General features: G+C 36.0%; 82 protein-coding genes and 1 tRNA gene (2 of these 83 cut by a window edge). 44 read left to right on the forward strand and 39 right to left on the reverse strand.

From position 1 onward, the window contains the following. Positions 1–1,068, forward strand: the 3' portion of a protein-coding gene (locus tag V7S79_RS10290) for a HesA/MoeB/ThiF family protein (protein WP_459490504.1). The gene continues 36 nt to the left of window position 1, outside the view; 1,068 of the gene's 1,104 nt are visible here — the last part of the coding sequence; its start codon lies beyond the left edge, outside the window; its stop codon occupies positions 1,066–1,068. A gap of 173 nt (positions 1,069–1,241) precedes the next feature. Here V7S79_RS10290 and V7S79_RS10295 read toward each other — a convergent pair whose 3' ends face one another. Further along, positions 1,242–1,949 (reverse strand): 3-keto-disaccharide hydrolase, encoded by a 708-nt coding sequence (locus tag V7S79_RS10295; protein ID WP_459490505.1) that lies wholly within the window; start codon positions 1,947–1,949, stop codon positions 1,242–1,244. 165 nt (positions 1,950–2,114) lie between these two features. On the opposite strand from V7S79_RS10295, the gene rimO reads away from it, so the two are divergent. Continuing rightward, entirely contained in the window at positions 2,115–3,437 is a 1,323-nt protein-coding gene (gene rimO, locus V7S79_RS10300) for a 30S ribosomal protein S12 methylthiotransferase RimO (RefSeq protein WP_459490506.1), read from the forward strand. Positions 3,438–3,508: 71 nt separating this feature from the next. Here rimO and V7S79_RS10305 read toward each other — a convergent pair whose 3' ends face one another. The 3 genes from V7S79_RS10305 to V7S79_RS10315 form a co-directional block, all read right to left on the reverse strand. Then, on the reverse strand, positions 3,509–4,231 hold the full coding sequence (locus V7S79_RS10305) for a nitroreductase family protein (protein WP_459490507.1): 723 nt from the start codon (positions 4,229–4,231) through the stop codon (positions 3,509–3,511). Positions 4,232–4,435: 204 nt separating this feature from the next. After that, positions 4,436–6,214 (reverse strand): RagB/SusD family nutrient uptake outer membrane protein, encoded by a 1,779-nt coding sequence (locus V7S79_RS10310; protein ID WP_459490508.1) that lies wholly within the window; start codon positions 6,212–6,214, stop codon positions 4,436–4,438. Positions 6,215–6,247: 33 nt separating this feature from the next. Next, positions 6,248–9,502, reverse strand: coding sequence for a SusC/RagA family TonB-linked outer membrane protein (locus V7S79_RS10315; RefSeq protein WP_459490509.1), 3,255 nt, complete (start codon positions 9,500–9,502; stop codon positions 6,248–6,250). A gap of 252 nt (positions 9,503–9,754) precedes the next feature. On the opposite strand from V7S79_RS10315, the gene V7S79_RS10320 reads away from it, so the two are divergent. Together V7S79_RS10320 and obgE are read left to right on the forward strand one after the other, a co-directional pair. After that, positions 9,755–10,324: an adenylate kinase gene (locus V7S79_RS10320; protein WP_459490510.1), complete on the forward strand. Its 570-nt coding sequence runs from the start codon at positions 9,755–9,757 to the stop codon at positions 10,322–10,324. Positions 10,325–10,346: 22 nt separating this feature from the next. Continuing rightward, entirely contained in the window at positions 10,347–11,417 is a 1,071-nt protein-coding gene (obgE, locus tag V7S79_RS10325; protein ID WP_459490511.1) for a GTPase ObgE, read from the forward strand. Here obgE and V7S79_RS10330 read toward each other — a convergent pair. From V7S79_RS10330 to V7S79_RS10350, 5 genes are all read right to left on the reverse strand, one after another. After that, positions 11,392–12,309, reverse strand: coding sequence for an SDR family oxidoreductase (locus V7S79_RS10330; protein ID WP_459490512.1), 918 nt, complete (start codon positions 12,307–12,309; stop codon positions 11,392–11,394). The two genes, obgE and V7S79_RS10330, sit on opposite strands and share 26 nt — an antisense overlap. A 4-nt stretch (positions 12,310–12,313) precedes the next feature. Continuing rightward, entirely contained in the window at positions 12,314–13,240 is a 927-nt protein-coding gene (hemC, locus tag V7S79_RS10335) for a hydroxymethylbilane synthase (protein WP_459490513.1), read from the reverse strand. A gap of 14 nt (positions 13,241–13,254) precedes the next feature. Then, positions 13,255–14,388, reverse strand: coding sequence for a DNA polymerase III subunit (locus V7S79_RS10340; protein ID WP_459490514.1), 1,134 nt, complete (start codon positions 14,386–14,388; stop codon positions 13,255–13,257). A gap of 26 nt (positions 14,389–14,414) precedes the next feature. Further along, on the reverse strand, positions 14,415–15,575 hold the full coding sequence (locus V7S79_RS10345) for a putative sugar nucleotidyl transferase (protein ID WP_459490515.1): 1,161 nt from the start codon (positions 15,573–15,575) through the stop codon (positions 14,415–14,417). A gap of 123 nt (positions 15,576–15,698) precedes the next feature. Next, entirely contained in the window at positions 15,699–15,944 is a 246-nt protein-coding gene (locus V7S79_RS10350) for a type B 50S ribosomal protein L31 (RefSeq protein ID WP_459490516.1), read from the reverse strand. Between the two features lie 580 nt (positions 15,945–16,524). On the opposite strand from V7S79_RS10350, the gene V7S79_RS10355 reads away from it, so the two are divergent. From V7S79_RS10355 to V7S79_RS10375, 5 genes are all read left to right on the forward strand, one after another. Then, positions 16,525–18,972, forward strand: a complete 2,448-nt coding sequence (locus V7S79_RS10355; protein ID WP_459490517.1) for a ribonucleoside-diphosphate reductase subunit alpha — start codon at positions 16,525–16,527, stop codon at positions 18,970–18,972. A gap of 87 nt (positions 18,973–19,059) precedes the next feature. Further along, a complete protein-coding gene (locus V7S79_RS10360) occupies positions 19,060–20,649 on the forward strand; it encodes a glycosyltransferase family 39 protein (protein WP_459490518.1) in 1,590 nt (529 codons plus the stop codon). Next, positions 20,649–21,623, forward strand: coding sequence for a glycosyltransferase family 2 protein (locus V7S79_RS10365; RefSeq protein ID WP_459490519.1), 975 nt, complete (start codon positions 20,649–20,651; stop codon positions 21,621–21,623). The genes V7S79_RS10360 and V7S79_RS10365 overlap by 1 nt, the downstream gene beginning before the upstream one ends. Beyond that, entirely contained in the window at positions 21,610–22,299 is a 690-nt protein-coding gene (locus V7S79_RS10370; RefSeq protein ID WP_459490520.1) for a lysoplasmalogenase, read from the forward strand. The genes V7S79_RS10365 and V7S79_RS10370 overlap by 14 nt, the downstream gene beginning before the upstream one ends. A gap of 9 nt (positions 22,300–22,308) precedes the next feature. Next, the gene (locus V7S79_RS10375; protein ID WP_459490521.1) at positions 22,309–25,233 is read left to right on the forward strand and encodes an FAD-binding and (Fe-S)-binding domain-containing protein; all 2,925 of its coding nucleotides are present in this window, start codon (positions 22,309–22,311) and stop codon (positions 25,231–25,233) included. Here the strand turns inward: V7S79_RS10375 and nagB are convergent. Together nagB and V7S79_RS10385 are read right to left on the reverse strand one after the other, a co-directional pair. After that, positions 25,230–27,131, reverse strand: a complete 1,902-nt coding sequence (gene nagB, locus V7S79_RS10380; RefSeq protein WP_459490522.1) for a glucosamine-6-phosphate deaminase — start codon at positions 27,129–27,131, stop codon at positions 25,230–25,232. The genes V7S79_RS10375 and nagB overlap by 4 nt on opposite strands. A gap of 5 nt (positions 27,132–27,136) precedes the next feature. Then, positions 27,137–27,349, reverse strand: a complete 213-nt coding sequence (locus V7S79_RS10385) for a helix-turn-helix transcriptional regulator (RefSeq protein WP_459490523.1) — start codon at positions 27,347–27,349, stop codon at positions 27,137–27,139. Positions 27,350–27,552: 203 nt separating this feature from the next. Here V7S79_RS10385 and V7S79_RS10390 point away from each other — a divergent pair, with 203 nt between their 5' ends. Beyond that, entirely contained in the window at positions 27,553–29,931 is a 2,379-nt protein-coding gene (locus V7S79_RS10390; protein WP_459490524.1) for a TonB-dependent receptor, read from the forward strand. A gap of 1 nt (position 29,932) precedes the next feature. Next, positions 29,933–30,853: a DUF4249 domain-containing protein gene (locus V7S79_RS10395; protein WP_459490525.1), complete on the forward strand. Its 921-nt coding sequence runs from the start codon at positions 29,933–29,935 to the stop codon at positions 30,851–30,853. A gap of 93 nt (positions 30,854–30,946) precedes the next feature. Here the strand turns inward: V7S79_RS10395 and porT are convergent, their stop codons facing one another. The 6 genes from porT to V7S79_RS10425 all read right to left on the reverse strand — a co-directional run bounded on the left by porT (position 30,947) and on the right by V7S79_RS10425 (position 36,434). After that, complete coding sequence (gene porT, locus V7S79_RS10400; protein ID WP_459490526.1) at positions 30,947–31,681, reverse strand: type IX secretion/gliding motility protein PorT/SprT; 735 nt, start codon at positions 31,679–31,681, stop codon at positions 30,947–30,949. A 7-nt stretch (positions 31,682–31,688) separates the two neighbouring features. Continuing rightward, positions 31,689–32,408, reverse strand: a complete 720-nt coding sequence (gene ubiE, locus V7S79_RS10405; RefSeq protein WP_459490527.1) for a bifunctional demethylmenaquinone methyltransferase/2-methoxy-6-polyprenyl-1,4-benzoquinol methylase UbiE — start codon at positions 32,406–32,408, stop codon at positions 31,689–31,691. A gap of 74 nt (positions 32,409–32,482) precedes the next feature. Beyond that, the gene (locus V7S79_RS10410; RefSeq protein WP_459490528.1) at positions 32,483–33,409 is read right to left on the reverse strand and encodes an AEC family transporter; all 927 of its coding nucleotides are present in this window, start codon (positions 33,407–33,409) and stop codon (positions 32,483–32,485) included. Next, positions 33,406–34,704 carry an adenosylmethionine--8-amino-7-oxononanoate transaminase gene (gene bioA / locus V7S79_RS10415; RefSeq protein ID WP_459490529.1) on the reverse strand — a complete coding sequence of 433 codons (1,299 nt, stop codon included), beginning with the start codon at positions 34,702–34,704 and terminating at the stop codon, positions 33,406–33,408. Before bioA ends, V7S79_RS10410 begins: the two co-directional genes overlap by 4 nt. Further along, positions 34,682–35,299, reverse strand: coding sequence for a dethiobiotin synthase (gene bioD, locus V7S79_RS10420; protein WP_459490530.1), 618 nt, complete (start codon positions 35,297–35,299; stop codon positions 34,682–34,684). Before bioD ends, bioA begins: the two co-directional genes overlap by 23 nt. Then, entirely contained in the window at positions 35,292–36,434 is a 1,143-nt protein-coding gene (locus V7S79_RS10425; protein WP_459490531.1) for an aminotransferase class I/II-fold pyridoxal phosphate-dependent enzyme, read from the reverse strand. Before V7S79_RS10425 ends, bioD begins: the two co-directional genes overlap by 8 nt. A 384-nt stretch (positions 36,435–36,818) precedes the next feature. On the opposite strand from V7S79_RS10425, the gene rho reads away from it, so the two are divergent. Then, positions 36,819–38,315 carry a transcription termination factor Rho gene (gene rho, locus V7S79_RS10430; RefSeq protein ID WP_459490532.1) on the forward strand — a complete coding sequence of 499 codons (1,497 nt, stop codon included), beginning with the start codon at positions 36,819–36,821 and terminating at the stop codon, positions 38,313–38,315. 101 nt (positions 38,316–38,416) lie between these two features. On the opposite strand, the gene frr is transcribed toward rho, so the two are convergent. The 3 genes from frr to V7S79_RS10445 form a co-directional block, all read right to left on the reverse strand. After that, complete coding sequence (gene frr / locus V7S79_RS10435; protein ID WP_459490533.1) at positions 38,417–38,977, reverse strand: ribosome recycling factor; 561 nt, start codon at positions 38,975–38,977, stop codon at positions 38,417–38,419. 15 nt (positions 38,978–38,992) lie between these two features. Further along, the gene (pyrH, locus tag V7S79_RS10440) at positions 38,993–39,703 is read right to left on the reverse strand and encodes a UMP kinase (protein WP_459490534.1); all 711 of its coding nucleotides are present in this window, start codon (positions 39,701–39,703) and stop codon (positions 38,993–38,995) included. A gap of 118 nt (positions 39,704–39,821) precedes the next feature. Beyond that, positions 39,822–40,499: a fatty acid desaturase gene (locus V7S79_RS10445; protein ID WP_459490535.1), complete on the reverse strand. Its 678-nt coding sequence runs from the start codon at positions 40,497–40,499 to the stop codon at positions 39,822–39,824. 75 nt (positions 40,500–40,574) lie between these two features. On the opposite strand from V7S79_RS10445, the gene V7S79_RS10450 reads away from it, so the two are divergent. Continuing rightward, positions 40,575–42,332, forward strand: a complete 1,758-nt coding sequence (locus V7S79_RS10450) for a family 43 glycosylhydrolase (RefSeq protein WP_459490536.1) — start codon at positions 40,575–40,577, stop codon at positions 42,330–42,332. 339 nt (positions 42,333–42,671) lie between these two features. On the opposite strand, the gene nadB is transcribed toward V7S79_RS10450, so the two are convergent. Continuing rightward, a complete protein-coding gene (gene nadB, locus V7S79_RS10455) occupies positions 42,672–44,264 on the reverse strand; it encodes an L-aspartate oxidase (RefSeq protein WP_459490537.1) in 1,593 nt (530 codons plus the stop codon). Positions 44,265–44,383: 119 nt separating this feature from the next. On the opposite strand from nadB, the gene V7S79_RS10460 reads away from it, so the two are divergent. Beyond that, the gene (locus V7S79_RS10460; protein ID WP_459490538.1) at positions 44,384–45,325 is read left to right on the forward strand and encodes a hypothetical protein; all 942 of its coding nucleotides are present in this window, start codon (positions 44,384–44,386) and stop codon (positions 45,323–45,325) included. A gap of 4 nt (positions 45,326–45,329) precedes the next feature. Next, on the forward strand, positions 45,330–46,583 hold the full coding sequence (rocD, locus tag V7S79_RS10465; RefSeq protein WP_459490539.1) for an ornithine--oxo-acid transaminase: 1,254 nt from the start codon (positions 45,330–45,332) through the stop codon (positions 46,581–46,583). Here rocD and V7S79_RS10470 read toward each other — a convergent pair. Further along, positions 46,550–47,482 carry a patatin-like phospholipase family protein gene (locus V7S79_RS10470; protein ID WP_459490540.1) on the reverse strand — a complete coding sequence of 311 codons (933 nt, stop codon included), beginning with the start codon at positions 47,480–47,482 and terminating at the stop codon, positions 46,550–46,552. The genes rocD and V7S79_RS10470 overlap by 34 nt on opposite strands. Before the next feature lie 105 nt (positions 47,483–47,587). On the opposite strand from V7S79_RS10470, the gene V7S79_RS10475 reads away from it, so the two are divergent. Then, entirely contained in the window at positions 47,588–48,562 is a 975-nt protein-coding gene (locus tag V7S79_RS10475) for a polyprenyl synthetase family protein (RefSeq protein WP_459490541.1), read from the forward strand. Positions 48,563–48,670: 108 nt separating this feature from the next. Here the strand turns inward: V7S79_RS10475 and V7S79_RS10480 are convergent, their stop codons facing one another. The 6 genes from V7S79_RS10480 to V7S79_RS10505 all read right to left on the reverse strand — a co-directional run bounded on the left by V7S79_RS10480 (position 48,671) and on the right by V7S79_RS10505 (position 55,001). Further along, positions 48,671–51,316: a TonB-dependent receptor gene (locus tag V7S79_RS10480; RefSeq protein ID WP_459490542.1), complete on the reverse strand. Its 2,646-nt coding sequence runs from the start codon at positions 51,314–51,316 to the stop codon at positions 48,671–48,673. Between the two features lie 4 nt (positions 51,317–51,320). Then, positions 51,321–52,166 (reverse strand): GLPGLI family protein, encoded by an 846-nt coding sequence (locus V7S79_RS10485; protein WP_459490543.1) that lies wholly within the window; start codon positions 52,164–52,166, stop codon positions 51,321–51,323. A 60-nt stretch (positions 52,167–52,226) separates the two neighbouring features. After that, positions 52,227–52,493 (reverse strand): hypothetical protein, encoded by a 267-nt coding sequence (locus tag V7S79_RS10490; RefSeq protein ID WP_459490544.1) that lies wholly within the window; start codon positions 52,491–52,493, stop codon positions 52,227–52,229. A gap of 197 nt (positions 52,494–52,690) precedes the next feature. After that, entirely contained in the window at positions 52,691–53,572 is an 882-nt protein-coding gene (locus tag V7S79_RS10495) for an NAD kinase (protein ID WP_459490545.1), read from the reverse strand. 2 nt (positions 53,573–53,574) lie between these two features. Next, positions 53,575–54,237 carry a CBS domain-containing protein gene (locus V7S79_RS10500; protein ID WP_459490546.1) on the reverse strand — a complete coding sequence of 221 codons (663 nt, stop codon included), beginning with the start codon at positions 54,235–54,237 and terminating at the stop codon, positions 53,575–53,577. Positions 54,238–54,239: 2 nt separating this feature from the next. Then, a complete protein-coding gene (locus V7S79_RS10505; RefSeq protein WP_459490547.1) occupies positions 54,240–55,001 on the reverse strand; it encodes an alpha/beta fold hydrolase in 762 nt (253 codons plus the stop codon). Positions 55,002–55,144: 143 nt separating this feature from the next. Between V7S79_RS10505 and V7S79_RS10510 the strand changes: the two genes are divergently transcribed. The 14 genes from V7S79_RS10510 to V7S79_RS10575 all read left to right on the forward strand — a co-directional run bounded on the left by V7S79_RS10510 (position 55,145) and on the right by V7S79_RS10575 (position 73,214). Continuing rightward, on the forward strand, positions 55,145–56,332 hold the full coding sequence (locus V7S79_RS10510; RefSeq protein WP_459490548.1) for an FAD-dependent oxidoreductase: 1,188 nt from the start codon (positions 55,145–55,147) through the stop codon (positions 56,330–56,332). 87 nt (positions 56,333–56,419) lie between these two features. Then, complete coding sequence (locus tag V7S79_RS10515) at positions 56,420–57,739, forward strand: vanadium-dependent haloperoxidase (RefSeq protein WP_459490549.1); 1,320 nt, start codon at positions 56,420–56,422, stop codon at positions 57,737–57,739. Continuing rightward, entirely contained in the window at positions 57,736–58,125 is a 390-nt protein-coding gene (locus V7S79_RS10520; protein WP_459490550.1) for a group III truncated hemoglobin, read from the forward strand. The genes V7S79_RS10515 and V7S79_RS10520 overlap by 4 nt, the downstream gene beginning before the upstream one ends. A 4-nt stretch (positions 58,126–58,129) precedes the next feature. Beyond that, positions 58,130–58,906 (forward strand): enoyl-CoA hydratase/isomerase family protein, encoded by a 777-nt coding sequence (locus V7S79_RS10525; protein ID WP_459490551.1) that lies wholly within the window; start codon positions 58,130–58,132, stop codon positions 58,904–58,906. Positions 58,907–59,197: 291 nt separating this feature from the next. Further along, positions 59,198–62,152 carry a SusC/RagA family TonB-linked outer membrane protein gene (locus V7S79_RS10530; protein ID WP_459490587.1) on the forward strand — a complete coding sequence of 985 codons (2,955 nt, stop codon included), beginning with the start codon at positions 59,198–59,200 and terminating at the stop codon, positions 62,150–62,152. A 13-nt stretch (positions 62,153–62,165) separates the two neighbouring features. Beyond that, positions 62,166–63,842 carry a RagB/SusD family nutrient uptake outer membrane protein gene (locus V7S79_RS10535; RefSeq protein WP_459490552.1) on the forward strand — a complete coding sequence of 559 codons (1,677 nt, stop codon included), beginning with the start codon at positions 62,166–62,168 and terminating at the stop codon, positions 63,840–63,842. Between the two features lie 101 nt (positions 63,843–63,943). Continuing rightward, positions 63,944–64,774 (forward strand): metallophosphoesterase family protein, encoded by an 831-nt coding sequence (locus V7S79_RS10540; RefSeq protein ID WP_459490553.1) that lies wholly within the window; start codon positions 63,944–63,946, stop codon positions 64,772–64,774. Positions 64,775–64,778: 4 nt separating this feature from the next. Next, positions 64,779–66,440, forward strand: a complete 1,662-nt coding sequence (locus V7S79_RS10545; protein ID WP_459490554.1) for an amidase — start codon at positions 64,779–64,781, stop codon at positions 66,438–66,440. 3 nt (positions 66,441–66,443) lie between these two features. Then, positions 66,444–67,313 (forward strand): PIG-L deacetylase family protein, encoded by an 870-nt coding sequence (locus V7S79_RS10550; protein WP_459490555.1) that lies wholly within the window; start codon positions 66,444–66,446, stop codon positions 67,311–67,313. A 16-nt stretch (positions 67,314–67,329) separates the two neighbouring features. Next, entirely contained in the window at positions 67,330–68,637 is a 1,308-nt protein-coding gene (gene eat, locus V7S79_RS10555) for an ethanolamine permease (RefSeq protein WP_459490556.1), read from the forward strand. A gap of 6 nt (positions 68,638–68,643) precedes the next feature. Next, on the forward strand, positions 68,644–69,999 hold the full coding sequence (locus V7S79_RS10560) for a glutamine synthetase family protein (protein ID WP_459490557.1): 1,356 nt from the start codon (positions 68,644–68,646) through the stop codon (positions 69,997–69,999). Between the two features lies 1 nt (position 70,000). Further along, complete coding sequence (locus tag V7S79_RS10565; protein ID WP_459490558.1) at positions 70,001–71,149, forward strand: iron-containing alcohol dehydrogenase; 1,149 nt, start codon at positions 70,001–70,003, stop codon at positions 71,147–71,149. A gap of 2 nt (positions 71,150–71,151) precedes the next feature. Further along, entirely contained in the window at positions 71,152–71,850 is a 699-nt protein-coding gene (locus V7S79_RS10570) for a gamma-glutamyl-gamma-aminobutyrate hydrolase family protein (RefSeq protein ID WP_459490559.1), read from the forward strand. After that, positions 71,847–73,214, forward strand: a complete 1,368-nt coding sequence (locus V7S79_RS10575) for an aldehyde dehydrogenase family protein (protein ID WP_459490560.1) — start codon at positions 71,847–71,849, stop codon at positions 73,212–73,214. Before V7S79_RS10570 ends, V7S79_RS10575 begins: the two co-directional genes overlap by 4 nt. Positions 73,215–73,282: 68 nt before the next feature. Here V7S79_RS10575 and V7S79_RS10580 read toward each other — a convergent pair whose 3' ends face one another. Continuing rightward, positions 73,283–76,342, reverse strand: a complete 3,060-nt coding sequence (locus V7S79_RS10580; RefSeq protein ID WP_459490561.1) for a hypothetical protein — start codon at positions 76,340–76,342, stop codon at positions 73,283–73,285. A gap of 92 nt (positions 76,343–76,434) precedes the next feature. Between V7S79_RS10580 and V7S79_RS10585 the strand changes: the two genes are divergently transcribed. Continuing rightward, a complete protein-coding gene (locus V7S79_RS10585; RefSeq protein WP_459490562.1) occupies positions 76,435–77,493 on the forward strand; it encodes a PorP/SprF family type IX secretion system membrane protein in 1,059 nt (352 codons plus the stop codon). Positions 77,494–77,651: 158 nt separating this feature from the next. Here V7S79_RS10585 and V7S79_RS10590 read toward each other — a convergent pair whose 3' ends face one another. Continuing rightward, entirely contained in the window at positions 77,652–77,948 is a 297-nt protein-coding gene (locus V7S79_RS10590) for a hypothetical protein (RefSeq protein ID WP_459490563.1), read from the reverse strand. Between the two features lie 108 nt (positions 77,949–78,056). Here V7S79_RS10590 and V7S79_RS10595 point away from each other — a divergent pair, with 108 nt between their 5' ends. Continuing rightward, a complete protein-coding gene (locus V7S79_RS10595) occupies positions 78,057–79,115 on the forward strand; it encodes a helix-turn-helix transcriptional regulator (protein WP_459490564.1) in 1,059 nt (352 codons plus the stop codon). Between the two features lie 930 nt (positions 79,116–80,045). Here the strand turns inward: V7S79_RS10595 and V7S79_RS10600 are convergent. After that, positions 80,046–80,558: a Rieske 2Fe-2S domain-containing protein gene (locus V7S79_RS10600; RefSeq protein WP_459490565.1), complete on the reverse strand. Its 513-nt coding sequence runs from the start codon at positions 80,556–80,558 to the stop codon at positions 80,046–80,048. 48 nt (positions 80,559–80,606) lie between these two features. Here V7S79_RS10600 and V7S79_RS10605 point away from each other — a divergent pair, with 48 nt between their 5' ends. Genes V7S79_RS10605 through V7S79_RS10615 form a run of 3 tightly spaced genes read left to right on the forward strand, consistent with a single transcriptional unit; the run spans position 80,607 to position 85,215 of the window. Then, positions 80,607–82,394 (forward strand): DUF1800 domain-containing protein, encoded by a 1,788-nt coding sequence (locus V7S79_RS10605; RefSeq protein WP_459490566.1) that lies wholly within the window; start codon positions 80,607–80,609, stop codon positions 82,392–82,394. Between the two features lie 2 nt (positions 82,395–82,396). Then, on the forward strand, positions 82,397–84,505 hold the full coding sequence (locus tag V7S79_RS10610) for a DUF1501 domain-containing protein (RefSeq protein WP_459490567.1): 2,109 nt from the start codon (positions 82,397–82,399) through the stop codon (positions 84,503–84,505). After that, on the forward strand, positions 84,502–85,215 hold the full coding sequence (locus V7S79_RS10615; protein ID WP_459490568.1) for a hypothetical protein: 714 nt from the start codon (positions 84,502–84,504) through the stop codon (positions 85,213–85,215). Before V7S79_RS10610 ends, V7S79_RS10615 begins: the two co-directional genes overlap by 4 nt. A 115-nt stretch (positions 85,216–85,330) precedes the next feature. Here V7S79_RS10615 and V7S79_RS10620 read toward each other — a convergent pair whose 3' ends face one another. From V7S79_RS10620 to V7S79_RS10635, 4 genes are all read right to left on the reverse strand, one after another. Continuing rightward, positions 85,331–86,530, reverse strand: a complete 1,200-nt coding sequence (locus V7S79_RS10620; RefSeq protein WP_459490588.1) for a PQQ-dependent sugar dehydrogenase — start codon at positions 86,528–86,530, stop codon at positions 85,331–85,333. 89 nt (positions 86,531–86,619) lie between these two features. Next, positions 86,620–87,858, reverse strand: coding sequence for a DEAD/DEAH box helicase (locus V7S79_RS10625; RefSeq protein WP_459490569.1), 1,239 nt, complete (start codon positions 87,856–87,858; stop codon positions 86,620–86,622). 128 nt (positions 87,859–87,986) lie between these two features. Next, the gene (locus tag V7S79_RS10630) at positions 87,987–89,204 is read right to left on the reverse strand and encodes a BaiN/RdsA family NAD(P)/FAD-dependent oxidoreductase (RefSeq protein WP_459490570.1); all 1,218 of its coding nucleotides are present in this window, start codon (positions 89,202–89,204) and stop codon (positions 87,987–87,989) included. Positions 89,205–89,214: 10 nt separating this feature from the next. Next, positions 89,215–91,368 (reverse strand): alpha-galactosidase, encoded by a 2,154-nt coding sequence (locus V7S79_RS10635; RefSeq protein ID WP_459490571.1) that lies wholly within the window; start codon positions 91,366–91,368, stop codon positions 89,215–89,217. A 63-nt stretch (positions 91,369–91,431) separates the two neighbouring features. On the opposite strand from V7S79_RS10635, the gene V7S79_RS10640 reads away from it, so the two are divergent. Continuing rightward, complete coding sequence (locus V7S79_RS10640; RefSeq protein WP_459490572.1) at positions 91,432–92,163, forward strand: LOG family protein; 732 nt, start codon at positions 91,432–91,434, stop codon at positions 92,161–92,163. A gap of 11 nt (positions 92,164–92,174) precedes the next feature. On the opposite strand, the gene V7S79_RS10645 is transcribed toward V7S79_RS10640, so the two are convergent. Together V7S79_RS10645 and V7S79_RS10650 are read right to left on the reverse strand one after the other, a co-directional pair. Continuing rightward, positions 92,175–92,768 carry a gluconate 2-dehydrogenase subunit 3 family protein gene (locus V7S79_RS10645; RefSeq protein WP_459490573.1) on the reverse strand — a complete coding sequence of 198 codons (594 nt, stop codon included), beginning with the start codon at positions 92,766–92,768 and terminating at the stop codon, positions 92,175–92,177. A gap of 1 nt (position 92,769) precedes the next feature. Then, a complete protein-coding gene (locus tag V7S79_RS10650) occupies positions 92,770–94,494 on the reverse strand; it encodes a GMC oxidoreductase (RefSeq protein WP_459490574.1) in 1,725 nt (574 codons plus the stop codon). Between the two features lie 141 nt (positions 94,495–94,635). On the opposite strand from V7S79_RS10650, the gene priA reads away from it, so the two are divergent. Then, a complete protein-coding gene (priA, locus tag V7S79_RS10655; RefSeq protein ID WP_459490575.1) occupies positions 94,636–97,125 on the forward strand; it encodes a replication restart helicase PriA in 2,490 nt (829 codons plus the stop codon). 106 nt (positions 97,126–97,231) lie between these two features. Here priA and V7S79_RS10660 read toward each other — a convergent pair whose 3' ends face one another. Together V7S79_RS10660 and V7S79_RS10665 are read right to left on the reverse strand one after the other, a co-directional pair. Then, positions 97,232–99,058, reverse strand: a complete 1,827-nt coding sequence (locus V7S79_RS10660; RefSeq protein ID WP_459490576.1) for a glycosyltransferase — start codon at positions 99,056–99,058, stop codon at positions 97,232–97,234. Between the two features lie 12 nt (positions 99,059–99,070). After that, positions 99,071–100,012: a N(4)-(beta-N-acetylglucosaminyl)-L-asparaginase gene (locus V7S79_RS10665; protein WP_459490577.1), complete on the reverse strand. Its 942-nt coding sequence runs from the start codon at positions 100,010–100,012 to the stop codon at positions 99,071–99,073. A gap of 122 nt (positions 100,013–100,134) precedes the next feature. Here V7S79_RS10665 and V7S79_RS10670 point away from each other — a divergent pair, with 122 nt between their 5' ends. The 7 genes from V7S79_RS10670 to V7S79_RS10700 form a co-directional block, all read left to right on the forward strand. Continuing rightward, positions 100,135–102,576, forward strand: a complete 2,442-nt coding sequence (locus V7S79_RS10670; RefSeq protein ID WP_459490578.1) for a penicillin acylase family protein — start codon at positions 100,135–100,137, stop codon at positions 102,574–102,576. 4 nt (positions 102,577–102,580) lie between these two features. Beyond that, positions 102,581–102,940: a hypothetical protein gene (locus tag V7S79_RS10675; protein ID WP_459490579.1), complete on the forward strand. Its 360-nt coding sequence runs from the start codon at positions 102,581–102,583 to the stop codon at positions 102,938–102,940. A gap of 70 nt (positions 102,941–103,010) precedes the next feature. Beyond that, positions 103,011–103,595 (forward strand): OmpH/Skp family outer membrane protein, encoded by a 585-nt coding sequence (locus tag V7S79_RS10680; RefSeq protein ID WP_459490580.1) that lies wholly within the window; start codon positions 103,011–103,013, stop codon positions 103,593–103,595. Between the two features lie 65 nt (positions 103,596–103,660). Further along, a complete protein-coding gene (smpB, locus tag V7S79_RS10685; protein WP_459490581.1) occupies positions 103,661–104,119 on the forward strand; it encodes an SsrA-binding protein SmpB in 459 nt (152 codons plus the stop codon). A 119-nt stretch (positions 104,120–104,238) separates the two neighbouring features. Further along, a tRNA-Arg gene (locus V7S79_RS10690) sits at positions 104,239–104,312 on the forward strand. Between the two features lie 230 nt (positions 104,313–104,542). Next, on the forward strand, positions 104,543–105,994 hold the full coding sequence (locus V7S79_RS10695; protein WP_459490582.1) for a Gfo/Idh/MocA family protein: 1,452 nt from the start codon (positions 104,543–104,545) through the stop codon (positions 105,992–105,994). 440 nt (positions 105,995–106,434) lie between these two features. Next, positions 106,435–115,343: part of an NHL domain-containing protein coding region (locus tag V7S79_RS10700; protein ID WP_459490583.1), annotated on the forward strand (this coding region is incomplete at its 3' end). The annotated region continues 1,172 nt past the right edge of the window; the window shows 8,909 of its 10,081 annotated nt.

Below are 115,343 nucleotides of genomic sequence, written 5' to 3' on the forward strand. Positions count from 1 at the left end.
CAGCTTAAATTGCCAGAATGGGGATTAGAGAAGCAATTAGTGCTCAAAAATTCGAAAATTTTGGTAGTTGGTGCGGGAGGTTTAGCTAGTTCAGCTTTGATGTATCTTGCCGCATCTGGCATCGGTCATATCCATATCTTAGATGCTGACCAAGTGGAATTGTCTAATTTGGCGCGCCAAGTTTTGTTTACTCAGAATGATATCGGAAAGTTCAAAGTAGAAGTTGCTGTTCATCGATTAAGTATCCAAAATCCTTCTATTGTAGTGACAGGGCAGACGGAATATTTACATGCCGAAAATGCTTTGACATTGATTTCAGACTACGATTTAGTTGTCGATTGCACGGATAGTTTTGATGCGAGGTATTTAATCAATGATGCCTGTGTTTCCCTCAATAAACCCTTTGTATATGCAGCCATTCATTCTTGGGAGGGCTTGTTGAGTGTCTGTAATGCCAAAAAATCCAATGGAGATTTAGGTCCAACTTATCGGTGTTTATTTCCGGAAGAACCTGGAAAAATGGAAATTCCCACTTGCGACGAAGTAGGGGTGATGGGCTTTTTGCCCGGTATGATGGGATTGTTTCAAGCGAAGGAGGTAATATTTTATTTAGCTGGAATGGAATCAAAATGCAATGGGGCTTTGATGCGCTGGGATGCAAGAGATATGACATTCCATTTTTTTAAAGTACAACGTTCAAAAAATGCAGAAAATAGCATTTTCCCCAAGAAATTTCAGAAAGACGAAATTCGTGAAATATCAGTAGAGGAGTTGAATGAAAAATTAATCAATCAATCGATTACTTTTGTTTTGGATGTCCGGGAGGATGATGAACTAGAACTTGCTAAGCTGGAAGGAGCTTTACACATCCCAATGGGAAAAATACCTCAGAGTGTCTCCTTGATTCCCAAAGAATCTACAATAGCTGTCATGTGCCACCATGGAATGCGTTCTGCGAGTGTTATCCGTTTTTTACAACAAGAATATCAATTTGAAAACCTCTACAATGTCACAGGAGGCATTGATGCCTGGGCTAGAGAGGTGGATGAGTCGGTGGGAAGGTATTAGATGTAAGAGGTAATAGGTAAGAGGTAAAAGGTAAAAGACGGATTGCTGATCGGAGTCGAAGTCAAAGGTCGAAAAATTTGTACATTTAACCTATTATCTCTTACCTCTTACCTCTTACCTATTACCTATTACCTCTTACCTCTTACCTCTTACCTCTTACATCATCATACATCTTACAATTTCTTAATCTTAATATTTCTATACCAAACAGGATTTCCGTGATCCTGAAGTGCGATATGACCTTTCATATTTACACCAAAGCCAGGCATAGTTTTGAATTTTGAATTGGCAATCATTGTTTTCCAATTTTCATCATCATATCTAGTTTCAACCACTTTTACGCCATTTAAATACAACTGCAATAAACCTCTGTTGTTTACAATACGTGCAGTATTCCATTCGCCAACGGGTTTAACAGTTCTTTCAGATGACTTAATCAAATCATATAAGTCGCCAGAATTGTGCTTATTGATTTTTCCATCTGGGTGACCAGCATCGTCCAAAACTTGCATTTCTGGGCCTGTATTATACGTACTATGGTATTTAACTGGATCTTCTGTCACATTAAAAATAATTCCTGAGTTTCCATTCGGAGAAATTTTCCAATCGACTGAAAAATCATAATTTTCGAATGATTCGTCTGTAACCAAATCGCCACCTTCCTTTTTCATTACATCAAAGGCAAAAGCGCCATTTTCAACCGACCAAGAAGCACCTATTTTACCAGGTTTGCCATAAGTATGCCAACCTGAAAATGTTTTACCGTCAAATAATAATTGATAACCATCCTTTTTCTCTTGCTTACTTAAACTATTAATAGATTGAGAAAATGAACTAAAAGCCATGGCAACAATGGCACTTGTTAGAATAAATTTTTTCATAGAATTTTTTTCGTTTATAATTATACAATACTACTAAAAGTATTCATTTTATCTATCACGAATACCAAAAAAATCAATAACACCAATCATCCTGTACGAATGTAAAAAGAGATACAAAGCTATTTGAATTAAAAATCGTAAATTGCATCTCATTTAATTTTTCGTATGAAAACCAAAGTCGCACCAAAGCCGTCTATCAATATTATCACCTTAGGATGTTCCAAAAATCTTGTGGACTCCGAAGTGCTTTTTACTCAATTGAAAGGTAATGGTTTAGATGTTACGCACGAAGCAAAAAAAGACAAAGCCAATATCGTGGTAATTAACACTTGCGGTTTCATTGATAATGCCAAACAAGAATCCATCGATACTATTTTGCGTTATGCAGATGCCAAAGAAGCAGGTAAAATCGATAAATTATATGTAACAGGTTGCCTTTCCCATCGATACAAAGATGATTTGGAAAGAGAAATTCCATTGGTTGATTCTTTTTTTGGCACCAATGAATTACCTCGTTTATTAAAAGCACTAAAAGCTGACTATAAGCACGAGTTAGTTGGAGAGCGATTATTGACAACTCCGGCGCATTATGCGTATTTGAAGATTGCAGAGGGCTGCGATCGTCCATGTAGCTTTTGTGCCATTCCATTGATGCGTGGAAAACACGTTTCAAGACCCATGGATGAATTGGTAAAAGAAGCAGGCTCTTTAGCAAAAAAAGGTACCAAAGAATTAATATTAATTGCACAAGATTTAACTTTTTATGGCCTCGATTTCAAACAAAGCGGTGGAAGCAGTGGTCGTCAATTAAAAGAGTTATTGGAGCGTCTATCGGATGTTAACGGGATTGAATGGATTAGATTGCAATATGCATATCCGGCTGGATTTCCTACAGAAATTCTTTCTACCATGGCAGAGAGAGAAAATATTTGCAAGTATTTAGATATGCCATTACAAAGTGGATCTGATGCAGTTTTAAAAAGAATGCGTCGTGGAATTACTCGTCAAAAAACCGAAGAACTTGTTCATCAAATCAGAGAATCCGTTCCTGGCATTGCCTTAAGAACTACCTTGATTTCCGGTTACCCTGGAGAAACAGAAGAAGATTTTGAAGAAACATATTCCTTTGTAGAAAGAATGCGCTTTGATCGATTGGGAATTTTCAACTATTCACACGAAGAAAATACGCATGCCTATTTGGTAGAAGATGACGTTCCTGAAGAAGCGAAGCAAGAACGTTCGGATGATATCATGGCATTGCAACAAGGTATTTCAGAGGAATTGAACCAAGCAAAAGTCGGCAACACCTACAAAGTTATGGTTGATAGAAAAGAAAGTGGCTACTTCATCGGCAGAACTGAATTCGATTCACCAGAGGTGGATAATGAAGTTTTAATCTCTGCAGAACAATATGCTCGCTTAGGTGATTTTGTACAAGTAAAAATTGAGAAGGCAGAGGAGTTTGATTTATATGGAAAGATCATTTAGTGATGTAAGATAATCTTAGTTATTAGTGTTTAGTTATCAGTTATAACTAAACACTAATAACTAATAACTTACTAATGTTTCACCACTACCTCCTCAAAAGGAACCCTAAATCTTTTGCCCCAAACACCCTCTTCTGTTCCTTTTCCGACAGCAATAATCATATTGATTTCTGCGCCGTTTGGCAAGTTTAATTCTTTCATAACTCGCTTAGCATCGAATCCTTCCATGGGGCATGATTCTAAGCCTTCCGCTGCAATGGATAGCATAAAAGTTTGAGCTGCTAAAGCACAAGATTTATGCACCATGACTCTTTGATCAGCTTTTCCACCAAAACGCATGAAAGGTTTTCGTAATCCCATCCAAAAACAAATGCTCTTTCTAATCAAGGTATTTATGCCAAAAAAATCACTTCTATAAATCATTGGCATGAGTTTACCATAATATTGTAATCCGCGCTTTTCCATTTTATTGGGTTCACCTTGAATGGATTCTTTGATTTTATTTAGATTCCAATTAGCTCTTTGCGACCACAGGTCTTGTCTCGTAACAAATACAATTAAATGACTAGGGTCTTTGGCGGCAGATTGACTCAAACATAACTCATGGAAGCGTTGTTTTGCTGCTGGACTCTTTATCCAATGGAATTCCCATAATTGCATATTACTGCTATTGGGGGATAGGATAGCTCTTTGTAAACTTCTTTCTATGATATCATCCGAAACGACATGATTAGGGTCAAATCTTCTATTGGATCTTCTACGATTAACTATTTGGTCAAAGGATTCTGAAAGCATGTTTTTTTATTTCAAAGATAGAGAAAAATATGATAGGTAAGAGGTAAGAGGTAAAAGGTAATAGGTAATAGGTAATAGGTAATAGGTAAGAAGTGGTAAGAGGTTTTATACTTTTCTCACTTCTCTCTTCGCTTTTCTCTTTTCTACAAAAAAAAGGCCAGAATGTGAGTTCTGACCTTTTTCTAATTTTAAAACAAAGATGAATTAATATCCATCATTTTGTTTCAAAGTTGGTTTTCCATCTTTTTGAGAGTTTAAGATCTCATCATTTGGAAGTGGGAAGTAATTATTTTTAGATGTAAATGACTTTCCTGTCATATAACCTCTTTTAGTATAAGTTCTTCCTGTCATGTCTGTACCATTCGTTGATTCCTTTGGAATATACATTTTATTCAAGAAATCGGAAGCAATTCCCCATCGTACTAAGTCGAAGAAACGGTGACCTTCCATAGCGAATTCTAGACGGTTTTCCATGTAAACTGCATTTAAAGCGTAATCTTTTCCTTTAGATGCAAATGTTCCAGTTGGATAAGGGTTAACAACATAGTTAACTGATGCATCTTGAACAGAACCTTTTTGGGCACGAACACGAATCATGTTAACATATTCTTCTGCTTTGTCTAAATTTCCAGCTTCTGCTTCAATTTCTGCTAACCAAAGAATTACATGAGAAAGTTTCAATAAACGATAGTTGTTATTCACTGCACGTTTTGATGTAGAGTGAGTTGAACTTCCTTCATCAGCTTTGTAATACATCCATTTTTTACCTGTATAAGGACCTGAATAGTTTTGGTCACGAATCCAAGTTTGACCTGGCATTGGACCCCAATCTAAGAAGTTAACACCACGACGTCCTACTGTCCAATCTAAACGTGGATCAACAGGAACAGTTTTATCTAAACTCCAAGATGCATCACTAGTTTTAATCCCTTGATCGTTTGGTAAATCAACGTTATTGTAAGTGTCTTCTAAACCAGCTTTGTTACTTCCAATCATAGGTAAACCGTCAGAAGTAGTTTTGAATGCATTTACTAAGTTTTGAGATGGAAGATAGAATCCACAACATCCACCACCTGGAGCAGTTCCAAGATATGGCCAATTTAAGTTATCTCCTGCGTTACCATTGTTACCAGTAGATCCATCATTTACAGAGAATTCAACCTCAAATATTGACTCAATGTTGTTGTTGGTGATGTTTCTATAGTTATCATGATAATTTGGAGCTAATTTTTTACCGGAATTTTGTAAAACATCCAATAACAAAGTTTTAGCTAAGTCAAATTTTCTTTGAAACATATAAGCTTTCGCTAAATATGTCATCGCAGCCCATTTAGTTGCTCTACCTTTTTGAGATTGAGTTGCTGGTAAATTAGCAGCTGCAAATTTGAAATCATCTTCAATTTTTGACCAAATGTTTTGATCATTGGCAACTTTAGTTGAATTTGGATCATCACGCTTGTAAATGGTTTCGTCAATGTAAGGAATCATGTTCCACATTTTCTTACCTTCAAAGTGATAGTGACCACGTAAAAAACGTGCTTCAGCAACAACTTGTGTTTTTTCTGCTTCAGTCATGTCTTTTACATCTGCACTTTTCGCTAATAAAATTGCTTCATTTGCACGAGCAACTCCATCATATGTATGTTGCCATTTACCTAAGAAATAGGTATTGTCTGATAACCAGTTATACTGTTCAATGTAACTTTGCTCTGGCTGATCACCAGCATCCGTTCCTTTTACGGCATCTCCTGATGTAATACCACCAAATACATAATTTGAAATGGTCGATTGACGGCCTGTATTTCCTGCTCCAACACCATCTAATAGTGAGTATGCACCAATCAATAGGGCATTTACTCCATTTTTATTAGAAAGAGAGGTTAAGGATGCCGCACCCTGGGGCTGTATGTCGAAGAAACTATCTGAACAAGAAAAGTTCATTCCGACTGTCGCTATTAATGCGAATATGATTAACTTTTTCATTTTTATTTAAATTTATTTTAAATGATACTTCAATTAAAATCCTACTCTTAAACCAATGTTGTATGATTTAGCAACTGGGAAAGCACCTTCATCAATACCCATGTGGATATCTTGGTTATCATTACCTGATGTTCTCAAGTTGATATCTGGATCTAAACCTTTGTATTTAGTGAAAGTAAATAGATTTTGTCCTTGAACATAGATTTGTGCTGAACTCAATCTGATTTTTTTCAAAATTGAAGAAGGTACGTTGTATGTCAATTGGATATTTTTCAAACGCATGTAAGAACCATCTTCAACAAAGTAATTTGAGATTTGCTGACTAAATGTATCGTTTGAATTTAAACGTGGTAATTGTGCCACATCTCCTTCTTTTTTCCATGAGTTATATAACATATCCTTAGAACGGTTTCCTTGGAATGTATTGAAGTCTGTCCAGTATTTCAAGTAATTGAAAATTTCATTTCCTTGAACACCTTGAGCAAATACTGTTAAATCCCAATTTTTATAACCTAAATTAACATTTAAACCATAAGTAAAGTCAGGATGAGGATTTCCGATGATTGTTTTATCAGCAGCAGAAATTTTACCATCACCATTTACGTCTCTAAATTTAAATACACCTGGACGAGTATAACCTGGAATTTGAACCGCAGAAGCAGCTTCAGCGGCATCTTTGATTACACCATCAACGATATATCCATAGTAACTAGCAATTGGTAAACCTGCTTTTGTTACTGATATAGCCGGAAGACGAGTAGAGAATCCAAAAATAGTTGCATTCGGATCTTCATTCAATTTAACCACATTGTTTTTGTATTGGCTATATTGTCCAGAGATGGAATATCTGAAGTCTCCAACTTGATCACGATAAGTTACATTAATGTCAATACCTGTATTATTAACCTCTCCAATATTTACGTATGGGATAGTTGCAGTTCCTGCAGTTTTAGGAATAGGTACTTGTGTTAACATATCAGAAGTAGTACGAGTGTACCAGTCAAATGCAACGTCAATTTTGTTGTTTAAGAAACTTGCATCAAAACCGATGTTGGTTGATGTATTTGTTTCCCAGCGACCATTTGTATTACCAAATTGAGCAATGTCAAAACCAGACGCAATTGAATTTCCTGTTCCAGAAATATCATACGCATTATTATTTGGATCAGGTGTAAACAATGTATAAGCATTATAAACGTTAGGAATCAACTGATTACCTGTTTTACCCCAACCTCCACGTACTTTTAAATCGTTGATGAAGGTTAAATCTTTCATGAAATCTAATTCGGTTAAACGAGCACCCACTGAGAATGCAGGGAAAACTCCATAACGATAAGAAGGAGAGAAACGAGATGATCCGTCACGACGTAAAGTGAAGTCAGCTAATAACAATTCTTTGTAAGAATAATTAACTTTTCCAAATTGAGAAAATAATGATGTGATAGTTGCACCACTTCCAGAGTTAGCAAGACCAGCAGCCGCACCATTACTTAAATAACGATATGACATATCGTCAAAAGCAAAGTTAGATCTTGCAGCATTAAAACCAAATGAATAAGTAGATACAGATTCAGTACCCACTAAAACATTGATATTGTGATCTCCCAATTTTTTAGTATAATTCAATGTATTATACCAAGTAATCGCTCTATCAAAACTGTTTGTAACCGTTAAGCTGTTTGAACCACGTGGTTCTGCAGCCTCAATATCTCTGTTGAAATAAGATGAGTTATTGTAGTTATTGTATTCAAATCCAAAACTAGTACGAGCTTTTAAATCTTTGATGATTTCGTATTCTAAGAAAGTATTACCAAAAATGTGTGTCGCTTTAGTAATGTTGTCTTTTTCTCTCCATTGTCTAGCAAATGGATTCGGTGCATTACCTAAGTTAGATCCTCTAGAACCAGCAAAACCATTTAAATCAGATGTATTCGTTCCTCCTAATGCAATTGGACCACCAGTGATATCATAAACTGGAATAATTGGTTGAACACGAATTGCAAACATGATAGGATTTGATTCATTATTGTTTCCAGATGGAACACCTACTCTTTCATCGTATGAAATCGTTACGTTTTCTCCAAAAGTTAGGTTTCCTTTCTTGAATTCTGTATTTGCACGAACGGAATAACGTTGGTAATTAGTGTATTTCAAAATACCATCTTGTTGGAAATAACTACCTGAGATAGCATATTTTCCATTTTTAGATCCACCTGTAGCTCCTAATTGATAGTTAGAGATCTTAGCTGGTCCAAAAATAACATGTTGCCAATCTGTACCCTCTTTGTTAGCTTTTGTAATGTTAAAGGCTGTTTTTCCTAAAGCAGGATCTGTGATGTCATTTGTGTAGGTATAATTCGCTGGAAGTGTACCATACACGTTTGGATAGATGTAGTCAGCTATGGTTTGCGAGCCATCTGGTGCAAATTTATATTGAACAGAAGGAGAAGTACCTGGAGTTTTTCCTGCACCAATTTCCGACTCATAATAATATTGACCTAATTCTTTTGTATTCAACAAGTCAAGCGTTTTACCAACATCTTGTGTACCTGTATACATATCAAAGTTGATTTTAGGCTCACCTTCGCCACCACGCTTTGTTGTGATGATAACAACACCATTCGCTGCACGAGCACCATAGATAGAAGCTGCAGAAGCATCTTTCAATACTTGCATCGACTCAATGTCATTCGGGTTGATTTGATTCAAAGTACCTTGAGTAGGTACACCATCAATTACGTATAAAGGGCTATTGTTGTTAATGGATCCAAAACCACGTACACGAACCATTGTTCCTCCACCTGGTGAGTTATCATTACCAACCGTAACACCAGCAGCACGTCCTTGTAACATTTGAGTTACAGAAGCCGAAGGAACAGCAGTTAATTCTTTTGCTCCAACAACCGCAACGGCACCAGTAATATCCTTTTTACGTTGAGATGCATAACCTGTAACGATAACCTCGTTTAATTGGCTTACATCTTCATCCAAAGATACAGCGATGCTAGATTTATTTCCAACACTTACTGTTTTTGGTAAATAACCTACTGAAGAAATTTGTAATTCAGCATTGTTACTTTTTATGTTAATAGAAAATCCTCCATTAACATCTGTTGATGTACCAGTTGTAGTACCTTTCACTAAAACAGATACACCTGGAATGCCCTGACCTTTGGCGTCAGAAACCGTTCCACTCACTTTTCGGTCCTGACCAAATGCTATCCATGACAAGGAAAGCATCAAAGCCACAAGGAAGACCACTCGGCTAAGGTAAAATTGTTTTTTCATAAAAAAATATGTTTGATTAACTCCAATAAAAACCTTTTTTATTGGCAATATTTATCCAAAAATAACAAAAAATAATCCCAATGCCATACTGTTTTTCGGATAAAATTATTTTTTTTTCATAGAATTTATGAAAAATGTACAATTCCAAGAATGTAAACGTTTACAGTGATTTTTTTTAGTTTTATCCTCTGAAAATGACTACATTTGTTATTCGTTTTTTTAATTTAATTTGTTTTAATCACACTCCATTTTATGTTAAATCTTGTCTTATTCGGCCCTCCAGGTGCGGGGAAAGGAACGCAATCTGCGAAACTAATCGAGAAGTATGGTCTTATTCATTTGTCTACAGGTGATCTATTAAGGGCTGAAATTTCAGCTGGCACTAGCCTAGGTTTAGAAGCCAAAAAATTGATGGATCAAGGTATCTTAGTTCCCGACTCTGTCGTAATTGGAATGATTGAAAATAAATTGAATGAAAATAAAACAGCTGCTGGTTTTATTTTTGATGGTTTCCCTAGAACAGTTGCTCAAGCAGAAGCTTTAGACCAATTATTGAAGGGGCATGGTTTGTCTATTAAAGACATGATTTCTTTGGAAGTGAATCAAGAAGAATTAACTCAAAGACTATTAGAGCGAGGTAAAACTTCAGGTCGTCCAGATGATCAAAATGAAGATTTAATACGTAAAAGAGTACAAGAATATACAGATAAAACAGCCCCAGTGGCTAATTATTATGAATCACAAGGTAAATTCAAGGGCATCAATGGAATTGGTGGTATTGAAGAAATCTTTGACCAGATTACTCAAATAATTGAAGCTTAATTCATTGTTTTAATCAAGCAAAATGACATCAAATTTTATAGATTACGTCAAAATTAATCTACGCTCAGGTCGTGGTGGTAGTGGATCTTCACATTTTAGAAGAGAAAAACACGTGCCCAAGGGTGGTCCTGATGGAGGCGATGGAGGTAGAGGGGGGCATATCTATTTGATAGGGAATGCTCAACTTTGGACTTTGATTCATTTGAAATACCAAAAACATATTATTGCCGATAGTGGAAAAAGTGGAGAAGGAGGTAGAAGATCTGGTTCTGAAGGAGAAGATATTTATGTAGAAGTGCCTTTGGGTACAATTGTTAAAGATGCAGAAACCAATGAATTTTTGGCCGAGGTAACCGAAAATGGACAAAAAGTACTTTTGCTTCCAGGGGGTAGAGGTGGATTAGGAAATCATAATTTTAAATCTTCTACCAATCAATCGCCAAGACATGCTCAACCCGGTGAAGCTGGTTTGGATCGTTGGGTGATCATGGAATTAAAAGTATTAGCAGATGTTGGTTTAGTAGGTTTTCCAAATGCTGGAAAGTCAACTTTATTATCCGTCTTATCTGCGGCAAAACCTGAAATTGCCAATTATCCTTTTACAACTTTGGTGCCTCATTTGGGAGTAGTAGAATACAGAGATTATAAATCTTTTGTCGTTGCAGATATTCCAGGTATCATTGAAGGTGCTTCAGAAGGAAAAGGTTTAGGATTACGTTTTTTGAGACATATTGAAAGAAATTCCATTTTGTGTTTCTTGATTCCAGCCGACGCAAAAGATTGGGGCGAAGAATATAAAATTTTAGAAGGTGAATTAGCAAAATTCAACCCTGAATTAGTTTCCAAACGTAAAATTTTGGTGATTTCTAAAATGGATTTATCCATTCCTGAAATGGAAGATGAAATTAGAGCTAGTTTACCCTCAGATATTCCTTTGGTTTTCATCTCTGCTGTGATGCAACAAGGAATTCAAGAGTTAAAAGATGTTCTTTGGAAAGTACTTCAAGAAGAAAATAAATATTTAGATAAGCCTTTAGAAACACCTAAATTAGATGTTTCAGAAGAATCTACTGAAGATCTTCCACTTGCTTAGCAACCAAAGCAATTCCTTCATCAAAGCTTCTTGGTTGATAACCAAGAAGCTTTTTTGCTTTATCTAAAATAAAACCTGTTCTTGGAGGTCGCTTAGCAGCCTGTTGAAAAGTGGACGAGTCTGCTTTTTCGATCAAATTTTTAGGCAAGTGGAAAAAATCGGCTGTCTTTATAGCCATTTCATAAGGTGTTAAAAAATCTTCCCCTGAAATATTAAAAATCCCTTCTATTTCTTTATCAGCAATCAACCAACAACCGATTGCTAAATCCTCAGCAAGCGTTGGTGTACGGAATTGATCGGTTACTACTTTAATGCTTTTTTCTTCTTCCAAGGATTTTTTGACCCAAAGAATAATATTACTTCGACTCATATCCGATACAATTCCAAACACTAAAACGGTTCTTGCAATGGCCCATCGAATGTCTGATTGTATTAATAATTCCTCTGCTTTTAATTTGCTTTCCCCGTAAACTGAAATTGGATTAGGTGTTGCTTCTTCCGTATAGGGGCCATTAGCTCCATCAAAAATAAAATCCGTCGATAGATGGCAAAAGAAGGTTTGATGCTCTCGGCAAGCATTGATTAAATATTGAACGGCATCAACATTCAGCTTTTGGCATCCCGCTACATCTGATTCACAGGTGTCGACATTCGTCATTGCTGCTGTATGAATCAATACATGAGGTTGATGTTTGTTGAAAACTTTCAAAACTTCAGTTTCATTGGTGACATCCATTGACTCATAGATGTAACTATTCTCTTTGTTTTTCAGGCGATTTTCACCAACTGCGGTTGCAATTAATTCAATGTTCTCTTTTTCAATTAGTAATTGAACTAATTTTTGACCTAAAAGGCCATTTGAACCAGTAATCAATATTTTCTTTTTCACCATTTCCTTATTTGCTAAGTTGAATTCTGATTTCTTTCAACAACTCTTGCGCCCCTTGGGCAATGAGTAGTTGGGCAATTTCTTCTCCTAATAACTGTGGGTCCACACCCGTACTTTCTGCCATTAGATGAATTTTCCCGTCTAATGATAGCACACCTGCTTGTAAATGGATAAGATCATTTTTGATTTGAGCATGACCGTAAACGGGTACGCTACAGCCTCCGTCTAATCGACTCAATAAAAAACGTTCAGCTACCAAACATTTTTCTGTTTCTACATGATTGCAAGCAGCTCTAATCTTGGATTGTAAAGTTTTATCTAAGTTTTTTGAACATTGAATGGCAACAGAACCTTGTCCAACTGCCGGTACAAAGTTGTTGATTTCAAGATGCTCTACTACATATTCCTCCATTCCCATGCGATGCACGCCGGCAAAGGCCAATAGCATCAAGTCACAGGTATTATTTTTTAATTTTTCTAGTCTTGTTTGTAGATTTCCTCGCATTTCTACCAAGGAGTGTTGGGGGTATAAATTTTGTAAAAGGGCTCTTCTTCGGGTGGAAGATGTGCCGATGACCAATGATTCTGAATTATTCAGGTTTAGTTGAGGGTTGATACCCAAAACAACATCATGCGCTTTTTCTCTTTCTGTAAATGCAATTAAAGTTAAATCCTCTGGTAGTGTGGAGGAAAGGTCTTTGGCAGAATGCTGCGCAATGTCTATTTCACCAATTCGAAGCATTTCTTCTAACTCTTCTGTGAATACCCCTTTTGATCCAATTTTCGATAATGATCTGTCGAGAATTTGGTCTCCTTTGGTACTAATAGCGACAAGTTCATAGCTTAAACCTTCTTGCTCCAGCAAATGTCCAATGTAATGGGCTTGCCAAAGCGCTAAAGCTGAATTTCTTGTACCTATTTTTACTTTTTGCATTCCTTTGTAAAATGTTATTTTTTGTTTGCACTGAATATTTTAATCAAGTTAAGCGATAAGTCTAGATGAAGAATTTTTGCTCTTCCATTTCTTTCCAAGTGATAATGGGCGTCTGAAATTTTCTCCGCCATCGTTCCAATAATATTGGGATCTAACGTCTTGGCAAAGTTAGTTATAAATGCTTTTTCTTTTTCGAGCGACTTGATTAATTCTGGCGCATTCGAAATCTGATAAAGGCACTGTCTGAAAATGTGTAAACCATATTCTAATAAGGCTTTTTGGTCCTCCTTAGCTATTGCATCAAATTTATCGGCTAATTGAACCAGCTTATTCAAATTTTTTGAATAGACAGCACGCATCCAGTCAGAAAACCAGGTGGAAATGACTAGATTTTCTGATTTTGATTTTTCGATAGCTAAGGAAATATTGCCTTCTACGCTTAATGCAATGTTGAGTGCTTTTTCTTCATCAATATCCAATTGTTTTTCCAGGTATTTGGCTAAGGCGCTTTCTTCTACAGCAGGTATATTGATGCGTTGCGTTCTGGATAAAATGGTTATTAAAAGCTTGCTAGGATCAGAACAAACCAAAATGAATAAAGTTGATGGAGGGGGTTCTTCTAAGGTTTTAAGCAATGCATTTCCTGAAGAAGAATTGAGTGATTCAGGATTCCAAAGCAAAACGACCTTGAATGGAGCCTCAAATGGTTTTAAGCTTATTTTGGCATTTAATTTACGGGTTTCTTCAACGGGGATATTTCCTTGTTTATTGCCTTCTGCACCTAAAAATCCCAGCCATTCTGGTAAAGTTCTGAAAGGCGATTCAATGAAAAATTTTCTCCATTCAGGTAAAAAAAGGTCCGATTCTGCTTCTTTGGTTACTTTTTTGGTAGTAATACTAGGAAACATATAGACCACATCAGGATGTACTCCTTTGGCTAGTTTATGGCAACTGGGGCATGTTCCACAGGCATCGGTTGCGGATCGGTTGGTGCAAAATAAATAACTAATAAAAGCCAATGCCATTCCTAGCTGAGCACCACCTTGAGGTCCATGAAACAATTGCGCATGAGCGATGTGCTGATTTTGAACCGCTTTTGTTAATTGTCCTTTAATGGTCTCTAATCCGGGAATATCCTGAAATCGCATGCTTATATAAACAAAAAGATAAAAAGCTAAGTTCGGAAAGTTGCCTGCTCTTTCCAAATTTCTTCCATCCTTTGCTCAAGATTTTGATGGATATTTTGCCCTTTCAATTTCGTCCAAGCTTTTGCTACTTCCAATGCTTTCTCGAAACGATAATTGGATGTCTTTGGAAATTCTCCCCAAGTGAAGGATGGAATGTGTTTGGGAGGGAAGCCAATGGAACTAATATTGCAATGACTGCCAATCCATGTAGCAGTGTTGAATAGCGTCCCAACGCCTGTCGTCACATAGTCGCCCATCATAATACCTATGTTTTTTTCATTTGTCTTTCTGAATCCTTTTTGTGATTCATCGTATAGTTCAATGGCTTGTAAATCGTTTCTTAGGTTGGAACAAGAGGTTAAGGCACCTAAATTGGAAAAGGATCCTATCATGGAACTCCCAATGTATCCCTCATGGGATTTGTTACTAAAAGGGTAGAAGATGGAATGATTGATTTCTCCACCAATTTTGCACCCTTGTCCTATGGTACAATTGGGTCGAATTTTTGCTCCAAGGTTGGTTGATGAGTCTTCTAGAAAACAAGCAGGACCTTGGACGAGTGTCCCGATACTCAAGCGTACATTTTTCCCAATAAATATAGGGCCAGATGAGGCATCTAAGATACTACCTTTGATGTCTGCTGACGAGTCAATGAAAATATTTTCAGGAGATAAAAGGATGTTTCCTTTTTTTTGTAGTTCATCAAGTTTAAATGCATTGGATTGGATTTCCTTTTTTAAAAATTGAGCGTTGTGGTTCAATGCATCTTCAAGTTGATTGATGTAAAGATTTGTGAGGTCTGTTGTGACCTTTTGAAGGTCTTTTGTGTCTTGATTGGGTTTGGTTGTTTTAAAACCAATTAATTGGTTTTGTGCAAAAAGTGCTGATTCTTCAGGAAGTTGCTCCAGTAGGGCTATTAATTCCTTGTTGGGTAAGGCTGACCCTAAAAGAAATATGCTCGAATGGGGTATATTATCTGTGAATAATGTGTGAATTGTATAAATTGGCTGGGCAGAATATTTTTGCCATTTTTCGATGAGAGTAGAGGTGCCTATTAATAAATCCCAACAATTTCGGTGGTCCGTAATCGGGCGAAGCTGTTGTAAGATCTTTTCATCGTTAAATAGACAAATATTTTCCCACATCATTTTTTATTTTGTTTTTGTAAAGTTGTTGAAATAAAAGAAAAGCTGCAAGGGTCCTTTGCGATGTTCATAAAAAAAGCCTCTCCATAAATATGAAGAGGCTCTCTTTTATAAATTGCGAAGAAATTATTTTTTCGCAGCGTAACGTTTGTTGAATTTATCAACACGTCCTGTAGTATCTAATAATACGTTTTTACCTGTGTAAAAAGGGTGTGATTGAGAAGAAACCTCCAATTTGAAAACTGGATAAGTTGCACCTTCAAATTCAGTTGTTTCCGTTGTTGCAACGCAAGAGCGAGTCAAAAATTTGTAATCAGCTGATAAATCGTGGAATACAACTTCTTTGTACTCTGGGTGAATGTCTTTTTTCATGTTTGTATTTTATAAGGACGATTCCCTGCCGTCTAATTTTATTTTACAGAAAGTCATAGGGATATAGACTTCATTAATCGGGTTGCAAAATTAAAAATATTTTAACAAAATCCAAAATTATTTGATAACATTTTTGCTGTCATTTTGCAAGTTTTTTAGGCTAAAAAAAAATAATAAATTTTATCAATTTTTTTTTCTGGTACTTTTCAAAGATGCATCGCTTATAATGATTTGAGTAGCGGGTACTTACCTTGTGTATTTCAAATATACACTAAATTATCCTTGAAAAGTGCAAGAAAAAATGTTTGCAAGAAGGGTTAATTTTTTCTAATTTTACCATGTGCCCAAGTAGTCAAAGACGTGTCAGTTTTTGAACCAAGATTTGCCAAATTTAACAAAACATCATCCCCTTTAATGGCTTTAGCGATTAGGGATTTTTTAAGAAGGTTTTTCTCTTAAAAGCAGATGCTTTTTGTTGTTTTGGGAACAGTGAAATTTGAATTGATTATTTAAATTGGAAGTGTTTTAAAATTATAGCATTGATTAAAGAAGTTTTAAAATTTATATATCTATCGCAAACATGTACGTAATTAAAAGAGACGGTCGTCGAGAATCAGTAAAATTTGACAAAATTACAGCTAGGATTGAAAAGCTATGCTATAGCTTGGATCCCTATTTTGTACAGCCCTTGGAAGTAGCTCGCAAGGTGATTGCTGGCTTGTACGATGGTGTTAAAACCACGGAGTTGGATAATTTAGCGGCTGAAACGGCGGCATCTTTGACCACCAAGCATCCAGATTATGCAATTTTGGCTGCTCGTATTGCGATATCAAATCTTCATAAAAATACTTTGAAGTCGTTTTCTGCTACGATGAAACGACTTTTTACTTACATTGATCCAAAAACAGGTCAAAATGCAGCACTTTTATCCAAAGAAGTGTATGACATTATCAAAAACAATGCGGTAGAATTAGATGAAGCGATAATCTATGACCGTGATTTTGGTTATGACTATTTTGGTTTTAAGACTTTAGAGAAATCTTATCTATTGAAATTGGATGGTCAAATAGCAGAACGTCCTCAACACATGTTGATGCGTGTGGCAGTGGGTATTCACGGTGCAGATATTGCAGCGGCGATTGATACATACAATTTGTTGTCTGAGCGTTGGTTTACGCATGCTACTCCAACCTTATTTAATGCTGGAACTCCAAAGCCACAAATGTCTTCGTGTTTCTTATTGACAACACAAGATGACTCGATTGAAGGAATTTACGATACCTTAAAGCAAACTGCGAAGATTTCGCAATCAGCTGGAGGAATTGGCTTGAGTATTCATAATATTCGTGCAACAGGTTCATACATCAAAGGAACGAATGGAACTTCAAATGGTATCATTCCAATGTTGAGAGTATTCAATGATACTGCTAGATATGTAGATCAAGGGGGAGGAAAGCGTAAAGGTTCATTTGCTATTTATTTAGAGCCTTGGCATGCTGATGTGTTTGACTTTTTGGAATTGAAAAAGAACCACGGTAAAGAGGAAATGCGCGCGCGTGATTTGTTCTATGCTTTGTGGATTCCAGATTTATTCATGAAGCGTGTTGAAAGCAATGAAGAGTGGTCATTGTTCTGCCCACACGAGTGTCCAGGTTTATCTGATACTTACGGAGATGAATTTGAGGCATTGTACCAAAAATATGAATTAGCTGGAAAAGCTAGAACTGTTGTTAAAGCTCAAGAACTTTGGTTCAAGATTTTAGAGTCGCAAACAGAAACGGGTACTCCATATATGTTGTACAAAGATCACGCGAATAATAAGTCGAATCAAAAGAATTTAGGTACCATCAAATCTTCGAATTTGTGTACTGAAATTATGGAGTACACCTCAAAAGACGAAGTGGCTGTATGTAATTTAGCTTCTTTGGCCTTGCCAAAATATGTAAAAACGAATGATGCTGGTGTTTTTGAATTTGACCATCAAAAATTATATGATGTAACAAAAACAGCTACTCGTAATTTGAATAAAATTATCGATGTAAATTATTATCCAGTTCCTGAGGCGAAAAATTCTAATTTACGTCATCGTCCTATTGGTTTAGGTGTTCAAGGTTTAGCGGATGTTTTCATCATGTTAAGAATGCCATTTGAATCAGAGGAGGCTCGTCAATTGAATAAAGATATTTTTGAGACCATCTATTTTGCGTCCATGGAAGCATCTATGGAATTAGCGAAAGTAGAAGGTCCTTATTCTACTTGGGAAGGTTCACCTATTTCTAAGGGTATTTTCCAATTTGATATGTGGAATGTAACGCCAAGTTCAGGTCGTTGGGATTGGGAAAATCTTCGCCGCTTAGTTGTGGAGAATGGGGTTCGTAACTCCTTGTTAGTTGCACCTATGCCAACAGCTTCTACAAGCCAGATTTTAGGTAATAACGAATGTTTTGAACCATACACATCTAATATCTACGCTCGTCGTGTATTGTCAGGTGAATTTGCGATTGTGAATAAGCACTTGTTGAAAGATTTGATTAAGTTGAATCTTTGGAATGACAGCATGAAGAATAAATTGATTTCAGCGAATGGGTCAGTTCAGAATATTCCTGAGATTCCTCAAAATTTGAAGGATTTGTACAAGACAGTTTGGGAAATTAAGCAAAAAACTATCTTAGAGATGGCTGCTGATCGTGGAGCGTATATCTGTCAATCACAAAGTTTGAATATTCATATTCAGGATGTGAACTTCGGTAAATTAACCTCTATGCACTTCCATGCTTGGAAATTAGGTTTGAAAACAGGTATGTATTATTTACGTACCAAAGCTGCCGCAGATGCGATTAAGTTTACTGTTGAAAAACAAGCAGAGCCTGCGATAGAACAAACGAATTCAGTTCAAGAGTCGGAATTGCAATATGCGGCACATGCGGCCAAAGCAGCAGCTTCATTTGATGCAAGCGATGATCAAAATAGATCAGATATGGCTTGTTCATTGGATAATCCAGAAGCGTGCGAGGCTTGTGGATCGTAATATTGAAATTTATTGATTATTATTGTCGAAAAATCACTTGGTTTTATAATCAAGTGATTTTTGATTTTAAGCAAATCGCCTTTAACCATGAATAAAAAGTATCTCCAATTTGTTGTTTTTATTTGCTTATTCGCATTGGCTTTTGTTTTACGTGTATACCATATTGGGAAATTTGGGTTATTCGGGGATGAAAAACAAAGCGTTTTATTGGCTGTTGGAAATACCAATATTGGAGGAATGGTTAATTTGATGAGACCCGACACCACATTTACACCTAGCGACTTCTGGGCTCCTCGTGGCATACAAGCTTGGTTAAAAGCAGATGCAAGTGGAGATGTGAGTGGAAATAGTTTGTTACATGATATGGCATTAAAAGTGTCCTCTTTTTTGTTCGGAAAAGCGGATGCTGTATTCAGAGGTGTATCTGTTTTTTTTAACTTATTAACTTTATTGGTTTTATATATTTGGGCAAAAAGGCTTAAATGGAACTTGAATTGGGCATTGGCAGTTTTGGCCATTGCGACCATTGAACCATTCTTTGTTATTTTTAGTCAACAAGCAAGAAATTATACTTGCAGCCTATTTTTTACCACATTAAGTAATTATTATTATTGGTTGATTATAAATCAAAAAGAGGGCTCTTCTTCAAAAAAATCTTATTTTTCCAATTGGGCAATTGCTAGTTTAGGTGCATTGTTTAGTACTTATTTAACTGCTTTGGTTTTAATAGGACAATTGATATTTCTATTTTTTCATCGGCCCAATACAGAAACCATCAAACGTTTTTTCATCGCATCCATTTTTATCCTCGTACCATTCGGATTATGGATGACCCTTGGGCCAGGGCAATATTTTTTGATTTATCAGGCAGATGCTGCACAGCAATATCGTGATTATATACAAAATCATGGTGAAATTGCAGGCTGGATTGAGGCATCTACGCCCATTCATTTATTTAAAAGAACTGTATCTATTCTGTCTGATCAATTTATTTGGACCAACGATTTGTACATGAGTTATGGCTTTAAAATTGGTGCCATTTTGCTTTTAATGTTTGGGATTGTATCGCGAAATTGGATACAAACATTGCCCAAAGATGAACGTAAATTTTATTTGTTTGGGATATTGCAAATTACATTACCTGTTTTGGTGTTATTTCTTTCAGCGATAAATGCTCAAACCACCACAGGATTCTTTCTAAGGTATGCCAGTTTTGGATTGCCATTTGGTATTTTTATTTCTATTGGATTTTTGAGATACCTTTTGAATCAGCATATTTGGATACAAATTTTGGCAGGTATATTTTTAGTGACTCAAGCATACACTTTGGTTAAATTAATTCAACCACTTTATAAAGATCAAAAACAGAAATATACTTTTTCAATCGGTAGAGAAGAAAATCCTTATCCTGTTATCGCAAAAAAAATTCAATCGGTGTATCAATCAGGAGATACGGTTTTTTACCCGTCTCGATTCAATAATTTCCTTGCATCAACAGAGTTAGCGAAATTAAATGTGGACGTCGCAGATGCTCAATTAGTGAATTTATATTTAAGGCCAGATGAAAAGTTTATTCAAAAAATAGATACCACGAATAAAGATTCTGTATTGATTCGAGGTAAAAATGGTAGAAGATTGCTTATTTTTGATTTTAAAAACGGTAGATATCGATATTAATGATGGACAATTTATTACCACAAGTTTCTTTTGTAATTCCTGTATTTAATGAAGAAAGTAATCTTCCAAGTTTAGTTGAACGTCTTCAAAAAATAATGGATAGTTCTGATATTCGTTTGGAAGCTGTCCTTGTGGATGATGGAAGTAAGGATCGTTCAAGGGAAATGCTCCAACAGTTGGCACTGACAGATAAGCGTTTTCATGTGATTTTGCTTTCTAGAAACCATGGGCATCAATTAGCTTTAACTTCTGGGTTATCCAAGGCAAGAGGCACTGAAGGCGTGTTTGTATTGGATGGCGACCTTCAAGATCCTCCCGAATTAATTCATGATTTTTATGCCAAATTCAAAGAAGGATATGAAGTTGTTTATGCCGTTCGCGAGAAAAGAAAAGAGCCTTGGTATAAAAAAATGGCCTACTTCTTGTTTTATCGAATTTTAAAGAAAATTTCTAATGTTGATATTCCACTTGACTCAGGTGATTTTTCATTTATGGGTAGAAAGGTGGTGGATATTTTGAATAAAATGCCAGAAGAAAGTCGGTTTATCCGAGGAATGCGAACTTGGATTGGCTTTAAACAAATTGGAATTTCCTATGATCGACAAGAAAGAGCTTCAGGAGATTCGAAATATACTTTTTCTAAACTTTTGCAATTAGCTTTAAATGGTATTTTCAATTTTAGTGAATTTCCAGTTAAATTTATTAGTACGGCAGGATTTGCGGTGATTTCACTTTCTATTATATATTTCCTTATTATCATTCTTAAAAAAGTATTCATTGGACATATCATAGAAGGTTTTACTTCTTTGTTATTTGTGATTATTTTATTTGGTGGTATTCAGTTGATGGCCATTGGGATATTGGGAGAATATATTTTGAGAATATTTTTTCAGTCCAAATCAAGACCTAATTTTATCATTGATCAAGAAATTTGTGAAGGTGAGTATTTGACGAAGGTAGATGAAAAGCACTAATTGGATTTTATATTTTTTTGGACTTGATGCTTGCCTTGAACTTCTAGCGCCATTCTTATTTCCAACCATTCATTCCATACGGTTTCTTACTAAACCGCTGTTGATGATTTTACTATCTTTTTATGTTTTTAATCAAGAAGGTTTAAATAGAAAAAAAACAATCTTGCTTGCCTTATTTTTTGCATGGTTGGGGGATGTTTTTTTAATGATTCCAGGGAGTAATCCTTTGTTTTTTCAATTAGGATTGGCTGCATTTTTGTTGATGCAAATTACGTACATTACTATTTTTCTCAAGCAAATAATACCTCTAGACCAAATTTCCATCCAACATCGAATTCTGTCCCTTTTACCTATTTTAGTCTATGTCGCATTATTATTGAACTTTCTGCTTCCTAACATCGTTGAGGGCTTGCGAATTCCTGTAATTATTTATGCTTTTGCTTTAGGTAGTATGTTGTATTTTGCTCTTCAAAGAATTCAAATTTCCACTTCTAATAATTATTGGCAAATAGCAATGGGTGCATTTTTGTTTGTTGTTTCTGATAGTTTATTGGCTTTTGGGAAGTTTTATTATTCATTTCCAGGGAATTCATTCATAGTGATGTCGACATATATTATTTCTCAATTGCTACTAATCAAGGGTTTAGTTACTTTTGTATCTGTTCATAAAAAATAAAATTAAAGCATGTCTGCTACTGTTATATCTTCTCAAGTTCTTTCACAATTAGCTGAAAATATTCAAGGTACTTTGCATACGGATCAAGTAATGCGTACGCTTTATGCAACCGATGCTTCTGCGTATCGTGAAATGCCCTTGGCTGTTGTGATTCCCGAAACAGTAGAGGATATACAAAAAATCATTGTTTTTGCCGATCAGCATCAGCTTCCTTTGATTCCAAGAACAGCAGGAACTTCTTTGGCGGGTCAGGTAGTGGGAGCGGGTTTGGTGGTAGACGTTTCCAAATATTTTAATCGCATTCTTGAAGTCAATAAAGAAGAATCTTATGCTTGGGTTGAGCCAGGAGTGGTGAGAGATGTATTGAATGTTGAATTGAAAAAACAGGGTCTGTTTTTTGGTCCAGAAACATCTACGGCAAATCGAGCGATGATAGGAGGGATGTTGGGGAATAATTCATGTGGTTCCAATTCAGTGGTTTATGGTTCTACCCGTGATCATGTTTTAGAAGTTGAGGGTTTTTTATCCGATGGTACATTTGTTACTTTCGGTGCTGAAAATCCATTTGAAACAGTTAAGAAATTAAAAGTAGGTTCTCGTTTGCACCAAATTTATCGTCAAACTTTGGATGCTTTATCGGATTTAGAAGTTCAAGAAAATATTGTTAAGGAATTTCCTAAGCCAAGTATTCATCGTAGAAATACGGGATATGCATTGGATATGCTTTTGAATACCAAAGCTTTTGGGAAAAATGATGCCCATTTTAATTTTTGTTCTTTATTATCAGGATCTGAGGGCACTTTGTTTTTTGTTACACGCATAAAATTACATGTTGATCCTATTCCTCCTGCACATATTGGCTTGGTTTGTGCTCATTTTAATACCATTGATGAAGCTCTTCGTGCGAATTTAATTGCTTTGCAATTTAATCCTTCTGCTTCTGAATTAATGGATCATTATATTTTAGAATGTACCAAAGCAAATCCGGAGCAAAGGCAAAATCGCTTTTTTGTGGAAGGAGATCCTGGTGCTATATTGGTAGTGGAATTGCGTTCAGATGATCCTGAAGAATTGATTCAGCGGGCTAAAGCGGTTGAAAAGGCAATGTTAGCGGCTGATTTGGGATATCATTTCCCTTATGTGGAAGGAGCTAATGTGAAGAAAGTGTGGGATTTGCGTAAAGCTGGTTTAGGTTTGTTGTCGAACTTGCCTGGAGATGAAAAGGCAGTGGCAGTGATTGAAGATACAGCGGTGGATGTGAATGATTTACCTGCGTTTATTGCCGAATTCAATGAAATTTTATCTGAAAATAATTTGTATTGTGTGCATTATGCGCATGCTGGTTCAGGAGAATTACATTTGAGACCTATCATTAATTTGAAAACTAAAGAGGGGCATCAACTTTTCAGAACCATCGCTGAAGAAATTGCCCGTTTGGTGAAGAAATACAATGGTTCATTATCTGGCGAACATGGAGATGGTCGCTTGCGTGGTGAGTTCATTCCTTGGATGGTTGGAGAGAAGAATTATCAATTGATGCGAGAGTTAAAATCTTGGTGGGATCCGAAAGGAATATTTAATCCCAATAAAATTGTGGATACCCCTCCAATGGATACTTTTTTGCGTTATGAGGCAGGTCAACAAACACCAGAATTTAAGACCGCATTTCGTTTTCATGATCAAGATGTTTTGCAACATGCAGAACAATGCAATGGTTCAGGAGATTGTCGTAAAACCCCCATTTCCGGAGGGACGATGTGTCCTTCTTTTATGGCAACTCGCAATGAAAAAGAAACTACCAGAGCTAGAGCCAATATTTTAAGGGAATTTTTGACTCGTTCTACTCAACCCAATCGCTTTGCACATGATGAAATAAAGGAAGTGATGGATTTGTGTTTAGCATGTAAGGGTTGCAAGTCGGAATGTCCGTCCAATGTGGATGTAGCGAAATTGAAAATGGAGTTTTTGTACCAATATCAAAAAGAAAAGGGTTTGCCTTTGCGTAGCTGGTTGGTAGGTAATTTTGCCAAAATTTCTAGTATTACGTCCAAAATTCCATTTTTGTATAATGTGGTGATGGGGACAACTTTCTTACGTAAAATGGCCAATCAATTGGTCGGTTTTCACCCTGAAAGGACGATGCCTTTGATGGCCAAACAAAGTTTGCAATCTTGGATTAAACAACGTAAAACAATTCAATCCGATAAATCCATTTATCTATTTGTGGATGAATTTACCAATTACAATGATGTAGAAGTTGGTCAAAAGGCCATTCTATTATTGGAAGCATTGGGCTATTCAATTCGAACAATATCTCATCCTATCTCAGGAAGAGCTTATTTATCTAAAGGAATGTTGGATGAAGCCAAGGCTATTGCTCAAAGAAATGTGGAATTGTGGTCCTCTATTGTTAGTGCTGAAATTCCTTTGGTCGGTATCGAGCCTTCTGCCTTATTAACATTTAGAGATGAATATCCAGATTTGGTTTCTGACGAATGGGTAGAACGTGCTAAGAATCTTGCTAGCAATGTGTTTTTATTGGAAGAGTTTATTGCGAAAGAGTTAGATGCGAAACGTATTCAATCATCTGCTTTTACAACAGAAAAGAAATTGTTGAAGTTGCATGGGCATTGTCAACAAAAATCAATGAGTTCTTTGGTATTTGCAAAAAAGGCATTGACTTTGCCTGCTAATTATGAAGTACAATTAATTCCTTCTGGATGTTGTGGAATGGCTGGTTCTTTTGGTTACGAAAAAGAACATTATGATTTGTCGATGCAGATTGGTGAATTGGTTTTATTTCCTACAATTAGGGCTCAAAGTGCTGAGGTAGAAATTGTGGCATCAGGCACAAGTTGCCGTCATCAAATTCACGACGGTACGCAACGTAAAGCGAAGCATACCGCCGAGATTTTATTTGAAGCATTAGTCTAAAAACGCCATCTTACAAAGGCTTCCATGGCTTCGTATTCTGCCAAGCCTAAATCGTTATAGATTTGGGCTGTTCCTCTGTTTCGTTCTTCAGCTCTTTGCCAGAATTCTCTAGAGTCATCGCCTTGGAATACAACCCCATCTTTTTGAGATTGATGTTTGAAAATACCCATTCTTTTTCTGAAAACTTGGTCTGGCGACATAGGAACTGCCATTTCAATTTGATCAATATCCCATTCTGCCCAAGCACCTTTGTAAAGCCATACCCAACAGTTTTTCATGTATTCTCTGTGTTTCAAACGGGTGATTGCTTCAAAAATGGCGTCTAAACAAACTTTATGTGTTCCATGTGGGTCAGCAAGATCTCCTGCTGCATAAATTTGGTGCGGCTGGATTTCTTCGATTAAATCCATGATAATTTGTACATCCACTTCCCCAATCGGTTTTTTACGAATGGTGCCAGTTTCATAAAAAGGCATTTCCAAGAAATGTGCATTTTCTTTTTTGATTCCCACAAAACGGCAAGTGTTTTTTGCTTCTCCTTTTCGGATGATTCCTTTTATTTCTCTAACAGCAGGAATATCGATTTCAGAGTCTTTTTTGTTTTTTAGGAACTTTACAGCTTCTTTGTAGATTTTATTTGCCTTTGGATTTGGGCTGTCAAATTTTTCGTTGAAATCAATGACAAATTCAGCAAAGCGTAAAGCTTCGTCGTCTGCAACAGCAATATTTCCCGTGGTTTGGTAGGCTACGTGAACGTCATGGCCTTGATCATGAAGACGTTGGAAAGTTCCTCCCATGGAAATAATGTCATCATCTGGGTGTGGACTAAAAATAATGACTTTTTTCTTCGCAGGAAATGCTCTTTCTGGGCGATGTGTGTCATCGGCATTGGGTTTACCACCTGGCCAACCTGTAATGGTATGTTGCAAATAATTGAAAACCTCAATATTGATATCGTAGGCTTGTCCATACAAGGCTAATAAATCAGATAATCCATTTTCATTGTAATCTTTGTTTGTTAGCTTAAGAACAGGCTTGTTTATGGTTAAGGAAAGGTGTGTTACGGCTTTTTTAATCATAGTTCTATCCCAATTAACTGAGTCAACCAACCAAGGAGTTTTGATTCTGGTTAATAGCGCAGCAGCTGTTTCATCCAAGATGAAACTTGCGTTGGAATGCTGTTGAAGATAAGAAGCTGGGATTTCAGAAGTTACAGGGCCTTCAACCGCTTTGGCAACGCTTTCTGCTTTATGTTCTCCCCATGCTAAAAGAACGATTCTTTTGGCTTGCATTACTTTTTCTATACCTGTTGTAATGGCCTTTTTGGGTACTTTGGCTAGTCCACCAAAATCGAAAGATGCATCAATTTTCGTACTAATATCCAAAGTCATTAATCGTGTTTTTGAATTAATGAGTGAACCAGGTTCATTAAAGCCGATGTGTCCATTTCTTCCAATTCCTAATAATTGAAAATCTAGGCCACCTAGTTTGTCCATTTTATCTTCGTAGTCTTTACAGAACTCAGGAACTTTCTCAATTGGCAAGGTTCCATCTGGAATATGGTAATTTGTTACCGGTATGTCAACTTGATCGAAAAGTTGCTCTTTCATGAAACGCACATAGCTTTGTATTGCATCGGGCTCCATCGGGTAGTATTCGTCCAAGTTGAAGGTGATAACATTCTTGAAGCTAAGTCCTTCTTCCTTGTGCATTCTGATCAGTTCTTGATACACTTTTTTAGGAGACGAGCCTGTGGCTAAGCCAAGAACCGCTGGTTTGTTTTCTTTTGCTCTGTTGCGAATTAAATTAGCAATTTCTTGTGCAACTGCTTTTGATGCTTTTTCTGAATCGGCGTAGATGATTGCAGGGATACGTTCAAAACTAATGGCTTGTTCCATAATAATTATTGGTTGTTTTTAGGGGATACAACAATGAAATCTAGTTCTAAGATTTCAAATATTCTAAGGATGGTTTTAATTGCAGGGTTTCCTTTTCCAAGTTCAATGGAGTGAATGGTTTTGATAGCCACACCACTTTTTTCGCTGAGGTCTTCTTGTTTGAGGTTGAGAGAATTTCTTTTTTCTCGAATTATTTTGCCAAATATTTTTAAATCCATTGGTTATATATGCATATTTTGCTTTCACAAATGTAAAGGAAAATATTAAAATAAAATATTATCGGTAATATATTGCTTTTTATTTAAAATAATTATCAATATTTTGATTTTTATGTTTTTTATTTTTCAGTGAATTACCATTCATCAATAAATTGAACAATTTTTCGTTTAATCAGTTTAGATTTGTAATTCATTCACATTTTATGAAAATAACGAAGACTATTCTTACCCTTTTACTAACCATTATATCCATTTCTCTATTAGCTCAAAAATCTACTTTGAGCGGTTATATCAAAGACAAGAGTAATGGTGAGGGCATTATTGCAGCTAACATATATGTTAAAGAACTTAAAACAGGTACATCTTCCAATACTTATGGCTTTTACAGTATAACATTGGCTCCGGGCACTTATACATTGGTTTTTTCATCTACTTCTTATAAGAAAGTGGAAAAAGTCATTCAGTTTTCAGGTGAAGCTAAAGAATTGAATTTGGAATTGGAGTCGGAAATTTCTGAATTAGCTGAAGTGAAGGTGACTGCAAAAGCATTTGATGAAAATGTTAAAAGTATCGAAATGTCTGTTAACAAAATAGATATTAAAACCATTCGAAAAATTCCTGCCTTGCTAGGTGAAGTTGATTTAGTTCGTGCTATCCAGCTTCTACCTGGTGTGTCCACGGTTGGCGAGGGGGCTTCCGGGTTTAATGTGCGAGGCGGAGGTGTGGATCAAAATTTAGTCCTTTTGGATGATGCACCTGTGTACAATTCTTCCCATTTATTTGGTTTCTTCTCCGTTTTCAATCCAGATGCGGTAAAAGACGTAAAATTATACAAAGGTGGTATTCCTTCTTTGTATGGTGGCCGAGTTTCTTCCATTTTGGATGTAAAGATGAAGGAAGGAAATGCGAAAAAATTGGAGGTGAATGGTGGTATTGGAGTGATTTTTTCTCGATTATCTTTAGAAGCCCCAATTGTTAAGGATAAAGCATCTTTCATTTTGGCAGCGCGTAGATCTTACATCGATATTTTAGCCAAACCCTTTTTGACTGGGAGCAATGCCAATGCTCAATTTAATTTCTACGATTTAACGGCAAAAGTGAATTATACGATTAATACCAAAAATACGGTGTTTTTGTCTGGGTATTTTGGACGGGATGTTTTTGGAACAGGTTTTGGATTTAATTGGGGTAATTCAACGCTATCGGCAAGATGGAACCATGTTTTTTCCAATAAATTGTTTTTAAATGCGACGACCTTTTATAGTAATTATGATTATTTGTTGGATTCTGATTTAGAAAATAAAAAACCCAATGATAATTTTCGTTGGACTTCCAATATCGTTAATTTAAGTTTCAAGCCAGATTTTACTTATTACATACGACCAGATAATACATTGACATTTGGAGGTCAAATCATTTCGTATGAATTTAAACCTGGTCAAGCAGTTGCTTCTTCAGGTGGGGAGAAAAGGGAATTTGGTCAAGCTAATAAAAAGGGAATTGAAACATCTTTGTATATAGGCCATGAATGGAAATTGACACCTAAAATTGGTTTGCAATATGGTATTCGATATTCCAATTATGATTATAAAAGTTTGAATGGAGAGTATTATGAGCGAATCAGTATAACACCCTCCATCGAAAATCCGTCAGGGTATTTTTTGAAAACAATCAATGTAGATCCTTCAACTACTGTGGCATCTTATGGAAACTGGGAGCCAAGATTCGCTGTTAATCTAAATTTAACAGAAAGTTCATCTATCAAAGCTAGCTACAATCGTTTGTCTCAATATGTACATTTGATGTCAAATACGGCAGCTTCGACTCCTTTAGATGTTTGGACATCATCAACCAACAATATCAAGCCTCAAATATCAGATCAAGTAGCCTTAGGTTATTTCAAAAATTTTGGCCCAGATCTAAACAATTACGAGGCATCCGTTGAAGTCTATTACAAGGATATGCAAAATCAAATAGATTACGCCGATCGAGCTAATTTGTTTTTGAATCCATATTTTGAAAAAGATTTATTATTTGGCAAAGGTAGAGCGTATGGAATTGAATGGTTTTTGAAAAAGAATACAGGGAAATTAACCGGCTGGCTATCTTATACTTTAGCGAGGACAGAACGAAAGATTGAAGGGCTAAATAGTAATGATTGGTATGCAAATCGATATGATAGAACCCATACTCTAAATATAATCGGTCAGTATCAAGTTTCTTCTAAATGGTCATTCGGTGTCAATTTTGCTTATGTTACGGGTGTTCCTTATTCAATTCCTGTTCAAAAATATAGTTACGAAGGAATTGCTTACCCACTAACTTTGGAAGGCACAAGAGGAAATATTCGTGTTCCTGATTATCATAGAATGGATGTTTCAGCTACTAAAAAGAACAAAAAAGGATTGTTTAAAAAAGGTAGCTCCGAGTGGGTTTTTTCAGTGTATAATTTATATAATCGTAAAAATCCTTTTTCAATTTATACACGTCCAAGTGATGGCAATGCTTTAAAAACAGAGGCTGTTCAACTTTCGATTATTGGTTCATTTGTTCCTGCAGTTACTTATAATTTCTCTTTTTAATATGCGATATTTAACCGTCTATATCATTGGATTTATTTCTTTCTTCCTGTTGACTTCTTGTGAAGAAATTGTGACATTGGATTCCCCTAATTTTGACAATTATTTTGTTGTTCAATCTACTTTAACGGATCAAAAAGGGCCTCAGCAAATTTTCCTGTCTAAATCTCAAAATTATTTTGATAATACTGCCCCAGTCGTTATTTCTGGTGCCAATGTTGAAGTGACAGATAATGTAGGGAATAAATATCGATTTACAGAAAATCCAAGCAATAAAGGTAATTATGTTTGGACCCCATCCTCTGAATCCGAGGTTTTTGGTAAGGTAGGTAGAACCTATCAATTGTCAGTTAAATGGTCTGGCGAGTCATATTCGGCCACTTCAAAAATGTATCGCGTTCCACCTGTCGATTCTATTCTATATCAATATACCGATGCATCAGGAAGACAATCAGGAACAGATAAACCTAAAAAGGGTTATGATGCACAATTTTTCGCAAGAGATCCCATTGGAGTGGGAGATTGCTATCGCGTAAAATTTTACAAAAATGGAGTGCTTTTTAATGGAACAAATAATTTGACACTTTTGTACGATTCTAATTTTCAAAAAGGTTCTCAAGCAGATGGATTGTTATTTATTCTTCCAGTTCGAAGAGCTATTTCTCCTGAATTATATTTGGAAAATGATAAGATAAAGGTGGAGTTATATTCTATCTCTGAAGATCAATTTAATTTTTGGTCGCAAGCACGATTAGAACTTAATAATGCTGGACTTTTTTCTAGACCCGCTGCCAACATACCAACTAATATCGTTAATGCAAATCCAAGCTCTAAAATGCAAGGAGCAGGTTGGTTCGGTGTTTCAGCTGTAACTACTTTAGAAACCGTGGTGGATCCGAAAAAAGCGAGAACGAATTTGAAATAGGTAATAGGTAAGAGGTAATAGGTAAGAGGTAAGAGGTAAGAGGTAATATAGGTAAAAGGTAATAGGTTTTCTCTTTTCTCTCTTCTCTCTTCTTTATTCAAAATTCAGAATCAAACTCACCGTATGTGTATTGAGGTGAGTGATCTCATTTAGGCGTTTTGCGACAGGATCAGATGTTGACGGGGCCTGATAAATATTGAAAATCCCATGTGAGAATCTAATCTCTGGTGCAAATTTGAAAAATTGAAAAAATTGCTCAAAACCAAATCCGTATTCTAGGGCCAAATCTGATTTTTTTGCATAAATCGTGTGGTTGTAATCACTAGATAAACTCGAAAAGTCTTTGTCTCTTGTGTTGGCCTCTATTCCAAATTTTGCTCCTGCCAACACGAAAAAGCGGTGATTCTTTCGTCTTATCGATCGAAATTTGATGGAAACAGGAATTTCTAACCAAGTGGACTCACGCAGATAATTTAAATTGTCTGTTTGTAATCCTGATTTGATAGGAATATTGGTGCTTAAATAATAATCCAAATGCCGTTCAAACAAGGCTACGTTGATTCCTGTTTTTAATTCAATATGTCTGTTAAATGCATAGTTTGCTACTCCACCTATTTGAAATCCAAAATGCTTAGGTGATAAAATGACATCTGATCCGCTATTTAAAGCGACATAATTATAGCTTGAACCAGCTAATCCAAATAGAAAGCCAAAATGTAAGGGTCTTGCATCATAATATTCATGATAGACACGTTTATATTTACTTTTTTGAGCAAATACTGAGCTTACAGAAAATATTAGTAGTAAAAGGAGGGTGATTTTTTTCAAAGCAATACTATTTTCTACCTAAATATATGGAACAAATGCCACCTGTCATCGGAATCCATTGTGTTTGGGTATATCCAACTTTCTGATAAATTTCTAAAAATGCTTTTCCATCTGGAAATGCTTGAACTGATTCAGGTAAATAAGTGTAAGCTGCAGAATCTTTTGAAATCATTTTTCCCAAAAATGGTAATATGTATTTAGAGTAAAAGGCATATAATTGCTTCATGGGAAAGTTCTTTGGATTCGAAAATTCAAGAATCAAGCAATATCCTCCTGGTTTTAACACTCTTAACATATCTGTCAGTCCTTTTTCAAGATTTTCATAATTTCTTACTCCAAAACTAACGGTAATTGCGTCAAAACTATTGTCTTCAAAAGGAAGATTTTCTGAGTCGCCAACTTGTAAACTGATTTTATCCTCTAAGCCAAGTTTCTTGATTTTTTCTTTGCCAAATGATAACATGCCTTCAGAAATATCAACGCCAACTATTTTCTCAGGTTTAATTTTTAAGGTTTCTATGGCAAAATCACCTGTACCAGTTGCAATATCCAATACCGATTTAATGCCTTTATTTTGTAATAATTGGATAGCCTTTTTTCGCCAGATAATATCAATTCCACCACTTAATAAATGATTTAAGAAATCATATTTGGGCGAGATTGAATCGAACATGTCAGCAACTTGTTCTTTTTTGCCTTTCGACTGGTCTTTGTAAGGGACTACCATAGATTATTGTTTTTCTATCTAAACAAACGATAGAAGGTGAATTTTGTTTGCAAAATTACCAAATTAATTTGGTATTAGGTGGCCATCTGAAAGGCATTTACCAAAATCCACATGAGCGCAAAGCTGATTAACATGGAAAAATTGACCAATGCCGCTGCAATACTTGTGTTGAACTCTAATTCATCTGAATAGGTAATCAAAGTCATTCCAGCAGGTAGAATGATACATATTAACAACATATTTCTGTAATGAATATCGAATGGTACTGTATAGAAAAGTGCAAATCCCACCAATAAACCCAATAGATACCTAAAGCCCAAAACTTTGAATACCTTGAAATAGATGGATTTAGGTAATCTAACACTGAAATAAATTCCCATTAATAATAATACCAAAGGTTTATTGCCTTTCGCTACGACACCGATGATTTCAGATAAAAATTCTGGAACGGGGATGTTTAATAAATTAATTCCTAAGCCAATTAACATGGCTTGAAAGGGTGGGAGTGAAAATACTTTTTTGAAAATATGCTTGTAAATGTTTCCTTTTTTCGGGTGGCTCGACAAATAATTTCCAACACCATAAGTTACAATGAAATTGATGAAGGAATTACCTAAATCAAACATCGCTGCATAAAGTAAACCTTTCCAACCCCAAATTCCTTCAATCAATGGAAAAGCAAATAAACCTAAATTATATCCTGCGCAACCCATGGTTAATATGCCTCGATCTTCTGGATTCTCCTCATTTTTAAACAATTGAAAACCCAAAAGAGAACAAATACTTCCAAATACAATGCAAATAAATGGCATCCACAATAATTCTGCACTTATCTCAACTTTGATCATTGTGGTGAAGACCAATGCTGGAAAGGTGGAATACATCAATAACCTAGAGATCGATTTAGCATCACTTAAACGGATAAATCCCCAAGACTTTAGTAAATAACCTAAGCTGATGACCGCTAAAGCAGAACCGAAAACGAAGTTGGGTGAATTCATTGACCTTTGATTGTTTGTACAAAATTTTCAATTGTTTGGTAAATAAAATCAAGTTCTTGATTTTTTATGCAATAAGGAGCTAATATATACAAAGTATTGCCCAATGGGCGCATCAAAATACCATTTTCAATGAAATATTGATAGGCTATGTCTCTAATGGAATGGGTATAACTTTTACTTTCTCCAGTTTCAATTTCAAAGGCAATAATGGTACCTAATTGTCTGCAATTTTTGATAACACTATGATTTTTGAGCTTTGCTCCCCAATCTTTGTGAGATTGCTGTACTCTTTCAATGTTTTTCCAAATACTTTCTTCCTCCATCAAATCCATACTTGCATTGGCAGCAGCACAAGCTAAAGGGTTTGCGGTGAAAGAATGCGAATGAAACAATGTTTTTTTGCGGTCATTGGATAAAAATGCCATGTATAAATTTTCTGAACAGCAGGTTGCGCCCAAAGCCATCATACCCCCAGTTAATCCTTTTGAAAAGCAAGCGATATCAGGTTTTTGATCCAAATAATCCATGGCAAACCATTTACCTGTTCTTCCAAAACCCGTCATGATTTCATCTGCAATACATAAAACATTGTTTTCTTGTGCAATCTGAATTAATTCATTTAATGTTTCGGCGCTATACATATTCATGCCTCCTGCACCTTGAATCAAGGGTTCAAAAATAAAAGCAGCATATTCATCTGCCTGTTGCATTTTGTTTTTTAATTCATCGATACAAATTTTCGATTCAATAGGATTTGGCAAAAATTCCACTTCAAATAACATATCTTGAAAAGGAGCATTGAATAGGCTAGGGGCCCCTAAACTCATTGCACCAAATGTATCGCCATGATAAGCACCTTCGAATGCGAGTATTTTTCTTTTGAAAGTTTGTCCTAAGTTGTGAAAATATTGCAAAGCCATTTTGACAGCAACCTCTACAGCAGTGCTTCCATTATCAGAAAAGAATACTTTTTCAAAATTGCTGGGAAGGTGAGATAATAATCGTTCTGCCAATTGAACGGCAGGCTCATGGGTAAAACCTGCAAAAATGACCTGTTCTAATTTTAGTGCTTGTTGGTAGATTTTTTCTGCCAAATAGGGATGTGCGTGCCCATGAATATTCACCCACCAAGATGAAATTGCATCTATATATACTTTCCCGTTTTCATCAAATAATTCCACTCCTTTTCCAGATACAATCGGTATGCTAGTGGGTTCTATTTGGTGTTGTGTAAAGGGATGCCAAATTATTTTAGCATCTCTTTCAGAAAGACTAAAGTTGGAATTGTTTGGCATATTTTTCGATGATTTCTTCGTTGATAAAGGGCTCTTGCTGAATTCTTAATAGCACGGGTAATTGAGTATAATTTTCAATAAATGTTTCTCCAGAAGGATTTGCGGGTCCATTAAAAATTATTCCTTTGATGGGTATTTGCTTGGCTTTTAATTGTTCAAAAGTTAACAAGGTGTGATTGATACTTCCCAAATAGTTTTTAGAAACGAGCACAACTGGCAAACCTAATTTTTTCAATAAATCTAAATTCGTGTGTTTGGAATTGAGTGGAACCATGATGCCCCCTGCTAATTCAACAATCAGCGGATCTTCAGATTGTGGAAGATGGAATTTTTCTAAATCAATTTCTACGCCGTCTATTTCAGCCGCAGTATGTGGGGATAAGGGTTGAGTTAATTCGTAAGTACTTGGAAAAATGTGTAAATTTTCTTCATTTACCCATTTTTTGACTTGAAAAGAATCACCATCTTCTATATTTCCTGATTGAATTGGTTTCCAATAATGAGCTTTTAATGCCTTCGTTAAAATAGCAGAAACGACTGTTTTACCAATTTCTGTACCAATTCCAGCAATGACCAATTGATTTTCTCTATTCATTATTTTCCAATATTTCTATCAAATTTAGCATATCCTTTTTTTGGGATAATGCACTCAATGTAATTCTAATTCTTTCTTTTCCTTTTGCTACTGTAGGATAGACAATTGGTTTGATTGCAAAACCCATTTCTTGAGCAATTTTAGCTTTGTTTCTAACTTCTAGATTTCCCTTTACAAAAAAAGTTTGAATGGCAGATTGGCTTTCGCCCCAATCGGGACTTGTTTTATTATTTCTAAAAAATGAAATATTGTCAAATAATTGTTTTCTAGCTACATCCAAACTTTTTAAATGTTTTAATGTAGTGCTTAAACTATTGATATGTAATGGATTAGGAGCTGTGGAATAAATGAAGGTTCTAGCAAAATTGATTAAAAATTCTTTTAAAATTTGAGACCCTAGAACAACAGCTCCAGCATTTCCCCAAGCCTTACCAAAGGTCACAATTCGAGCAAATATTTCATGTTGAATTCCTAATTCAACACATTTCCCTTCACCTTGAGGTCCGTATATTCCACCTGAATGAGCTTCGTCAACAATGATTTCTGCATTGTATTTACTTTTTAAAGAAATGAGTTCGTGCAAAGGAGCTTCATCGCCATCCATCGAGTAAATAGATTCCACAATAATCCACTTGGGTGTTTCCATCGGATATTGCTCCAATAGGTGTTGCAAGTCTGCTAAATTATTGTGTTTGAAAATTCGTTTTTCAATTTTGTTCAGTTTTAATCCATCAATTAAACTAGCATGAATTAATTTATCACAAAAAATAACGTCGCCCTCTTGAGGAATACATGAAATGATACCCAAATTTGCATCGAATCCAGAGCCGAATAGCAATGCGGCTTCTGCTTGATGAAATTCAGCACACTCTTTTTCAAACTGTTCAATTAAATGGGAATTCCCAGAAATTAAGCGAGATCCTGTGGCTCCGTTGATGGGTAAATTTTGATTGGAATTCTGAAAAGTTTCGAAATCGTGGCTAATTAATTGACTTAGATCTTTATCACGAGCCAAACCTAAATAATCATTGGAGCAAAAATCGATTTTATCTTCAATGATTTGCAAAGTCCTAAGCAAGCCAGCCTCCCGTCGGATTTTTAGAATATCAGCTAATTTTTCTTTGGAACTTTTCATTGTGAATACAAAAATAGTATTTTAGGTAAAAGGTAAGAGGTAATAGGTAAAAGTTTTTTGACTTAGCTCTAATCTTACCTATTACTTATTACCTCTTACCTCTTACCTCTTACCTCTTACCTCTTACCTCTTACCTTTTACCTCTTACCTATTACCTATTACCTCTTACTTCATAATTTCTTTTTCAAAAATTACTTGACAATCTAAAGTTTCTAATGTACTATTGCATTACGTTTCAAACTCGCAAACGTTTCAATCAAGATTACAGTTTCCAAAAAGTCTTATTTAGGTTGTTTTATCGCATAATTTCTTAATTTTTAAGAATTCCCTAGACCAAGGAAAACGCTAATTTTTTCAATTTTTGATTCATCATTTCCCCATTTTATGGAAGATAAACCGATTCGGAGAGTAAAAAAAGTACAAGAAGATACACCCTCAGTAGAAAGACCTAAACGTCAAAGAATAAAAAGAAATTCAGAAGATGAATTATCACAACCTAAATCGGAATTGGAGGTTAACACACCTGCGATTTCAGAAAACGTTGCTGATGAAATTGTTGTAAATAATCCTATCGAAGAAGAACCCATCGAATACGATGCCATTGTTCCTCCAGATGATTTCATCGTAGATACTTCCTTTATTACGGGAGAGGATCACTCCAATCAGGCCGTTGATGTTAGTAAATTACCAAAGGATGATGTTGTAAGTGCTCCACCAGCAAATAGTTTCAAACGCAATAATTACAATCACATCATCAAAGAATTGGATGGTTTAATTGAAAATGATGGTGTTTTAGAAATTATGCAAGATGGTGGATATGGTTTCATGCGTTCGTCAGATTATAATTACTTAGCATCTCCAGATGATATTTATGTATCTCCGTCTCAGATCAAAATGTTTGGTTTGAAAACAGGTGATACCATTAAAGGAACGATACGTCCGCCAAAAGAAGGTGAAAAGTATTTTGCCTTACTGAAAATTGAATCAGTGAATGGTAAAACAACAGATGAAATTCGTGATCGTATTAATTTTGAGTATTTGACTCCTTTGTTTCCAGAGGAGAAATTGAATTTGTCTACCAATGCGGATAATTATTCAACACGTATCCTAGATTTGTTTGCACCAATTGGTAAAGGACAACGTGGAATGATTGTGGCTCAACCGAAGACAGGTAAAACGGTTTTGTTGAAAGACATTGCCAACGCAATTTCTCGTAATCATCCAGAGGTTTATTTGATTATTTTATTGATCGATGAAAGACCGGAAGAGGTGACAGACATGCAAAGAAGTGTTCGTGCAGAGGTGATTTCATCTACTTTTGATGAGCAAGCTGAACGTCACGTGAAAGTGGCAAGTATTGTGTTGGAAAAGGCAAAAAGAATGGTAGAATGCGGGCATGATGTGGTAATCTTATTGGATTCAATCACACGTTTAGCTAGAGCCTATAATACAGTTGTTCCATCATCAGGTAAGATTTTATCAGGTGGTGTGGATGCCAATGCTTTACATAAGCCAAAACGTTTCTTTGGAGCAGCTAGAAATGTAGAAAATGGGGGATCATTGACGATCATTGCTACAGCCTTGATTGAAACAGGTTCTAAAATGGATGAGGTAATCTTTGAGGAATTCAAAGGAACAGGTAATATGGAGCTTCAATTGGATCGTAAATTGGCCAACAGAAGAATTTACCCATCGATCGATGTGACTGCTTCGGGTACAAGAAGAGAAGACTTATTGATGGATCCTGCTGTGTTACAACGTGTTTGGATATTGCGTAAGCACATGTCAGATATGAACTCGGTAGAAGCAATGGAATTCTTGCAACAGCAAATGAAAGGTACTCGTAGTAATGAGGAGTTTTTGGTTTCGATGAACCGATAGTTGAGGTAAAAGGTAAGAGGTAAAAGGTAATAGTTTTAATTTACTATACCTTTTACCTCTTATTACTTCTTTTACCTTTTACCTTTTACCTCTTACCTAAATTAAACGGACATAATATCCTTTTCCTTATCAGTAAATATTTGATCGATTTTTTGGATAAATGCATCTGTTATTTTTTGGATTTTCTCCTCACTCATTTTAATAGCGTCTTCAGAAACACCTTCTCCTTTTAATTTTTTGATGTTGTTATTGGCATCTTGACGAGCATTTCGGATATTGATTTTTGCCGTTTCAATTTCTTGCTTGACGCGTTTAACCAAATCCCTTCTTCTTTCTTCTGTCAAAGGTGGAATGTTCAAACGAATCATATCTCCATCGTTCATTGGATTTAAGCCAAGACTAGAATTACGAATAGCTTTTTCAATTTCTCCAAAAATTCCTTTTTCAAAAGGCTTGATCGCAATGGTTCTTGCATCTGGGGTAGTAATGGATGCCGCTCCTGTAATGGGAGTCATCATTCCATAGTAATCTATCATTAATCCATCTAACATACTTGTGCTTGCTTTGCCCGCTCTGATTTTAGACAATTCAATGTTCAAGTGTTTGATCGCACCATCCATGGTCTCTTGACCCGCCTCTATGTAAAATTCTAATTCTTCCATTTTTTAAAATTTCAATTAACTAATTAATGTACCTACGTCTTCTCCAGCAACAACAGCTGCTAAATTTCCAATTTTGTTCATATCGAATACAATAATCGGTACTTTATTTTCTTGGCATAAGGTAAATGCCGTTGTATCCATGATTTTTAAGCCTTTTTGAATAGCTTCACTAAAACTTAAATGGGTGTATTTTGTGGCATTAGGGTCTTTTTCTGGGTCGGCAGTATAAACACCATCCACTCGTGTCCCTTTTAAAACAACGTCCGCTTCAATTTCAATAGCTCTTAGAGAGGCCGTAGAATCTGTTGTGAAATATGGATTACCTGTGCCTGCACCAAAAATGACAATCCTGCCTTTTTCCAAATGGCGCATGGCTCTTCTTCTAATAAATGGCTCACATACGGATTCCATTTTCAGGGCAGTCATCATTCTAGTGTACAAACCATGTTTTTCCAAAGATGCTTGTACCGCCATTCCGTTGATAACGGTTGCTAACATACCCATATAATCACCCTGAACTCGATCTATGCCTGCTTTTGCAGCTGCAGCTCCCCTGAAAATATTTCCACCACCAATTACAATGGCTACTTCCACGCCTAAATCATGTATTTTTTTAATCTCAGCAGCATATTGATCTAATATGTAAGGGTCTATCACTTCAGATTGTGTTGATAATGATTCTCCTGATAATTTTAGAAGTATACGCTTATATTTTGGTTCTTTCATTGGGAGTGTAATGTATACGGATTTGTTGCTGCAAATTTAGAAAAAATATTTGTGTATTTGTTATGTACCAAAGGGGAAGTTTGACCTGTATTTGTCAATTTTTGGCTGCACGGATGGCCTAATCTTTTTTACTTGAGGCTAATTTCCACCATGGTAAATAGGGAAATGCATGATGTTCATAATGGTAACCAAAAAAATAACAAGAAATAAATGCCCATAAATCATTTTTTTTCTGACTTCTGGATTGATGTATATTATCCATAGAATGTGCTCCTCTGTGTGGTAAATAGGTACCAAAGTAGAAAAGTTGCAAAGTGCTCAATATAGCAGGTAACTCCCAAAATAGAATCAAATTTTCCATTGGAAACCAGATTTTTAAGACATTATAGGCGATGGCCATCGCTAATATTTGGGACCAATGAACATATTGCAGGATGAATTTGAACCACCATAGAAAGAAATTGCCTTGATGTACATCAGGGTCCTTTTCTGTATTTACATGCGCATGATGCAAGTGATGTTTTCTACTTAAAAGGCTGTAATTATTAAAAGCAAAAAGAACGGTGCAAATTCGACCAATGATTCGATTGATGGTAGGGTATTGTGTTGAAACAACTCCGTGAATTGAATCATGAGAACTAATGAAAAGTCCTGTATATAAATGTGTTTGAATTAAAATTGCTAAATAAATCCATGGATTTTTAAAATCGATTTCTTGATTTATCCAAAATGCCAAATGAAAAAACCAACTCGTAATAATGAGCAAAGCAATAAAAATTCCTAGATTTTTAGTCATGAATTGCATCTGAGTCAATTTAAAAAATTCGATTTATTTATTATTTTTGGCAATCTTTTACTTAACCTCAAAAATATGAAATTTGTTCTATTAAGTTCAATTACATGCTTCATTTGTTTCGTTCTTTCTTCCCAATCATTAAAAGCCCAAGAAACTTATTGTAATCCAATGAACTTGGATTATGGATTTACTCCTATTCCAAATTTTTCTGAGCAAGGGAGGCATCGGGCTACTGCTGATCCTGTAATTTCTTATTTCAAGGATAAATATTATTTGTTTTCAACGAATCAATGGGGATATTGGTGGAGTGATAATATGGCAAAATGGAATTTTGTGCCAAGACGATTTTTACAACCCTATCATAAAGTGTATGATGAATTATGTGCACCAGCAACTGTAACATTGGGTGATAGTTTGTTGGTGATTGGTTCCACTTATGCCAAAGATTTTACCCTTTGGTACAGTCAAAGTCCACAAAAAGATACTTGGAAAGAAGCAGTCCACGCTTTTACAGCGGGAGCTTGGGATCCTGCCTTTTTTTTAGATGATGATAATCGTTTGTATTTATACCATGGGTCAAGTAATTTTTATCCAATGTATGGACAAGAAATTGATCGAAAAACTTTACAGCCTATTGGTGAACGAAAGGATTTGATCCATTTAGACGATGAAATTCATGGCTGGGAGAGATTTGGCGAATATCAAGACAATACATTTTTGAAGCCATTTATGGAGGGCGCTTGGATGAATAAATACAAAGGGAAATATTATTTGCAATACGGGGCACCAGGAACTGAATTTTCGGCTTATGGGGATGGAGTTTATACTTCAGATAAACCCATGGGGCCTTTTACTTATCAAGCACATAATCCATTTTCTTTTAAACCCGGTGGTTTTACCAGAGGGGCAGGGCATGGCGCCACTTTTGAAGGTAGATTCGGAAATTATTGGCATGTTTCTACCATTACGATTGCCGTGAAAAATAGTTTTGAAAGAAGATTAGGTCTTTGGCCAACTACTTTCGACAAAGATGGTATTTTATATACAGAAACGGCCTATGGCGATTATCCATATTATTTACCTACCAAGAAATTTGAAAAACCACGCGATTTATTCACTGGTTGGATGCTACTGAATTATAACAAACCCGTCGCAGTATCTTCAAGCATGAAAGCTTATTCTCCTAATTTTGCCGTCGACGAACAATTGAAAACCTATTGGTCAGCCCAAAGTAATAAAAAAGGCGAATGGATTATGTCGGATTTAGGGGAAGTTTCTACTATCAATGCAATCCAATTAAATTATGCTGATCAAGATGTAGATTCTAGTTTTCTGGGTAAAATGAATGGAATCTACCATCAATACCAAGTTTTGGCATCGAAAGATGGTAAAAAGTGGGATTTGATCATTGATAAATCGAAAAATAAAACGGATGTTCCACATGATTATGTAGAACTTGCCAAACCGGTTGAAGCACGTTTTGTAAAGATGATTAATATTCACATGGCTGCCGGTAAATTTGCTATCAGTGGATTACGTGTTTTCGGAAAAGGCCATGGTGAAAAACCTGGAATCATCAAAAATTTGGCTGTTTTAAGGGGAGAACATGATTCTCGAAGTGCTTGGTTAAAATGGGGAGTAGATCCAAAAGCAACCGGATATGTTATTTATGCTGGGATAGCACCAGACAAATTATATACCTCTGTTCAGGTTTTTGGAACCAATGAATATTATTTTAAATCAATGGACAAAGGGCGTACCTATTATTTTCAAATAGAAGCTTTCAATGAAAATGGAATTGGTGAGAGGGGTAAGGTGATTGAAGTGAAATAATTTAAGAAGAGAGAAGAGAGACGAGAGAAGAGAGAAATAGGGGAGGTGGTTCTCGAAACCAAAATTCAATAAAAAGGTGGAAACAATTTGTAACCACCTTTTTTAGTAAATAAACCACTTGTTTGCAATTCGAATCGAGATTTCGAAAAGGCAATGCAAATTACTAGGTATATTAAATCTTAGAAATAATTAACTGATAATTGGATTAAATTATCAATTAGTTGGATATGATATGTGGATTAGCGGGATACATTATACTATCTTTTTAATATGACACGGTTTAAAGGATAGTGTCAAATCTACATCATACATCATACATCATACATCATACGTCATACATCAAAACATCGGTTTCTGAATCAAATCCAAATTATAATGTAAACCCTTGTTTTCTTTTCTAGCCCTGGCGTGTTTGATAATTAAATAGGCTACATTAATCATGTTACGAAGTTCACACAATGGGACAGTGATTTTCGATTGACGATACAATTCTTCGTGTTCTAAATAAATTAGTTCCAAGCGATCATAGGCTCTTTTCAGACGTCTGTCCGTGCGAACAATTCCCACATAATTACTCATGATGGATTCTAATTCACGGGTCATTTCAGTCACTAAAACCATTTCTTCTGGATGCCTAGTGCCATCATCATTCCAATTAGGTATCGTTGTAGGTAAAATTTGCGTTCCAAAATCTTCCAAAGATTTTAAAAAGGCCCGATGAGCAAAAACAATGGCCTCCAGCAAAGAATTAGAAGCTAAACGATTGGCACCATGTAAACCTGTGAACGAGCATTCACCAGCGGCGTATAAATTTTCAATATTACTTTGCCCAAATTCGTTGACAATAATTCCCCCACATAAATAATGTTGAGCAGGAACTACGGGAATCATTTCCTCTGACATATCTAATCCCAAATTTTTCAAACAATGATTATAAATCATAGGGAAATGTTCTAAAATTTCCTGCTTGGGAATATGCCGAGTGTCTAAATACACATGGTCAGTGCCATTTTTCTTCATTTCTGAATCGATAGCCCGAGCAACAATATCACGAGGTGCCAAAGAAAGTCGGGCGTCATACTTTTCCATAAAAGTTTCCCCATTTACGTTCTTCAAAATTCCTCCATGCCCCCGCACAGCCTCAGATATTAAAAATGAAGGTTTTTTCCCAGGATGATACAAGGCTGTCGGATGAAATTGAATAAATTCCATTCCTTCTACAAATGCTTTCGCCCGATAGGCCATCGCGATTCCATCACCTGTTGCGATGGTCGGATTGGTTGTGGACTGATATACTTGTCCAATTCCACCCGTAGCTAATAAGGTTGTTTTTGCTAAAAAAGTTTCTACTTTTTGACTTTTCTCATTCAAAACGTACACTCCAAAACATTTTTTATTGGGAGTGTCTTTGGTAACTTTTTCACCTAAATGATGTTGGGTAATCAAATCAACCGCAAAATAATGCGTAAAAAAATCAACAGAAGGATATGATTTGATTTTTGCTAAAAGGGCACGTTCAATTTCATTTCCAGTCGAATCTTTGTAATGTAAAATTCGTTTATCCGAATGCCCTCCTTCTTTCACTAAATCAAAACTCCCATCTATTTTTTTATCAAAATCGGTTCCATATTCAATCAATTCCTTTAAGCGATCGGGAGCCTCTTTTACCACAATTTCCACAATTTCTCGATTACTCAAGAAATCTCCAGCTACCATGGTGTCATCGATGTGTTTTTCAAAAGAATCTGCTGAATCCCAAACAGCTGCAATACCACCTTGTGCATATTTGGTATTTGTTTCTTCAGCAATTGTTTTAGTAATAATAGCAATTTTCACATCTTGATTTCGTTTTTCAAAATGATCGGCCAATTTTGCAGCATAAGATAAGCCTGCTATTCCAGAACCAATTACTAAAAAATCATATGTAGGCATAAGCATAAAAATTCAACAAAAGTAACCAAAAAGGTCAATTTAATGGAATTATTAATATTTAATTGTAATTTCGAAAAAGAATTTCAAAAATTAAACCCTTAAAAATCAATTTATTCCAAATGGAAAACTCAAACAACACGTCAAAAATAGCCCTTATTGTATTGGCTGTTTTGACTGCCGTCCTAGGTGTATTATATTACCGTTCTAATGATTTAGCCAAATCTCAAGCTACTACCATCGAGGAAAAAGCAACAGAATTAGCTAATACTCGTTCTAAATTGGATTCTATTTCGACTCAATTAGAAAGCAAAATCGCTGAAATCAAGTCTTTAGGTGGTCAAGTAGAAGACTTAGAGGCATTGAAAGTGCAATTGGAGCAAGATAAAGCTTCTTTGAAAAAATCTAATCATGCAACAATTGAATCTTATACCGCTAAAATCAAAGAATATGATTTGGTTTTAAGTCAAAAAGATGCTGAAATTGTTGAATTGAAAAGACAAAATGGAATCTTAACAGAAGATAATAAAGTTTTAGTAACGAAAAATGAAACATTGAACAGTGAAAACACAGGTTTGAAAACTCAAAATCAAACTTTGAATGACACAATAAGTTCAGTTGCTGCACGAAATAAAGAATTAGCAAGAAAAGTTAGTATTGGTGCTGCATTGAAAGCTCAAGGTCTAAAAGTAACTACCGTTAAAGCGAATGGTAAGGAATTGGAAAGATCTAAATTCAATGGCAAAAAGATTGAGAAATTAAAAATCAGTTTTAGCTTGGCACAAAATCCAATTACAAAATTGGAGACAAAAACTATTTTTCTAAGAGTATTGGATGGAGAAGGTGCTATCATTTCTGATGAAGCAGCTGGTTCTGGAAAATTCACTTTAGATGGTAAAGAAATGGTTTTCACCAACAAGCAAAACATCACTTATTCAAACGATAATCAAAATGTTGATATTCTTTTTAACCGTGGTGGTGTAGCTTACAAACCTGGAAAATACAGTGTTGAGCTGTATTCAGAAGGTTTTAAAATTGGTACAGGATCATTTGAAGTAAAATAATCACATGCGTAGCCAAGATTTTATTGATTTAGAATTAAATTTTGGAGCTCATAATTATCACCCCCTTCCCCTTGTTTTATCCAAAGGGTTGGGGGTTTTTGTTTGGGACGTTGAAGAAAATAAATACTTAGACTTTTTGTCTGCCTATAGTGCTGTTAACCAAGGACATTGTCATCCTCGACTGATCGATGCAATGACTCGTCAAATTCAACGTTTGACATTAAGTTCTCGGGCTTTTTACAACGACCAATTGGGATTAATAGAGAAAAAATTAGCCAAAAAATTCGGTTATGACAAAGTCTTGATGATGAATACTGGTGTAGAAGCTGGCGAAACAGCTTTGAAACTTTGCAGAAAATGGGCTTATGAAGTAAAAGGAATTCCACCTAATCAGGCAAAAATAATTGTAGCCGAGGGGAATTTTTGGGGAAGAACCATTGCAGCCATTTCAGCCTCTACCGACCCAAGTAGTTTTCATAATTTTGGTCCCTTTTTAGAAGGATACATCAAAATACCATACAATGATTTGCCTTCTTTGGAGGAAGCCCTGAAAGACCCATTTGTCGCTGGATTCATGATTGAGCCCATTCAAGGAGAAGCAGGAGTTATCATTTCTGACAAAGGTTATTTATCTCAAGCGAATGATTTGTGTAAAAAAGCCAATGTCTTATTTATTGCCGATGAAATCCAAACTGGCTTAGGAAGGACTGGTGCTTGGCTAGCTTGCCACCACGAACAGGTACAGCCTGATATCCTATTGTTGGGTAAAGCTCTTTCTGGAGGTTTTATGCCCGTATCCGCCGTTTTGGCTAATAATGAAATCATGTTAACCATCAAGCCAGGCGAACATGGATCCACTTTCGGGGGAAATCCATTGGCATGCGCTGTCGCATCAGAAGCATTAGACATCCTAGAGGATGAAAAATTAGCAGAAAATGCACGACTACGTGGTGAACAACTCACAAAAGGTTTAAAGGAAATTCAAGATAAATATCCTATTATTCAATCAATTAGAGGCAAGGGGCTGCTTTGTGCGATAGAGATCAACACCGATGAAGAAAGCACTATGGCATGGGAAATTTGTATTGAATTAATGAAAAATGGCCTTTTGGCAAAACCAACACACGGAAATAAAATTCGATTAGCACCTCCACTTTGCATTACGCAAGATGAAATAAATACTGCTTTGGAAATAATTGAAAAATCAATCGCGCCTTTCGCTAATTATTCCAACGGAATTTCTTTGCCCATGGCATAACCTACTTCCAATAACCTACGAATATCAAATTTGTTAAACGTTTGAATATCAATATTAATCGGGTGCTTAGGTCTAACTACGCTAATCTTTACCCTTTTTTTTCCTTTGTGAGGCCCAGACAAGGCTTCAGAGCCGTCTTTTGGTAAGGAATCGTTGATTAAAACAGATTCTTTAATATCCGCGTTTAAAATTTCATTAACTGCAATATCCATCACTCGGTCTACCAAAGCTAATAAATCACCTGTATCAAAAAATCCACCTTCTATGCCTTCTGTATGGCAACAGATGCAAACAATATTTGTTCCTCCATCTAAAAGTGCACGTTGTAAGGGGGCAACATCTCTCAAACCACCATCTAAAAAACTTAGTCGATTTTCTCGATTAATTTTTACGACGGGCATTAAAATAGGGACCGCTGATGAAGCCATTAGGTAATCATAGAAATGCTCAAAAGAAGGATCTACATAATGTATTCCTCCATCTATAATGTTCACGGCACCAATTTTTAAGCCAATGGGGCTCGCATGCAGATTTCGCATGCTGAGCATATCTTCTACTAAATTTCTTAAAGGTTTGGTACTAACCAATCCTCTGAATTTTTTCGTCAAAGCTGTCCATCCTAACTCAAAAAGTCCCAAAGGTTTAGAAAGACAATCTGGTCGAGTGATTCTTGTCTCCCAAAAATCCCATAAGTCCAAACCCGCTTGTGCGGCATTTATTGGCTCTCCAGAAATTTGTTGTAAACCAAATTGATTAACTAGAAAGGAAGCATTTAAACTCCCAGCCGAAACCCCATAAATCGCATCTGGTTGATATCCTTTTTCAAACAATGCTTTGATCACCCCTGCTTGAAATGCGCCTTTTACCGAACCTCCAGCTAGCACTAAAATGTTACTCATAAAAATCGAATATTTGAGTTTAAAATAACAAATATCACATAAATGTGATTAAATTTACCGAATATTCAAGCCTGCCTAAGGCGGAAATTTACTAAAAAATCAATTATGTCACTTTCCCTTTCTAAAATTCAAGCCCCCATCGCAGAGCCGATGAAAGCATTTGAAGGGAAATTCAGACAATTCATGAAAACCAAAGTAATGCTTTTGGATACCATCATGAATTACATCGTTCAAAGAAAAGGCAAGCAGATGCGTCCGATGTTTGTATTTCTTTCAGCGGCATGCTTTGGTGAAATAAATGAAAAGACCTATCGAGGTGCTGCATTAATTGAACTTTTGCACACGGCAACCCTAGTCCATGATGACGTAGTAGACGACTCCAATTACCGAAGAGGATTTTTCTCGGTCAATGCTATTTGGAAAAATAAAATTGCTGTTTTAGTGGGTGATTATTTATTGTCCAAAGGACTTTTACTTTCTATTGAAAATAAGGATTTTGAATTATTAAGTTCAGTTTCTACTGCAGTCAGAGAAATGTCAGAGGGTGAATTATTGCAGATGGAAAAGGCAAGAAAATTAGATATCACAGAAGATATTTATTTTGAAATTATTCGTAAAAAAACGGCTACATTGATTGCCTCATGCTGTGCAGTGGGAGCCCAATCAACATTAGCAACCGAAGAATTGATCCATCAAGCAAGAACTTTTGGAGAAAAAGTAGGATTGGCTTTTCAAATCAAAGATGATTTATTTGATTATGGTGAAGATGAAATTGGTAAGCCACTTGGTATAGATATCAAAGAAAAGAAAATGACGCTTCCCTTGATTTATGCCTTGCAAAATACCGATCGAAAAACGCGAAAAAACATTATTTCGATCATCAAGAATGAATCTGAAAATCCCCAAAAGGTAAAAGAAGTAATCGATTTTGTGAAATCTACGGGCGGCTTATCTTATGCCACTCAGAAAATGAATGAAATCGCCAACGAAGCCAGACTCATCTTGGCTAATTTCCCGGAGTCAATCTACCGACAATCTTTAGGTGATTTGTTGAGTTATACGATAGAGAGAGTTAAGTGAGGTAAGAGGTAAGAGGTATGAGGTAAGAGGTAAGAGGTAAGAGGTAAAAGGTTTTTTCTCTCTTCTCTTTTCTCTTTCCTCTTTCCTCTCTTCTTTCTCCTCTCTTCTTCAAAACTCCAAATTCGCTGTTAGCATCCAATATCCGGGTAACAAACTACTTTGAAAAATCTGTGTAGAGTAACTTGTATTGCTAATTTGTGTAAAATGCGTTTGGTTTAAAATGTTTTTACCTAACAGTGCTACTTTTATGGCTTTAGTAGACTTGATTTTATGTTCAATTTTGAAATCAAGAAAAGAGAAGGAACTTGAATCTGATAAGTTGGGTCGATAATATTCCCAAACTAACCATGCCGAATAAGCTTTATACGGATGAATAATGAGCTTGAAAGAATTATTCAATGAGGTATTTATGTTTTCATTATCTTGATTCTCGTATTCAAAAAATTGATAGATAAATTTATTATCTATGTCGAACAAGTGCTTTCGCATGGTTCGAATTCCAAAAGTGCCCAGGTAAGAAAATTGCTTATTTTCTCTCAATCCCGTTGAATTTATTTCATTGAAATTATTTCCCCAGCCGATATTTGAGCTATGGCTAATATTCCATTTTAGTTCATACAAGTATTTATCAAAAGTGTAATTCCCATTCATGAATTGATTACTTTTTGGAGACTGGAAATAGATCATTTTTGTAAAGTTGTCATTGATGGAAATATTTGAGATGAAAGAGTTTTTACTGTTCAAATAGGAAAAAATAAAGCTTTGGTTAATGCCCTTCGATAAATTATCTTTCCTATATCCAATTGAAATGTGATTGTTCGCCACTAAATCCAAAGCTACTTTGTTTTGAATGGTACTTCTATTTTGATTCACGACTTGGTTGATGAATAAGTAGTTTTCAGGGATGGTTGATTTGTCTAATTTCCATGAGAGCATCAATTTTGTGTCATTTGAAAAATCATTGAACACATCCAAATGAACACCTAAAAAATCAGACTCACTCTGTATATTTTCTGTGCTTACATATTCTTTGAAATGTTGTATCCATTTGTTAGCACTTAGATCAAAAATAATTTTCCATTTTTTTCGATCGTAATTCAAAATGGCTTGTTGGGTAAATTTAGATTTTTCATAATGATTATCATTTAGAAAATTAGGTACTTGTATATCGTTTTCTGATAAATAAGAACGAAATCGTAAGCCATCAGTTTGGTATTTGATAACGTAATTCAAGTTGAAATTTGCCAGTTTTTTAATCCAATTGAATTTATATAAGCTGCTATTTTTATTGAAATGGCTCGATTGATAATTGCTAAATGTATTTTGAGAATTTGAAAATGAAAAATTCTGAATGGGTTGGAAAATTTGAGGGGAAGAATTGTTAGACCATTGAGCAATGAATTGAAACAAATTTTGTTTGTATTTTTGGCTATAATCTATTTTTTGGTTCCATAAAAAATCCCTACTGAGTAATGACGTTTTTAAAGGGTTGAGTCCATTTTTTGAGAAGTCGATATCGTTAAATACTTCTTCATCTCCAAGGTTCATATACCATTCAAAGTGTCGTTTGGTTCCTAGGTTATGAATCAACTTTAGTTCAAATTCTTGATGTAAAGGGCTTTTTGAACTTGTAGTTTTGTCTTTGTATTCTGTGATTTGCTGTTGGACGGTATATTGTTGCGTTGAAAATTCTTCATTCCAAAGTTGATCCTTTAAGATAAACATATTTGCCCTTAAACTCCATCGGTCATTAAATTTATAAATGGTATTGATGTTGCTATTTTTTTGATCGTTAATGTTACTTCTTCTTTCTGATAAGCTACTATTTTGAAATTTATTGTTGATCAATTTTGGTGCTGAAGCGGAGTTTTCTTCATTGATTTGATTCGGTGTAGTATTAAAAAAGTTAAATGCGGATGAGTTCATCCCTATATTGTTATAGGAGAAAGTTGCGAAAGTTTTAGATTTTGGTGAAACCGCAATTAGATTCAATCCCAAATCTAATGCTAACTTATTTCCTCCACCAATTCCCACATATTCATTTTTAGATAAATCCCATTTTCCTTTTTTAAGTTTTAAATTGAGGGCAGTGGTTTTTGAATCCTCCATGCCCTTAAATAATGGATTCGCATGGAAATTGTCGATGGCCTCTATTTTTTCGATCATATCGGCAGAAATATTTTTGGTCGCTGTCGAATATCGATAACCAAAGAGGTCATCACCATCCAATTGAACTGCCTCCACACGCTTTCCAAGGTATTTCAAGCTCCCGTCATCCTCATTTACTTCTACACCAGGTAATTTTCTTAAAACATCTTCTACATTCCTTTCCGTACCATCTCTAAAAGCTTTGACGGAATAAACGGTGGTGTCTCCCCTTTGTTCAAATCGTTTGTTTTCAGATACTATAACTTCATTTAGAATTTGATTTTTTTCATCTAATAGGATCTTGAATTCGTAGATTTTGTTTTTTTGAGGTTGTAAAATACTGTCCAATTGAATCGAATAATTGAAGGCTGTAAATTCCAAATAGAGAGCCTCTTTATATGTATTCGCTAATTCGAAAGAAAATTCTCCCGTATCTTTTCCAATGAAAAATTCCTCAAAATCAACATTGTTCTTCTGTGATTTTATCAAAATAGTTGCATTAGAAATAGCTTTTCCATTCAAAGAATGGATGGTGCCTTGAATTCGTTGAGAATAAAGACTGAAATGGAAAGTACAGAGACAAAAAAATAGGTAGATGGCCTTCAATACATCAAAGTTTAATGGACTCTAGGGCAGAAGCGATATTTATTGGGAGATCCAATATGGCACCATAAAATTCGTTATTTGCCAATATAAATTTTAGCTCTCCAGAAGAATCGATGCCTTGATCTACTTTGAATTTTGCGATTTCATTGGCCATGAAAACTTTTTTGCCTACAATACGCTTGAGCATCATTTTTTCATACTCCGTATAACTTTGTATTTTTTTGTTTGATAAGTATTTTTTTATGGATTGATGGCTGGTATCTGTGGTTTCAAGTTCCATGGACTTAAATATTATTTTGCAATATTTTTCAGCTTCTTGCACTTCTAGGATTAATCCAGGTAGTCCATTTAATTTCAAAGGGCCAAACGAAATGGGTATTTTTGTGGTGTACCACACAGTGAATTTTCGGCCGTTTTTTTCAATAAGAGCTTTTTTACAAGGATAATTTTGGATGATTTTTGATTCATTAATTAATTTCCATCCGCCCATTTTATTTTCTTGCTCATAAAGTAACTCCTTCCCATCTTCAAAGGGGAAACGCGCAATTGATTTATGTTGATTAGAGAAGAAAAAAGTAGAAATAGAATCATTATCTACATAATAGGCTTGTTTGGGGGCCTCTTGTGTTGAATGATTGATGAATTCATTTGGGGTATTTTCAGGCTGAAACAGGCCATTGGGTCTTGGGTCAACTATTCGAAAGCTAGCTTCATTTTCGTGGATAAATAAAAAACTTGGACTTTGAAATCCAACATCATCTAGGTATGAATAAGTGATTTTAACGGTTTTTTGTGCAAATGCTCCTTGGCCAATAAAATAGAAGAAAAGGAGGTAGTGGTATTTTTTCATCAAAGTAGAATAGCTAAAAAGGGGGCATAAGCCCCCTTGGTAATATGAGATAAATGGTATTTATTTTTTTCTTCTCGTTAGAATCATAATTTTTCCTTTCATTAAAAAATCATGCGCGATGGCAGCATACGTGCAGTTCATGTCTCCATAGCCACACATAATCACCCCTAAATAATTTGTTCCTCCCCAATACAAACAGCAAGCGTCTGAAGTATTATTGACTAATTTTTTACTTTCAATTTTTTCAGATTTGTTAGCGGCGAAAGTTCCAAAAGCAAGCATTTGTAATGTAAATAAAATTCCTAGAGTAATTTTCAACTTTTTCATCTTAGTAATGGTTTTAGAATAAAGTACCTATTTTAAAGGATTTAGGTTTTACCTATCGTTGCAACTGATGATGTAAAGTTTCACTTCTTTTTTGAAAAAAGATAGCGTGTTTGGTACCAAAAAAGTACCAAAGAAGTACCAATTTGTATTAGAAACGTTCAATATTATATTTGTATAATGAAATTGTTAAGAAAAAATCAATTCCTAACATCCAATCCCCAATTTAATTTATTCCGAAGGGTTTTGAGGAAATCATCTCCTGGGATTTTCACTAATTTGGCTGGAAATGCTTCTTTTTGAACTTCGATGGCATATTGACTGTCCACCACTTTGGATCTTGAGTCGAGTGAAACAAGGAAATTTTGGCTGCGACTACTTACTTCGAAGCGTAACTTTGATTCGTTGGAAACGACTAATGGGCGTACATTTAAATTATGTGGACTCATCGGAGCGATGATGAAATTTTCAGACGAAGGCATAACCAAGGGGCCTCCAACGGAAAGCGAATAACCTGTTGAGCCGGTTGCTGTAGATACAATTAATCCATCTGCCCAATACGTATTTAAATAATTACCATCCACGAATGCTTTAATAACAATCATAGATGAAGTATCCGTTTTCATGATACCTACTTCATTCAAGCCGAATGAGGTGTTTTTGAACAAATCTAATTCAGATTTAACGCTTACTAAGGATCTATCTTCAATTCTGTAGTTTCCATGTAAGCAATTATCTAATGCAGCACTTACGTCGGGTGGAGATAAGGTTGCTAAGAATCCTAATCTACCTGTATTGATACCTAAAATAGGTGTTTGTTTTGATCCTGTATGAGTTAATGTTTCCAAAAGCGTACCATCTCCACCAATGCTCCATATCATATCTACCTGATCAGGGCCTTGGGTTTCTTGGTAAATAGGCATGTCACCTACTTGGAAATCATGTTCTAGTAAATGCTTTTTAAAGCTTTCCGATAAAGTAATTTGACAATTTTTATCCAAGATATCCTTCCACAGTTTTTCCATCAGAGGCAATGTGTCCGCTGCGAATTTCTTACCATGTATGGCTAATTTTAAACTCAAAATTATGGATTTAAATATTTCATTAATAAATCAAAACGCTGTGCTTCCACTTCTTGCGTTTGTCTTCCAAACATAAATGCTTTTTCTACCATAAAACCATGTCTTTCTAAACTTTGGATTAAAGTAGCAAATTGATTGCATTGGACTTGAATAACCATTTCAGGGATTGATTGCTCTTTCGTTTTTAAATAGGAACGAACTATCAGCCCTTTTTCTTCTTCAATGATTCGGGCAATTTGACTAAACGAATCTCTTTGAATATGAAATGGTAGTCGAATAACTCCTCCTTGATCTGAATTAAATCCTGTAGCAAACAATTCTTTTTGGAGTGTATCCCAAGTTAAATAACCTTGCCATTGATTTTTTTCGTCTGTCACAGCAAGCAAATCATATCCACTTTTATCGAAAACGGGAATACTAGCCAATAAATCTTCTTCTGTTTCCATTTTCCAGCTGGAAAATGTTGACTGAATATCTTTTAACCTGATTTCAGGTGAACCCGATTGTAACAAAATAGACTGATCAATATTTCCGATGAAAATTTTGTTATCGACAACAGCTAATGCTGTTTTTTTAGATTTATTTAAGGTATTTAATGCTTTTTGAACAGTATCTTGAAGATTCAGTGTTGGGAAATCAAAAGAAAGGTAGGATAAAATCATCATGGTTATACCGGATTATTTTCTAGCCACTTGTCTAATATTGCATTAAATTCTAGGGGTCTTTCCATCATTGGTGCATGACAACATTTATCAATGAAGTGTAATTCCGAGCCTTTAATCAAAGAATTAAATTCATGTCCAACTTGTGGTGGAGTTATAGTATCGTTCAATCCCCAAATTAACAAAGTAGGCCTTGTAATACGAACAATGTCTTTTGCCATATTGTTCCTTTGTGCCGATTTTGCGATGGCGATGATTCTTAAAACTTTTGGAATGCTATTCGTGATTTCAAAAACTTCGTCTACTAAGTCTTTACTGGCTGTTTTTGGGTCATAGAACGTATATTCTACTCTTTCTTTGATGTATTCGTAATTTCCTCTTTTAGGATAAGAGCCACCCATCGAATTTTCGAATAATCCAGACGAACCCGTTAAAATCAATCTTTGTACTTTTTCTTGATGCTTCAATGTGTAAATTAAAGCGACATGACCGCCCAATGAATTTCCAATGATACTGAATTTTTCTAAATTCATGTGCGATACGAAGCCTTCAATAAATACCGTTAAACCTTCGCAACCTGCCTCTTTAATAGGCATTTCATGAATTGGCATTAAGGGAATAATGACACGATATTGCTTTTTGAAATGTTCAATAACGCCTTCCCAATTGCTTAAGGCACCAAATAAACCATGAAGTAGCAATAAAATTTCGCCATCACCCTCATCGATAAATTTGTACTCTTTCTCAGCCTTAATTGTGTAATTCATTCTAAGGAATCCATTTAATCTGCAAAGTAATAAAAAAGACGTTAAACTTTTGTAAGTATTCGCGGTTTGTTCAAATTTTAAACAAAGTTGGGCAATAAATGTTTACAAAATGTTATTATTTTGTTTTTTTGAATTTCAAACTCATGCCAAATAGCGAAGTGACTCAGCCTGTCATTATTATAGGTGCAGGAATTGCAGGATTGCAAGCTGCTTTTCAGTTAGAACAACAATCTATTCCCTATCTATTGATCGAGCAATCGGATAAAGTAGGTGGACGAATTCAAACTGACCTATTGGATGGTTATTTACTTGATCATGGATTTCAAGTATTGCAAACCTCTTATTTGGGAGTTCAAAGGAATTTTTATTTAACTGCTTTGAAGCTGAGATTTTTTGAGTCTGGTGCACATGTTTGGATTGGCGATCAGTTCGTTCCGTTTTTAAATCCTTTAAAAAGACCCTTCGATTTTATTAAGGCCTTGAAAGAAGGAGTGCTTACCATATCAGATTCAATTAAATTAGCTCGACTTTGGTTAAAAATTCAAGGTGACATAAAGCCAATCGGGGCCGCTAAATTAGATGTGAATCAATATATCCAACAATTAAATTTTTCAAAAAATTTTTACGAACGATTCATTTTCCCTTTTTTCGCTGGTGTATTTTTAGATCCTAATTTTCAACAACCAGCTTCGCTTTTTGATTTTTATTTGAAGCAATTTTTGGAAGGACAAGCTGCCTTGCCAGAAAATGGGATAAAAGCTTTGGCAGAGCAATTGTTGCATAGATTGAATCCTGATTCAGTTTTGCTCAATACCCTAATTGTCAAAATAGATACAAATGAAGTACAACTTGCTTCAGGAAAGAAAATTACTTTTTCAAACTTAAAATTGGCTTGTGACGCAAAAGGCGCTGCTCAATTATTGGGAGTGGAGTTGGATGCAGATTCTTTTAATGCATGCACTACGTATTATTTTTCTGCGGATGAATTTCCGAATGATGCTCCTTTGATTCATTTACTGCCTAAAAATTCTGGAGCTATCCTGCATTTTTCTTGTTTGAGTAATATTCAAGCATCCTATGCCCCCAAAGGTAAAAAGTTGATATCGGTAACAAGTTTGTCCCATGGAATTTCTTCCCAAGAAATTGCCAAAGAATTGGAATTATATACCGGTCAATTGAAAGGTTTGAAATTTTTAAAGTCTTATTTTATTCCTCATGCATTACCTCGAGTAGGCCAATTTGAATCATTGAAGAAAGCTGCTGCCGATCGAAATATAACTTTGTTGGGAGATTATGCTGGTTTTCCTTCTTTGCAATCTGCTTTTCAATAGTTTTGGGTTCATGATAAATATGTAAGGGATTGAGAATTCTAATCTCATTATTTTGTAAATTGCAAAATAATTAATCCCTTAAGTACAATGAAAAGTTTAATTCTTTTAAGCTTGTTTACACTGACTATTGTTTCCTGCCAAACAAAAAGTTCAGATTATCAAAAAGCAGCTGCCAATCCAGAATTTTTAATTCGTTCTGAAGTTATGTTAACGCAAAGTATCATTCATGATATTTTTGCACCTCCTGTTTCTTCGAGAATATATATGTATGCTAGTATCGCAGCCTATGAGGCAGCACTGCCTGGAGAAAAAGGATACCAGTCTTTGGTAGGCCAATTAAATGGTTTTGAAAAAGTAGCAAAACCTGAGCCAGGTCAAGAATATTGTTATCCATTGGCTTCGGTAAGGGCTTTTTTGAAGGTTGGTAAAAACCTAACATTTGCTCAAGAATTATATGATGAATTTGATAAAAAAATGGAGGAAGATTACCTGAAAACAGGCATTCCTTCGGATGTTTATGATCGATCCATTGCATTTGGAGATTCAGTCGCAGAATCAATCATGAAATATGCTGCAAAAGATAATTACAAACAAACAAGAGGTTTTCGATATACCGTGACTAATTTACCAGGAACTTGGACGCCCACTCCACCAGCTTATATTGATGCTGTAGAGCCATATTGGACTAAAATCCGTCCAGCGGTTTTGGATTCATCGGGTCAATACAAAGCACCTAAGCCTTCAAAATTTGATTTAACGAAAGGCAGTCCTTATTATAAAGAAGTAATGGATGTTTATGAAGTTGTCAATCATTTGACAAATGAGCAAAGAGATATTGCCAATTTTTGGGATTGCAATCCTTTCAAAATGAATATTTCTGGACATGCCATGTTTGCCACAAAGAAAATGTCGCCAGGTGGTCACTGGTTAGGAATTGTTGGGCAAGTTGCACGTCAATTGAAAAAGTCACACATGGAAACTGCTGAAGCATTAGTGATGACTTCCATCGCTATTTTTGATGGTTTCATTACTTGTTGGGATGAAAAATATCGTTCTATACGAATCAGACCTGAAACTGTGATTAATGCAAGCATTGATAAAGCCTGGTTGCCTGTTTTACAAACACCTCCTTTTCCAGAATATACTTCTGGCCATAGTACGATTTCGGGATCTGCTTCTACTGTTTTGACAAAGGTTTTAGGGGATAATATTGCATTTTCAGATTCGACAGAAATACCTTATGGTTTGCCTCCTCGTAAATTCACTTCTTTTTTACAAGCCGCTGATGAGGCTTCTATTTCACGATTATATGGTGGAATTCATTTTAGACCTGCTTTGGATGAAGGAATTAAGCAAGGTAAATTAGTTGGAAATTATGTGCTTGCAAATGTGAAAACAAGAAAATGAAAAGAGACATTGAAACCAAAGAGGATATCAAAGTTTTCGTAGATTCTTTCTACAAAAATATGTCTTCGGATGATTTGGTTGGGCATGTGTTTATCGATGTTGCCAAAGTAGATTGGTCTCATCATCTGCCTAAAATGTACGATTTTTGGGAAATGCTCTTGTTGGATGGATCTAGTTACCGAGGTGCACCGATGCAACCACATTTGAAAGTGAATCAAATGGAACCCTTAACTCCAGCACATTTTGAACATTGGATTGAACTATTTAACAACAATTTAGACGCCTTGTTCGAAGGTCCCAAAACGGAAGAGGCAAAGTTGAAAGCTAAAAATATTGCGTTAACTTGGTTATATAAATTTGAAATGATCAATCATCCTAAACCATAATTCCATGGGCTATCAATTTTTGACGCTAGAGAAACATGCAAATATTTGGACCTTGAAGTTGAAAAGGGAAGAAGTTTTTAATGCATTGAACGCAGGATTGATTCATGAAATCAGAGACGTGGCTGAAAAAGCTCAAATTTCTGATGAAATGCGTGTATTAGTGATTACAGGAATTGGTAAAGCATTTTGTTCTGGCGCTGATTTAAAGGCGGGTTTGGTGGATCCAGATTTGGGCAATGTATTAAGGGAAACCTATAACCCAATGATATTGGCATTGAGAAATTTAGAAAAGCCAATCATTGCCGCTGTTAATGGTCCCGCCGCTGGAGCAGGTTGTAGCCTAGCTTTGGCATGTGATGTAATCATTGCGAAAGAGTCGGCCTATTTTTCAGAATTATTTGTGCAAATTGGATTGACTTTAGATGCAGGTAGTACCGCATTTTTGATGCAAACTGTGGGTTATCATAAAGCATTCGAAATCGCATCGAGTGGTAGAAAAATTTCTGCAGAAGAGGCGAAACAATTGGGCTGGGTCATGGAAGTTATTCAAGATGTGGATTGGGAGGAGCGAGTGAAGCAGATTGCCCAAGATTATGCCAATAAGCCTACAAGAGCCTTAGCTTTAATGAAAGCTGCTTTTCAAAAGGTGGGTACATTAAATTTAGAAAAAGCCCTAGAATTAGAGGCTGAGTGTCAATCGATAGCCGGACAAACATCAGATTTCTCGGAGGGAGTCATGGCATTTCTTCAAAAGCGGATTCCCGTATATTCAGGTAAGTGAAAAGTAGAATTAAGAATGTAGAATTAATAATTGTACTTTTTAAAGAATTATTTTTTTCATATATAGTTAACATTGCCTTAATATTTAGTAATATTTTAGGAATTACCTTTGAATTAGGCATTAAGTTGCTTAAATTTCTAATGATGTAACCTATTTTTTAGGGTTTCATTACACCATTATAAATGAAAAAAATTCAATCAATTAACTCACAAAACTTTTATTATGAAAAAAAAGTTACAAAATCAGCATTGGCGATTTTCTAAAAATGCCAGTTGTCTGACGCAATTACGGATGTTATTATTCGTGATTTTAGGAATTTTTGCACAAAATTCCTTTGCACAAAATGCATCAGTTTCTATTTCAGGTAGATTGTACGATTCTAAGACGAACGAGCCTTTAATAGGAGGTAGTGTAGTCATCAAAGGCTCAACAAAAGGAGCAAGTACGGATGCCAATGGTAAGTATTCAATCTCAGTGCCTAACAATAAAGCTGTTTTGGTATTTCGTTATGTTGGATATAATTCAACTGAAATTGAAGTAGGAAATAAGACCGCTATCGATGTGGCTTTGGTTTCTACAGCTTCTGACCTTGCGCAAGTAGTTGTGATGGGTTATGGAACTCAGAAACAAAGAGATGTGACGGGTTCTGTGAAATCAGTAAAAAGCGAAGCATTCAACAAAGGAATCATCAACTCGCCAGAGCAATTATTGCAAGGTAAAGTAGCGGGTGTGAATGTGACATCTTCTACTGGTGAGCCAGGCGGTAATCAAGGAATTACGATTCGTGGTCCCGGAGGTTTACGAACAGGAAGTACGCCATTGTTTGTTATTGACGGTTTAGCCTTAGATAATTCAAGTACAGGTGGTGGAAATCCAATGAACTTCTTGAATCCACAAGATATTGAGACGATAGACGTATTAAAAGATGCATCAGCAACGGCTATTTATGGAGCAAGAGGAGCAAATGGTGTGGTTTTGATTACAACGAAGAAAGGTAAGGCTGGAGTTTCTACAATGGACTTCTCAACCAGTTATGGTTTTTCTACCATTGCTAATCCTCTTCCAGTATTATCTGCAGCAGAATTCCGTAAGCAAGTACCTGCGAACGGAGGAACTTTGGAAGATTTCGGTGCAAGCACTGATTGGCAAAGTCAAATTACTCGTTCGGCTTTGACAAAAAATCATAATTTGAATTTGAGTGGTGGAGCGAATAAATTAACTTATTTCGCTGCTTTTGGCGCTCAAATGCAACAAGGTATTTTGAAAAATAATCAATTGGATCGTTTAACAGGTCGTATGAATTTGAATCAAAAATTCTGGGATGACCGTTTGGTTATTGATGCTAATTTGAACTACTCGAATACGGTCAATGAAAGACCAGCCATTGAAGGTTTATTGGGAACGGCTTTGTCTAATAACCCAACTTTACCAGCTTATGAGGCAGATGGTAAAACTCCAGCCAAATTTTTAAATGCGAGTAATCCATTATTGACTTTGCAATTATTTAAAGATGTGAACACAACTAATCGCTTCATCGCGAACATTTCTCCATCTTTGAAATTAGCAAAAGGTTTGGTGTATCGTTTGAATTATGGTTATGACAATTCGACATCTGTAAGAGATGTTCAATCTTTGGCTAGTTTAGTTCCAAAGCAAGATGGTCGTTTGGATACCTATAATACAAGCAATAAGAATGAATTGATTGAGAATTATTTGACGTATGACAATACAATTGGAGATCATGCATTTACTGCTTTGATTGGTCATTCTTATCAAAAGATTCAATATCAGTGGAGAACTTGGAGCATCAATAAATTTCCAATTGTTCCTACTGAGCCGATTTACAATCCAGGTATTGGACAAGAGTTAACGTTAGCGACAAACAAACCAGGTGGTTCTGCGTTTATCAACGAGTTGCAATCATTTTATGGTCGTTTGAATTATAATTACAAAGAGAAATATTTGGTAACAGGTACAGTTCGTGCGGATGGTTCTTCTAAGTTTGGTGCCAATAACAAATATGGTATTTTCCCTTCATTCTCTTTAGGATGGAGAATTTCTGAAGAAGATTTCTTGAAAAATTCTACAGCTATCAGCAATTTAAAATTACGTGGAGGTTGGGGTAAAACAGGAAATCAAGAGATTCCACCAAAAATCACTCAACCTTTGTTCACCGCTTCTGTGAGTGGATCTACTTCTTATCCTTTGGATATTTCTTCTACGTACCCTGCTGGTATCACGTATTCACGTTTGGCTAATCCAGATATTCAATGGGAAGTATCTGTTCAATCGAATATCGGTTTAGATTTCGGATTGTTCAACGGTGCCTTGAATGGATCGGTTGATTATTTCAGAAAAGTTTCCAATAATATTTTGTTAGAAGTTATTCCTGCAGATCCAGTTCAGCCAGCTACATCGGTTTGGACGAACGTAAATAACATGGAAATTATCAATAGCGGTTTGGAATTTGATTTGGATTATAAGTTCCAAACTCAATCAGGCATGAAATTCAATGTAGGCGGTAACTTAGCTTTGATCAAAAATGAAGTAACGGGTTCTCCTTACACGGTAATTCCTTCGGGTTCAGCTTCTGGTTCTGGTTTGACTTCTGCGACAATCAATGGTTACATCAACGGTCAGCCGATTGGTACATTCTTCTTGAAAGAATTTACAGGATTTGATGCTAATGGTGTAAGTACTTATGCTGATACGGATAAAGATGGTATTGTAACGGATAAAGATAGAATTGCAGCGGGAACGGCATTGCCAACTACCCAATACAACTTCTTCTTAAATGCTGCTTATAAAGGTTTTGATGTATCCTTGCAATTCAACGGTGTTTCAGGAAATAAAATTTATGATAACACAGCCAACTCAACTTTTTACAAGTTGAAAATCGCAAAGAATACGAACGTGATTCCTTCAGCATTTGCAGACGCAAAAGAATCCATTAACAATGCTGCGCCAGTATCGACGCGTTATTTGAAAGATGGTTCATTCTTACGTTTGAATAACTTGTCTTTGGGTTATCAATTTAATACCGAAAAGTTAGGTATCAGTAAGTTCATTTCTAAAGCTCGCTTATCAGTAACGGGTCAAAACCTTTGGGTAATGACAAATTACGATGGCTTTGATCCGGAAGTGAACAAAGACAACTCTATCAATGGAGTATTATCTTATGGAATTGACTATTTAAGTTATCCAAAAGCAAAATCTTTCATTATTGGTTTGAATCTAACATTCTAATTTTTTTATAAAAATGAAAAACTTTAAAAAAATAGCAACTTTAACTTTAGCTGTCTTTGCGCTTGCAGGATGTACTAATTTAGAAGAAACTATCCTCGACGAATATAATGCAGCAGGTCTTACAGATAAGCAAGCTGCAGATGGTATGATTGCTCCTGTTTATGCAGTTTTACCTACCATTTTTCAACATACAACCTTGTTTGCTTTACAAGAAATATCCACGGATGAAGCAATCTTACCTTATCGTGGTGGAACGGATTGGGGTGATAATGGAATTTACCTTTCATTGCATAAGCATGAAACAACAAGTACAGACCCGAACGTAAGAAATACGTGGAATGCCATTGTTGCAGGTATTTCTCGCAGTGTTACAGCAATCAATTCATTGAAATTGAACAAAGATGCTTCTTCTAAATTGTATTTAGCGGAGGCTCGTGGAATGCGTGCTTATTACAATATGTTGATGTTGGATTTGTTTGGCATTTCTTTGTCAAAAGAAGATTTGGGAGATGTTTCAGCGATTCTTCGTGGTGATCAAGCCATTGAGTATATCAAAAAAGAATTGTTAGATGTAGAGCCAATTTTAGAAACTACTTCAGGACCTGGTCGTTTAACAAAGGCTGGAGCTTGGGGTTTGTTAGCTAAGTTACATCTAAATGCGAGTGTTTGGAGAGATATTTATGCAGCTAAGCATACGTTCAAATCTGAAGATATGGATAAGGTGATTGAGTATACGGATAAAATTATCAATTCAGGAAACTATGCATTATCATCGGATTATTGGGATGTTTTCTCTAGCAACAATCATGGAAACAAAGAATTAGTTTTTGCTGTTGATCAACGATTTGATTTGAATGGCCATAACCGTATGTCTTATTTCTCTTTGGCGAATGATCAACGTCCATTGCCAGCTTATCCAGCAGCCAATGGTACGGATGGACCTGCGATTACTTCAGATTTCTACCAATCATGGGTTTCTGCTTATGGTTCTGTAGATCCTGCTATTGCTGACCCTCGTTTTTACAAACAAAATGTAAATCCAGATATCGAATGTGTAGATCCTGCAACGTATAGAATTGACCGTGGAATTTTGAGAGGACAACAATATGGTCTTGTTTATTCAGGTGGTGCATTTGTTAAGTGTGCAGACGGTAAAAATAAGGTAGGTAAAATCTATAATACGAGAGGTAAGGCTCCTTTCCCTCCAGTAATTCATACAGAGAAAGTTGATTTCTCAATCGCTGGTAGTGATTACAGTACTGGATACCGTGTGGAGAAATACGAGTTTAGCCAAAAGTCACAATCAGGTCGTAACTACGGTGAGGCTGATTTAGTAATTGTTCGTTTAGCAGATGTTTATTTGATGCGTGCGGAGGCTAAATTGAGAAAATCAAATGATGTAGCAGGTGCACTTGCAGATGTGAATAAAGTGCGTTTATCACGTACTTCAAATTCTCCAGCTAGTTCTTTATCGACCATCAATTTAGATTTATTGCTACGTGAGCGTGGATTTGAATTCTATTGGGAATTACAACGCAGAACGGATTTGATTCGTTTTGATAAATATGAAGATGCTTGGACTGAAAAGTCGAATACTGACAAGAACAAGCGTATATTTCCTATCCCACAAACTGCGATTGATGGAGCGTCTAACTTAACAGGTTATATGAAACAAAATCCTGGTTATTAATTTTGGATGAATTAAAATTTAAAAGTGGTCTCAGAAATGCGACCACTTTTTTTGTTTATTAAGCTTAATTTTTTAATTTCTACATATTTTTATATTTATTCATGAAAAAATATTCAACTTCAAGAAGAGCCTTTCTTCAACAAATTTCTTTTGCATCTTTGGTTTTGATGAGCGGTGAAGTGAAAGCTTTATCGGCAACTGATTTTATTAATCTCAAGAAAAAAGTAAAACTACGTTTTGTAGTGGCTTCGGATTCGCATTATGGTCAAGATAAAACGCCATTTGAAGAATATATGCAACGATCAATACAGCAGATTAATCAATTTCATCAAAACAGTAAATTGGATTTTTGTGTAGTTAATGGAGATATCATTCACAATGATAAAAAATGGCTCCCGATAGCAAAAAAAGAATTGGATGCTTTTCAGATGCCTTATTATGTGACTCGAGGAAATCATGATATGGTTACACCGGAATTTTGGCAAGAAGTCTTCAACAGTACTTTGAATCAAGTCGTAGAAACCAAACATGCTACGCTTATTTTAGGGGATACTTCCAATGAAAAAGGGGAATATCTTTCTCCAGACTTAGTTTGGTTGAAGACAGTATTGGATCAACATGTAGATTCAAAGCCAATTTTGTTATTCTTGCATATTCCTCAAAAAGATTGGACAAAAAATGCCATTCAGAATCAACCCTTTTTTGATTTAATCAGTAAATATCCTAAAATCAAAGCCGTTTTTCATGGCCACGAACATGACCAAGATGGGGTTAAAATGTTTGAAAAAATACCATTTTTATTTGATGCACACATTGGAGGTAATTGGGGAACGAATTACAGAGGATTTCGTGTGGGGGAATTATTGAATGATGGGACATTTTTGACCTATATGATGAATCCAACCGAGAAGTTAAACGAAATGACTTTTTAGTGATATGGTAATTTTGAAAAAAATCCTTTTTAGTGTTATTCTTTGGATATTCGTCCAGCCACTTTTTGCGCAAGAAAAAAAAATATCTAAGAGCGATATTCAATCGGCAAGTAAGATTTTTGATCTTTCATTGAGTCCCGCTGAAATGGACACATTACTTTCTGATGTGCAAGATAATTTATCGGTTATTCAACAGCAGCATCAGCAAAAATTAGCGAATTCCGTTCCCTTAAGTCTTTGGCAAAATCCTAAAATTGCAGCTTTAAAGGTTAGTAAAATTCAAAATAAAATCAGTTGGCAAAAAGTAGATCAAGTCGAATTACCCAAAAATAAAAGTGAATTGGCTTTTTATTCGTTGCATCAATTGGCATGGTTGATAAAAAATAAGAAAATATCTTCTCTGGAATTAACCCAATTTTATATCAATCGAATTAAAAAATTTCAAGATACCTTACAATGTGTCATCAGTTTGACAGAAGATATAGCTTATCAGCAAGCAAAAAAAGCGGATGAAGATTTGAAAAAAGGGGTTTATCATGGAATTCTACATGGTATACCTTATGGACTCAAAGATTTATTTGCAGTCAAAAATACCAAAACGACCTGGGGTGCTGCACCCTATAAAGATCAGGTCATTGATGAAGATGCTTTTGTTTACCAAAAATTGCAACAAGCAGGTGCTGTCTTGGTTGCTAAATTTACTTTAGGGGCGCTGGCTATGGGTGATTATTGGTTTGGAGGTAGAACCAAAAATCCATGGAATTTAAAAGCAGGCTCTTCTGGTTCTTCGGCTGGATCTGCTTCAGCAACGGTAGCCGGATTAGTTCCTTTCGCCATCGGTACTGAAACTTATGGGAGCATTGTTTCTCCCTCCACGGTTTGTGGTGCAACAGGTCTACGACCAACCTTTGGTCGAATTGCTCGAACAGGTGCCATGGCATTAAGTTATAGTTTGGATAAAATTGGTCCAATTTGTCGTTCTGCAGAAGATGCAGCAGTGGTTTTTGAATACATACGAGGAACGGATAGTAAAGATCTGAGTTCTGTGAATATGCCTTTTAATTTTGTTTCAAAGTCGAATGTTAAAAATTTGAAAGTCGCATTTGCTAAAAATTATTTTGACAAAATTAAAGATACCACTGCCTCCGAATGGGAGGTTTTACGAGTTTTGAAGAAAGCTGGAATAGAACTTATTCCAGTGGATTTCCCTGATGAAGCTTATCCTTACCCTATGATGGATTTAATCATTGGAGCTGAATGTGCAGCTCAATTTGATGAATTGACCCGTTTTAATATAGATGATGAGTTAACTCGACAAGGAAAAAATGATTGGCCGAATCAATTTAGAACTGCCCGATTCATTCCAGCTGTGGAGTACATCAATGCACAAAGGCATCGATATCTTTTGATGCAAAAAGTAGATACATTTTTTCAACAATATGACATAGTTATAGCGCCAAGTAGGTCCAATCAGCTGCCCATTACCAATTTAACTGGACATCCAGTGGTTTGTGTTCCATCTGGATTTAGTCAAGGATCAAATACACCGACCAGCATCAGTTTTCTAGGCAATTTATACGATGAGGCTACTATTTTAGCTTTCGCGAATTATTATCAAAGATTAACCTCTTGGGATGAAAAACATCCGACTTTATTTTTACAATAAACTATGAAAAAAATATTGATACTTTCGATTTTCTTAATGACTTTTTGTGTTGCGGCACAAGATAGACCTTTGCAAATCATCATGATTGGTGCTCATCCTGATGATTGCGATATCAAAGCAGGCGGAACTGCGGCATTATTTGTTGCCATGGGACATCATGTGAAGTTTTTATCTGTTACCAACGGAGATGCTGGGCATCAAACGCAAGGTGGAGGAATGTTGGCCAAGCGGCGCATTGCCGAAACAAAAGAGGTTGCTAAGCGGCTAGGAGTATCTTATGATGTGTTGGATAATCATGATGGTGAATTGTTGCCAACATTGCCCATCCGAATGGAAATAATTCGGAAAATCAGGGAGTGGAAGGCTGATGTGGTTATTGCACCAAGAACCAATGATTATCATCCTGATCATCGATATACTGGGGTTTTGGTTCAAGACGCTGCCTTCATGGTCGGTGTGCCCAATGTTGCCCCTGATGTGGAACCTTTGAGAAAAAATCCCATATTTCTTTATTTTCAAGATAATTTCAAAAAGCCTAATCCTTTTCAAGCTGATATAGCTGTGGATATTACCCAAGTAATAGATAAAAAATTAGCTGGATTAGATGCGCATCAATCGCAATTTTATGAGTGGTTGCCTTGGATTGGGAACTATGAAGAGGAGGTTCCGAGTGACCCTGCTAAACACAAAGAATATTTGCTGAGTAAAAGAGTTCAGAGACCTAATCCTGAAGTGCGAAAAGCCTTAGAGAAATGGTATGGAAAAGAAAAGGCTGACCAAATTAAATATGCGGAGGCCTTTGAAATTTGTGAATATGGGTCTCCTGCATCAATAGAAGATATCAAGCGAGTATTTCCAATGTTGGGTAAATAGTTTAAAAAAGCCAAGGATGTCAGAACATTTAAAAAAGGTATTAAGTCCTTTCATGTTGTGGGGGCTGGGAGTGGGTTATGTAATTTCAGGCATGTATTTTGGTTGGAATTTAGGCTTGAAAGAGGGAGGTACCTTGGGTTTGGCCATCGCAACAGGAATTATCATTGTGTTGTATACCTGTTTTAGTTTATCCTATGCTGAATTAGCATGTTCGATACCAAGAGCCGGTGGCGTATTTGATTACACCAAAAAAGCCTTTGGAAATCAATGGGGTTTTGTGGCAGGAATTGCTCAAATTATCGAGTTTGTTTTTGCTCCACCAGCCATTGCATTTGGAATCGGAGCCTATTTTAATCTTTTTTTGCCAGAACTTCCCATTCTGGGTATCGCCATCATCGCTTATGTATTATTTACTGCTTTGAATATTTACGGTGTAAAAGCAGCGGCTACTTTTGAATTGGTCATCACGATAATCGCTGTCATTGAAATTTTGATTTTCGCGGGAGTTACTTTACCCCATTTTCAATTGGCCAATTTGTCAAAAAATGCCTTTCCAAACGGCTGGATGGGTGTGTTTGCGGCCCTCCCTTTTGCTATTTGGTTTTTCTTAGGTATAGAAGGTTTGGCTAATGTGGCAGAAGAAGCTCAAAATCCCCAAAAAGACATTCAAAAAGGATTCAGTTCTGCATTAATCACTTTGGTTTTTCTTTGCGTGATTGTTTTTATTGCAGCGATTGGCGTAGGAGGTTGGGAAGCGATTGTTTTTAAAAATGGCTTATCAGGAGAAACCTCTGATTCACCTTTGCCTTTAGCGATGGGTCAAATTGTGGGGGCGAATAGTCTTTTGTTTCATTTGTTGTTAACGGTAGGACTCTTTGGATTAATCGCTTCTTTTCATGGTCTTATTTTAGCTTCTGGCCGTTCCACCTTTGAATTTGGTAAGGTTGGTTTTGCTCCTGCATTTTTGGGTCAAATCCATTCAAAATTTAAAACTCCAGCCAATGCATTAATTGTCAACATGGGTTTTGGAATCATTGCTTTGTTTACCAATAAAACGGCTGAAATAATCACCATTTCTGTCATGGGAGCCTTGACTTTATATATTTTAGCGATGCTTTCGATGATACGCTTGAGAAAGATGGATCCTCAGTTGGATCGCCCATTCAAAGCTCCTGGGTATCCAATTACGCCCATCATTGCCTTGGTTTTGGCTTCGGTGTCTTTGGGATTTATTGCCTTCAATAATGCTAGTTTGTTTTTTATTTACTTAGGGATTCATATAATTTGTTTTCTTCTTTTTAAATTGTTCTTCCAAAAATCATAAACCGATATGACTGAAAATGAAATACTTGATTTTGTCGCTTGTCATCCTGATAAAAGGGTAAAATTGGCACTAACAGATATCGATGGAGTACTTCGTGGAAAATACATTAGCACGGAAAAATTCTTTTCTTCTATTCAATCCAATTTGGGTTTTTGTAATGTGGTTTTTGGCTGGGATATGGCCGATGTAGCGTATGAAAATTCTACTTACACAGGTTGGCATTCTGGATATCCAGATGCTCCCGTTCGTATCGATTTATCTACTTTTCGGACCATTCCTTGGGAAAATAATGTGCCTTTTTTTCTGTGTGAGTTAATTGATTCAAAAGAAAATACAGCTCAAGTTTGTCCCCGAAATCTTTTGAAAACCATTATTTCAGAGGCTGAAAATGCTGGTTTTCAAGCGTTTTTTAGTCAAGAATTTGAGTGGTTTAATTTTGAAGAAACACCACAATCCGTTAACGATAAAAATTTTCATGGGTTGAAGTCTTTGAGTCCGGGAATGTTTGGTTATTCTATTTTGAGGAGTACGCTGAGAAATGATTTTTTTCAAGCCTTATTTGGTCAATTGAGTGATTTTAAAATTCCCATTGAAGGATTACACACAGAAACGGGACCGGGAGTTTATGAAGCGGCAATTGCCTATTCAAGTATTTTGGAAGCTGCCGATAGAGCAGTATTGTTTAAATCTTCAGTGAAAGAAATTGCTTATAAACATGGCATTATGGCTACTTTTATGGCCAAATGGGATGAGAATTTACCGGGTTGTAGCGGGCATGTTCATCAAAGTCTTTGGGATAAGTCAGTTGAAAATAATTTATTTTATGATGCCAAAGATCCGCAAGGAATGAGTGAAACATTTAAACATTATATGGCAGGTCAGTTGTATTGTTTGCCACATATTTTACCGATGATTGCCCCTACAGTTAATTCATTTAAACGTTTGGTGGAAGGTGCTTGGGCACCGACAACGTTAACTTGGGCTGTTGATAATCGGACTGTTGCATTAAGAGCATTGCCTGGTAGTAAAAAAGCAAGCCGCTTAGAAACTCGAGTAGTTGGGTCAGATGTGAATCCTTATTTGGCGATGGCTGCTTGTTTAGCTAGTGGATTATATGGTATCAAGCATCAATTGACATTACAAGACGCAAGTGTAGGAAACGGCTATGAGGATCTTTCTCACGGTAAATTGCCAGGTAATTTACAAAGTGCTACGCAAGCCATGAAAGAGTCGGAAGTTGCCAAAGAATTATTTGGAGCCACTTTTGTAGAACATTTTGTAGCAAGTAGAGAATGGGAATGGAAACAATATAGCCGAGTAGTAAGTGATTGGGAAAAGAAAAGATATTTTGAAATTATATAAGATGGATTTTAATCAAATTAGACAATTTAATTTCCCTACAATCATTCGATTTGGGGCGGGGGCTGTGAAGGAACTAGGGCCTTATTTAAAACAAAATGGATTATCAAAACCTTTGATCGTAACTGATCCTGTCATTGCAGAATTGGGTTTTTTCCAAAGTATCAAAAATGATTTATTAGGGAATCAATTGTCCGTCGAGGTGTTTTCTGCTATTCATAAAAATCCAGTAAAGTCGGATGTGTATGCAGGTACTCAAATTTGGGATCAAACTGATCGTGATTGTATCATTGGAATTGGTGGAGGCGCAGCCTTAGATGTAGCTAGAGCGATTGTTTTGCAGGTGAATCATCGGGAAGATTTATTCAAATACGATGATTTAATAGGTGGAGATGTCTATGTTACCAATGATGTTCCGCATTTTATCACCATTCCTACCACTTCTGGAACGGGAAGCGAAGTAGGTCGTTCTGCGATTATTGCAGATGATGAGACGCACCAAAAAAAGATTTTATTTTCGCCTAAATTATTGGCTAAAATAGTTTTTGCAGATCCTTTGTTAACCATGGATTTGCCAGCTTTTGTCACCGCGGCCACGGGAATGGATGCTTTGACGCATAACATGGAAGCTTATTTGGCTAAAAATTTTCATCCCATGTGCGATGGAATTGCCTTGGAAGGAATACGTTTGGTATCGGAATCTTTGGTAGATGCGGTTAAATCACCCTCTATTGAATCTCGTTCCAAAATGCTTTTAGCTTCCATGATGGGTGCTATTGCCTTTCAAAAAGGCTTAGGAGTGGTTCATTCAATGGCTCATCCACTTAGTTCCTTGTTGGATACGCACCATGGCTTGGCGAATGCAGTGAATATACCTTATGGGATGAAATTTAATATAGCAGGCTTCGAAGATCGATTTGCCCGAATGGCGCAGAGTTTATCTCTCAAAGAACATTCTGGCGATGCCGTTGTGAAGTATTTGTTTGACTTAAATAGCCAAGTAGGTATTCCTCACCGTTTGAGGGACATTTACGTAAAAGAAGAACATTTGGATACCTTAGCTCAACTCGCTTTGGAGGATTTTGCGCATCCCAATAATCCCAAACCTGTTTCTTTGAACGATTTTAAAGCCTTATATAGAGAAGCATTTTAACGATGATTGTTGTAGGAATCACAACTTCTGATACCAATTTTCAAAACTACCCAACTTGGATAAAAGGTGAGGGGGTTGAGGTAATTGATTTATCATATCAAGAAGAAAATTTAGTGGATATTTTAAAATGCGATGCAGTTGTATTGACGGGTGGGGTAGATATGCATCCAAGATTTTACCAAAATGCACGAGAAGATTATCCATTTTCTACAGAGTTTAACGAGAAAAGAGATGATTTTGAAATCCATGTGTTTCAAATTTGTCGTGAAATGAAAATACCTATTTTGGCCATTTGTAGGGGCTTTCAGTTGGTAAATGTAGCTTTGGGTGGTGATTTAATTCAAGATTTACAAGAAATTGAAAAGGAAAATCACCGTAAAATGGCAGGAGTAGATGGTGAACATGGCATAAAAGTGGAATCTGATAGTTTGTTATTTGACATTGCAAAAACAAGCGAAGGCTTGGTTAATTCAGCGCATCATCAAGGAATCGGAAAGTTGGCATCAGATTTAAGAATAAGCGCTTGGTCAAATGATGGAGTCGCGGAGGCGATTGAATACAATAATTGGACTACTCATCCATTTTTTTTAGGCGTGCAGTGGCACCCGGAACGGTTAAAAATAGAAACGTCTAAGCAAGCATTTTCTGAAAATATTCGTCAAAAATTTTTGGAAGCAGCTCAAAAAAATAAAAAATCATGAAAATTATTAATCCAGCTACGGAAGAAATTATACAAGAAATCACGGTCGATTCTGAGCGTGATTTATTGTATAAATTGGAAGTTTTACAAAAAGCGCAACCAAATTGGGCTAACACAACGATTGAGAGTCGAGTTCAAATTATCCATCGGTTTATTGATTTATTGAAGGAAAATATCGAATCATTGGCTTTGATTTTGACCTCGGAAATGGGGAAACCTTTGCAACAAAGTAGAAATGAAATCAATGGTGCAAGTGGAAAAGCAGCTTGGTTAGCAGATAATGCAGTTAAATACCTTTCGGAAGAAATTATGTCTATTTCCGATCAAATGCAGGAAAAGATAAGTTACGAACCTTTGGGGGTGATCTGTAATATTTCAGCATGGAATTATCCTTATAATGTGGGTGTGAATGTATTTGTGCCAGCATTGTTGGCAGGAAATGCAGTGATGTATAAACCCTCTGAATATGCGACACTCACAGGTTTGGAGATAGAAAAATATTTGAAAAAAGCTGGCCTGCCAGATGGGGTATTTCAAGTTGCTGTAGGCCAAGGAGAAGTAGGTAAATTTTTGTTGGAATTACCTTTTGATGGATATTTTTTCACAGGTTCTCATAAAACGGGGAATTATATTTATGAAAAAGTGGCGGAAAAAATGGTTCCTTGCCAATTGGAATTAGGCGGGAAAGATCCGGTGTATGTCTGCGATGATGTGGCTGATGTAGCATCTGCAGCTATAGGCATTGCAGATGGTGCTTTTTATAATAATGGGCAAAGTTGCTGTTCGGTAGAGCGTATTTATGTACATGAAAAGATTTATGATGCATTTTTAGCAGCTTTCATTCAAGAAGTAAAATCCTGGAAAATAGGTTCTCCCTTGGAAGAAGGCGTATACATTTCTGTGCTGAGTCGTTCTGCTCAAATTGATTTTTTACAATCTCAAGTGGCAGATGCCGTTCAGAAAGGAGCTAAGATTGAAACAGGCGGAGAAGCTTTGGAAGGTATTGGATATTATTTTCAACCTACTGTCTTGACCCATGTTAACCATGATATGAGTGTGATGAAAGAGGAAAGTTTTGGGCCAATCATTGGAATTATGAAAGTGGCCAATGATGCTGAAGCCATTCGATTAATGAACGATAGTAATTATGGTTTAACGGCTGGTGTATATTCTTCTTCAGAAAAAAGGGCTACAGAAATTTTGAAACAAATTAATTCTGGTACAGCCTATTGGAATTGTTGTGATCGTGTAAGCGCAGCCTTACCTTGGAGTGGTCGAGGGCATTCTGGATTTGGTTCTACTTTATCACACATGGGCCTTCGCGCATTTACGAAGCCGAAAGCTTATCATTTGAGAATGAGGTAAAAGGTAAGAGGTAAAAGGTGGCTTATTTTTCTCTTTTCTCTCTTCTCTTTTCTCTTTTCTCTCTTCAATCAATAAACAACCACAACAGCCCCTCTTTCAGCAAGAAGGCCTAAATGAGGGAAGTCGATGGATTCATATTCAATCATCCACGCATAAGTGTCTTGAGGTACTTTTTGGCCATTGTAGGTGCCGTCCCAACCATATTTTTCTTGTTTTATGTCACCTATTTTTAAATCATTCGGGTCGATGTCTTTTTGGAAAATTAATTCTCCCCAGCGATTAAAAATTTTCACAGATTTAACGATGGTCCTATTTTTGTCATAGTTTCTCGCGCTCTCACCTGGATTTAAAATGGCCCCGGGAATTGCCGTGTGTAATACATTTCTTGCTGGTTCAGAAGATCCTCCCACCCAATTCCATGTGGGTAAAAATAGATCATTATTATTATCGCCATTAGGTGTAAATACATTGGGTGCGATGATTTTAGGTTTACATTTATCGTCAATGGTATAAGTTTGATTCAACTCGCATCCATACGCATCTTTTACTTGTAAGTCATATTTTCCGATTCGATTAATTTGAATCTTATTTTGATCAAAAGGGGGAGTACCTAGGATAAATCCGCTTGGAGAACCTATATTTTTCTTCCAATCATAAGTTAGCGCATTGGCCAAAGGTAAAACGGAAAGTGTCAATTTGGGATCTGGTTCATCCAAACAGAGATAGGTATTGAACTTTGGAATCAAATCGTCTTTAGTTACAAAAGTTATTTTCGTTTCTCGTTTATCTGTACAACCTGATTCGGTATCAAGAATGTCCAATTGAAATACTTTTCCTTCACCAGAAAAAAATGGAATATTTACTTTACCCAATTTGGATATTTCATTGCCTGCTTGGGTCCACCTAAATTCTAAAACACTGATTTCTTTGGGAACAATTAAATCTTCACTAGGCAAGGGCGCAGGACTTAAAGGTAAATCTCTAGGGATGGGAGCAATTACATAGTTGGGGAAATTGCAATTACTGCCCGTTGGTCCATAGGCAATATTGTCATTGAATATTTTATCAATTTGCTTTTTTAAGACAAATGGTTTCAATAAACTGATGTAAAATACCTGTGCATCCAACACATAATCCGTTACACAACCATTACTTATTGTAGCTACAACGACATAATAACCACTTTTTAAGGGGTCGGGGAAATTGAAATCGACGGAATTTTCTCCAGGTGTTGATTTTTGGAAAATTGGATTGGTAGTTCCTGAAGTTAACAAAAGTGGATTAGGTACCTTTACCCCATTATTATTAAGGAAAGGACTTAAAGGTTCTTTTAATGCTCCAACCTGATATATCTCCCATTTGACATTGGTATTTTTATTTTTCTCACATAAATCTTTGTCCAATTTGAAAGTAAATTTCAAACCTTTACATTCCACTGAAATGGATGGAGGGCTACTTGGGTCATTTTCACTGATGGAAGTTGGAATTCCTAAACCAATAGGCCCAGTTGTTGAGGTAAAACCATTAGGATCAAATTTGGCATCTATCAAAGATTGATTTCCGGTTATTCGCTGATTCGGTTTGCTGATGGTGGCATATGTATTTCCTGCTTTAGCAATGTATAATTTGGCTTTGTTTACAGGATCTAATTCAATAGCACCCAATTGCTCTGAAAATGTGCCAACCACCCACATAGAGGCATTGATATTCGTGTTGTCTATTTTATATTGCAATAATTGATTGCTGCCACTGCTTCCATTAACGGTTACGTACAACAAATTATTGTTCGGTGCGAAACCTACACCATATACATCTGCAGGAGTGGTGATGGTGGCAATTTTATTGGCAGGGTTTTTTGTGTAATCGTAAATTTCGACTTTGTCGGGAGGTAAAGCTAAAGCTAATTTGGAATTATCGCTAGAGAACTTAACAGTTCCTCTGTTGCTGGCTGGTGAATTCGCTGGGTTTATAGGGATCAATTGGGGTTCTGAGATTCCTTTGCTTGTTATGGAGAATGTTCGGATATTTTTTCCATCTGCGTCATAGGTGACCAACAAATAGCCATCGGAGGTTTTGGTTGCAATGATTTTGTCAGATGTTGGGATAGGGCTTAAAAGTTGATTTTTTTTGCTTAAATCTCCCTTTCCTCCATTGTATGAAACATCCACTACGCTATAAAAAAGTTGATGAGCGCTATTGGTGGTTATCACATAATATTCCGAATTACAGGCCTTACAAGAATTTTTGGGAATAATGGCTACCCCTTGGTCAATGGATTTATCACCGTTTAAATTACTTCCGATTTGTCGGTTTTGATTGTCAAAAATTTGTTCTCCATTGGAAGAAATTCCACCGAATTGATAATTGGCCCCTTTGTTTTGAATGGGATAATAGGCGACTCCAGCAGGAACAGAATAAGGTCCATTTTCCGTATAGGGGACACGTCCATCATTGGGAAATATGACTCTTACATTATTTCCAACAGTCCATTGTGGGCAATTGACGCAGCTTGAAGGATTGGAACTACCTGGTGGCACCGTGGAAGGATCTGGTTTGTTGGGGTAGCTGCCACAGATTTTTACATCCATTTTTGCCTCATAATAACAACCTGAACCATCCGAACTGAATGATTTTACGGAGTAACAACCTTCTTTTGTCACATTGATGCTATTCGTTTTTTCACCATTGGGAAACCAAAGTAAATCCGTTTGGGGGCTAGATGGGCTTAAAACAACACCACCACCTGAACAAAACTCGACGGTTGTATCTTTTTGAGTAGTTCCTTTGTCGGTAGCGATGTAAAAAGCAGGAACTTTGCCAATGATTGCCACTGTATTTACTGTACTAATTGTTCCAGCTTGGTCAATTATTACTTGTATGGGGTAAGAACCAGGTGATGCAAAAGAAAATTTGACTGTCGGGTCAGTTGAGAAAGGAGTACTGACAGATCCGTTAACCCATCTGAATTTTGTTCCAGCAGGGTAGGTATTTGCATTGTCTAACTCAAAAATGGTATTGGTTTGTTCAGAACATGAATTGATACAATTATTTCTATAATGGATACTTTGTCCATTCGCTCGAATTGCAAAGAAAATGCATAAAATACATGATACAACAATCCGTTTCACCTAGGTAGATTTTAGATTAATGATTACAAAATAACACAAAATATTGGTTTTTGTAAACTTAGCGCGTAAATTGCTTGGCTTTGCCTTCAAATATGAAACGAGTAATCACATTTTGGTTGGTTTTACTTATTTCTCAAATTCAATTTTCTGTATTTGGGCAGGATCCTCAATTATCGCAATTTTACGCAGCTCCCTTATTGATTTCTCCTGCCTTTGCAGGTATTAATGGAACTTCCAAAGTGAATTTTAACCACAGAAACCAGTGGCCCAATTTAAGCGCCAATTATCAGTTTTCTGCCATTTCTGCGGATTTTAGCTTAAATAAATACAATACTGGAATTGGTTTAGTTATCAGTAATGATGTGCAATTTTCTAATTTAAAAACCACCCATGTAGCCTTGCAATACGCCTATCATTTAAATTTGGCAGAAGATCAATCCTTGTCTTTTGGACTGCAAGGTTCATATGTCACACGTGGTTTAAGCAATTCTAATCTTGTCTTTGGTGACCAATTAAATACTTATCTAAGTGCGGGAGCGATTGGAAGCACCCTAGATCCTGTCAATACTACACTTTTACCGAATAAATCTTATTTGGATTTAACAGCTGGACTTTTGTTCAATAGAGGAAATACCTGGGTGGGATTATCTGTGGCACATTTGAACACTCCTAATAAGTCCTTAGTACACGGAACGGAAGATTTATTGGCAATGAATTTCAGTGTACAAGTGGGCACGAAAATTATGTTAGAGGATTCTTATTATGAAGTGAATTCCAATGGAAGCCGAAACAATGAAAAAAGTTTTAGTCCAGTTTTACATTTTAAAAAGCAAGGCGTATTTGATCAATTGGATTTAGGAGCCTATTTAACACTCTCGCCAATGGTGTTAGGTGCTTGGTATAGAGGTGTACCCATTCAAAAATCAGCTGATGGAACCTCTGGTACTCGGGAGTCCGTTGTGGCCTTAGTAGGCTATCGAAAAGATAATTTCTCTGTGGGTTATTCGTATGACCTAACTATATCTAAATTAGGAATGCCTTCTGGGGGTTCACATGAAATATCCTTGGCTTATTTATTCGATTTAAATAATGCCACCATTCGAAATACTTACCAAAAATTCAAAAGAAATCTTTCTTGTCCGAAGTTTTAGGAATGCGAAAGATGTAAGATGTATGATGTAAGATGTATGATGTATGATGTAGGACGTAATATGTAAAATGTAAAATTTCACTTTTGGCTTCGAGAGCCTCAGCCATCGGTCTCGACACATACTTCAGACTTCAGACTTCATACATCTTACATCATACATCATACATCCTCTCTGCTTAACTGATACGCACACCCAAGCGTAATAAAACCAAAGTGAATAAATCCTAAAAAACCGTAAAAACTATCTGCGTTTTCGATGCCGATTAGTTTGTATGGGGTTAGCAAAATAAATAAACTTGTTAGGCTAAGGATATGAATTAAAAAATATTTCCATGCGGTGGTTTCTTCAAAGCTTTCTCCCATTTTCAACAATTGACTAATTCCTTCTGCAGCATACAAATAAAGTGCGACTACTAAATTCGAGTTAATCCAAGATTTTAAATTTTTCTGTGTCATGTTCCTATTGTGTTTGATTCTTATTTCCTTTTTGAATACCCAAAACTAGATTTGTATATCGCCAAATTGTGGCGATTAATAATTTTTCTTAACTTGAAGAAAAAAAATATGAATGCATTTGAACGTGTACGGGAATTGAATGATTTATTTCTTAGATCTACGTTTAAGGTTAATTATGACTCATTTTGTGCCTATTTGGCTAATAATTATGATATTGTTGATTACAGTGAGCGTAGTTTTAGCCGTGATTTGAGGGATTTGAAATATCGATTAAAAGAGCGTTATCCGACTTTGGAAGAAAGTCACGGTGAGTTGTTGCGTTATCGTAGGGCTGGAAATTATTATGAATATATTCGAAAAGATATCAGTGCATTTCCTACTTTTTCGGAAAAAGAATTGAGTCAAATTGCATCTATCATCGATTTTAACAAACATTTGTTTACCGATGGGCAAGGCGCGGGGATTGTTAATAAATTACGTGCGATTAGCTTGGAAAATAATTTATCCAAGTTTCATCAAGTTCTTCCATGGTCTGCTATTCAATTGATAAAAGATGGGGATAGGCAAGGTTCTGAAAAATTGAATCAATTGATTGAATGCATTTATTCTTCACAAATTATCGAAATGACTCACCGGGGATTGTCCATTGATTCCAAATTGAAAAAAATATTGGGTTTACCTTTATTGATCAAAGAATACAACAACGGCTGGTACACCGGCTGGTATTTACTGTTTTTTCCTGTGGAGTCGCTAAATTCCCTAATTCGTGTGGATTTAAATCGTTGTTTATTGTTTGCTCTTGATCGAATTGAAGAAATTAGAATAATTCCTAATGCTGCCAAGATTCGAATTCCTGAAAATTTTAATCCAGCTGACTATTTTAAAAATATCATTGGAATATATCGGAATATATTTCATCAAGAAATCAATCCCGTTGAACGTATAGTATTTAGGGTTAGTTCCGAAAGTTGGATTGTATCCTATCTTCAAAAATATCCTTTGCATGAATCACAAAAATTGCTTGAAAAAAAGAATGGTCATTTAGTTTTTGAACTGAATCTAGAGATAAATCAAGAATTGATCACTTATTTATTTCGATATTCCAAAGAAATGAAGGTAGAGGAGCCTGCACATTTAGTCAAATCAATTCGATCTATGTTGGATTGATTAGCTATTAATACGAATTAAGGGTTAAAAAATGAAGTTCTGGATCTTTTCCAATAATTGTGGCCAAATTAAATTTAATCATCTTTTTCCGGCCAAAAATGCAATTTTCTGGCTAATTCATTTTCCATGGTATTTCTTTTTTTGAAAAAAAAGAAACAAAAAAACTTATTTGTCGCAAGTTAATCCAAGACGAATCAGCCAATGGGCTGACCGATTTTCACTTCGCTCTCGGCTATTTTCTTTGACCCTGACGCACATCGCCCTTGCGCATTGTCAAAGCTTCGCCTACCGCTCCGTTCAAATCTTTCGTTGGGATTAACCAAAAGTTCATTGATGAGTTTGAAATAAGAAGAAATAGCGTTGGCTGTGCCTTTCGAAGCATGGTTGCTGAGCCTTTTGAAGCATGGTTGTTGAGCCTGTCGAAGCACCGAAGCCAAAAGCGGTAATTAGAGAAATGAAAATCAGATATTTTGACTCTTAATTCGCATTATTTACCTGTATCAAGGGTTTGAATTTTGGATCATTCGTTAATTTTGAATGATACAAGCTAAATTCCAAAGTTATCTGATTTAAAATATAAGTTTTCTGTTAGTGATTTTGATTTTCTTTTTTTAAGGGGTAATGCGTCCCCTTACCCCCTGCAATTTACGAGGTATTTAGTTCAGTTAATTGATAAATTGATTGGATCTAAAAAGATTCTTTACACTGGTTTCCAATTCTTTTAATCAAAGCTTTTTCGATGTTTTTTAAAACTGAGATTTCATCAATAATTAAATGGTTAAGGATCATGTTCAATAGTTGTGGGGCTGGGAAATAATTTAAGACTTTTATGATATTATTAGTCTCAATTTTCATTCTATCAAATCCTTTTTTTAAACATTAAGGCATTAAGCTTAATTCCTTAATGTTTAAAAAAACCCTACCTCAATCTTAGCTTTTTTCAATTTTCAGGATGTTTTTAATAATTTTTGTTGGATACCTATATAAGCCTCCAGATAGGCTACCTGAATTGCAAGAAACAACATTGGTTTCTGTGATGTTAAACGAATTGTTGTGGTTATTGCATTTGAATCTGCTGTTTTCAAAAGTCCAAGACCCCTTTGCACCTTGGTGAGGGCAACAGTTATCATAAGCTTTGATGGTAGTGGAATCTACGCGAATTAGTAAAATACCTAAATCTAGTAAATTGGAAAAATCTAATAACTTATTTAAATTAGTATAATTTTTATTGGAAAGATCGATATAAATCAACTTGTTTTCTGAAAAATAGCCATCAGCATTCATCAAGCCTGATACTCTTGTAAATTCTTTTTCTTCGTCTGTTGGGATAGGAGTAGGATTGGCAGGATTATTGTTGTCTTTAGAGCAACTTGAACTTAAAATAGCCAACTCAGTAGCCACTAAAAATGGGCAAGCTGTTTGAATGAAATTTCGACGATCCATAATATGTTATAACACGAATTAACGCTAAATATAAAGATTATAAATTGAATGTTGAATAAAACAGAATTACCTAGGTCTCAAAAGAGTCCCAATTTGGTTGAATTGTTTGCAAAAGAAAAAGTAGATTTTCAACAAATTGGTCTAAGTTCTGGAAGTGTATTAAGTTCCCCAAAAGGTTTGGGAAAATACTCAGGAACTTTTGGAAAGGCTCAAAAATTTCACTTGCTCAATCGAGCATTGATAGGTTTTAGTTATAAGTCATACAAAGAAATTGAGAATTTAAGCTTTGATCAAACGATTGATTTGATTCTAAAGCCTCAAGGGAATTATGACTTACCTATTAATGATTATTATGATGACTTTTCAGATAATACAGATTTAACTGCAAGGGATGTACCCAAAGGAAAACCTTGGGTTACTGCAAAAGAATGGGCACCTGATGGGAATCAACTATCACAATATCGAATCAATTCCTTGAAGGCTTGGATGATGAAACAATTTGTGAATCAAAAAACATCCATTCATTGGAAATTGGTTGTCATGTTTCATAATTTACTGGTTACCTCTATTCAAAACGGAGGTGTTGCAAAAGCCGCTTATCAGTACATCGCTACTTTGTATAATGGAGCATTTGGTGACTATAAAGATTTGATTTTAAAAATCACTTTAGATCCTGAAATGTTGATTTATTTGAATGGGAATCAAAATAATAAATTTAATCCAGATGAAAATTATGGCCGAGAATTGCAGGAATTATTTACTGTAGGAAAAGGTCCTAATTCTAAATATACAGAAAGCGATGTTTCTGAAATGGCTAAACTGCTGACAGGTTGGTATTTTAATTATGATTATGCCTTAAAAAATGATGGTGAAATAGTCTCAGAAATGGCGATGTGGAATCATGATACAGGGGATAAGCAATTTTCTGAATTTTATGGAAATCGAAAAATTCTTGGTTCTGCTACACCTGATGGAGCTTTGAGAGAGCTCAATGAAGCCATAGAAATGATTTTCGCTACGGATGAATGTGCCAAATATATTTGTCGAAGAATTTATGGATTTTTTGTCAATCCGATGATTGATGAGCAAGTGGAAACGACTATTATTTTGCCTTTATCTAAAATATTTAAGGAAAATAATTTTCAAATAGCCCCTGTATTAAGGGCATTGTTGAGTAGTGAACATTTTTATGATCCTATTTATTACAATGCTTTGATCAAATCTCCTTTGGATTTTATTGTGGGAATCGCCAAAGAATTCGATTTGCCATTGCTTGACAATAACAAAGTAAAATTGCCGAATACAGAGACGGATATTTATATGCAGTATAGAAAATTCAGTCATTTTCATGGTGTTGCGAGCAATTTAGGGATGAATTTGGGAGACCCTCCCAATGTATCTGGTTGGCCAGCATTTTATCAAGCGCCCGCCTTTGATCTTTTTTGGATCAATTCTGAAACCATCATTAAACGGGATAATTATACAGATGCATTATTCAATTGGGGTAATTGGGTTTATTATAACAATAGCACTAAAACTGGATTGCAAATTCGCGTGGATAGCGCAGATTACATCTCTAAATTTTCTAAACCAGGTGATGTAGATGTATTAATTAATGAGTTAGTAGAGCGTTTGGTTGGAGTGCCGATCAGTGATGCAGATAAACAACAAATTAGGGATAAAATTCTGCAAGGAAATCCCAATGTTAGTTATTGGAGAAGTACTTGGGATGCCTTCAATGGTAATGCGAGCAATGAAAACCGACAAGTCATTCAAAATCGACTTTCTGGTGCATTTGGTTATATTTTTCAATTGGGTGAAACACAAATGTATTAGAGATGGGAGAGATGAAAAGAAGAGATTTTTTGCATAATATGGCTCATTTGGCTGCCTTGCCAAGTATTTTACCCAATTGGGGTCTAGAGCAATTATTCGATCAAAATTCAGTTTTGGCAAATACAATTGACAAAAATAAAATTTTGATTATCATTCGTTTGGATGGTGGAAATGACGGACTAAATACGGTGTTTCCATTGGATCAATATGAAAACTTGTATAAAGTCCGGTCAAAAATTTTGATGGAAGAAAAGAAAATCATTCCCATAAAATTTGGAAAAACGGGCTTGCACCCTGCATTGGATGGTTTTAATTCCTTAATCAATGAAGATCGATTGGCTGTGATTCAATCGGTAGGATATCAAAAGCCCAATTATTCTCACTTTAGGTCATCCGATATTTGGATGACAGGTTCAGATGCGGATCAAAATTTAACCAGTGGTTGGATGGCAAGATACATTGAATCCCAGCATCCGAATTATCCGCAAGCTTATCCAAACAATCAATTTCCACATCCTTTATCCATCGAAATTGGTTGGCAATCTACCTTGTTATTCCAAGGCTTAAATTCTTTCACGAGTTTAATTTATAACAACCCTGAACAGTTTTATAAATTAATGAATCCTTTTAAAAACACGTATCCAGCTACTTTACAGGGTTCCAAATTGGCTTATTTACAATTGATTGGAAAGCAATCGCAATTATATGGTCAAGTAGTCAAAGATGTTTTTGCCAAAGGAAAAACGGCTTTTGAATTTCAAAATAATGAGTTGGGTAATCAAATGAAAATCGTCCAAAAATTAATTTCTGGAGGATTGAATACTCGTGTTTACATGGTTCGAATGGGTGGATTTGACACGCATAATCAACAAATTGACACAGCAGATAAAACCAAAGGGCAACACGCTTCCTTATTAAAACAAATCAATGACGCTGTTGTCACTTTGATGAAAAATTTGGATGCAGAAAATTTGGGAGATCGAGTGGTGGGAATAACGATGTCTGAATTCGGTAGAACAGTGCATGCCAATGGAAGTTATGGAACCGACCACGGAACTGTGGCTCCCATGTTTGTTTTTGGAAATGCTGTTAAATCGGGTGTCATTGGAACGAATCCCGTGATTCCAAGTGATTATAAATACAATTATGATTTGCCTTTGCAATTTGATTATAGGCAGGCTTATTCGTCTATTTTGAATCAATGGATTGGTTCAAGCAAAGAGAATACTAAACAAGTCATGTATCAGGAATTTGCCCCATTAGCCTTGATAAAACCTGCCTTTATTGATACAGATAATGATGGTGTAGCGGATATTTATGATAAATGTCCTGATACTCCTGAAGGAACCGTTGTAGATGTGACTGGTTGTGCCATTTTTACGTTGCCTGCCAATAATTACACCATAGAATTGACTTCATTAAGTTGCATTGGTTCCACAAACGGAGCGATTAAAATGAGTGTCAATGATAAATCCTATCAATATTTGATTCATGTAACTGGGCCTAATCAATTTGTGAAGGATATTGTTTTACCTAAAGGATCCAAAGAAATTATTTTAAGCGCTTTATCAGCTGGAAATTATGCCATTCAATTTAAAATTGAAAATGTAGCTAATTACCAACAAACCTTTGAAGTTAAAGTAATAGAGCCAGATGCCATAAAAGTACAATCTGTGGTAGATGCTCAACAGAAAACCTTAAGTTTGAATTTGGCAGGGGCAAATAATTACCTAGTGGATTTGAATGGCCAAAAAATGGAAATCATAGGCAGCGATTGGAGCCTTAAATTACAAAGTGGTTTAAATGTGCTTCAGGTAAGTACGAATCAGTCTTGTCAAGGTGTTTACAAAAAAGAAATATTTGTTTCTGAAAATGTGACCTGTTACCCTAATCCAACTTCTGGGCCAATGAGGGTTTTTGTCGAAGGGAAAGACTCAAATGTCGAATTAAGACTTTTCAACGCCTCTGGACAAAGTCTTTTACAAGAAGAAAAAGAAGTGAATATAGAACGTTATTTTGATTTTGATTTAGGTAATATGCCATCGGGACTTTACTTGGTTCAAATTAAATCAAACACAGTTAATCAAATTAGTAAAGTGATTAAGTTATGAGAAAAATAATAGCTATCATATATTTATCCTTGTTGCTGTTTGCTTGCAGTAAATCTAGTGAGCAACCAGCACCCGCCCCCGTTGACCTAAAAGCCCCAACTGCCGTAAGTTTATTGAAGCCAGAGAACAGTAGCGTTTGTTTAACGGGTGATGTACAAAGCTCATTTAGTAGCGATGTGGTTTTTTCTTGGCAACCTTCCGTAGATGCTGAAAGCTATGATGTAGAAGTGAAAAATTTGACCAATAATGTCACAACGGTACAAAGTAATGTAAAAGGGGATAAGGCGACTATTAATTTATTTAGAGGAGTGCCTTATTCTTGGCAAGTTGTTTCCAAATCTTCTCGAACGAAATTGGTTTCAACTAGCACTGCATGGAATTTCTATTTGTCAGGCAACGGTATCACTCAATATGCACCTTTTCCGGCTAGTATTGTATTTCCAGCATCTGGAGCTACGGTTTCAGCCACGCTTGGTAAAATTAATTTACAATGGACAGGTTCTGATCCAGATAGTCCTAATTTAAGTTATGAAGTCTATTTAGATACACTACAATCCAAGGTGGATAAAAGAGAAACGGCTGCTTTAAAAACAACTAGTTCGACTATATCTACGACTGTCATTTCAGGAAAAATTTATTATTGGTCTATTAAAACTAGTGATGGTCAATCGAACACCCCAACCATTACGTATAGTTTTAGGGTTAATTGAGAATGTAGAATGAAGAATGTAGAATTGAGAATGATGTATGATGTATGACGTATGATGTATGTTTGTAATTTTTAATTCTACATTCTACATTCTTCATTCTACATTCTCAATTCCTCTATTTATAACTGATTTTATAAACCGTTCCACCTAAATCATCACAAACATATAATGCGCCATCTGGACCTTGTGCTAATCCGCAAGGGCGATGTTGAATAGGGCCGGTAGGTTTTGCTAAATCTACTCCTGAAAAATTATCTGCAAATATTTCCCATTTTTCAGAAAGTTTACCGTTAACAAATGGAATAAATGCAACAAAATAGCCTTTTTTTAATTCAGTCGATTGACCATGGAATGCAACAAATGCACCGTTTTTGTATTTAGCCGGAAACATATTTCCCGTATAAAACATGATGTCATTAGGTCCTAAATGTGCGGGGAAAGCAACGGATGGATTTACTGCATTTTCTCCAGCTGTTTTTTTACCATCACCACCATATTCAGGTGCCAAAATTTTCTTTTTTTGAAAATGATCATAGTAAATTTGAGGCCAACCCGCATCATCGCCATCTTTGAATTCATACACTGTTTCTGCAGGAATCAATTGACTTTGTTCCGGTGTATAATATTGAGGATAAAAATCATGAAAAACACCTCTTCCATGTGCCGTAGCAAATAAACTGTTCGTTTTGAAGTTCCAAGTTTGTCCTACAGCATTTTTTAAACCAGTTACATAACGGTGACCATCTTTAAATGTTTGGTTTAATTTATTGACATTGAAGCGCCAAATTCCACCCGCAGAATCCAACAAGGTACAAGGAACCATGCCTTTCCCCGTTCCTTTTACTCGACAAGCGTCATTGTCTGAACCAATGGTAATATATACATTGGATTTATTATCGATTGAAAAAGTTTTAGCATTGTCTCTACCGTGATCCATTAAACCATCTACGATATTTTCTGGCTTTTCTGTGTCAATAACTTCCTCTTTTTCATTCAAAAGATAACGGTAAAGCCCTTTATTGGAAGAGGCGTATAAATATCCGTTTTTTAATAAAATTCCTGTTCCAGTATAATTGCCAAACAATAATTTTTCATCAATTACCCCATCTTTATTCGTATCTCTTAAACGATAAATACCTTTACCATCTTTCAATTTGGATAATTTTAAATAGATATCGCCGTTCTTTGCAATAGTTAAATGTCTTGTTGCTCCTAATTCGGTAGCAAGAATTTCAGCTTTGAATCTAGCTGGTAATTTGATGGATTCATCTACTTTTGGAGTATCGTTTTTCATGGCCATCAAGTTCGTTGCCATCGAAAATAAGAGAGAAATCCCAAGGATCTTTTGGTATGTTTTTTTCATAAATAGGTTTTTGATTATTGTAAAGATAGTTTCAAAAAATATTATTTCTTCTTTTTCCAGAATTTCTTTCCACCTTTTTTCGCGCCCGATGAAAATTTTCTGGCTTTGTTTTCTGAATTAAATGTTCCCGGATTGTATGCTGGAGTTTCTCCAAATTCTTCTGGGATAGCCATTTTTTCGACAGATTTTTCTAAAAGATGTTCGATTGTAGCAAATTTTCTTTGCTCTGAAGGGCCAATCAAGGTGTAGGCAGTTCCCTCACTTGCAGCTCTAGCTGTTCTGCCGATTCGATGTATGTAGTCTTCTCCGTCATTGGGTACATCGTAGTTAATCACCAATTCTATTTCATCGATATCGATTCCCCGACTCAAAATATCAGTAGCCACCAAAATATTAAGTTTTTTATTTCTGAAATCTTGCAATACCTTTTCTCTTTGTTCTTGCGCTAAATCAGAATGAATTTCTTCCACGCTAAATTTGGCACGCTTTAATTCACTCGTTAATTGCTTGACATTTTGCTTTCTTGAACAAAAAATGATGACACGGGTATATTCCTTTAATTTTAATAAATATTTAATCAAAGGTGCTTTTTGATTATCAAAAATGACAAATGCATGTTGAATGATTTGTTCAGGTGGCTTCGATACAGCAATGTTAATTTCAACGGGTTCTTTCAAAATTTTTCTTGCCAATTCCCGCATTTTATGTGGCATGGTGGCGGAAAATAAAAGATTTTGACGGTTGGGTGAAAGATGCGAAATGATTTTCATCAACTCATCTTGAAAACCCATATCCAGCATTCGGTCAGCTTCATCAAGTACCAAATATTTGACTTCTTTTAAATTGACATATCCCATGTTAATATGTGCAATCATACGCCCTGGAGTACATACGACAATTTCAATTCCACTGGTCAAAGCGTTTTTTTCGTTGGTAAATGAATTACCATCACCCCCTCCATAAACTGCAATACAACCAACATTGGTGAAATAACCAATTCCTTCCATATTATCAGCTATTTGTATTGCTAATTCACGCGTTGGTACTATGATCAATGCATTGATATGGCTTTCAGAATGTGGTTCTGTAATTAATTTATTGACGATGGGTAGTAAAAACGCTGCCGTTTTTCCAGTCCCTGTCTGTGCCGAAGCAATTATGTCTTTTCCTGCTAAAATGGGTTGAATGACTTGGGATTGCACTGGCGTTGCCGTTTTGTACCCCATTGATTCGATTCCTGCTAGTAAACTATCTTCTAGTCCTAATTCTTTGAATGTCAAAATGTTTGATTAGTTATTGTATTCTTTAAATTTACTCAAAATAAATGATTTTTGATGAAGGAACAGAGAAAAGAGAAAAGAGGAGAGAGAAAAGAGGAAATTCGGTGGCTGAGGTTCTCGAAGCCACCTCATACCTCACCCGCCGCATTTTTCCCCGCTATCCAAGCTGTTGTCCATGCAGCTTGAAAATTGAAACCACCCGTAATGCCGTCTATGTCCATTACTTCACCAGCAAAATATAATCCTGGACAAAGTTTACTTTCCATGGTTTGAACATTTATCCCTTCCAAATCGACACCACCCGCGGTAACAAATTCTTCTTTGAAGGTTGTTTTTCCTTGAACTTTATATCGGTCGTTTAAGAGCGTATTTATCAATTTGTTGATGTTTTTTCCTCCCGTGTCACACCAACGAGTTGCTGGAATAATCTCATTTTTTGCCAACAGATATAGCCATAATCGGTTAGGGAAGGGGAAGGGATTGAAATTACTCAACATTTTTCCACCGTGTTCTTTGATGGTTTGTTCCAGTTTTTGACGCAAATCTTGCTCTTTCATTTCGTCTAACCAATTGACTAAAATGGAAAATTCATAATTCATTTCTTCCAAAATCCTGGCTCCCCAAGCAGATAATTGTAAAATAGCTGGGCCACTCATTCCCCAATGTGTTACCAACAAAGGCCCTGATCCCAATAGCTTTTTTCCTTCAATTCTAACTTTGGTTTTTTCCACCACAATTCCCATCAATTCTTTGATGTTTTCATGGGGCATATTGAAAGTAAATAGGGAAGGAACGGGTGATACAATTGGATGACCTAATTTTTCAATCCAATTTAAATGGGAAAGTTTTGATTGTCCACCTACCGTTACAATGACCTTGTGTGCAAAAACTTTGGAATCTTTTAATATCAATTCAAAACCGTTTTCTACTTTTTCGATCTCCTCCACACCATGGTATAAAAATACATCGATTCCCAAGTGATATGCCTCCGTTTGGAATAAACTAACAATCGTTTGAGAATCATTGGACAAAGGGAAAATGCATAAATCTGGATAGGTTTTTAAAGGAACTTTTCGTTCTTCAAACCAATCTACCGTAGATTTTGCATTAAATTGTTCAAATGCCTTCCGCAAGAACTTTTCTCCTCTGGGATATTTTTCAGAAAGTAATCGATTATTGAATGTCGCATTTGTTACATTGCAGCGTCCTCCACCTGAAACTTTAACTTTTGATAAAACTTTACTGGTTTTTTCAAAAATTTGAACCTCTGCTTTAGGGTTACTTTCTTTCGCTTTTATCGCTGCAAAATACCCAGCCGCTCCTCCTCCAATGACGATTATTTTCACTTTGTTGATTTTATTGAACTACAAAGTAAGTAAATGAATTGGCATCTATTCGAACATTCAACTCAATATCTTTTTGTTCATTCAATTTTACAATTGATTTCTTTCCATCTTTGTCGATTAACTGAGCAGAAGTTTGAATCCCTGTGTAATACAAAGGAACCTTTATTTTTCGTTGAATAGCTTCTTTTTTAGGGTTATAAAGCATGATAAATCCTTTTTCTTTCAAACGTGGATTTACGTGAATAAACCCATCCCAATCGCGACCATCTGCTCTTCGTAATTGGATCATTTCCGAGTTTAAAATATCCCGATGCTTTTTATACCATTGGATGGTTTTTATCACTAATTGTTTAGTTTCTTCAGTATCGTACAATCTTGGCCCGCGGTAGCAGGCTTGAACACCTGCTCCATAATATTGAATCATCAATTGTTCATAATCTTTCAAATGCTCGCTCAAAGGTTCTAGAACCGCTTCTGGGCCTCCGCCTTGATATTTGGTCAAGGGAACAAAACCCCAACTCATCGATGCATTTTTTTCGATGGTTCCATCGTGTATGTTTTGCCGATTCAATATTTTTTGTTGGTCTCTAGACAAGGAGAAGTTAACTTCTCTGTAACCAATGGCAATTTTGTGCGTACCATCTAAGAAATACCAATCAGGTGCGTTGATGTACACGCCTTTCTCGTTTAACCAATGGTATAATTCTTTTTGAATCTCCATTTGTCGCCATTGTGAATCTTTTAAGCTTTTATGTCCTGGATGCGTTGTGGAGGCGCAAACATCTCCTGGATAAGGTCCATCATTCTCCCAAATGTCAAATCCTGTTGACGTGTAAAATTGTTTAATTTTATCTCGATAGTTCAATCCCCATTTACTTCCAAAACAAGGGGCGTTGCCAAAAAATGCTCCTCCTGTTTTTCCAGTTGCTGGATTGATGACATCATCTTCTTCGCTGATTTTTCGACTACTAAATAATGAATATCCGCCGATTAAGATGTTTTTTTGATGTGCATAATCCGCTAGTTTTTTCCAACGAGCTAAATTTTCTTGGGAATTATTTTCCATTTCTAAATGACTACCAAAACTAAGAATTAAAGCTTCATATCCTGTTTCTTTGCATTGGTCAATTGCGCTGATTACCTCGGCATCATTTTTACTTACCAAATGCATAAAAATTGGATTTTGCGTTGTCCAAGGTGCGATGGTTTGGTACATTTTGCGAATGGTTAATCCGCGTCTTTGTCGGTCATAAGAGTCCATTAATAATTCATGTGTCCTTGGCGATTCAAATTTTTCACCCGGCTCCAATGTGATTCCAGGAGCTTTTTCAGGGTAAACTTCCAGTAAACAAGGAGTTTCATAATTGTAATTTACTTGTGATGTATAATTGGGTTCCGTTTTCCAGTGGGTAGTTTGGTCACTGATGTCATACCGCATCGCATTATTGAATGCATAGTTCGTTTCTACATAAATTCCATGTTGTTTTTTCATTTCCTCAGGTTTACCAACTACCGCACTTTCCTCTTCCACTAAACTTAGAACTTCATTCACCACTCGATCTATTTCATATTTCTGATCACTTTTATTTTCAATACTCACCCATTTAATGATCAAAGGCAAATGGTCGATAATTTCATAATGAATGTTGACAATAAGTCCTTTAAGCTCAGGTAATTGGGAAGTGAAATGTAAAATAAGGTGCTTTCCCGTAGCTTGATTTTTATTGCTTGCCCACGTGGTATTTTTCCAGTTGATAAAAGGTGTTTTGTCTTTGGATTCAAATCCAATGAATTGAAAATCAGATTTTTGACTTGTTAAATCCTTTGTCCATTCAGGTAAAAAATAGGCTCTTTCTTTTTGACCATGCAATCCCCCAATTTGATATGAAATACCATTAATCGTTATTTTTGCTTCTGGTTGAATGGCCCTTAATAATTGTTGTTGATTACTTAGGTTTTGATAATCTACGCAAACCAAATTCGCTCCTAAATGAAATTTTCGACGAACTAATCCATTCTCTAAAATGATTTCATTTTTCGAGGAGATAATTTTTGAAAGTTCTTTGTTTGGATGGATGAGAAAATCATTTGTTGGGTCTAAATTTTGGCCACTAATATCATAAAAAGTGAATAAGCTGATGAAAAATAATAGAATTGGTTTCATGGAAAGCTTTAGTTTTGATGTCAAATTAGAATTTATTGTTTAAATTAAATTAAAATTTTTGTTATGGCTATAAATAGTGATGTTGATTTTCTGAAAGGTCCTCGTTCTCGTTGGAAAGAATTTACTTTTTCATTGGAGGTTTTATTCCAATTCATCAAAGGCTTTCGAAATTTACATTTTATTGGACCATGTATCACTATTTTTGGTTCAGCTAGGTACCAACCCGGTCACGAATATTACCAATTGACGGAAGAAATTGCTGCTCGATTAGCAAAATTAGGTTATGCAATTATGACAGGTGGTGGCCCTGGAATCATGGAAGCTGCCAATAAAGGTGCTAAAAATGTCGGGGGATTATCTTTGGGTTGTAATATTGAATTGCCTTTTGAGCAAAAACCCAATCCGTTTTTAGATAAAATGGTGGATATCAAGTATTTCTTTGTTAGAAAAGAGTTGTTACGAAAATATTCAACTGGCTTTGTTGTTATGCCTGGAGGTTTGGGGACTTTGGATGAGTTTTTTGAAGTTATTACTTTAATTCAAACGGGTAAAATTCAACATTTTCCTGTGGTGGTCATGGGTTTAGAGCACCATAGTAAAATGATGGATTTTTTAGAAAAATTGGTAGATGAAAAAACGGTTGGTCCTGATGATTATGAGCATATTTTATTTACGGATGATGTAGAGGAAGCGATTAATCACATACAAACTCACTCCGAAAAGAAAAAGGCCTCAGCAGGAGAAATGCAAAGACCTTTATGGATTTTGGGTGAAAGGAAAATTTTTAAAAAATAAATGAATTATAATTATTCTGTCCAATTATTTTCACCCTTGTAAGGTATACAGGCTAAGTATTTACCCGGTACGGGATCATATACTAAAACTTCTTTACCGATTTTTTCAGAGGTAAAATAACCCATCAAAACCAAACTCTTCACCTTTCTAAAAAAGGTAATGGGTGCTGGTTTTTCTTCCAAAACGATTCCCCATAAATTTGCTGGGAAATGGGGTGATTCTTTATCCCATTGTGTTAAAATTTGCTCCCTGGATCTTTTGTCACATTCGATGAAATTTTTTCCAAATTCTTTTTTACATCGATCATCCAACTCTTCAATTCCCTTTGTGAATTCATTTTGATCCTCTTTGCTCATAACTTCCTTCACCATTTTGTCAATGAATTGTGGAACACCCAATTCTTTGGCACCAGGAGTTTTTGTTTTTGGGCAAATAGTTTCTGCAATTTCAGCGATGGTATTTGCTTGGTGATTGTCTAAAAATTGAGGTTCCCAAGTTAATTTGGCATCTTTTTGGCATGAACTTAAAAGGCTAGCAATGGTTCCTGCTGAAAGGCTATAGCCTAAATATAAACTAGTCTGACGGATATATTCTCTGCGATCCATGTTATAAATTTTTACGGTTTAATTCTTTAACGGCGTGATCCACTGCTCTTGCGGTTAAGGCCATATAAGTAATGGATGGGTTAACACAATTGGCAGAAGTCATACATGCACCATCTGTGACAAAAACATTCGGTACAGAATGGATTTGGTTAAAGCCATTTAGAACAGATGTTTTTGGATCTTTTCCCATTCTGGCTGTGCCCATCTCATGAATGCCATTTCCTAGTCCTCCCACATTGTCAAACATTTGGATGTTTTTAAAACCTGCGTTTTCCAACATTTCAGCTGCGTCAGTTTTCATTTTCTTCCGCATTTCCCATTCATTTTTTTTCAATCCTGCGTCAAAAACCAATTGTGGAATTCCCCATTTGTCCACCTTATCTTTACTCAAACTCACTTGATTTTCATGGTAAGGTAACACTTCTCCAAATCCCATTAAACCCATGCTCCAACCTCCTGGTTTCATTAATGCATCTTTGAATTCAGCTCCAACACCTACTTCAGAATTTCCTCTGCCCCAATCTGCTCTATTTGAATTAGCTCCTTGATAATCGTAGCCTCTTAGAAATTGGTCATTCTTACTTTGTTGATCGATGTTCACGTATTTCGGAATGAAAATGCCAGTTGGTCTGCGACCTTTGTAAAATTCATCTTCCAAGCCATCGAAGGTTCCCAAGGCTCCTACGTGATAATGGTGATCCATCAAATTATGTCCTAATTCTCCGCTATCATTTCCTAAACCATTGGGAAATCTATTGGAAGTTGAATTCAATAAAATTTGAGTACTTGCCAAAGTAGAAGCGCAAGAAAAGATGATTTTAGCAAAAAAATCAATTTCTTCATTCGTAGTCGCATCAAGTATTTTTACGCCGATGGCTTTATTGGATTTCGGATCTAAAATAATCGAATGGACCACTGAATTAGGTCGAATAGTAAAGTTTCCTGTCCGATTAGCTGCGGGTAATGTGGCAGAATTTGAACTGAAATAAGCACCGTATGGGCATCCTCGGCTACATCTATTTCTGTTTTGGCATTGACTACGCCCGAGATCCAAATGCCATTGCTTGGCTTCTGTTAGGTGAGCAACTCGACCAATGGTTACATGCCTATTTTGGTAAGCAGATTTCATTTTTGATTTGAAATGTTTTTCCAAACAATTCAATTCCATCGGGGGAAGAAATTCACCATCTGGTAAATGGTCTAAACCTAATTTTTCTCCACTGACACCCACAAATTTTTCTACATAAGAATACCAAGGAGCTAAATCTTGGTAACGAATCGGCCAATCGATTGCAATTCCTTCTCTTGCATTGGCTTCAAAATCATGATTGGACCATCGGTAAACATGTTTTCCCCAGGTCAAAGAACGACCTCCCACATGATTTCCACGAATCCAATCGAAACGTTGTTTTTCTTCGTATGGATTTTCTAGATCATTGGTAAAAAAATGCTTGGTTGATTCTCCGACAAATCCACTTCTGATTTGAATGTGATGCTTGGCTCTATCCTCCGCCGTCATGGCACCTCTGTGCTCCATATCCCAAGCATCTTGCATCATGGTAGGGTAATCATCTATGTGATTAACCATTCGACCTTTCTCCAAAACCAAGGTTTTTAATCCTTTTTCGCAAAGTTCTTTGGCAGCCCAACCTCCACTCATTCCAGAGCCTATGACGATGGCGTCATATTGATTACTTTTATTTAAATTGATATTTAATTTTGCCATTTTATCTCTAAAAATGAATTGGTTTTTTTTCGAAATTGAAAGTAAAAAATATACCTTTCAAATGCTATTCCAACCCACAATTTTATTTAACTTCTTTGAATCATAAATTTTTGCTTTTCTTTGTAAATTCAATTTTATACCATGTCATTGTTGGATTCTGAAGAGTCAACTTTATTTGTCGATGTGCTTTTGCCACTGCCCATTCCTAGGCATTTTACCTATCGAGTTCCGAGGGTTTGGAATGAAAATATGCAGACGGGCATACGAGTGGTTGTGCCTTTTGGTACCTCTAAAGTTTTGACTGGGCTTATTTTAGCTATTCATACCAATCCTCCCAAAAATTATCAAGCAAAATACTTGCTTGAAGTTTTGGATGATAGTCCATTAGTGACCATGGATCAAATTAAATTGTTTCATTGGGTCGCGGAATATTATTTATGTTATCCAGGAGAAGTTTTTCAAGTAGCCTTACCAGCAGGATTGAAAATTTCGAGTCAATCCAAAGTTCAATTGAATCCGTCGTTTGATGAACCTGATTTGCTGAATGAAAAGGAAGTTTTGATTCAACAAATTCTCCAAGAAAAAGGCGCGTTGGTTTATGATGAAATTGCCAAAATTGCAGATGTGAAAAGTCCGTATCACATCATAAAATCCATGGTAGGCAAAGGCGCTATTTTGATTTACGATGAATTAAAGGATCGATATACTCCAAAAGTGCTTCGTAAAATCCGCTTATGCAAAACTTGGGAATCGAATGAGAAGTTATTAGAGTTGATTAAAATATTAGAAGACAAGCCCAAGCAAATCGCAATTTTATTGCATTATCTGCGATTTATCCCAGTGCTTCGTCAACCGGAATTGAATCAAAAAGGATTGGAAAAGTCCAGTTTTTCAGATGCTGATTTATCGGAAAGTTCCTTGAAAACCTTGATCAAAAATGAAATATTTGAATCATTTGAAGTCATTATTTCTCGATTTGGACAAGATTCTGATGATTTTGAAGGGCAATCGATTGAATTAAATGCTCCTCAGCAATCCGCTTATCAATCCATTTTGACGCAATTTCAAGAAAAAGATGTGGTGCTTTTACATGGCATTACGGGAAGTGGCAAAACGGAAATTTATATCAAATTGATTCAAGAAGCCTTGGCAAATGGGGATCAAGTATTGTATTTATTGCCAGAAATTGCCTTGACAACCCAAATAGTCATTCGATTAAAACGTATTTTTGGTGAACAAGTAGGTATTTATCATTCCAAATTTTCAGATAACGAACGCGTAGAAGTTTGGAAATCCATTGTCGAAGGAAAATATCCCTTTGTGGTGGGTGTTCGTTCTTCGATTTTCTTACCTTTTTCAAATTTGGGACTAATCATTGTCGATGAAGAACATGAGGCATCTTTTAAGCAACAAGATCCCGCACCAAGGTATCATGCCAGAGATGTGTCCATGGTTTTGGCCAAAAATCATGGAGCAAAAGTGCTTTTGGGTTCAGCTACTCCTTCGATGGAAACCTATTATCAAGCCAAAGAAGGAAAATTCGGACTTGTTTCTTTAGTGGAACGGTACGGAGCAGCTCAATTGCCTCAAATTCAATTAATTGATACCAAAGCTGCCGGAAAAATGAAACAAATGAATGGTGGTTTTTCTTTGGATTTGATTGAAATTTTGAAAGAAAATTTTGCAAAAGGAAAACAAAGTTTATTGTTCCAAAATAGGAGAGGGTATTCCCCTTATTTGCAATGTCAAGATTGCGATTGGATTGCTACATGCACACAATGTGATGTGAGTTTAACTTATCATTCCAAAGACCAGGAATTGCGTTGTCATTATTGTGGATATAAAGAAGGTTTGCTGAGAAGATGTGCAGCCTGCGGAAGTACGCAATTAAAGACCATGGGTTATGGCACAGAAAAGATTGAGGAAGAATTGCAATTGCATTTGCCTGATGCAAGAATAGGTCGGATGGATTTAGATACTACTCGGTCTAAAACAGCTTTTAATGCCTTAATTTCTGAAATTCAATCAGGAAATATCGATGTAATTGTGGGGACTCAAATGGTAGCTAAAGGATTGGATTTTGAAGGTTTATCGACGGTAGCTATTTTTGACGCTGATAAATCCATCAATTTCCCTGATTTTCGGGCTCATGAAAGAGCCTTTCAACTGATTACACAAGTAGCAGGAAGGGCAGGGAGAAGGGCTGAACAAGGACTCGTTTTGATCCAAACCAGTCAACCTAATCACCGTATTTTTGAATTTATTCAAAATAACGATTTTGAATCGCTTTATGCGGATGAAATTGTTGAACGCGAAGGCTATCATTATCCGCCCTACAGCCGATTAATTAAGCTTATTATCAAACACGTTGAGTCCTCTACGGTCGAGCAGGCAGCTCGAGAAATGGGCCAAACGTTGAAGATAAAATTTGGTCATGGTCGTGTATTAGGTCCAGAAAAGCCATTGATTGAGCGAGTGAGAAATCAATTTGTGATGGAAATTTTAATCAAAATTGAAAAAGGCCTTGCCTTAGCCAAATTCAAATCTTTGCTACAAGATGAATTGGACGAAATCAAAGCCTCCAAAATTTTTAAAGGTGTTACTGTTGTGGTAGATGTGGACCCGAATTGAGGTAATAGGTAATAGGTAATAGGTAAAAGAGAAAAGAGAAAAGAGAAAAGAGAAAAGAGAAACCTCTTACCTATTACTCATTACCTATTACCTATTACCTAATAAACTATTTCCTCTTCTTCAGCACCGCTAATTCATGGGCAGTGTCATAATAGCTTCTAAGATTTGACCAATCGAAGGTATCTGCAATGCTTTCTACACGGTTTCTTTGCATGATACGGTCTCTTTGTGATTGTTGAACAAATTTGAACAAGAAATTAGCTAGCTGATCAGCTGCTTCTTGGTAGGTTTGTGTCTTTCTATTCACAACACCCACGCCCCATTGTTCATAATCATGCATGATTTGCATCATGTAATCACCAAAACCGGAAAGGTCTGAAGTTACGGTAGGTACACCGCGTGCCATACATTCCAATGGAGTATAACCCCATGGCTCATAGTAGCTAGGGAAAACTCCTAAATGGCATCCTCTAACAAATTGACCATAATCTAATCCAAATAATGGATTGGTAGATACAATGAAATCAGGATGATAAACGATTTTCACCTTATCATCAGCGTTGTTCATCAATTGTGTTCGCTGTAAATTTCGAATGATATCATCTTCTTGTTTCAAGAGATGGGTGACCACTTTTGGTCTATTTTGCGATTTCCATGTCTGAACGGTTCTGCGTAAACGTAATCGCCAATATTCATCGACAAATTTATTTAAATCAGGTAATTGCATGTCATTTGATGCGGCGGAGGCTTGGAAAAGTTTTTCGCCCACTTCCTTTTCAATAGAATGGCAATTTTCTCTAATTTCATCCAATACAGCTCTAGAATGCAATACTTCAGGATCAATGGAATGATAAGGCTGTTTGGTAATAAAAAACATTATAATGGTTTTCTTACTACCTGCTTCTTTCATTTTTCGATTCAAAATTTGCAGTGCATCCAAGGTTAAATCATATCCCTTGTTCGTATATTCAAATCTACCAGAAGTAAAGAAATACAAGGTTTGTTCTAAGTCAAAAGGTTGATTCGGGAAGAAATGGCCCATGACAAAGTCAGAGATGCTTTCTTTGTATTTTGAGTGCAGATTTTGGTGTTCATGCAAAGCTGCAAAACGTTGAATATTTAATCCATTCGGTAAAATGATTTCCGGGATTCTACCTAAGAAATACTGGCATTCTTTGGCAGTAATGTCTGAAACCGTTGTTAAAACATCCGCTTTTTGAGCAGCAAATCGCTCAAATGTTGCCTGCGCTTCTATGCCATAATGTTTGGCTTCTTTGGCCCAATCGAAACTATCTATGACATCATAAAAATTAGGAATATTTCCTGCCAAATACCTACCCAACATCGTTGCATGGGTGGTAAATACAGTTGAAATTTTCACTTTGCTTTTCTTCAAATCAGGCAAACAGGTAGAAGCCATCCATTCGTGAAAATGAACAATGATGTCTTTTTTGTTATTTGTTTCAATAGCAAATTGGGTAAGAAAAATGCGAATCAATTCCCCTAAAGCTACCGTTTGTGAAACCAAATCCTCAGCGCCTAACGTAGAGATTTTATGATCTTGCCAGATGCGTCCTTTGATGGTATCTACTTGAGCATAAATACTCTTAATATCAAAAAGAACAATTTTAGGTTTACCCGTAATTAGCCAATTGCCATAATACACTTCATATCCTTCTTTCCTCATCCATTGGATGGCTCTTTCGATGGGACTAGCATCTGTGATTTCCAAGGGTTCAAATTCGGCAGCAGCGGTTTGAGTGAAATAAGGGCCTAGTAGCAAGTAGTCGTCTCCCCATTTTTCAACCATGGAGGGTACTTTGGTTCTGATTACAGTATAAATTCCGCCCACTTGATTACAAGCTTCCCAGGCTACTTCAATCAAAAATTTGCCTTTTTCGGCTGCTTTTTTTGTCGTTTTTTCTTTAATCATTGGACAATTAACTTAAGACATGTATGAATTACTTTCAATCACTTGGGTGACTCCATTTTTCGTAATAGTGAAATTAAAACCTTTTTGGATAGAATATGCACCATATTCTCCTTTTTTATTGATAGCGAGATAACCCACTTGAAATTCTTGGTATTTATATCTTTTAACAATTCTCATAACTGCTTCTTCACATGCTTGTTGTGGAGTTCTTCCTTGGCGCATAAATTCTACAATTAAAAAAGATCCCAACGTTTTCATGACAAATTCTCCCAATCCTGTTGCACATGCTCCACCTACTTCATCATCACAAAAAACAGCCCCGCCAATGATCGGTGAATCCCCAACTCTGCCATGCATTTTAAATGCCAAACCACTCGTAGAACATGCACCCGCTATTTCACCTTTTTTTCCAATCCCCAATAGACCGATAGTGTCATGTCTTTCAATATTTATTTTTGGCTCATATTTGGATTCTTTTTTCCATTCTTCCCATGCTTTTTTTGCTTTTTCTGTAAGTAGATTTTCAGGTTTAAAGCCTTGGGAAATAGCAAATTCATAAGCTCCTTTTCCAGAAAGCATTACATGTGGCGTTTTTTCCATCACGGCTCTTGCTACTGAAATAGGATGCATGATATTCTCTAAAAAAGTAACAGATCCCGCATTTCCTTTGTGATCCATGATACATGCGTCTAAAGTAACATGTCCGTCTCTATCTGGATATCCACCATACCCAACGGAGGTATCCTTAGGGTCTGCCTCTGGTACTCTCGCCCCTGCTTCCACGCCATCTAGGGCATTGCCTGTCTGCATTAATTTTTCGTATCCAGCTTGGGTTGCTTTTTCGTTTTTCCAAGTAGCAATGATGAGCGGTTCTGAAATAAAATTCGACTTTGCTTGGCTTGATAAACTGCCTCCTAGGAGTCCTGCAGTTTGGATAAACGTTCTTCTTTTCATATTAAATTCAACTAGATTACGATGGTTTATTTGTTGATTAAAGTGTAAATGTGTAAAATTGTCTTTTTAAAGTAAAAAAAAATCTTTGAAATTTTACTTTATTTTAGACTTTTTCATCATTTATGAAACTAATAAAAGTTATTTTCCCCATAATTCTCACGGTAGCGTGGACTTATGCACTCAATTCCAATTTTGGAACTGTCCCAGCCATTGGTAAATTATTTAGTCCATTTCATGGTTTTTGGCAAAATGCTGAGGGGCCTGAATCTTCGGAGCAAAGTGAAGAAACTTTGCAAATTCCAGGTTTGCATCAGCCTGTTCAAGTCTTTTATGATGAAATGGCAATTCCCCATGTTTTTGCAACAGATGATCACGATTTGTTTTTGGCCCAAGGCTATTTAACGGCTAAAGATCGTTTGTGGCAAATGGAATTTCAAACACATTTCGCTGCTGGAAGAATATCGGAAATTGTCGGTGAAAAGGGATTAGCTTCTGATCAATTCCAACGCCGAATGGGTTCAATCTATGGAGCAGAAAAAGCGTTGGCAGGTATGATGGCTGATCCTCAATCAAATTTAGCTTTAGATTCCTATACAGAAGGAGTGAATGCTTACATCAATTCCTTGACGGATAGGACTTTGCCTTTGGAATATAAATTATTGAATTACCAACCGGAGCCTTGGGCACCTATAAAAAGTGCCTTATTTTTGAAAAATATGTCCTTTGTATTGGCGTCTGGTACAGATGATTTAAAAATGACCAATATTTTACGGAAATATGGCAGAGAGGTAGCAGAAAATTTGTTTCCCAATTATCCTTTTGAGGAAAGCCCAATCATTCCTGTTGGTTCTCCCATTGATTTCAAACCAGTCCCAACTCCAGCAGCACCCAAAGATTTTATGGGATTGGGAAGTTTGATGACTACTCCCGAAAAAGATCCTAATATAGGATCAAACAACTGGGCTGTTTCAGGAAATAAAACCATTTCTGGAATGCCAATTTTGGCAAACGATCCCCATTTGACATTGTCTTTGCCTTCTATTTGGTACCAAATGCAATTAGTTGCTCCTGGAGTAAATGTGTATGGATCTACGATGCCTGGTGCACCGAATGTCATTGGTGGATTTAATAAAAAAATCGCTTGGGGAGTTACCAACGTGGGATCTGATGTCATAGATTGGTACCAAATTAAATTCAAGGATGCTTCTAAAAAAGAGTATTGGCACGATGGGCGTTGGAAAAAAACTACGATTCGAATCGAGAAGTTTCAAATTAGAGGCAAAAAAGAAATGGTGGATACGATTTTCTTTACGCACCATGGTCCCGTGGTGTATTTAAGTCATGAAAAACCCTTTAAATCAAATATTCCAGTAGGTCATGCGTTGAAATGGATTGCGCACGAGAAATCGCAAGAACTATCAGCTTTTTATCGATTAAATCGAGCAAAAAATTACAACGATTACAAAGAAGCTTTGACGTATTATGCAGCACCAGCCCAAAATTTTGTGTTTGCGAGTAACGAAGGTGACATCGCTTTGTGGGTCAATGGTCGATTCCCATTGAAATCGAAATTACAAGGTAAATACCTCATGGACGGTACGGATGCAGCAGCAGATTGGCAAGGTTATATTTCTCAAGCGCACAATCCGCATGTATTAAATCCAAGTAGACAATTTGTGAGTTCCGCCAATCAATTTTCTACGGATCCTTCTTATCCTTATTATCTAGGGTGGCAATATGCACCTTCGGAGCGAGGTAGAAGAATCAATGAACGTTTGGAAGTTATGACGAAAGCAACCGTTGATTCTTTGAGAGGACTTCAAAATGATGTGTACAATATTCGTGCAAGAAGAATGTTGCCTTTGCTTTTGGCACAAGTTAAAAATCCTACGGCCAAACAATTGAAAGTTATACAAGAGTTGAAAAATTGGAATTTGCAAAATGCGCCCCATTTGATTGCACCTACCATTTTTGAAAATTGGATATTGACTTTACAATCCGCACTTTGGGATGATGAATTTGATCAAGATGAAAAAGCACCGATGAATAAGCCGAGTGTGGATAGAACGCTTAAATTAATCATTGAAGAGCCGAATGCAGTTTGGTGGGATAATGTGAAAACAAAAAATAGAAAAGAGACTATTTCTGACATCATAACTGCTTCTTTACAAGCCAATATCGATTCCTTAGAAAAGCAACATGGACCTATGAGTCAAGAAGCATGGGCTTGGTACAAACATAAACAAACGGGTGTCCGTCACTTATTACCAGGAATGGATGCTTTGAGTCGATTAAATATACCGATTGGGGGAGGAGGAACGATTGTCAATGCAACTACGATGAAAACAGGTCCATCATGGAGATTGGTCGTTGAATTGTCCAAAATGGGTAGTCCCAAAGGATATGGCGTTTATCCAGGTGGGCAATCTGGAAATCCAGGAAGTGATCATTATGATGATTTGATTGATACCTGGGCAAAGGGGGAATTGAAACCACTTTTGTACATGGAATCAGCCAATCAACGTAGTAATCGTATTCGTAAAAAGATCATATTAGATAAATAGTCAAATGAAAAAACAATTAAATACATCCAATAAATTAGTCTTAATCCTAATAATGATATTAGTAGGAGGATTGGTAGAGAATTATTTTGCTTGGTATTCAATGGGTATATCCTTTGGTATTTTATCCTATATTTTTGCTTTAAAAGGTCAAACAGCATTTTGGTTAGGACTTGTTTCAGGCTTTATTTTATGGGGTTTTTCTGCATTCTGGATCGATTTGCAGCATCCGAGTACACTTCCTGCTCGAATGGCTCAAATTTTTCCATTAGGAGGAAAAGTTGGGTTTATTATGCTTTTAACAGGGATTATTGGGGGGCTAACGGGAGGTATTTGGTCCTATTTAGGAGCAAAATTACGTTTCTAATTCTAATTTTTTTAGGACAACTCATTCATTCCTACTATATTTGCCGCAATTCAATTAAACATTAATATACGTGAAAAATTTACCTTTAATTTGGTGTGCCGTTTTAACCTTAGTGGTTGGATTTTTATTTTTTAAGCAAAATGGAAGTAGTTCAACTGGTTTGGGCGCAAGCACCGCAGATGGAAAAAGAATTGTTTTTGTCAATTCTGACTCATTGTTGAATAATTATCAGTTTTACAAAGACGCACAAAAAGAATTTGAAAACAAAGGATATCGTCTTCAAGTTGATTTAGGTCAACGTGAAAGAACTTTACAAGGAGAGCTTCAAGCGATTCAACAAAGAGCTGGCGCAATGACTCAAGCGGAGTTGCAAGCGGCTGATATGACTTTGAAGAAAAAAGGAGCAGAGTTGCAACAATACAGCCAACAAAAGCAAGCGGAATTAGGTCAAGAGCAAGCGAAGAAAAACGAAGAGCTTTATAACAACATCCGTAATTATATTGCTAAGGTTAATAAGACAAACAAATATGAATTTGTTTTGGGTTATTCAAAAATCGGTGGTGGTATTTTATTTGCTGATGAGTCAGTAGATGTTACCCAAAAAATGATTGAAGGTTTAAATAAGGAATACGCCTCTTCAAAAGGTTCGAAATAATTTTCCAATTTTTTAAAAAGCCACGCAGTTGTAAATGCTGTGTGGCTTTTTTTATTGATTGATTCATGGCAAAAGAGAAAATTCAAAAAAAAGTGGAAATTCAAAATAGGCGAGCCTCTTTTGAATACCAGTTTTTAGAAACTTTCACGGCGGGACTTGTTTTGACAGGTACAGAGATTAAATCGATTCGACAAGGAAAGGCGAATTTAACGGATGCTTATTGTCTATTTTTTCAAGATGAATTATATGTGCGAAATATGCACATCTCTACGTATGAAGAAGGAACGCATTACAATCATGCACCTTTGAAAGATCGTAAATTATTGTTGACAAAAAGAGAACTAAAAAAACTGATTAAGGAATTGAAAAATGTGGGTTTAACCATCATTCCAACCCGCTTATTCATTTCAGACAAAGGTTATGCCAAATTGAATATTGCATTAGCCAAAGGCAAGAAGACATTCGATAAAAGGGAAGATATCAAGGAAAAAGATATCAAACGTGATATAGAACGAAGTTCATAAATAGGGATGTTTCAGTCTTGTAATCTCTGAATTTACTTTCTTTTAAACGATAAACTTTGAAAATATTTTTTTGATTTTAATAAATTTTTGTACCTTTGCAGTCCCGAAAGGGTAAAAATGGTTGCGTAGCTCAATTGGATAGAGCATCTCACTACGGATGAGAAGGTTTGGGGTTCGAATCCCTACGCGATCACACTGAAAGCCTTAGCAATTTGCTAGGGCTTTTTTGTTTGTGGGAAAGAGGAAAGAGAAAAGAGGAGAGAGAAAAGTCTTTTACCTCTAACCTCTAACCTCTAACCTCTAACCTCTAACCTCTAACCTCTTACCTATTACCTATTACCTCATTCTGCATTTTACATTTTTAATTATTAATTTTTTTTCATAGCTTTAAAGATTATTTACCTATTTAATACAATAAAAACTATGAAAAAGAATATTGCATCTAATTCTAGGCGTGATTTTATTAAATCAGCTAGTTTGGCATCTGCAGGTTTTATGATTGTGCCTAGGCATGTTATTGGAGGAAAAGGTTTTACTGCACCCAGTGATAAATTATTGGTAGCAGGAATTGGGGTTGGGGGTAAAGGAAAGTCGGATTTGAAAAAATTCTACGAAAGCGGTAAAGCAGAAATTGCTTACTTATGCGATGTAGATGATCGTCAAGCAAAAGATTCTGTTGCAGCATATCCAAAAGCTAAGTATTACAAAGATTGGCGAGAGATGATGGAAAAAGAATCAAAGAATTTTGATGCGGTATCTGTTTCTACTCCCGATCACAACCATGCTATTCAAGCTATGGCGGCGATGCAATTAGGCAAGCACGTATATGTGCAAAAACCTATGACACACGATATTTATGAAGCAAGAATGTTGACAGCGGCAGCTGAAAAATATAAAGTAGTTACTCAAATGGGTAACCAAGGTTCATCTGGAGATGGAGTACGTCAATTGGTTGAATGGTATGATGCTGGAATCATTGGTGATGTGCATACTGTTCAAATTTGGACGAATCGTCCTATATGGCCACAAGGTATTCCTTGGTCAAAAGAAAAACCAGCTGTTCCACAGGGCTTGGATTGGGATTTGTGGTTAGGAACGGCACCTTACAAAGATTATGTGGATAATTTGATTCCAGGTAGTTGGAGAGGTTGGTGGGATTATGGTACTGGAGCATTGGGCGATTTAGGATGTCACTTAATGGAAGCACCTTTCCGCGTATTGAATTTGAAATATGCAAGCGATGTACAAGCGAGTGTGGGTAGTGTCTTTACTGCTTTTGGTAAAAGAGGCGTATTCCCAGACAGTTGTCCTCCATCTAGTCATGCAACATTAACTTTCCCTAAAACAGATCGTACTCAAGGTCCAGTAACGATGCATTGGATGGATGGTGGTATAAAACCAGAGCGTCCGGAAGAATTAGGTCCAGATGAAATGTTTGGAGATGGTAATTCAGGTATTTTGTTTATTGGAACAAAAGGCAAGATGATGGCCAGTGAATATGCTGCCAATCCAAGATTGTTGCCATTGAGCAGAAATGAAGAAGTAAAAGTAGCTAGAAAATTGGAGCGCGTTCCAGGTAGTGCTGAAGGTCACTATGCGCAATGGGTAGAAGGTGCAATCGCTGGATACGGTAAAAAGCAATTGAGTTCACCGTTTAATTTGGCAGGTCCTTTAACAGAAGCGATTTTGATGGCGAATTTAGCTATCCGAGTAGCAGATATGCCATTCCCTCGTCCAACAGGCAATGGAACACATTATCCAGGTTCTAACACCAAATTATTGTGGGATAACGTGAATATGCGCGTAACCAACTTTGACGCCGCGAATCAATTTGTGAAGCGTCAGTACAGAGAAGGTTGGAATTTGGGCGTGTAGGGAGAGAGAAAAGAGAAAAGAGAAAAGAGAAAAGAGAAAAGAGAAGAGAGGAAAGTGTTGATTTATACATCTCCACTTTTCTCTTTTTTTATGTCCTAATTATACTAATAATTCAAAAATATTACCTCTTACCTCTTACCTCTTACCTCTTACCTCTACTTGATTTTTCTCTTTTTCTTGCAATTTTGCAACTTTTATCTGTGTTATTTTAAGTGTTTTTGCCAAAATTAAGTCGATGAATTAGTAATTTTCATAAAAATTAGACCAATGGAAAATTGATTAAACGGCATTTTAAGGCTATTTAATTTCTTTTTTTTCTTTTTTTCTAAATTTATTGTGAATATTTTATAATTTTGTAGATATCTTACAAAATGGGAATATAAAAAATTAATCACTAATCTAGAAACAATTTTGCTTAACCATTAATAGCCTACATTTCAATGTTCTCCACTAAGAAACACACATCATCAAAAAAATCGCTTTCCTTCATATTTCTTTTATTTGTGATTTTGTTGGGATATGCACAAACGGCATACACTCAAACAGAAAGCATTTATTTGAATTGGGATAATACATCTACGAATTTATCTAAGTGCTTTCAACAAAAGAAATTCAAAGTTTTAGTTCAAAACAGGACAGGAGCTTCTATTAGTAATGCCACAATTTGGCCTACTTTTCCAAGTGGAGTCTCAATTGTTGCTGGTACGATTGTAGATAAAACAGATTCCAATTCAGTTAATTTAAATTTATTAGGCTCACCCTATACTAGTGGAGGAATAAGTTGGGATGGAACAAAATTTACTGTTACTAATCCCATTCCTGATTTAGCGGTTGTTGAAATTACTTTTGATTTGTTTGCCAATTGTAATGCTGCCAATAGCGCCTCTGTCTCCAATACCTATTTATTGAAATCGAACGGAGTTGATCAATTATCAAAGACTAATAATGTTACAGGTGTTCAAACCTACGCTGTTTCAACTGCAAATTATAGTTTATTGAGTCCTGTTTTATCGATCGCCAGTGTGAGTAATTCTGCTCTATCTAATTTAAATGTCGGGAATACCTATGTTCAAGATGTAGCAATTGTGAATGGGGGATTGGGAGAAGTGAAAAATATGGCTGTTACCATCGACCATAATGCAACATCAAGTAATACTTTTACTAATCTTTCTGTCATTGATGAATTAGATAACATTGCAGGTACTGCTACTTTGCAATCCAATGGTAAAATTGTGGATATTGTTTTGACAAATTCATTGCTTCAAAATAAGACAATACGTTTACGGTATACTGTCACTGTAATAAGTTGTAATACTACATCAAGGAATATTTCGGTTACTTATGGATGTCCAGGAAATGTTGTTTGTTCAACGAGTAATGTTGTAACATCTTTAAATTCAATTAGTACGTTAGCTCCAGTATTGAAAATAACTACTACAGAAACTCCTTTTTCGGGTTCATGTGGGCTAATCAGTTCCGTGGGGGCTGTTACGCGGCAAATTAAAACCGTTTATGAAAATAAAGGTACTAGTCCCATAAAGTTGAGTCAAATCATTTTTGGTTTTATGGATTTTGCGGGAGATGCTACTTCTATATCGGGATATACTGAAAATATCGTTGAATCCAGTATTATGTTTACTAATAATGGAGGAACAAGTTTTGCGCCCACAAATATTGCAGTATTTGGTAGGAATAGTTATTCACAAAATATTGGCCATTGTAGTTATAATAAAGCTACTTCCTATATAATGACTTGGGCTGCCGGTTATGTAATCTTACCAGGAGAGAAAATCACCATTGATTATGGTTTAACCCAATGTGATAATTCAGCTGTTACAGATGGTATAGCAACAGGAACTACGCTTGATCTGGGTCAATTTTTTATAGGAAGCAGTTATTATGCTGCTGGAAATATTGGAGCCACCGCTAGGTTTACTAATCAGTGCGGTACATCTATCAATAGTTCCGCAAATGCAGGGGCAATGTATGGATATCATATGTTATCTACCTACATAGGTTCATCTGATAGTCCCCCACAAGTAGTTGGAGCTAGCACATTTCAATTAGAAGCTAATTTTAATATGACAGTTGGAATTGGCAATCCTTTTGGTGGTGCTTCTAACATTTCTAATTTAAGCACAGCCCAAAGAGTATTACAAGCAGAAATTGATGTACCTAATGGGGTAGTTTATAATGCAAATAGTCTGACCGTAAGTTCAGGAACAATTGCAAGTGGGTATCCGCAGTTCACGGGAAATAAATTAATTGTAAGATTTACGGATGGGTTTAGCATATACCCTTTAGTTAGAGCATCTTTTACATCAGATGGAATAGTAGCCTGTGGTAAATTACCGATTACTTATCGAGCAATAGCTATATGGGATAATACTTGTGCTAATCCATTGAAATCCAGTACTATTAGAAGAGACTCTATTGAATTTGTTTGTCCAGTATCTTGCCCAAGTATTGGGCCAATAAGTGCTGAGAATAAACGGATTACATTGGGATTGCCAGACAATAATAATGATGGTTATCCAGATGCAACTGGGGCTTTAAATATGAATAAAATTTATTTGAATTATGTTAAAATGAATGATGTATATCGTTCAACTACTAAATATAAACTTTATACCAACGCAAATTATATTCAAACCGATCATAGATTTACTATGAGTGCGGCACTTTTAGCGAAGAATTCAAATTTAAATTTAACAGCAATTGGTAATCCAACAATTATATTAAGTCGTGGTGGAATTGAAACAACAATTACTGGAACCATCGTAAGGATGTCCCCAACTAAAAATGATTTTATCATTAAATGGGATGATGTTATACCAAGTTCGTGGGGTACGTATCAGATGGATGATGAGATTACGGTAAGTCAAGATTATAAGTTCAACACACAAACAGTTTATAATACTTCTGGTAATGAGGTTTCTTATATTTCCGCAACATTTAATTCAACAACCTATATTGCATCTGCACCTACAATTTCAGATAATAATTGGACTTATACAGGACCATCAAAAACATCCTGTCTTTCGTTAAAATCTGGAATTAGATTTGTATCAAGCCTACGTCCTTGGACCAATTCCTTTTATCAAAACACAAGCTCGATTTGTAATTTTGTTGAATTCCCAACAACTTTAAATTATGATGGCACCACATTTAGTTTTCCCTTTGAATATAGAAATTACGCAGAGTTAGATTATGCGAAGTTTACATTAAAACCTGGATTTACCTATCAAGCTACATACGGATCTTTTTTAGCCATTTATGGGGGGTATACTGCTGCATCCTTGGATGCATTTCGGACCATTAATGGAAATGTAATTACTTATGATTTAAAGGCATTTAGAAATTCATTGACTACTCCATCCAACAATAATTTACGGAATTATCCATTAGAAAATCAAGCAACCTGGATTTCGATCAAAGCTATTCCAAGTTCTCGATGTGATACACAGGCAAATTTGAATATTGATAATGAAATTAAATATCGTAGGATTTTTAATTATTCACCTTCAGATCAGGTTGAGTCTACGGTCAATAGATCTGTTTCTTATGATTTTACCTATGTTTTGGCTAATGGAACAGCAATAACACCCATTTCACAAACTCCCAACTCAGGCGTAGGAAATTATGGTTTCAAATTAACAAATCCAAGCACAACTGGTTCTATCTCCAATTTATGGTTTTATTTAAAACCATTAGGTTCTAATGCGAATTACAGTAATGTAAAAATCGGAGGAATTGCTTCAAGTCCCAATGCCAATGGTTTTTATGTTATTTCAACATTGGCGGCCAATACTTTTGTGGATGTTACTTTTGATATTTCTTTGGCTGGAAATTGTACCTCTGATAATATCAAGGTGTATTATGGAAATGAATGTACAGCATCTTTAATTCCAACTTCCTTTGCTGGAATTTCATGCAGTAAACAATTAGATTTTCAAATCAATCCAGCAGCAGCATCTTTTGATGCGCAGGTTAAGCCTTTAAATGGTGGTGCTCCATATGCTTTTTGTACACCTTTTACTGTGGAATTTGATGTGTCAAGTTCTTCATTAGGAAATATATACGATGTTTTAGCCAAAGTAAATTTGGCAAATGGCTTGGAATATGTGCCTAACAGTGTAAAAGTGAAATATCCAAGTTCTGGGACTTTTACATCAGTAAACTATAATCCAACGATAACGAATTCAGGCAAACAGTTAGATTTCACTATAACTACTTCCACCTTGGGTGAAGCAGGTATTATATCTCAAACTGTTCTTCCGGGTACGGCGAATGTTTCTCAAAATATTGTTACTGTTCAATATCAAGTTCGTACTTTTTGTAGTGCAGATGAAGGAATATCGATTAAACATACTTTTAATGCCAATAAATCTTGCGGGATTGCCCTCCCAAGCATTGTCAAACAATCTAATCCAGTCATTTTCTCGGATGTAGTTAGTTTTAACTATTCGATGGATTTTACTAGAACTAAAAGTGATGTGATTAAAAATTGTACCACCGGTTCTCCTTTTCATATTAGTATGAAAAATGTGGGTCCCTCTTCAACTCCAAGCGATAATGAAATTAGTTTAGTTTTACCCTCAACCGTGCAATTCGGAGCGTATACGGCGGCGGGAAATGTACGTAATGGATCAACCCTGCAGCCCAATGATCAAGATAATGGCGATGGGACTCATACTCTTTCCTGGCCACTTCCATCCAATGTTGCTCAAGGTGATTCAATTGTAATGGATGTCATGCTTAAACCGGTGGAGGGTTTAAGTAACTATCCGACTTTGAATGCATTTTTATTTGTTGGGAAAAACATTTTACTTTCTTGTGATAATGTAATTTGTGATGTGTTTAAATTGAATGGTTTTAAAGCAATCATGCTTGCTTCTGAAGGTGGACCTGATGTTCCTTCAGTATCTATTACTCAACCTACATGCATCGTTTCAACAGGAGGATATACAGTCTCAGCACCAACGGGAACAGGATATACCTTTAGTTTAAATTCGGGAACATATTCAAGTACAAATACAGTGAATAATTTGAATCCAGGAAATTATACTGTGCACGTACAAAATGTGAATCAATGTTTCAATCAAAAAAATATAACGATTCAGCCTCAACCTGATACTGCAGTTGTACCAACATTAACTACTATTCAGCCTACTTGTACAACTAATACAGGTAAGGTAATTGTAACGGAACCCTTAGTTTCTGAAGGGTATGTATTTAGCATAGATGGTGGTGCATATTCAACATCAAGTCAATTTACCGTTAATGCAAATACTGCAGCGCATACTGTCTCGGCTAAAAGAACGACAAGTGTGTGTGCTGAGACGGCAAATTCTGATGTTATTATTTCACAACCTATTACATTGCCTGCTCCTGGTACAATAACTGGGATTAATTCAGTATTGCCAGGAACCAATCAAACTTATTCAATTAATCCTGTTACAAGTGCATCTTCCTATTTATGGACAATACCTGTAAGTTGGACTGCAACTAGCGTTTTAGATAGTACAAGCGTTTCAGTTACCATAGGGACAAATGGAGGAATTGTGAAGGTGGCTTCTATATCTGCAGATGGATGTATATCTACAACCAGTAATTTAACGGTGACTACGGGATGTAGAGCAGGGGAAGTGGCTCCGACTTTTGCTAATACGGTTCAAAATATTAATTGTGGAACTACGTTCGATTTAAGTACTTTGGTAGGAACGAATTTGCCAAGCAATTGTAGTAACTGCGTATTGACTTTCCATTCAGATTCTGTTGCGACAAATTTGAATAAATTATCAGGTACTGCTATTACAGCTGCCAATGTTGGAACCTACAGAGCGGCTTGGTATGATCCAAGCAATGATTGCTACTCGAATTTGACTACCGAGATTGTAGTTAAAAATGTGTTTCCATCAAAACCTATATTTACAAGAACAAATCCAACATGTACGATTGCCACAGGTACCATTGAAATCACCAATCCTATTGGAGTTGATTATACTTATCGTTTAAATGGCGGTAATTATCAAAATTCTCCAACGTTTACAAGTTTAAATCCAGGGACTTATTCAATTACTGTTAAAAATAATTATTCGTGTACTTCAGATAGTTCAGGAATTGTTATTTCAGCACAACCTATAACACCAGCGGAACCGATTGCTCTTCCTGTTCAAATTTATACAGGTAACAAAACAATTGCGTCATTGTCTGCTACCGGTACGTCTTTACAATGGTTTGCCAATTCAACAGGTGGAACAGCATTGGCAAGTAACACAAATTTAGTGGATGAAACGACTTACTATGTGAGTCAAACGGCCGCTAATGGTTGTATAAGTTCTCGTTTGGCAGTAAAAGTTAATCGGATTTCCGATGATTCTCAAACACTTTGTGCAAATTCAACGGTAGCTAATTTGTTGACTTCGCCAAGCGTGGGTTATCAGTCGCTCGTTTATAGTAGTAGTTCAAGTCCAAGCCCATTGAATGAATCAAATATTTTGTCCAGCGGAACATATTACGTAGAGCAATTTTTACCTAAATACATGACTACCTTTATTGGTTCTCTTGATGGAGAAGCGGGTGGTACAAATGGACTAGGTACAGCTGCTACATTGAATAATCCTCGAGGTATAGCTTTTGATGCTAATGGAAATATGTTTGTGGCAGAGGCAGACGGAAATAGAATCCGAAAAGTAACACCGGCTGGATTAGTAACTACTTTTGCTGGAAGTGGGATAGCTGGTTCAGCAAATGGTGTGGGCACTGCTGCTCAATTTAAATTCCCTCAAAGTTTGGCGTTTGATTCTTCTGGAAATTTGTTTGTGACTGATTCTGGAAATAATAAAATTCGTAAAATAACACCAGCTGGAGTTGTAACTACATTTGCAGGTACAGGAATAGCTGGGACAACGAATGGTGCGGGAACGCAAGCGCAATTTTATGGCCCCATAGGTTTAGCATTTAATGGGCTGGGTGAATTGTTTGTTTCAGATGGTTCAAATAATAAAATTCGTAAAATTTCACCCGCTGGAGTAGTTTCGGATTTCGTAGGAGCAGGAGTATCAGGATTTCAAAATGGATCAGGATCTATCGCACAATTTAATCGACCAGCGGGACTTGTTTTTGATACTAATGGTAATTTATTTGTTGCAGATCTATTTAATTCTAGCATACGTAAAATAACACCAAGTGGAATGGTAAGTACATTTGCAGGTAATGGTAATTCAGGAAGTACAAATGGCAATGGCACAAACGCCACTTTTGACTATATGACTGGCTTGGCAATTGATTCTAACAATAATTTGTATACAGGTGGTTTGCATAATTTTATTCGTAAAATCTCTCCAAGTGCTGATGTTACTACTTTTGCAGGGAAATCTTTTGGTTTTTTAGATACTTTGGCTAGTGAAGCTAAATTTATGTTTTCATATCAACTGGCATTTGATAAGGTAGGGAATTTGTATTTTACTGAATCAAACGGAAATAGAATTCGTAAAATTTCTCCTGAATATGTAAGCAACCGTGTTCCTATTAATGTTAATATTGAAACTGTTGATAAACCTACCATCACTGTCGAACAGCCAGTTTGTGGAACGCCTACAGGTAAAATAACCATTTCTGCACCACTTGGAACTCAATATACATATAGTTTAGACAGTGCGCCTTATCAAGCTTCAACCGAATTTAATACTTTGACAGCTTTATCTACCTATTCCATACGTGCAAAAAGTTCAGCATTAGGTTGTCTAAGTGATACCACTCAAGTAACTATATCGAAAGCATTACTGGTACCTTCTAATCCTACTATTTCTAGTTTACGTCCATTGACTTTTTGTACAGGTGATTCTACGGTTTTGGTAAGTAATACAACTATTGGAAATCAATGGTATAAAAATGGTGTAGCTATTTCTGGTGCCAATAATGATACCTTGGTCGTTCATTCAGCTGGAGTGTACAAATCAATGATTTCAAATTTAGACGGATGTATGAGTGACTTTAGTGATTCATTAAAAGTTATTGTTAATTCGGTCCCTAACGTTTCAATTAGCTCTGTATCAAATCCTGGTAATTTAATTACTATTTGTTCAACTAATTCTGATGGTACAACCGGGGAAGTTGTTTTTAATTCAGAAATTAAAATTGGAACATTAGTTCAAGATCCGGATGATTTTAATTTTCAATGGAACAAAAATAATTCGTCCATTTCTTTGGAGACAAATCCCTCACTTTCTACAGATGCGATAGGTACTTATCGATTAAGGGTTTCAAATAAAGTAACAGGTTGTTTTGCATTTTCAGATACGATTAAAGTTCAAAATTTTGCCAATCCTAATGTTGTTTTGTCGAGTACTCAAGTTACTGCCTTGAATTATATCTGTTCCGGGCAAAGTGTGGTAATAAAGGCGATTTCATCTGCCAATGGATTAGAATACCGTTGGAAGGATAATCATGCAAGTTCAAGTACCAGTGGTTTTCTTTCAAATACAGGTGTTATAGGCGTTGCAGATTCACTTATACACAGCCAAAGCTATTTGCACAATGTAACATTGGCAGTAGGAGATAGGCCTTGGGTAACATCATCTAATGCAGGTACTTATGGATTGGCTGAATATTCATTGGAGGTAAAGGATACAAATGGTTGCATCAGTAATCAAGACACATTTCAATTTTATGAAGCTTTACCCGTTAATAAACCTGTAATTTCAGGTGATACATTGGGGTCTTATTGTGCAGACCATACCGTAATTCTTGTTAGTTCGCAATCGTCAGGTAATCAGTGGTTTAAAGATGGATCTGCATTGATAGGTGCAACAAATGATAGCTTAATTGTTACTGCCTCAGGATCCTACCAAGTGAAGGTGACTTCTGATTTAGGATGCGAAAGTGAAATGAGTAATGCAAGAAATGTTACATTAGTAGCATTGCCTTCCAAACCTACTATTTCTGGTGATACACTTGCCAGTTACTGCGAGGGAAATACAGTCGTAATTTCTAGTAGTTCAATAAACGGAAATCAATGGTACAAAAATGGTAATCTAATTTCAGGCGCTACAAACAAGGATTATTCAGTTACAGATTCAGGCATTTATTCACTTAAAGTGACGAATTCAAGTTCTTGTACAAGTGTTTTTAGTGATTCAATTGAAATTACAATTAAACCATTACCTCGAGCAATTATTGAACAAGGTATGGAACTTGCTTTTTCCAATTGTACGAATACTCCCATTAATTTAATGGCTAAGGATCAATTGATTTCTGGGTCCACAAGTTATCAATGGTTTTATAAATCATCACTTTCAGGTACAGATTCTACCTTATCAACTACAGCGCAAACACACAGTGCCAC

The organism is Aquirufa sp. ROCK-SH2, from assembly GCF_054558315.1.

What these genes read in the sequence shown, in the direction of transcription:
- V7S79_RS10645 (WP_459490573.1), bottom strand. Translation starts at nt 92,768, where the DNA reads ATGGATCGCAGAGAATATATCCGTCAGACTAGTTTATATTTAGGCTAT.
- V7S79_RS10355 (WP_459490517.1), top strand. Translation starts at nt 16,525, where the DNA reads ATGTACGTAATTAAAAGAGACGGTCGTCGAGAATCAGTAAAATTTGAC.
- V7S79_RS10475 (WP_459490541.1), top strand. Translation starts at nt 47,588, where the DNA reads ATGTCACTTTCCCTTTCTAAAATTCAAGCCCCCATCGCAGAGCCGATG.
- hemC (WP_459490513.1), bottom strand. Translation starts at nt 13,240, where the DNA reads ATGCAAAAAGTAAAAATAGGTACAAGAAATTCAGCTTTAGCGCTTTGG.
- V7S79_RS10615 (WP_459490568.1), top strand. Translation starts at nt 84,502, where the DNA reads ATGAGAAAAATAATAGCTATCATATATTTATCCTTGTTGCTGTTTGCT.
- V7S79_RS10570 (WP_459490559.1), top strand. Translation starts at nt 71,152, where the DNA reads ATGATTGTTGTAGGAATCACAACTTCTGATACCAATTTTCAAAACTAC.
- V7S79_RS10610 (WP_459490567.1), top strand. Translation starts at nt 82,397, where the DNA reads ATGGGAGAGATGAAAAGAAGAGATTTTTTGCATAATATGGCTCATTTG.
- V7S79_RS10590 (WP_459490563.1), bottom strand. Translation starts at nt 77,948, where the DNA reads ATGACACAGAAAAATTTAAAATCTTGGATTAACTCGAATTTAGTAGTC.
- V7S79_RS10345 (WP_459490515.1), bottom strand. Translation starts at nt 15,575, where the DNA reads ATGATGTGGGAAAATATTTGTCTATTTAACGATGAAAAGATCTTACAA.
- V7S79_RS10350 (WP_459490516.1), bottom strand. Translation starts at nt 15,944, where the DNA reads ATGAAAAAAGACATTCACCCAGAGTACAAAGAAGTTGTATTCCACGAT.
- priA (WP_459490575.1), top strand. Translation starts at nt 94,636, where the DNA reads ATGTCATTGTTGGATTCTGAAGAGTCAACTTTATTTGTCGATGTGCTT.
- V7S79_RS10665 (WP_459490577.1), bottom strand. Translation starts at nt 100,012, where the DNA reads ATGAAAAGAAGAACGTTTATCCAAACTGCAGGACTCCTAGGAGGCAGT.
- obgE (WP_459490511.1), top strand. Translation starts at nt 10,347, where the DNA reads ATGACATCAAATTTTATAGATTACGTCAAAATTAATCTACGCTCAGGT.
- nagB (WP_459490522.1), bottom strand. Translation starts at nt 27,131, where the DNA reads ATGGAACAAGCCATTAGTTTTGAACGTATCCCTGCAATCATCTACGCC.
- V7S79_RS10640 (WP_459490572.1), top strand. Translation starts at nt 91,432, where the DNA reads ATGGCTATAAATAGTGATGTTGATTTTCTGAAAGGTCCTCGTTCTCGT.
- V7S79_RS10310 (WP_459490508.1), bottom strand. Translation starts at nt 6,214, where the DNA reads ATGAAAAAGTTAATCATATTCGCATTAATAGCGACAGTCGGAATGAAC.
- V7S79_RS10605 (WP_459490566.1), top strand. Translation starts at nt 80,607, where the DNA reads ATGTTGAATAAAACAGAATTACCTAGGTCTCAAAAGAGTCCCAATTTG.
- rocD (WP_459490539.1), top strand. Translation starts at nt 45,330, where the DNA reads ATGCGTAGCCAAGATTTTATTGATTTAGAATTAAATTTTGGAGCTCAT.
- V7S79_RS10505 (WP_459490547.1), bottom strand. Translation starts at nt 55,001, where the DNA reads ATGAATTACACAATTAAGGCTGAGAAAGAGTACAAATTTATCGATGAG.
- V7S79_RS10510 (WP_459490548.1), top strand. Translation starts at nt 55,145, where the DNA reads ATGCCAAATAGCGAAGTGACTCAGCCTGTCATTATTATAGGTGCAGGA.
- V7S79_RS10460 (WP_459490538.1), top strand. Translation starts at nt 44,384, where the DNA reads ATGGAAAACTCAAACAACACGTCAAAAATAGCCCTTATTGTATTGGCT.
- eat (WP_459490556.1), top strand. Translation starts at nt 67,330, where the DNA reads ATGTCAGAACATTTAAAAAAGGTATTAAGTCCTTTCATGTTGTGGGGG.
- V7S79_RS10385 (WP_459490523.1), bottom strand. Translation starts at nt 27,349, where the DNA reads ATGGATTTAAAAATATTTGGCAAAATAATTCGAGAAAAAAGAAATTCT.
- V7S79_RS10450 (WP_459490536.1), top strand. Translation starts at nt 40,575, where the DNA reads ATGAAATTTGTTCTATTAAGTTCAATTACATGCTTCATTTGTTTCGTT.
- nadB (WP_459490537.1), bottom strand. Translation starts at nt 44,264, where the DNA reads ATGCCTACATATGATTTTTTAGTAATTGGTTCTGGAATAGCAGGCTTA.
- V7S79_RS10670 (WP_459490578.1), top strand. Translation starts at nt 100,135, where the DNA reads ATGAAACTAATAAAAGTTATTTTCCCCATAATTCTCACGGTAGCGTGG.
- V7S79_RS10330 (WP_459490512.1), bottom strand. Translation starts at nt 12,309, where the DNA reads ATGGTGAAAAAGAAAATATTGATTACTGGTTCAAATGGCCTTTTAGGT.
- V7S79_RS10470 (WP_459490540.1), bottom strand. Translation starts at nt 47,482, where the DNA reads ATGAGTAACATTTTAGTGCTAGCTGGAGGTTCGGTAAAAGGCGCATTT.
- V7S79_RS10445 (WP_459490535.1), bottom strand. Translation starts at nt 40,499, where the DNA reads ATGACTAAAAATCTAGGAATTTTTATTGCTTTGCTCATTATTACGAGT.
- V7S79_RS10305 (WP_459490507.1), bottom strand. Translation starts at nt 4,231, where the DNA reads ATGCTTTCAGAATCCTTTGACCAAATAGTTAATCGTAGAAGATCCAAT.
- V7S79_RS10320 (WP_459490510.1), top strand. Translation starts at nt 9,755, where the DNA reads ATGTTAAATCTTGTCTTATTCGGCCCTCCAGGTGCGGGGAAAGGAACG.
- V7S79_RS10340 (WP_459490514.1), bottom strand. Translation starts at nt 14,388, where the DNA reads ATGCGATTTCAGGATATTCCCGGATTAGAGACCATTAAAGGACAATTA.
- rho (WP_459490532.1), top strand. Translation starts at nt 36,819, where the DNA reads ATGGAAGATAAACCGATTCGGAGAGTAAAAAAAGTACAAGAAGATACA.
- V7S79_RS10565 (WP_459490558.1), top strand. Translation starts at nt 70,001, where the DNA reads ATGGATTTTAATCAAATTAGACAATTTAATTTCCCTACAATCATTCGA.
- bioA (WP_459490529.1), bottom strand. Translation starts at nt 34,704, where the DNA reads ATGCCAAACAATTCCAACTTTAGTCTTTCTGAAAGAGATGCTAAAATA.
- V7S79_RS10540 (WP_459490553.1), top strand. Translation starts at nt 63,944, where the DNA reads ATGAAAAAATATTCAACTTCAAGAAGAGCCTTTCTTCAACAAATTTCT.
- V7S79_RS10620 (WP_459490588.1), bottom strand. Translation starts at nt 86,530, where the DNA reads ATGGCAACGAACTTGATGGCCATGAAAAACGATACTCCAAAAGTAGAT.
- V7S79_RS10485 (WP_459490543.1), bottom strand. Translation starts at nt 52,166, where the DNA reads ATGAAAAAATACCACTACCTCCTTTTCTTCTATTTTATTGGCCAAGGA.
- smpB (WP_459490581.1), top strand. Translation starts at nt 103,661, where the DNA reads ATGGCAAAAGAGAAAATTCAAAAAAAAGTGGAAATTCAAAATAGGCGA.
- V7S79_RS10490 (WP_459490544.1), bottom strand. Translation starts at nt 52,493, where the DNA reads ATGAAAAAGTTGAAAATTACTCTAGGAATTTTATTTACATTACAAATG.
- frr (WP_459490533.1), bottom strand. Translation starts at nt 38,977, where the DNA reads ATGGAAGAATTAGAATTTTACATAGAGGCGGGTCAAGAGACCATGGAT.
- V7S79_RS10525 (WP_459490551.1), top strand. Translation starts at nt 58,130, where the DNA reads ATGGGCTATCAATTTTTGACGCTAGAGAAACATGCAAATATTTGGACC.
- V7S79_RS10575 (WP_459490560.1), top strand. Translation starts at nt 71,847, where the DNA reads ATGAAAATTATTAATCCAGCTACGGAAGAAATTATACAAGAAATCACG.
- V7S79_RS10585 (WP_459490562.1), top strand. Translation starts at nt 76,435, where the DNA reads ATGAAACGAGTAATCACATTTTGGTTGGTTTTACTTATTTCTCAAATT.
- V7S79_RS10395 (WP_459490525.1), top strand. Translation starts at nt 29,933, where the DNA reads ATGCGATATTTAACCGTCTATATCATTGGATTTATTTCTTTCTTCCTG.
- V7S79_RS10635 (WP_459490571.1), bottom strand. Translation starts at nt 91,368, where the DNA reads ATGAAACCAATTCTATTATTTTTCATCAGCTTATTCACTTTTTATGAT.
- V7S79_RS10550 (WP_459490555.1), top strand. Translation starts at nt 66,444, where the DNA reads ATGAAAAAAATATTGATACTTTCGATTTTCTTAATGACTTTTTGTGTT.
- V7S79_RS10595 (WP_459490564.1), top strand. Translation starts at nt 78,057, where the DNA reads ATGAATGCATTTGAACGTGTACGGGAATTGAATGATTTATTTCTTAGA.
- V7S79_RS10520 (WP_459490550.1), top strand. Translation starts at nt 57,736, where the DNA reads ATGAAAAGAGACATTGAAACCAAAGAGGATATCAAAGTTTTCGTAGAT.
- V7S79_RS10600 (WP_459490565.1), bottom strand. Translation starts at nt 80,558, where the DNA reads ATGGATCGTCGAAATTTCATTCAAACAGCTTGCCCATTTTTAGTGGCT.
- V7S79_RS10535 (WP_459490552.1), top strand. Translation starts at nt 62,166, where the DNA reads ATGAAAAACTTTAAAAAAATAGCAACTTTAACTTTAGCTGTCTTTGCG.
- V7S79_RS10660 (WP_459490576.1), bottom strand. Translation starts at nt 99,058, where the DNA reads ATGATTAAAGAAAAAACGACAAAAAAAGCAGCCGAAAAAGGCAAATTT.
- V7S79_RS10560 (WP_459490557.1), top strand. Translation starts at nt 68,644, where the DNA reads ATGACTGAAAATGAAATACTTGATTTTGTCGCTTGTCATCCTGATAAA.
- V7S79_RS10360 (WP_459490518.1), top strand. Translation starts at nt 19,060, where the DNA reads ATGAATAAAAAGTATCTCCAATTTGTTGTTTTTATTTGCTTATTCGCA.
- rimO (WP_459490506.1), top strand. Translation starts at nt 2,115, where the DNA reads ATGAAAACCAAAGTCGCACCAAAGCCGTCTATCAATATTATCACCTTA.
- V7S79_RS10695 (WP_459490582.1), top strand. Translation starts at nt 104,543, where the DNA reads ATGAAAAAGAATATTGCATCTAATTCTAGGCGTGATTTTATTAAATCA.
- V7S79_RS10370 (WP_459490520.1), top strand. Translation starts at nt 21,610, where the DNA reads ATGAAAAGCACTAATTGGATTTTATATTTTTTTGGACTTGATGCTTGC.
- V7S79_RS10365 (WP_459490519.1), top strand. Translation starts at nt 20,649, where the DNA reads ATGATGGACAATTTATTACCACAAGTTTCTTTTGTAATTCCTGTATTT.
- V7S79_RS10375 (WP_459490521.1), top strand. Translation starts at nt 22,309, where the DNA reads ATGTCTGCTACTGTTATATCTTCTCAAGTTCTTTCACAATTAGCTGAA.
- V7S79_RS10390 (WP_459490524.1), top strand. Translation starts at nt 27,553, where the DNA reads ATGAAAATAACGAAGACTATTCTTACCCTTTTACTAACCATTATATCC.
- V7S79_RS10675 (WP_459490579.1), top strand. Translation starts at nt 102,581, where the DNA reads ATGAAAAAACAATTAAATACATCCAATAAATTAGTCTTAATCCTAATA.
- ubiE (WP_459490527.1), bottom strand. Translation starts at nt 32,408, where the DNA reads ATGGTAGTCCCTTACAAAGACCAGTCGAAAGGCAAAAAAGAACAAGTT.
- V7S79_RS10515 (WP_459490549.1), top strand. Translation starts at nt 56,420, where the DNA reads ATGAAAAGTTTAATTCTTTTAAGCTTGTTTACACTGACTATTGTTTCC.
- V7S79_RS10315 (WP_459490509.1), bottom strand. Translation starts at nt 9,502, where the DNA reads ATGAAAAAACAATTTTACCTTAGCCGAGTGGTCTTCCTTGTGGCTTTG.
- V7S79_RS10530 (WP_459490587.1), top strand. Translation starts at nt 59,198, where the DNA reads ATGTTATTATTCGTGATTTTAGGAATTTTTGCACAAAATTCCTTTGCA.
- V7S79_RS10410 (WP_459490528.1), bottom strand. Translation starts at nt 33,409, where the DNA reads ATGAATTCACCCAACTTCGTTTTCGGTTCTGCTTTAGCGGTCATCAGC.
- V7S79_RS10545 (WP_459490554.1), top strand. Translation starts at nt 64,779, where the DNA reads ATGGTAATTTTGAAAAAAATCCTTTTTAGTGTTATTCTTTGGATATTC.
- V7S79_RS10425 (WP_459490531.1), bottom strand. Translation starts at nt 36,434, where the DNA reads ATGAAAAGTTCCAAAGAAAAATTAGCTGATATTCTAAAAATCCGACGG.
- bioD (WP_459490530.1), bottom strand. Translation starts at nt 35,299, where the DNA reads ATGAATAGAGAAAATCAATTGGTCATTGCTGGAATTGGTACAGAAATT.
- V7S79_RS10650 (WP_459490574.1), bottom strand. Translation starts at nt 94,494, where the DNA reads ATGGCAAAATTAAATATCAATTTAAATAAAAGTAATCAATATGACGCC.
- V7S79_RS10295 (WP_459490505.1), bottom strand. Translation starts at nt 1,949, where the DNA reads ATGAAAAAATTTATTCTAACAAGTGCCATTGTTGCCATGGCTTTTAGT.
- pyrH (WP_459490534.1), bottom strand. Translation starts at nt 39,703, where the DNA reads ATGAAAGAACCAAAATATAAGCGTATACTTCTAAAATTATCAGGAGAA.
- V7S79_RS10500 (WP_459490546.1), bottom strand. Translation starts at nt 54,237, where the DNA reads ATGATGATTTTATCCTACCTTTCTTTTGATTTCCCAACACTGAATCTT.